The sequence below is a fragment of the Pyxidicoccus xibeiensis genome, from assembly GCF_024198175.1.
In the GTDB taxonomy this organism is placed as follows: Bacteria; Myxococcota; Myxococcia; order Myxococcales; family Myxococcaceae; genus Myxococcus; species Myxococcus xibeiensis.
This window is the reverse complement of sequence record NZ_JAJVKV010000009.1, coordinates 346,029-428,376: the sequence shown is the minus strand read 5'-3', so window position 1 is coordinate 428,376 and position 82,348 is coordinate 346,029. Positions and strand designations below refer to the sequence as shown.

General features: G+C 71.1%; 65 protein-coding genes and 1 pseudogene (1 of these 66 running past the window's edge). 44 read left to right on the top strand and 22 right to left on the bottom strand.

The features are described 5' to 3' along the window. Window positions 1-178: 178 nt before the first annotated feature. Both LXT23_RS34375 and LXT23_RS34370 read right to left on the bottom strand, forming a co-directional pair. Window positions 179-1,456, bottom strand: coding sequence for a hypothetical protein (locus LXT23_RS34375; RefSeq protein WP_253984624.1), 1,278 nt, complete (start codon window positions 1,454-1,456; stop codon window positions 179-181). A 266-nt stretch (window positions 1,457-1,722) separates the two neighbouring features. Continuing rightward, entirely contained in the window at window positions 1,723-2,094 is a 372-nt protein-coding gene (locus LXT23_RS34370) for a RidA family protein (RefSeq protein WP_323379115.1), read from the bottom strand. A gap of 184 nt (window positions 2,095-2,278) precedes the next feature. On the opposite strand from LXT23_RS34370, the gene LXT23_RS34365 reads away from it, so the two are divergent. Further along, the gene (locus tag LXT23_RS34365) at window positions 2,279-3,181 is read left to right on the top strand and encodes a LysR family transcriptional regulator (RefSeq protein ID WP_253984622.1); all 903 of its coding nucleotides are present in this window, start codon (window positions 2,279-2,281) and stop codon (window positions 3,179-3,181) included. Between the two features lie 253 nt (window positions 3,182-3,434). Here LXT23_RS34365 and LXT23_RS34360 read toward each other — a convergent pair whose 3' ends face one another. Beyond that, window positions 3,435-3,845 carry a hypothetical protein gene (locus LXT23_RS34360; protein WP_253984621.1) on the bottom strand — a complete coding sequence of 137 codons (411 nt, stop codon included), beginning with the start codon at window positions 3,843-3,845 and terminating at the stop codon, window positions 3,435-3,437. Window positions 3,846-4,512: 667 nt separating this feature from the next. Further along, window positions 4,513-5,727, bottom strand: a complete 1,215-nt coding sequence (locus tag LXT23_RS34355; protein WP_253984620.1) for an RCC1 domain-containing protein — start codon at window positions 5,725-5,727, stop codon at window positions 4,513-4,515. Between the two features lie 125 nt (window positions 5,728-5,852). On the opposite strand from LXT23_RS34355, the gene LXT23_RS34350 reads away from it, so the two are divergent. Together LXT23_RS34350 and LXT23_RS34345 are read left to right on the top strand one after the other, a co-directional pair. Further along, window positions 5,853-7,007 (top strand): hypothetical protein, encoded by a 1,155-nt coding sequence (locus LXT23_RS34350; protein WP_253984619.1) that lies wholly within the window; start codon window positions 5,853-5,855, stop codon window positions 7,005-7,007. Between the two features lie 123 nt (window positions 7,008-7,130). Beyond that, window positions 7,131-7,715: a hypothetical protein gene (locus LXT23_RS34345; RefSeq protein ID WP_253984618.1), complete on the top strand. Its 585-nt coding sequence runs from the start codon at window positions 7,131-7,133 to the stop codon at window positions 7,713-7,715. Window positions 7,716-7,784: 69 nt separating this feature from the next. On the opposite strand, the gene LXT23_RS34340 is transcribed toward LXT23_RS34345, so the two are convergent. Beyond that, window positions 7,785-10,127: a S8 family peptidase gene (locus LXT23_RS34340; protein ID WP_253984617.1), complete on the bottom strand. Its 2,343-nt coding sequence runs from the start codon at window positions 10,125-10,127 to the stop codon at window positions 7,785-7,787. Window positions 10,128-10,495: 368 nt separating this feature from the next. On the opposite strand from LXT23_RS34340, the gene LXT23_RS34335 reads away from it, so the two are divergent. The 6 genes from LXT23_RS34335 (at window position 10,496) to LXT23_RS34310 (ending at window position 17,030) form a co-directional block, all read left to right on the top strand. Then, window positions 10,496-11,875: a matrixin family metalloprotease gene (locus LXT23_RS34335; protein WP_253984616.1), complete on the top strand. Its 1,380-nt coding sequence runs from the start codon at window positions 10,496-10,498 to the stop codon at window positions 11,873-11,875. Between the two features lie 22 nt (window positions 11,876-11,897). Further along, window positions 11,898-12,584, top strand: a complete 687-nt coding sequence (locus LXT23_RS34330; protein ID WP_253984615.1) for a hypothetical protein — start codon at window positions 11,898-11,900, stop codon at window positions 12,582-12,584. Window positions 12,585-12,592: 8 nt separating this feature from the next. Next, on the top strand, window positions 12,593-13,093 hold the full coding sequence (locus LXT23_RS34325; RefSeq protein ID WP_253984614.1) for an RNA polymerase sigma factor: 501 nt from the start codon (window positions 12,593-12,595) through the stop codon (window positions 13,091-13,093). Next, window positions 13,090-13,893, top strand: a complete 804-nt coding sequence (locus tag LXT23_RS34320; RefSeq protein ID WP_253984613.1) for a DUF4384 domain-containing protein — start codon at window positions 13,090-13,092, stop codon at window positions 13,891-13,893. Before LXT23_RS34325 ends, LXT23_RS34320 begins: the two co-directional genes overlap by 4 nt. Then, entirely contained in the window at window positions 13,890-15,473 is a 1,584-nt protein-coding gene (locus LXT23_RS34315) for a caspase family protein (protein ID WP_253984612.1), read from the top strand. Before LXT23_RS34320 ends, LXT23_RS34315 begins: the two co-directional genes overlap by 4 nt. Before the next feature lie 180 nt (window positions 15,474-15,653). Continuing rightward, window positions 15,654-17,030: a collagen-like protein gene (locus LXT23_RS34310; protein WP_253984611.1), complete on the top strand. Its 1,377-nt coding sequence runs from the start codon at window positions 15,654-15,656 to the stop codon at window positions 17,028-17,030. A gap of 122 nt (window positions 17,031-17,152) precedes the next feature. On the opposite strand, the gene LXT23_RS34305 is transcribed toward LXT23_RS34310, so the two are convergent. Further along, the gene (locus tag LXT23_RS34305; RefSeq protein ID WP_253984610.1) at window positions 17,153-20,656 is read right to left on the bottom strand and encodes a pyruvate carboxylase; all 3,504 of its coding nucleotides are present in this window, start codon (window positions 20,654-20,656) and stop codon (window positions 17,153-17,155) included. A 127-nt stretch (window positions 20,657-20,783) separates the two neighbouring features. Here LXT23_RS34305 and LXT23_RS34300 point away from each other — a divergent pair, with 127 nt between their 5' ends. After that, complete coding sequence (locus tag LXT23_RS34300; RefSeq protein ID WP_253984609.1) at window positions 20,784-22,151, top strand: cytochrome P450; 1,368 nt, start codon at window positions 20,784-20,786, stop codon at window positions 22,149-22,151. A gap of 10 nt (window positions 22,152-22,161) precedes the next feature. On the opposite strand, the gene LXT23_RS34295 is transcribed toward LXT23_RS34300, so the two are convergent. Then, entirely contained in the window at window positions 22,162-23,433 is a 1,272-nt protein-coding gene (locus LXT23_RS34295; protein WP_253984608.1) for an MFS transporter, read from the bottom strand. Window positions 23,434-23,737: 304 nt separating this feature from the next. Between LXT23_RS34295 and LXT23_RS34290 the strand changes: the two genes are divergently transcribed. Next, entirely contained in the window at window positions 23,738-25,591 is a 1,854-nt protein-coding gene (locus tag LXT23_RS34290; protein ID WP_253984607.1) for an SBBP repeat-containing protein, read from the top strand. 45 nt (window positions 25,592-25,636) lie between these two features. On the opposite strand, the gene LXT23_RS34285 is transcribed toward LXT23_RS34290, so the two are convergent. Then, window positions 25,637-26,416, bottom strand: a complete 780-nt coding sequence (locus LXT23_RS34285) for a hypothetical protein (RefSeq protein ID WP_253984606.1) — start codon at window positions 26,414-26,416, stop codon at window positions 25,637-25,639. 594 nt (window positions 26,417-27,010) lie between these two features. On the opposite strand from LXT23_RS34285, the gene LXT23_RS34280 reads away from it, so the two are divergent. Both LXT23_RS34280 and LXT23_RS34275 read left to right on the top strand, forming a co-directional pair. Continuing rightward, a complete protein-coding gene (locus tag LXT23_RS34280; RefSeq protein ID WP_253984605.1) occupies window positions 27,011-27,316 on the top strand; it encodes a hypothetical protein in 306 nt (101 codons plus the stop codon). A gap of 87 nt (window positions 27,317-27,403) precedes the next feature. Further along, window positions 27,404-28,534 carry a sensor histidine kinase gene (locus LXT23_RS34275; RefSeq protein ID WP_253984604.1) on the top strand — a complete coding sequence of 377 codons (1,131 nt, stop codon included), beginning with the start codon at window positions 27,404-27,406 and terminating at the stop codon, window positions 28,532-28,534. 58 nt (window positions 28,535-28,592) lie between these two features. On the opposite strand, the gene LXT23_RS34270 is transcribed toward LXT23_RS34275, so the two are convergent. Next, entirely contained in the window at window positions 28,593-29,054 is a 462-nt protein-coding gene (locus tag LXT23_RS34270; RefSeq protein WP_253984603.1) for an SMI1/KNR4 family protein, read from the bottom strand. 181 nt (window positions 29,055-29,235) lie between these two features. Between LXT23_RS34270 and LXT23_RS34265 the strand changes: the two genes are divergently transcribed. Further along, window positions 29,236-30,057 carry a LytR/AlgR family response regulator transcription factor gene (locus LXT23_RS34265; RefSeq protein ID WP_253984602.1) on the top strand — a complete coding sequence of 274 codons (822 nt, stop codon included), beginning with the start codon at window positions 29,236-29,238 and terminating at the stop codon, window positions 30,055-30,057. Between the two features lie 673 nt (window positions 30,058-30,730). Here the strand turns inward: LXT23_RS34265 and LXT23_RS34260 are convergent. Then, a complete protein-coding gene (locus tag LXT23_RS34260; RefSeq protein WP_253984601.1) occupies window positions 30,731-31,837 on the bottom strand; it encodes an isopenicillin N synthase family dioxygenase in 1,107 nt (368 codons plus the stop codon). A gap of 234 nt (window positions 31,838-32,071) precedes the next feature. On the opposite strand from LXT23_RS34260, the gene LXT23_RS34255 reads away from it, so the two are divergent. The 3 genes from LXT23_RS34255 to LXT23_RS34245 all read left to right on the top strand — a co-directional run bounded on the left by LXT23_RS34255 (window position 32,072) and on the right by LXT23_RS34245 (window position 35,980). Further along, a complete protein-coding gene (locus tag LXT23_RS34255) occupies window positions 32,072-33,352 on the top strand; it encodes a dicarboxylate/amino acid:cation symporter (RefSeq protein ID WP_253984600.1) in 1,281 nt (426 codons plus the stop codon). An 84-nt stretch (window positions 33,353-33,436) separates the two neighbouring features. Continuing rightward, on the top strand, window positions 33,437-35,230 hold the full coding sequence (locus LXT23_RS34250; RefSeq protein ID WP_253984599.1) for a thiamine pyrophosphate-requiring protein: 1,794 nt from the start codon (window positions 33,437-33,439) through the stop codon (window positions 35,228-35,230). 15 nt (window positions 35,231-35,245) lie between these two features. Then, window positions 35,246-35,980 (top strand): alpha/beta hydrolase family protein, encoded by a 735-nt coding sequence (locus LXT23_RS34245; RefSeq protein WP_253984598.1) that lies wholly within the window; start codon window positions 35,246-35,248, stop codon window positions 35,978-35,980. A 7-nt stretch (window positions 35,981-35,987) separates the two neighbouring features. On the opposite strand, the gene LXT23_RS34240 is transcribed toward LXT23_RS34245, so the two are convergent. Both LXT23_RS34240 and LXT23_RS34235 read right to left on the bottom strand, forming a co-directional pair. Then, window positions 35,988-36,674 (bottom strand): acetoacetate decarboxylase family protein, encoded by a 687-nt coding sequence (locus tag LXT23_RS34240; RefSeq protein ID WP_253984597.1) that lies wholly within the window; start codon window positions 36,672-36,674, stop codon window positions 35,988-35,990. A gap of 122 nt (window positions 36,675-36,796) precedes the next feature. Beyond that, the gene (locus LXT23_RS34235) at window positions 36,797-39,715 is read right to left on the bottom strand and encodes a carboxypeptidase regulatory-like domain-containing protein (protein WP_253984596.1); all 2,919 of its coding nucleotides are present in this window, start codon (window positions 39,713-39,715) and stop codon (window positions 36,797-36,799) included. Window positions 39,716-39,854: 139 nt separating this feature from the next. On the opposite strand from LXT23_RS34235, the gene LXT23_RS34230 reads away from it, so the two are divergent. From LXT23_RS34230 to LXT23_RS34210, 5 genes are read left to right on the top strand one after another with little or no spacing between them, the layout of a single operon-like run. Next, window positions 39,855-40,433, top strand: coding sequence for a helix-turn-helix domain-containing protein (locus tag LXT23_RS34230; RefSeq protein ID WP_253984595.1), 579 nt, complete (start codon window positions 39,855-39,857; stop codon window positions 40,431-40,433). Next, the gene (locus tag LXT23_RS34225) at window positions 40,430-41,203 is read left to right on the top strand and encodes an SRPBCC family protein (protein ID WP_253984594.1); all 774 of its coding nucleotides are present in this window, start codon (window positions 40,430-40,432) and stop codon (window positions 41,201-41,203) included. Before LXT23_RS34230 ends, LXT23_RS34225 begins: the two co-directional genes overlap by 4 nt. 51 nt (window positions 41,204-41,254) lie before the next feature. Continuing rightward, a complete protein-coding gene (locus LXT23_RS34220; RefSeq protein ID WP_253984593.1) occupies window positions 41,255-42,241 on the top strand; it encodes a Rieske (2Fe-2S) protein in 987 nt (328 codons plus the stop codon). Further along, window positions 42,225-43,163, top strand: coding sequence for a fatty acid desaturase (locus LXT23_RS34215; protein ID WP_253984592.1), 939 nt, complete (start codon window positions 42,225-42,227; stop codon window positions 43,161-43,163). The genes LXT23_RS34220 and LXT23_RS34215 overlap by 17 nt, the downstream gene beginning before the upstream one ends. Then, entirely contained in the window at window positions 43,160-44,677 is a 1,518-nt protein-coding gene (locus tag LXT23_RS34210; RefSeq protein WP_253984591.1) for a phosphatase PAP2 family protein, read from the top strand. Before LXT23_RS34215 ends, LXT23_RS34210 begins: the two co-directional genes overlap by 4 nt. Here LXT23_RS34210 and LXT23_RS34205 read toward each other — a convergent pair. Then, a complete protein-coding gene (locus LXT23_RS34205) occupies window positions 44,640-45,260 on the bottom strand; it encodes an SgcJ/EcaC family oxidoreductase (protein ID WP_253984590.1) in 621 nt (206 codons plus the stop codon). The genes LXT23_RS34210 and LXT23_RS34205 overlap by 38 nt on opposite strands. 30 nt (window positions 45,261-45,290) lie before the next feature. Further along, complete coding sequence (locus LXT23_RS34200) at window positions 45,291-46,397, bottom strand: hypothetical protein (protein ID WP_253984589.1); 1,107 nt, start codon at window positions 46,395-46,397, stop codon at window positions 45,291-45,293. 208 nt (window positions 46,398-46,605) lie between these two features. Here LXT23_RS34200 and LXT23_RS34195 point away from each other — a divergent pair, with 208 nt between their 5' ends. Continuing rightward, on the top strand, window positions 46,606-47,556 hold the full coding sequence (locus tag LXT23_RS34195; protein ID WP_253984588.1) for a patatin-like phospholipase family protein: 951 nt from the start codon (window positions 46,606-46,608) through the stop codon (window positions 47,554-47,556). A gap of 11 nt (window positions 47,557-47,567) precedes the next feature. Here the strand turns inward: LXT23_RS34195 and LXT23_RS34190 are convergent, their stop codons facing one another. Further along, the gene (locus tag LXT23_RS34190) at window positions 47,568-48,566 is read right to left on the bottom strand and encodes an SMP-30/gluconolactonase/LRE family protein (RefSeq protein WP_253984587.1); all 999 of its coding nucleotides are present in this window, start codon (window positions 48,564-48,566) and stop codon (window positions 47,568-47,570) included. 279 nt (window positions 48,567-48,845) lie between these two features. Here LXT23_RS34190 and LXT23_RS50780 point away from each other — a divergent pair. Continuing rightward, window positions 48,846-49,007, top strand: a pseudogene (locus LXT23_RS50780) (helix-turn-helix domain-containing protein); the annotation flags it as partial. An 822-nt stretch (window positions 49,008-49,829) separates the two neighbouring features. On the opposite strand, the gene LXT23_RS34185 reads toward LXT23_RS50780, so the two are convergent. Continuing rightward, complete coding sequence (locus LXT23_RS34185) at window positions 49,830-50,663, bottom strand: helix-turn-helix transcriptional regulator (protein WP_253984586.1); 834 nt, start codon at window positions 50,661-50,663, stop codon at window positions 49,830-49,832. A gap of 46 nt (window positions 50,664-50,709) precedes the next feature. Next, on the bottom strand, window positions 50,710-52,890 hold the full coding sequence (locus LXT23_RS34180) for a neutral/alkaline non-lysosomal ceramidase N-terminal domain-containing protein (RefSeq protein WP_253984585.1): 2,181 nt from the start codon (window positions 52,888-52,890) through the stop codon (window positions 50,710-50,712). A gap of 114 nt (window positions 52,891-53,004) precedes the next feature. Here LXT23_RS34180 and LXT23_RS34175 point away from each other — a divergent pair, with 114 nt between their 5' ends. Both LXT23_RS34175 and LXT23_RS34170 read left to right on the top strand, forming a co-directional pair. Next, the gene (locus tag LXT23_RS34175) at window positions 53,005-53,748 is read left to right on the top strand and encodes a hypothetical protein (RefSeq protein WP_253984584.1); all 744 of its coding nucleotides are present in this window, start codon (window positions 53,005-53,007) and stop codon (window positions 53,746-53,748) included. A 47-nt stretch (window positions 53,749-53,795) separates the two neighbouring features. Further along, a complete protein-coding gene (locus LXT23_RS34170; RefSeq protein WP_253984583.1) occupies window positions 53,796-55,871 on the top strand; it encodes a hypothetical protein in 2,076 nt (691 codons plus the stop codon). Between the two features lie 16 nt (window positions 55,872-55,887). On the opposite strand, the gene LXT23_RS34165 is transcribed toward LXT23_RS34170, so the two are convergent. Next, complete coding sequence (locus LXT23_RS34165) at window positions 55,888-56,538, bottom strand: NADPH-dependent F420 reductase (RefSeq protein WP_253984582.1); 651 nt, start codon at window positions 56,536-56,538, stop codon at window positions 55,888-55,890. 106 nt (window positions 56,539-56,644) lie between these two features. Here LXT23_RS34165 and LXT23_RS34160 point away from each other — a divergent pair, with 106 nt between their 5' ends. After that, window positions 56,645-57,547 carry a LysR family transcriptional regulator gene (locus tag LXT23_RS34160; RefSeq protein WP_253984581.1) on the top strand — a complete coding sequence of 301 codons (903 nt, stop codon included), beginning with the start codon at window positions 56,645-56,647 and terminating at the stop codon, window positions 57,545-57,547. Window positions 57,548-57,556: 9 nt separating this feature from the next. Here LXT23_RS34160 and LXT23_RS34155 read toward each other — a convergent pair whose 3' ends face one another. After that, entirely contained in the window at window positions 57,557-58,294 is a 738-nt protein-coding gene (locus LXT23_RS34155; protein ID WP_253984580.1) for a TVP38/TMEM64 family protein, read from the bottom strand. 351 nt (window positions 58,295-58,645) lie between these two features. Between LXT23_RS34155 and LXT23_RS34150 the strand changes: the two genes are divergently transcribed. The 9 genes from LXT23_RS34150 (at window position 58,646) to LXT23_RS34110 (ending at window position 65,993) form a co-directional block, all read left to right on the top strand. Then, a complete protein-coding gene (locus LXT23_RS34150; protein WP_253984579.1) occupies window positions 58,646-59,107 on the top strand; it encodes a general stress protein in 462 nt (153 codons plus the stop codon). A 37-nt stretch (window positions 59,108-59,144) separates the two neighbouring features. Next, a complete protein-coding gene (locus LXT23_RS34145) occupies window positions 59,145-59,483 on the top strand; it encodes a hypothetical protein (protein WP_253984578.1) in 339 nt (112 codons plus the stop codon). Between the two features lie 31 nt (window positions 59,484-59,514). Beyond that, the gene (locus LXT23_RS34140) at window positions 59,515-60,729 is read left to right on the top strand and encodes a sodium:proton exchanger (RefSeq protein WP_253984577.1); all 1,215 of its coding nucleotides are present in this window, start codon (window positions 59,515-59,517) and stop codon (window positions 60,727-60,729) included. After that, window positions 60,726-62,024: a cation:proton antiporter gene (locus LXT23_RS34135; RefSeq protein ID WP_253984576.1), complete on the top strand. Its 1,299-nt coding sequence runs from the start codon at window positions 60,726-60,728 to the stop codon at window positions 62,022-62,024. The genes LXT23_RS34140 and LXT23_RS34135 overlap by 4 nt, the downstream gene beginning before the upstream one ends. A 56-nt stretch (window positions 62,025-62,080) precedes the next feature. Next, window positions 62,081-62,692, top strand: coding sequence for an L-threonylcarbamoyladenylate synthase (locus LXT23_RS34130; protein ID WP_253984575.1), 612 nt, complete (start codon window positions 62,081-62,083; stop codon window positions 62,690-62,692). Between the two features lie 21 nt (window positions 62,693-62,713). Then, window positions 62,714-63,700 carry a hypothetical protein gene (locus LXT23_RS34125; RefSeq protein ID WP_253984574.1) on the top strand — a complete coding sequence of 329 codons (987 nt, stop codon included), beginning with the start codon at window positions 62,714-62,716 and terminating at the stop codon, window positions 63,698-63,700. A gap of 66 nt (window positions 63,701-63,766) precedes the next feature. Further along, window positions 63,767-64,696, top strand: a complete 930-nt coding sequence (gene xerD / locus LXT23_RS34120) for a site-specific tyrosine recombinase XerD (RefSeq protein ID WP_253984573.1) — start codon at window positions 63,767-63,769, stop codon at window positions 64,694-64,696. A 75-nt stretch (window positions 64,697-64,771) separates the two neighbouring features. Further along, window positions 64,772-65,362, top strand: a complete 591-nt coding sequence (locus LXT23_RS34115) for a Uma2 family endonuclease (protein WP_253984572.1) — start codon at window positions 64,772-64,774, stop codon at window positions 65,360-65,362. A gap of 28 nt (window positions 65,363-65,390) precedes the next feature. After that, the gene (locus LXT23_RS34110; protein ID WP_253984571.1) at window positions 65,391-65,993 is read left to right on the top strand and encodes a Uma2 family endonuclease; all 603 of its coding nucleotides are present in this window, start codon (window positions 65,391-65,393) and stop codon (window positions 65,991-65,993) included. Window positions 65,994-66,007: 14 nt separating this feature from the next. On the opposite strand, the gene LXT23_RS34105 is transcribed toward LXT23_RS34110, so the two are convergent. Next, window positions 66,008-67,192, bottom strand: coding sequence for a DUF4388 domain-containing protein (locus LXT23_RS34105; RefSeq protein ID WP_253984570.1), 1,185 nt, complete (start codon window positions 67,190-67,192; stop codon window positions 66,008-66,010). 256 nt (window positions 67,193-67,448) lie between these two features. Here LXT23_RS34105 and trpS point away from each other — a divergent pair, with 256 nt between their 5' ends. The 6 genes from trpS (at window position 67,449) to LXT23_RS34075 (ending at window position 77,654) form a co-directional block, all read left to right on the top strand. After that, the gene (gene trpS / locus LXT23_RS34100) at window positions 67,449-68,492 is read left to right on the top strand and encodes a tryptophan--tRNA ligase (RefSeq protein ID WP_253984569.1); all 1,044 of its coding nucleotides are present in this window, start codon (window positions 67,449-67,451) and stop codon (window positions 68,490-68,492) included. Between the two features lie 167 nt (window positions 68,493-68,659). Beyond that, on the top strand, window positions 68,660-69,529 hold the full coding sequence (locus tag LXT23_RS34095; protein WP_253984568.1) for a segregation and condensation protein A: 870 nt from the start codon (window positions 68,660-68,662) through the stop codon (window positions 69,527-69,529). Further along, window positions 69,516-70,508, top strand: a complete 993-nt coding sequence (scpB, locus tag LXT23_RS34090) for an SMC-Scp complex subunit ScpB (RefSeq protein WP_253984567.1) — start codon at window positions 69,516-69,518, stop codon at window positions 70,506-70,508. Before LXT23_RS34095 ends, scpB begins: the two co-directional genes overlap by 14 nt. A gap of 24 nt (window positions 70,509-70,532) precedes the next feature. Further along, window positions 70,533-73,175: a pseudouridine synthase gene (locus LXT23_RS34085; protein ID WP_253984566.1), complete on the top strand. Its 2,643-nt coding sequence runs from the start codon at window positions 70,533-70,535 to the stop codon at window positions 73,173-73,175. 85 nt (window positions 73,176-73,260) lie between these two features. Beyond that, window positions 73,261-75,390 (top strand): HEAT repeat domain-containing protein, encoded by a 2,130-nt coding sequence (locus tag LXT23_RS34080; protein WP_253984565.1) that lies wholly within the window; start codon window positions 73,261-73,263, stop codon window positions 75,388-75,390. Further along, window positions 75,390-77,654 carry a cyclic nucleotide-binding domain-containing protein gene (locus LXT23_RS34075; RefSeq protein ID WP_253984564.1) on the top strand — a complete coding sequence of 755 codons (2,265 nt, stop codon included), beginning with the start codon at window positions 75,390-75,392 and terminating at the stop codon, window positions 77,652-77,654. The genes LXT23_RS34080 and LXT23_RS34075 overlap by 1 nt, the downstream gene beginning before the upstream one ends. Window positions 77,655-77,676: 22 nt before the next feature. On the opposite strand, the gene LXT23_RS34070 is transcribed toward LXT23_RS34075, so the two are convergent. Then, complete coding sequence (locus LXT23_RS34070) at window positions 77,677-78,381, bottom strand: GspE/PulE/PilB domain-containing protein (protein ID WP_253984563.1); 705 nt, start codon at window positions 78,379-78,381, stop codon at window positions 77,677-77,679. 162 nt (window positions 78,382-78,543) lie between these two features. Between LXT23_RS34070 and LXT23_RS34065 the strand changes: the two genes are divergently transcribed. After that, a complete protein-coding gene (locus LXT23_RS34065; RefSeq protein WP_253984562.1) occupies window positions 78,544-79,377 on the top strand; it encodes a hypothetical protein in 834 nt (277 codons plus the stop codon). Between the two features lie 25 nt (window positions 79,378-79,402). Here the strand turns inward: LXT23_RS34065 and LXT23_RS34060 are convergent, their stop codons facing one another. Further along, window positions 79,403-80,650 carry an ArsB/NhaD family transporter gene (locus LXT23_RS34060; protein WP_253984561.1) on the bottom strand — a complete coding sequence of 416 codons (1,248 nt, stop codon included), beginning with the start codon at window positions 80,648-80,650 and terminating at the stop codon, window positions 79,403-79,405. 184 nt (window positions 80,651-80,834) lie between these two features. Here LXT23_RS34060 and LXT23_RS34055 point away from each other — a divergent pair, with 184 nt between their 5' ends. After that, window positions 80,835-82,348 carry the 5' portion of a DEAD/DEAH box helicase gene (locus LXT23_RS34055; protein ID WP_253984560.1) on the top strand. Its footprint extends 904 nt past the window's final position, so the window shows 1,514 of its 2,418 coding nt (coding positions 1-1,514); it begins with the start codon at window positions 80,835-80,837; its stop codon lies beyond the right edge, outside the window.

The following is an 82,348-nucleotide window of genomic DNA, read 5'->3' as shown; positions in this document are numbered from 1 at the left end:
ACCGGATGACCGCGGTCAACCAACTGCTCGTACGTCCGAGCCGCGAGCACCTGAGTCCGTTTCGGCCGGAGCACACGCACTCGCGGCCGTCTGCTCCCCGCCATGGCGAGTCATGCTCGCACTGCGGCGCTTATGCATCCATCGGACGCATCAGTATCGTTAATTTTTTCTCACGCCCTCAGTCCTCGGGGCAGATCTGCCCCCAGGGGCAGCAGTCCGAACAGCTCGTGCTCTCGTCGTTGGAACAGAGGCCATCCCCGCAGTAGCCGCCACAGTCGCTGGCGCACGCAGTGACCCCCTCGGTGCAGAGGCCATCCCCGCAGTAGCTACAGTCACCCGGACACGAGGAGAGGGTCTCGCTGCCATAGCACATGCCGTCACCGCAGTAGCCACAATCACTGACGCACGACCCGGCGGTCTCGAACGAGTTACACGTGCCATCGCTGCAGAAGCCACAGTTGATGGTCACCCAGCTCCCACCGGTGCCCCGGCTCGAGCCCTGCCCATAGACCTTGTGGAAGCCAGAGGCGGGCAGCGCGTTGTTCTGGATGATGTGGCCCAGGATCGAGTAGATGCTGTGGGAGGGAGACTCTCCACCAGAGCCCCCATCGGCAAACCCGAGCAGCTGGGTTTCGAGGTAGTACAGGGAGGAGCCACCACTCGAGCCCGTCACGATGGGGACATCCACCTGGAAGCTCACGTTCCGATAGGAATAGGTGGTGTTGTAGCTCCTCCAGCTTCCCAGGAGCTTCTTCTCTCCGGACATCTGCAGTTCGACGCCCGCCCTCCGGTAGGTATTGATGCCATCGGAGCTGACGTAGACGAGCGAGCGCAGGTACATATCCAGACGCCGGTCGCTGCTCTGGTAGCGCCCGCTGCGCTCGTAGCCACAGTGGTGCTGGGCCGTGACACCGTGCTCGCCAGCATACCGCGCGACCCGGACTCCCTCCTCGGGCACCAGCTCCGGCTCCGCCTCCAGTTGCTCGCGAATCCGTGGCGACGCGACGTACTTCTCGACGGTCTCCGGGCGCCCATCCCGCGAGATGATCAGCATGTCGGGGGTGACCTTGTGAATGACCCCATTGACGTAGAAGACACCCGCGCGGTTGACCAGTCCGGCATAACCAGGGGAGGAGAGCCGCGGGCGGAGGGTACCCTCGGAGGCATCAATGACATCGGCGTATGCTTCGAGGAGGCGCTCCTGCTCCACGGGCGTCTGGGCGGACTCGAGCTGCCGTTCCGCCAGTGTCAACGTGCGCCTCAGGGAGGTGAACCCGATGCGCTCCTCCCAAGACACCTGCTCTTCCGGTGACATCCGCGAGATTGCTTCCATGGCAGCGAAGAACGCCTGGGCCGACTGGAAGTGGAGGGCGCCCGCGTCATCCACGCGCACCATGGGAACGTCACTGGCTGCTTCGGGCTCGAGGTCCACCTGGCTGCAAGAGGCCATGACCAACAGGCACGCAATCCTCATGGCGCTCGTGAGTCGCTTCCTGGGTGTCTGCGTCACATTCCCTCCTGGTTCGCGTTGGAAATGAACAAGCAAGGTGCTTCTTCCCCTGTAGCCACTCAGGGTGAAAAACTGATCACTTACGGTTAATGTTGACTTGTTGTCAAGCCGCATTCCCGCGGGCGGCGCCCTGGCTCAGCCGTCGTGTCCCCGCCAGTGAGGGGACACGCAGTGCGGTGGGAAGGCAGCCGACGGACTGACGCCTTGCAGGGTCAGTCCACCACGGCGGTGGCTTCAATCTCGACGAGGACGCCCGGCTCGAAGAGCACGGAGACCCCGATCAGGGATGCCGGCGCCGGAGTGATCCGCAGCTCCTTGGCGACCTGTTCGACGCCGGCGAGGAAGTCGGAGAACATCTCGCGCTTCCAGTCGACCACATAGAACGTCAGTCGGACGACGTCGCTGAACGTTGCCCCGGCAGCCGCGAGGGCGATGCCGACGTTGCGGTAGGCCTGTGCCACCTGTCCAGCCAGGTCACCTCGTGCGACGAGCTGTCCATTCGCGTCATACGCAACCTGCCCGGCGATGTGCACCTGCCGGGTGCCGGTGGCAATCGCCACCTGTCGGTACGCGTCGGTCTTCATGATTCCATCGGGGTTGATGAGAGTTACGGGCATGGGTGCGCTCCAGTGGGCCGTGTCGGGTGACGAAGTCCGAGGACGTCGCCGCCCCAGGGTGAAGGGGTGATTGCCGGGCTCGTATACCGAGCCCATTGACGAACGGCGTTCCCCTCTGCGGCGAAGCGGGCGCTACACTGGAGCGCCTTCCATGAAACGCGCCCAGCTGGATGAGATCTTCGCCTTCATGTCCGTCGTGGACGCGGGCAGCTTCGTGGGCGGCGGCCGGGCCATCGGCCTGACGCGCTCGGCGGCTGGCAAGGCCCTGGCCCGGCTGGAATCCCGCCTCGGGGTGCGCCTGCTCAATCGCACGACGCGCCACATGAGCCTCACCGACGAGGGCCGTGTCTTCCATGAGCACTGCCTGCAGGTCCTGGCGGCCCTGGACGAAGCGGAAGCGAGCGTCGGGCAGCGCACGGGCACCCCACGAGGCGTCTTGCGGCTCACCCTGCCAGGCGCATTCGGCAGACTGCACGTCCTTCCCTTGCTGCGGGACTATCTGCGGACCTGGCCCGAGCTGCAGGCGGAGGTGAGCTTCACCGACCGCGTCGCGGACATCATCGAGGAGGGTTACGACCTGGCGGTGCGCATCAATGCGTCCAGCACCGATACGCGCCTGGTGTCCCGGGTGGTGGCGCAACACCGCGTGGTCATCTGCGCCGCGCCCTCCTACCTCGAGGCGCGCGGCAAACCCGAGACGCTGGAGGAGCTCGCGAAGCATGACTGTCTGTTGTTCAGCAGCCGGACGCGACGACAGTCCTGGCAGCTGCGTCAGAAGGGCGGCTCCTGGGTGAAGGTGGAGGGGCGAAGCCGCCTGCGACTCGACAGTGGAGAGGCGATCCGGGACGCGGCCGTCGCGGGACTGGGCATCGCCTATCTTCCCGGCTTCCTGGTCGACGAAGACCTGGCGAGCGGACGGCTCGAGGCGCTGCTGCCGTCTTGCGAACAGGAGACCGTTCCGATCATGGCTATCTACCCGAGCAAGCGGCACCTGCCAGCGAAGGTGCGGCGCTTCATCGATCTGATGGTCGAGAAATGGAGCGCCAGGTCGTGACTGTGGAGACGGCGGGAGTCGAAGCCGCAGACAAGGCGATAGGAAAAGGGCCTTCGACGTGCAATCCAGACACTGGTAGAAGATTGAAGGTCTGGGGCTATCAGCCCCAGGGGTGGCGTTAGAGCGCCATCCCAAGCAAGCAGCCACACTCCCTGCTCAGCGGGGAGTCTGGGTAGGCGCTGACCGCTGCAGGGCAAGTGACGCCATGTCGCTGACGGGACTGATCTCGATGGAGCGCCGGAGAACGGCATCTTCATTTCGCCCGACGGGTTCGAGCCTTCCTCGGGTGTTTCTTCTGGGGCGTCCTTTGCGGCGCGGACCGTTTGGCAACACCAGGCGGGCGGGTCCGCTGGGCGCTTGCTGGCATTGCTCCGGGCAGCACCTCGAAATTCTCCTCGAAGAACCTTCGGACGAAGGTCATCGCGTTCATCAGCGAGTCCACAGGCCCCATGCCAAAGATCGGTCTGAACCGAGGTTTGGTGTAGCCCTCGATCAGTACCGGGCAATACCAGAGCCGCCGCTCGGGGTAGTGCACCGGGCGGCCCACCGTGAGCCTCGAGATACGCTGCTTGCCTGAGGGGGTAGTGTACTCCCAGAAATCCTCAGCAATTGGGTCCTCAATCCGCCTCAATTTCGGACGCCAGTTCTCATCCTTCTCAGGCATGGATCGTGACCTCATGGTTCCCTGGGAGGACCAAAGTAGGCCCGGCAGAATACGAGGCATGCGGCTTTGCCCGCGTAGCACGAGCCAAAGCAAATGGCCTTGAGCTTCTGCTGTCGCTTCGTCCTTCCTGGAAGGTTCTCGCAGAACTTCTCCATCGCATGACTGCCTGCCTGGCATGCCTGGATGCATGCGAAAGACTTCCATGGGTCCGCTGTGGTCTCGGCCTCCCCAGGCGCTGGGGCAGGCAGCGGCTCCAAACAGGCTTCCGGGTTCAGCTCGCAGAACGACGCCACATGCCCCTCGGTTGGGGGTGGCAGATCAGGGCCAGAGACCGGGGCAGCCTGGTAAAGTTCCCCTCTGCGTCCGCCTGAGTTGACTGCACACCCCGGCATCGCGAGTGTCACCAGCAAGAGGATCGCGAAGCGCCTCGGCACATAGGACATTCTAGCAGGGCGAGGGAGACCTGGTCGATAGCCATGCGGAATGGACGCGGCTGGGCTCGTACCTGCCATGGCGGCGCATTCGCGCCAAGGCGGCGGGAATCGAACCCGCCGCCATTTCCAGTCACATCTGCTTCATGCAACGCCATTGCCCGGTCCCACCATGTCGTGGCATCAGCCCCGTCACGCCGACATGGCGCCAGGGACGGCGCCCTGGCATCCGAGGCCTACAGTCCGGTGACCGGCCCCGGGACGTTGCGCGGGGTGGTGCTGCCGTCACCGAGCTCGCCCGAGGCGTTGGAGCCCCAGGATCGCGCGGTGCCGTCCGACAGCAGGGCCAGCGAGTGAGTGCCACCGGCCGCGACGGCCACCACGCCGGACAGGCCGGTGACAGGCACCGCCATCGAGCGACTGCCATGCGTGCCATTGCCCACCTGGCCCGCGAAGTTCTCACCCCAGGCGCGCACGGTGCCGTTGGACAGCAGGGCCAGCGAGTGGGTGAAGCCCGCGGAGACGGCCACCGCGCCCGCAATCCCTGGCACCGACGCGGGGAAGGGACGGAAGGTGGTCATCGTGCCGTCTCCCAACTCTCCATACGCATTGGACCCCCAGGCGAACACCGTCCCATCCGAGCGCACCGCCAGGGAGTAGAAGTTGCCACCCGCGATGGACACCACGTTCGTCAGACCGGTGACGGCCCCGGGTATCGGCCGGCCCTGCTTCGTGCCGTCGCCCAGCTGGCCGGCGGTGTTGTGGCCCCAGGCGCGCACGGTGCCGTTGGACAGCAGCGCCAGCGAGTGCTGCGCCCCCGCCGCGATGGCCACCACGTTCGTCAGCCCCGCGACGGCCACAGGCACGTGGCGGTCGGTGGTGCTCCCGTCTCCGAGCTGGCCGCTGGCGTTGTCACCCCAGGCCCGCACGGTGCCGTCAGCGAGGAGCGCGAGCGAGTGGAAGCCTCCAGACGCCACGGCCACCACGGCCGACAGGCCCGGGACGGGCACGGGCGCGAGGCGGGTCGTGGTGGTGCCATCGCCGAGCTGGCCGTTGTCGTTGTATCCCCAGGTGCGCACCGTGCCGTCGGCGAGCAGTGCCACGCCATGGCTGGCGTCACACGCGATGGCCCTCGCCGCGGGCAGGCCCAGGGGGCTGACGGGCAGCTTCCGGCCCACGGTGGTGCCGTCGCCGAGCTGGGCCCTGTCGTTGGCACCCCAGGTCCGCACGCCGCCGCTCGCGTTCAACAGCAGGGAATGGTGATGGCCCGCCGCCAGGCGGAACCGGTCCGGGTTCGTTGCGAGGAGGGGCAGGGGGTGTGAGGCCAGGCCTGCTTCACCCTCTTCTGGAGACACGCCGCACGCACTCAGCAGCAGGCCTCCCACCACGGGCAGGAATGACAACCACCGGCGAGGTTGCCGCCGCTGGAATACGGGAGTTTCGACAGTCATGACGCGCTCTCTTCCGTTGTGCCGATGGCTTCTGCCATCCGCCTGCGGGGAACGGCCGGACCTTCGATTCTTCCCGGACGGGCGGGGCCTTGCCCCGGGCCGCGCCGCCGTTCCAGGCTGAGTGCATGGGCTCCACTCTCGCACCTCGTCCCTTCCTGCTCCGGCGGCGCGCGCGCGCCATGGCCCTCGAGGGACTGGTGTCCCTGCTGCTGCTGGCCCTGGCGGGCTGCGCGCCACGGCTCAAGCTGTCGAGCGGGCTCCTGAAGGCGGACCCTGAGCGGACCTTCCTCATCTACCTGCGCGACAACGACCTGGTGCGCAGGCAGGGCGAGGTGGAGCAGCGCATCCCGCTGGCCCGCTTCGGCTGCATCCCGGAGGGGTCGCTCTCCGACTCGCAGATCTTCGAGCTCTTCCCCGGCGGCAAGCGGGCGCTCGTGTTCTCGAAGCTGAGCCGGGGCGGTGGAGGCGACCTGTTCGGCCACCGGGGCCGGAGCGTCAGCGCGTCGTGCATCATCGACCTGGAGCGGCAGGAGGGCACTCCGCTGAAGGGACGGCTCGAGGAGAAGAGCTATCTGCTGAGCGCCCGGCGCGGCGACCTGCGCGTCCGCGTGGGCGCCTCCACCGGGAGGATCTACGTGTGGGAGGCGATGCCGGTGAGGGAGCCGCTGGAGCTCATCGACCTCGCGTCGGGCCGTCAGCTGCGGATGCCCCTGCCTCTGGAAGACGAGAACTGTGACGTCGTGGAGACGCGCACGGAGCTGCTCATCGCCTGCATCCACGCCCCTGGCAACGCGTACCTGGGAGAGGTGGTGCTCGCCCGGTACGGCCTGGAGACGTGGCCTCCGGAGGAGCGCACCCGCACCACGATGACTGTCGCCCCAGGGCGGAGGCTCGACAGGGTGTCCTTCCTTCCGGATGGACGGCACCTGGTCACCATCGTCGTGGAGTCGAAGGACGGAAGGCCGGATGACCTGCTGGACATCCGCGACGTGGCCACCGGCGAGCCCGCCGTCTTCTTCACCAACCTGGACTGGGTGCGCGCCGCCATCGTGGAGCCCACCGCCGATGGCCAGGGCTTCCTGCTGGGGGAGCGCGTGACGCCGGAGGGACGGGGGCCGGACGTCGGGCGCGTCCGCCACTACCGCTTCGATGGCACGCTGCTGGAAACGTGGGAGCTGGATGATTCGCTCAACACGGTCATTGCGACCTCGGACGGAAAAGGCTTCTGGGTGGGCTTCCACGACAAGGCGCGCTGGTACGCGCTGAAGTCACGCAACTGAGATGCATCAAGTCCTGGGGGACGTCGGCCCCCGCGCCTATGCTGCGCGTGGCTCACCCGGGTGGGCAGGGTGTCGGTGGCGAACAGGGGTGTGCCATTCCCCCCATTCAACGAGGTCGTCTCCATGCTCCGTTCCTTCAAGTCCCTCTGGCTGGTGCCTGCGTTGCTGCTGGGCGCCTGTGGTCCCACCGACGCTCCCTCAGGTGATGCGCCCACCGGAACCGACACGCAGGGGGCGCACCCGATCGGCTCCAACCTCACCTCGCTGACGCTCAACGAGTACCCGGTGAGCAGCAGCCTCCAGGCAGAGCTGGCGGCGGCCAACGCGGCGTGTGGCAGCGAGTACGACTGCTACGGCGAGCTGCGCGGCTACTCCTTCTCCTGGAGCCAGACGACGCCGGCGAGCCTGAACGCCGTCGCCGACGCGGTGATGCAGGTGGAGCGCAGCTACGCGATGGACGGCATCCGCCTGTCGAACATGAGCTACGCGCAGTTCGTCCAGAGCCGGCTCATCTCGCGCTTCTCGTCGCTGAACCCGGACCTGCTCAACGAGTACAGCAACGGCACGGAGAGCGTCCAGGTGACGGGCTGGACCTACCGCCGCGAGATGTGGCCGGACGCGTGCATGGTCTGGGAGATGTACGTCATCTACTTCCCGCAGTCGCGCCGCGTCCTGGTGTTCGAGCAGGACCACGGCCACGAGTGCTGAGCCTGGCCGTGCGCCCGGGCTGAGCCGGGCCGGGAGCGGAGACCTGCCGCTCCCGGCCTCGGCGTCTGGCTAGAACAGCTGGCAGAGGTAGACCTTCACGGTCTGCGCCCGGATGCTCTTGTTGCCCAGGCTGTCGGTGGCCTCCAGCTCCAGCAGCACGTTCTGGCCGTTGTAGCAGGCGTTGCCGAAGACGGAGAAACCGCCGAACAGAGACGGCGTGTTGTCCGGCTTCCAGCTCAGGTTGGCGGATGCCGTGGTGGCCGAGGTGATGTAGACGGGCCCCGCGTACCGGGTGGTGGTGTTGGGCCGGTACGACGTCGCCTTCCACCGGTAGGTGATGGGCGTGTTGCCCTCGGGGTCGGTGGCGCTGGCGCTGAGGTTGAAGTTGACGGACGAGGAGTAGCCATCCTCGTACGTCTTCGCCGGCAGCGCGCCGAAGGAGATGGTCGGCCCGTAGTTGATGGGCGCGGGTGTCACGTTGACGCTCACCGTGGCGCGTCCCGTGAAGCCCTGAGGGTCCGTCGCCGTGAGGGTGAGCGTCCGGGCGCCGGTGGTGGCGAAGGTGACGCGCACGTCGCAGCCCGTCACGGGGAAGGAGGCGTCCGCGGCGTTGCTGCTCGTCCAGCGCAGGCGGCTGCAGGCGAGCACCTCGCCGGGCTCATTGAAGTCCGTGGCGGAGCCGAGCAGCTGCCGCGGGGCCCCCGCGGGAATCGACGCTCCGGGAAGGGGCTGCTGGATGGTGGCCACGGGGCTGGAGTTGCGCACCGTCACCGTGAGCGACGCCGTGGACGTGGCGCCCCCGCGGTCGGTGACGGTGGCGGTCAGGGTGCGCGAGCCCACCGTGGTCAGCGTGAAGACGGCATTGCGGCCGCTGTCGCTGGTGGCGGTCGGTGCCGGGCTCCACGTCACCGTGCAGCACGGGTCGCCGTCCTCCAAGTCCCTCGCCTGCGCCCTCACGTTGAACCCCCGGTTGAGGTCCACGACGAGGCTGGTGCTGCCCTGGCGCACCACCGTCACGTGCGGGGGCGCGTTGAGGCCGGGAGTCACCTCGCGCAGCGCACGGTACGCGTTGAGGGCATGCGTCACCTTGGGGTCCGTGGAGTCCGTCCACGCCGTGGCGCGCAGGATGTTCGTCACCTCGGCGGAGGTGAGGGTGGAGTCATACGCGCGCATCACCGCCGCGACACCGGCGACGAAGGGCGCGGAGGCGCTCGTCCCTCCGAAGGACGTGCGGTTGGGCGTGGTGTCTCCGTCCGGGAGCGTGAGGACGTCCGTAGGCGCCCAGAGGTCCACGCTGGTGCCCGAGTTGGAGTAGCCCTTGGCCAGGAGGGTGCCGTTCTCCAGGGCGCCCACGCAGATGACGTCCTCGGCGGCCTTGCACGGCACCTTGCCGTTGGCCGACTCGGCCTCGTTGCCCGCCGCGGCGACCATCACCACCCCGTTGTCGCGGGCGTTGCGGAGCGCGGGGTAGAGGTTCGTCTCGAAGAAGGCGTCACAGAAGACGTTGTCGCAGTTGGCGCCAAAGCTCATGGAGATGACGTCCGCGCCCCAGGACACGGCCGTGCGGATGGAGCGGGCCGTCTTCCCCCAGTCACTGTCCGTCTTGAACAGCATGGGGTCCGCCACCTGGCCACCGGTGCCCGCGCCGCCGTACTGGTTGTCGAAGCGGCCCACCGCGACACCCGCCGCGCCGTTGCCGTGCCACGGGCAGGGACTGCCGCCGGTGCAGGCGTCCAGATTGGGGCCGTCCGCGAGGTAGTCATCCGCCACGAAGTCGTACTGCACCGGCGCCTCCGGGAAGTCGGAGGCCCAGGTTCCATCCGTGCGGCTGGTGAAGGGCCGGCCCGTCGCATCCAGCCAGAAGCCACCATCGATGATGGCGACGCTGCTGCGGCGCGGCGGAGGCTGGGCCGCCACGAACTGCCACAGGAGCACCATGTTGCTCCGGCTCCCGGTGGTGGCGAACGGGACCTCGGTGAAGGGGTTGGCGAAGCCCGCTCCGGCGGGGTGCTCCTGCGAGGAGGTGATGAGGCTCGACTCGAAGAGGAAGTTGGGCGAGACGCGCAGGCCGTTCGCCTTCTCGCGCGCCACCAGGGCCAGCAGTCGCGCGGCCCCGTCGTCGGAGAACGTCACCTCTCCCGAGAGCCCCGCCCGGGCGGCGTGGGTGTCCAGGTCCGCCAGGCTGACGCCGGACGTGTCCACGCGGACGGTGTACTGGTGCGGCGCGGTGTCGACGTCGCGCGGCTTGATGCCCGAGCCGGGCGGCGGCGGGGGAACCGAGTCGTCGCCCACCACGGTGCCTCCGACGCGCTTCAGGAAGGCCTGGAGCTCCGCGGGGTCATCCGTGGCGATGAGGACCTCGTTGGCCACATAGCGGTGGTTGAGTCCGCGGGCGCTCCGTGCCTCCGCCACGGCCCTCCCGGGCGTGGCCGGAAGCGGGGACTGGGACTTCCGGGTGATTCGATGGCGGAAGCCCGCGGGCGCTTCCTGGGGGCTGGCGCTGGCGGGGGCCTCGCCACAGGAAAGCCAGGCGAGGCATGAGAGAAGGACGGCGGAGAGGGGGCGTGGAGGGGATTTGTGCATGCCGGGCCCCAACGCAAGCGTCGTGCCTCGGCTGCTCCGCCCGAGCGCCGCGCCGGAGCGTGGCTTCGGGGACAACAACCCCGCGGTCCACGTGGCCTGCGGAGCAACAGGTCGCTCGGTCAAAAATAGGGGGTGCCAGTTTCTGCCGCTGCCCCGGTCCTGGGAGCGATGTGACGCATTTTCCCAGGAGCGACCCGATGAGCCCCACCCGGAGCCGCCGTGCCCGCACGCGCGCGCGAACGCTGTCCCTGTCCTCTCTGCTGGCCCTCTTCTTCCTCACCCCCACCGTCCATGCCTCGACGCTGATGGCCCTGGACGTGCCCTCGCTGACGCGCGGCTCGGACCTGGTGGTCCGGGGGAAGGTGATGGGCACCACCAGTCGCTGGCTTCCGGGCACGGGGCGCATCGTCACGGACGTGCGGCTCGCGGTGGACGAGGCATTGATGGGCGCGGTGGCGCACGACTCGCTGACGCTCGTCCAGCCCGGAGGCACCGTGGACGGCATCCACCAGCAGGTCAGCGGCTCCGCGGACCTCTGGCCCGGTGAGGAGGTGGTCCTCTTCCTGGCGCGCGGCCTCGACGGGCTCCACGTGGTGGGGCTGTCCCAGGGGCGCTTTCGCGTGGTCCCCGCGGCGGACGGGGAGGTGAGGCTCGGCACCTCGGTGTTGCCCGAAGGCCTGACGCTGCTGGATCCGCTGTCGCTCCAGCCGGTCTCCGGGACGCCCAGGACGCTGGACCTCCAGACGCTCCGGGAGCAGGTGCGCGCGGCGGGCGGGGCGCCTTCCCAGGTCCGTCCCGCGCGGACGCAGGAGCAGCCCGAGCCCGTGACGCCGCCGGCCTACCACCGGACCCGCGCGCCGCCCGTCGATGGGGCCAGCGAGGGCCACTGCCTGTGGTGGACGGAGAACAGCACGCTCACCTTCCATCAGCAGCAGTGCCTGGCCACCGAGCCGGACTGCGCGGCGCGGCAGGCCGCGGTGGGCCTCGCGCTGAAGAGCTGGGATGACGTCCTGGTGTCCTGCGGCAGCCTCCGTGTCACCGACGGCCCCGCCACGGCGTCTCGCGAGGTGGGCTACTCGCGCAACGGGCCCAACGAGAACGTCGTCCTCCTGCGGGACGGGGCCTGCACCCAGCCGGCGCAGACCGACTGCTGGGCGCACGCGCCCTCCACGGTGGCGCTGACGACGGTGACCTACGAGCAGCGCACGGGACGGCTGCTGGACGCGGACATCGAGCTCAACGCGGTGTACTTCTCGTCGACCCCCACCCAGGACCTCCAGGGGACGATGACGCACGAGCTGGGACACGCGCTCGGCCTGGACCACTCGTCCGACCCGGCCTCGACGATGTACGCCACCTCGTCGGCGGGGCCGTCCGCGACGCGGGCCATCGATGCCGACTCGCGGCAGGCCATGTGCGACATCTACCCGCCGGGGGCTCCCGCCCGGGACTGCATCGACGAGGACGAGGAGAAGGACCCTCACGGATGCGCCGCCTCGGCAGCCGGGGCCGCACCCGTGATATCCGGTCTGCTGGCGCTGCTGGTGCTGCTCCGCCAGCGCGCCCGACGCGACTGAACCCTGCAACGGAGGACGTCTCATGCGCCAGCCCCACACCCCGGTCTCGCTGCTCGCCGCCGGCCTGTCCCTCGTCGGCGGGGCGCTGGCAGGGTGCTCCGGCGAGTACGGGCTCGCGGATGAGACGTACCCCGTCGAGCCCGTGGCCATCCTGGAGGGCGAGCTGAGGGCGGAGATTGGCAGTGCCCTGGGCCCCACGGCGATGGCCCTGGCGTGGGCGCCGGACCTCGCCGCCACCGAGCGGCTCGCCTCGCTGCTGCGGGAGGCGGGCTCCGCGTGTGGAGCGGAGCAGGGGGCCGTCCTGGAGCCGCTGTCCTTCCAGCCGCACTTCCCGTCCAGCTTCGTGCTGCCGCTGGACACCACGCCGGCTCCGGCCGTCCAGCACGCGCTCGCGCCGCTGGGGGGCCAGGGCCGCGTCGCGCTGGGCCACGTCGTGTCGTTCGTGGACCGCAACCGGAACGGCGTGCTGGATGCAGGCACGGAGCGCGTGCTGGCCACGTCGCTCGACTCGGGGCTGGCGGTGCTGTTCGTGGATGGCGCTCCGCCTCGCGAGGGCAGCGGGACGTGGAGCGCGTGGCCGCGCGAGCTGCCCCAGGGGTTCAGCTTCCTGGGCACGCGCCCGGCGGCGGGTGGGGCTCGCGTGCTCACCGTGCTGCCGGCGGAGACCACCTCGCTGTCGCTGGAGGCTTCGCGGCACGTGTGCCCGTGAGCAGGTGAATGGAAGCGGCGACGCTGGAGCAGTGGTACGCGCTGTACGGCTACGCCGTGCACCGCCGCTGCGTCCGCCTCCTCCAGTCCGAGGCCGAGGCGGACGATGCGCTGCACGAGGTCTTCCTGCGTGCCTGGCGCTACGCCCACACACTCCAGGGCGAGGAGCCGCTGCCGTGGCTGTGCCGCATCGCGGACCGGCACTGCGTGGACCTGCTGCGCCGGCGCGCGCGCCAGGTCTCCACCGACGAGGCCCGTGCGCCGGTCCTCGAGGAACCCGTGGCGCCCGGCTCCTCCGAACAGCTGCACCTGTTCGGGCAGGTGCTGGCCGCGTGCAAGGACCCCGTGCGGGACGCGGCGGTGCTCTACTATCTGGATGAGCTGACGCAGGACGAGGTGGCGGAGAGCCTCGGCTGCTCACGCAAGACGGTGAAGGAGCGGCTGGCCCGGTTCAAGGCCGTGGGGCTCCAGCTGCTGACGGGTGGCCGGAGAAAGCGAGGCACGGGATGAACGACTTCGAGTCCCTGCGCGCCTCGCGAGAGGCGGGGCACCCCGCGTCCCAGGCGCTGGAGCTGCTGGCCTTCGCTCCGGCTGACGGGAGCTCGAGCGCGCCGGACGTGGACGCCCACGTGCGCGGCTGCGAGGCCTGCCAGGCGCGGGTGGCGACGCTGCGCGAGGAGCGGGCCCGGTTCCTCCAGGCGCGGCCGGCGCGGGCATTCTCGGCGCGGGTGCTGGAGTCGGCGCGGCGTCCTTCGGTGTGGGAGCGGTATCGGCTCTGGCTGTTCGGCGCGCTCCCCGTGGCGGTGGCCGCGGCGGTGGCGCTGGTGCTGCTGACTCCGGGACTCAGGTCGGAGCGCGGGGGCAGGCCCGATGTCACCTTCAAGGGTGGGACTCCGGTGCGGCTGGAGGTGCTCGTCAGCCGGGAGGGGCAGCCCGCCGCGCCCTTCAGTCCTGGCGAGGTGCTCCGGCCCGGGGATGTGCTGCGCTTCCGCGTGTTCGCGCCCGAGGCGGGCCATGTCTTCATCGCCAACATCGACGAAGCAGGGCTGATCTCGACGTACTTCCCCGCGAGCGGTGGGCGCAGCGTGTCCGTGCACGCGGGAGCGCAGGTGCTTCCGGGAAGCGTCACGCTGGATGACTGGACGGGCGAGGAGCGCATCACCCTGTTCTTCAGCCGGGAGCCGCTGGAGGCGCGCGAGGTCGAGCTGGCACTGCGGCGTGCTTTCGAGCAGGCAGGGGGGCTGGGCTTCGAGCCTCCCGAGCTGCCGGGGCAGTCCGCATCACACGTGCACCGGAAGGCCGCGCGGTGAGGTGGGGCGCACTGCTGGGCGTGTGGCTGTGCTTCGGCGCGTCGGCCGCGAACGCCGCGCCGGAGGAGCTGCGGGTGGCAGTCGTGGTGGGCAGCGACGACGGGCTGCGCGGCGAGGCCCCGCTGGACTACGCGGAGGCGGACGCGAGACGCTTCCACCAGCTGCTCCTGCACGCGGGGAGCGTGGCCCCCGAGCATGCCTTCCTGGTGACGGAGGGCGGCGCGGACGGCGTCCGGCTCGCGCTGGCCCGTGCGCGCGAGCTGCTGGCCCGGGCCCGGCGCCAGGGGCCAGGGGCACTGGTGTTCTATGTCTCCGCCCACGCGGACGCGGAGTCGCTCCACCTGGCGGGGACGCGGCTGCCCCTGGCCGAGCTGAGGCGACTGCTCGCGGACATGCCGGCCACCCTGAGGCTCGCCCTCGTCGACGCGTGCCGGACGCCCGCCGTCGCCCGGGCGAAGGGCGGCACGCCGAGCACCGCCGAGGTGCCCGTCCGGCTGGAGGCTCCGTCCGAGGTGGAGGGCACGGTGTGGCTGATGGCCTCGTCGGAAGGGGAGCCCGCCCAGGAGTGGGCCTCCCTGCGCGGCGCGCTCTTCACCCACCATGTGCTGGCGGGCCTGCGCGGGCTCGCGGACGCTGACGACGACGGCGCCGTCACCCTCGCGGAGCTGTACACACATGCCTGGCGGCACACGCTCGCCAGCTCCGCGCTGTCGGGCGCCGGAGCGCAACACCCGAGCTTCGACATCCGCCTGAGCGGCTGGGGCGAGTGGGTGCTGGCACGGCCGGCGGGAATGGGCGCAAGCCTCGTACTCGGAGAGGACGTGGAGGGGCACCTCTGGGTGGCGGACCACCAGCAGGAACTGGTGGCGGAGCTTCACAAGGCCCGGGGCAGCTCCACCCGGCTGGCGGTGCGACCCGGCCGCTACCGGGTGGTTCGCCCGGAGGGCACGTTCGCGGAAGCGGTGGACGTGCAGCTCGGCTGGCGGGCGGAGCGGGTGCTGACGCGCTCCGACTTCCTGCGCGTGCCCCTCCAGCGCGCCCGGTGGAGGGGCGGCACACCGCTCGCGCTGCGTCCGTGGGAGGCGAGTGTGGGTTACGCCGTGTCCTCCGGCTCGCTGCAGGGCCTGGGCGCAGCGCACTTCGGTGAGGTGGGCCTGCGGCACCGGTGGTCTCGGAGCGTGGCGCGCGCCCGGCTGGGGCTGACGCGCGCCGGCATGGAGCGCGAGTCCTTCACCCTGTCCCAGACGGAGCTGCAGGTCGCGCTCGGTGGAGGGCTGCTGCTCCCCGCGGGGCCGGTGGAGCTGACCGTGGGCGCCGAGGCGCGGGCGACGTGGGTGTGGCAGTCCCTGCGCCGCGTGGACGAGGAGCAGGCGGGCCGAATCTTCGGTGTCGGAGAGGCGGGGCGCTGGGGCATCATCCCAGGCCTGGGCCCTTTCGTCGCGGCGACCTACCCGCTGGCTGAGAGACTCCAGCTCGGAGTGGAGGGCGCCGCGGGCGTCACACACGCGCCACGCTACGACGGGAAGGCCGAGCTCCAGCCCTCCGTCCAGCTTCGCGCCGCGCTTCACGTCGCGCTTTGAGCTGCTCCGGCTGGCACACCGCCAGTGAACCGGGCCACAATGCGCCGCTGTCGTCTTCGTCCACGTGCGTGGCCTCGCACCCCGTGCGGCTTTCACAGGCTCGGGATGCTTCCGGCCGCGCTGCTTCCCTTGGGAGTCGAGATGCGCGTCCACCCACCGTCAAGTGTTTCCGGAACCCGCATGCTGCGAGCGTCGCTCACCGCGGGGCTCCTGGGATTGGCTGCCTGCAAGGGCTCGGCGGGGGGCTCCGAGGGGCCCGAAGGTCCTCAAGGGCCACAGGGGCTTCAGGGGCCCGCCGGAGAGACGGGGCCCCGGGGCCCTCCGGGAGAGATGGGCGCAGCGGGGCCGCAGGGGCCCGGCGCGCTGATGCTCACCGTGGCCGAGCCCCCGGGCACGAACTGTCCGCACGGAGGACTGCTGCTCCAGGCCGCGGTCGACCGCAACGCCAACGGGGCGGTGGACGAAGGGGAGGCGGATGCGGCGTCCACGCGGTACCTGTGCAATGGCGCGAACGGGGCGCCTGGGGCTCCCGGGGCGCCTGGGGCTCCCGGGGCGCCTGGGGCTCCCGGAGCTCAGGGCTCGCAGGGCCCCGCGGGTGACACCGGTCCACAGGGGGAGCCCGGAGCGCTCGCGCTGTACGGGGACGGCTCCGCGGGGGACTTCACCCACTTCAGCACCTCGCCCCTGCGCAACCTCGCCATCGGCTACGGCAGCCTGGCGAATGGCGCCAACCTGATGTTCCGCAACGTGCGCATCGACGGCACCCTCATCCTGGCGAGCGGCACCACGATTCGCGCCACCGGCGACATCATCGTCGGGCCGACGGGCGTCATCGCCGTCAACCCGGAGCCGCAGGTCCAGTCCGTCAACTCGCCGGACCGGGGCATCGCCACCTCCGCCGCGGAGGATTACCAGGGCGGCCGGGGCCTGGACCTGGGGCGCTCCGCGCTGCTCACCCGCTTCGACCTGCGCGGCGCCGGCGGTGGCTTCCGCCCGAAGCACGGCAATACCACCGCGGCCACCGGGGGGGAGGCCGGAGGCCGGCTCATCCTGGCGGCCCGGGGCAACATCATCATCAATGGCACCATCGAAACCATGGGCCGCAACGCGCAGCTCACGGGCGGGCAGCCCCTGGCCGGAGGCGGAGGTGGAGGCGGCGGCGTCGTCACCCTCGTCTCCCGAGGCACCATCACCCTGGGCGCCAACGGCTTCATCCGCGCCAACGGAGGCAATGGGGCCAACGGCATCGCGGGGGCAGCGGGGCAGATCTATGGCGGAGGTGGCGGGGGCGGCGGAGGCATCGTCCAGTTCCTCACGGCCAGTGCCCCCTCCATCGCCAATGCCAGCAACATCGTCGTCACCGGCGGCACCGCGGGGAACGCCGGCGTCTCGGGCTCGCCGACGACCCTCGTGGCGGTGGGCGGTGGAGGCGGCGCCTCGGGCGGCGATGGGGGGGATGGCACGAAGTCCACGGTCGCCGGCGGCGCCGCCGAGCCGGGCAACACGGGCGACTTCTCCACCACCGTCACCGCGCAGCCCGAGCTCATCTTCTACTGACGACGGCGCCGTGTGAGGCCGCCGGGCCGCGCCGCGGGAGCGTCCCGCCCCCAGCAGCCGATGCCAGCCGGGCGTCAGACGAGGGCCCTGCACGCGCAAGCAGGGCCCGCCCGGGCCGGCGGCTACTGGAGCACCGCCAGCAGGTCTCCGCCCTGCACGGCCCCCTTGAGCAGGGGGACGACCTCCGCCACGGTGCCCGCGCGCGGCGCGCGCACCACCGTCTCCATCTTCATCGCCTCCAGCGTGACGAGCGGCGCCCCGGCCTCCACGCGCGCCCCTGCCTTGACGTGCAGCGCGATGACGGTGCCCGGCATGCTCGCCGCCACGTGGTTCGGGTTGCCGCGGTCCGCCTGCCGGCGCGCCTCTACCTTCGCCGCGAGGCTGCGGTCCCTCACCAGCACCGTGCGGTTGTGGCCGTTCAGCGCGAAGTACACCGTGCGGCAGCCGTCCTCGTCGGGCTCGCCCACCGCCGACAGGCTGATGACCAGCGTCTTGCCCGGCTCCAGGTCGACCCAGATCTCCTGGCCCACCTCCATGCCGTAGAAGTAGTTGGGCGTGTCGAGGATGGACACGTCCTCGTAGCGCGCCTGGTCATCCAGGTAGCCCGCCATGACGCGCGGGTAGAGCGCGGCGGAGATGGCGTCCACGCGCGTGAGCGGGTGGCCCGCCTTCTGGGACAGGTCGCGCTGCAGCCCGTCCAGGTCCAGCGGCGGCATGCTCGCCGAGGGCCGCCCCTCCACGCGCGGCAGGCCCTTGAGCACCGCGGCCCGCAGGTCCTCCGGGAAGCCGTTGGGCGGCTGACCCAGCTCACCCCGGAAGTAGCCCACCACGCTGGAGGGGAAGTCCAGCCGGGGCGCCTCTTCAATCAGCTTCGCCCGCGTCAGCTCCGCCGCCTCCGCCAGCGTGCTCGCCCGCACCGTCAGGTCGTTCTTGAGCAGGAAGATGGCGAAGTCACCCACCATCTTCGACGAGGGCGTCACCTTCGGGATGTCGCCCACCAGCACATTCACCAGCGCGAAGGCGTCCTTCACGTCGTTCCACCGGCCCAGCAGCCCCATCTCCGCTACCTGGGGCCGGAGGTTGGAGTACTGACCGCCCGGAATCTCGTGGTAGTACACCTCGCTCGTCGTGCTCTTGAGGCCGCTCTCGAAGGGGGCGTAGTACTCGCGCACGTCCTCCCAGTAGTTCGCCAGGGGCTGCAGCCGTGCGTTCGCCAGGCCCGTCTCGCGCGGGTGGCCGCGCAGGGCGCTCACCAGGGCGTTGAGGCTGGGCTGGCTGGTGAGGCCGGCCATGCTGCCCAGCGCCACGTCGACGATGTGCACCCCGTGCTCGATGGCCTCCAGGTAGCTGGCGATGCCGTTGCCCGCCGTGTCGTGCATGTGCAGGTGGATGGGCAGGCGCGTCACCTCGCGCAGCCGCTCCATCAGCATGGCCGCGGCGCGCGGGCGCAGCAGGCCCGCCATGTCCTTGATGCACAGGAAGTGCGCGCCAGAGTCTTCGATCCGCCGCGCCAGGTCCGCGTAGTAGTCCAGCGTGTACTTCTTGCGCTTGGGGTTGGCGACGTCGCCCGTGTAGCAGATGGCCACCTCCGCCACCTTGCCCGTCTTGAGCACGCGCTGGATGGACACCTCCATGCTGCCCAGGTCGTTGAGGCTGTCGAAGATGCGGAAGACGTCCACGCCCGCCTCGGCCGCCTCGTCGATGAAGGCCTCCACCACGTTGTTCGGATAGCTGGTGTAGCCCACCGCGTTGGCGCCGCGCAGCAGCATCTGCAGCAGGAGGTTCGGCGCGGCGGCCTTCAGCGAGCGCAGGCGCGCCCACGGGTCCTCGTTGAGGAAGCGGTACGCGGTGTCGAACGTCGCGCCGCCCCAGCACTCGAGGCTGAACAGGTCCGACGCCAGGCGCGCGGTGGCCGGCGCCACGCGCAGCACGTCCCGCGTGCGCATGCGCGTGGCCAGCAGCGACTGGTGCGCGTCCCGCATCGTGGTGTCGGTGAGCAGCACGCGCTTCTGTGCCAGCACCCACTCCGCCAGGCCCCTGGGCCCCTTCTCCGCGAGGATCTGCGCGGTGCCGCGCGGCGCCGGGCCGGGCGGCGTCACCGGCAGGCGGGGCTCCATGAACTGGGTGGGCTTGAGCCGCTGGGGCTTCTTGATGGTGGGGTGCCCGTTGACGATGACGTCGCCCAGGTAGTTCATCAGCTTGCTGGCGCGATCCCGGCGGGGCTCGAACTGGAACAGCTCCGGCGTCTCGTCGATGAAGCGCGTGTACGTCTGGCCCTGCTGGAAGGCCGGGTGGTTCAGCACGTTCTCCAGGAAGGGCAGGTTGGTCTTCACGCCGCGGATGCGGAACTCGCGCAGCGCGCGCTGGCCCTTCATCACCGCGCCCTCGAACGTGGGCGCGTACGCGATGACCTTCACCAGCATGGAGTCGTAGTACGGCGAGATGTGCGCCTGGCTGTAGCCGTTCGAGCCGTCCAGCCGGATGCCAAAGCCGTGGGCCGCGCGCCAGGCGGTGATGACGCCCGCGTCCGGCATGAAGTTGTTGGCCGGGTCCTCGGTGGTGACGCGCAGCTGCACCGCGTAGCCACGGGGGACGATGGCCTCCTGCGAGGGGATGCCCACCGCGGGCGAGTCCAGCCGGTGCCCCTCCGCGATGCGAATCTGGCTCTGCACCAGGTCCACGCCTGTCACCTGCTCGGTGACGGTGTGCTCCACCTGGAGCCGCGCGTTGCACTCGATGAAGTAGAACGTATCGCCGGTGACGAGGAACTCCGCCGTGCCCGCGCTGGAGTAGCCCGCCGCGCGTGCCAGCCGCACCGCCGCGTCGCAGATGGCGGCCCGCAGCGGCTGGGCCAGGTTGGGGGCAGGGGCAATCTCGATGACCTTCTGGTGGCGGCGCTGCACCGAGCAGTCCCGCTCGTGCAGGTGCACCAGGTTGCCGTGCAGGTCGCCCAGGAGCTGCACCTCGATGTGGCGCACCTTCTCCAGGAAGCGCTCCAGGAACACCGCCGCCGAGCCGAAGGCGCTCTTCGCCTCCGAGCGCGCGGAGGCCAGCGCGGACTCCAGGTCCTTCTCCTCGCGCACCACGCGCATGCCCCGGCCGCCGCCGCCGTGCGCCGCCTTCACCAGGATGGGGCCGCCGTGCTGGACGAAGAAGGCCCGCGCCTGCTCCACCACCCGGGCGTCGTCGCCCTCCAGGGTGATGCCGGGCACCACCGGCACGCCCACCTCCTGGGCCAGGTGCTTGGCCGCCACCTTGTCCCCCATGGTCCGCACCACCGCGGAGCGCGGGCCGATGAAGCGGATGCCCCGGCGCTCGCACGCCTCGGCGAAGTCGGCGTTCTCCGACAGGAAGCCATACCCGGGGTGGATGGCGTCCACCCCGGCCCGCTCGGCCACGTCGAGGATTTCGTCGATGCCCAGGTAGGCCTCCACCGGGCGCTTGCCGCGTCCCACGAGGTACGCCTCGTCCGCCTTGTGCCGGTGCTCGTGGGTGCGGTCCTCGTCGCTGTAGATGGCGACGGTGCGGATGCCCAGCTCGTTGCAGGCACGGAAGACGCGGATGGCGATCTCACCGCGGTTGGCGCACAACACCTTCTGGATGGGACGCAGGGGAGGCAGAGCCATGGTGGCACCCGCTGTAGTCATCCCCACGCCCCCGCCGCAACCGTTCCCGGGCCGAACGTCTCCTATACCGCGTTGATACCGCCCCTGCGTCCTTGACCTGCGAGGCGCCGCGGGAGGAAATCCGCGAATGGACACCCCAGTGACGACTCCCCCCCTGCGCCCGGTTGCGGGGCCTCGGGGACTGCCCAAGCTCGGCCTCTTCTTCCCGATGATTGAAGAGCCGCTGGCCCTCGCCAACCGCCTCCATGCGGAGTACGGCGACTCGGTGGTGTTCCCCGTCTATGGCTCGCCGCTCACCTTCCTGCGCAACCCCGTGGACGTGAAGCGGGTGCTCATCGACGAGCCGGCGGCCTTCCCCAAGCCGCGCATCGTCAACCCCTTCAACGGCAACGGGCTGACGGTGAGCCGGGGCGACTTCTGGAAGCGCCAGCGGCACATGGTGCAGCCGCTCTTCCACAAGGAGAAGGTGAAGCTGTGGGCGGGCATCTTCACCGACGAGATGCGCAAGGCCGTGGAGCGCTGGAGGGGGATGGGCGCGCGGGGTGAGACGTTCGACATGTATCACGAGGCCGCGCGGATGATGTTCGGGGTGATGTGGCGCACCTGCTTCGACGAGCAGCCGTCCGAGGAGCAGTTCCTGGGCATCATGCGGGCCATCGAGGTCTTCGGGAAGCGGCCCTCGCCGTGGCACCAGCTGGTGTATGCCCTGGTCCCCCGGCTCAACCCCCTGGGCCGGCGCGTGGATGCCTCCGTGGCGCAGGTCAACGAGTGGATCTACGGGCGGCTGGCGAACCGGCGCATGCGGGGGACGCAGGAGGGGGACATCACCCTGCTGTCCATGCTGGTGGAGGCGCGGGCGCGCGAGTCCGGGGAGAACATGGACGACGTGCAGGTGCGGGATGAAATCGTCAACCTGTTCGGCGCCAGCTTCGAGATGATTGCCACGTCCGTGACGTGGGCCGTCCACGCCTGCACCCAGTACCCGGACGTGGTGCGCAACATCCGAGACGAGCTGCGCGGGGCGGTGGGCAACGCGGAGCCGACGCTGGAGGACGTGCCGAAGCTGCCCTACACGGCCCGGGTGGTGCAGGAGGTCAACCGGCTGTGCCCGCCCGCCTTCGCCATCTTGCGCGAGGCGAAGGAGGCCATCCAGGTGGGGGACATCATGGTCCCCAAGAAGTCCCACATCCTGATGTTCCCGTACGCCATCCACCGGCACCCGGACTACTGGACGTCGGCGGAGCAGTTCGACCCGGACCGCTTCCTGCCGGAGCGGCTGTCCGGCATGCACAAGTGCGCCTACGTGCCGTTCGGCGCGGGGCAGCGCATCTGCGTGGGCCAGCACATGTCCATGGTGGACACGGTGCTCGCGCTGACGATGCTGCTGCGCGAGCTGGACGTGGAGTACGCGGGCCGGGGGCCGGTGAAGTGGATGACGAAGCTGACCTTCATCCCCAAGGGCGGCCTGCCGGTGCGGGTGAAGCCGCGGGCCTGACGGACAGGCCTCAGCCGTGGGACTGGGAGGAGGCCGGCACCGTGCGGCTGCCGTCGGCGGTCTCCTCGTAGTCCAGGTCCCGGTGGAAGGTCTCCTCCAGGCGCAGCAGCGCGAGCAGGGCCAGGCCGAAGCAGAGGCAGCCCACGAGGAGCGCCGCGTTGCCCATGCTCATGCCCTGCGAGCCCTTGAGCCACGCCACGCCGCTGGCGGCGATGGCGGCCGAGCCGCGCACGAAGTTGGGCACCGTCGTCGCCACGGTGCCGCGGATGTTGGTGCCGAACTGCTCGGCGGCCATCGTCACCAGCACGGCCCAGTAGCCCACGGTGATGCCCATGAAGAAGCTGAGGACGTAGACGGCCGTGCTCGTGAGGCCGGGGACGAGCGTGTAGAAGAGCATCAGCCCGAAAGCCGCGGTGATGTTCAGGCCCACCGCGCGCTTGCGGCTCTTGAGCCACTGGCTGAACAGGCCCGCCAGCAGGTCCCCCAGCGTCAGGCCGATGGAGCCGTAGAGGATGGCGTTGCCGGCCGTCACCGTGCCCTTGACGCCCAGGCCCGTCGCCAGCTCGGGGGCGAAGGTGAAGAGGATGCCGGTGGTGAAGTAGATGGGCACGCCGATGGCGATGCAGCAGAGGTACTTGAGGAAGCGGCCGCCCTGCAGCACGAGGAAGGGGTTGGCGCGGGACGGGTCCGTCTTCTTGGAGAACAGCTCCGACTCGGACACCTTGAAGCGCGCGAAGAGCAGGGCGATGCCCATGACGCCGCCGGTGATGTAGGCCGTCTTCCACGTCAGGTGCTGGCCGACGAAGGCCGCCGCGACGATGCCCAGCATGCCGAGCGTGGCGACGATGGTGGTGCCCAGGCCGCGCTTCTCCTTGGGCAGGGACTCGGCGACCAGCGTAATCGCCGCGCCCAGCTCGCCCGCCAGGCCCACGCCGCCCAGGAAGCGGCAGACCGCGTAGCTCGTCACGTCCCAGGCGAAGGCGTTGGCCAGGTTGGCGAACGAGTACAGGAGGATGGAGCCGAACATCACCGACAGGCGCCCGCGCTTGTCCGCGAGGACGCCCCACAGCAGGCCGCCCACCATCATCCCGATCATCTGGGCGTTGTAGATGACCAGGCCCTTCTGGAGGATCTCCCCCGGGTCGGTGATGCCGATGTCCTTCAGCGAGGCCACGCGCACCACGCCGAAGAGCGTGATGTCGAAGAGGTCGACGAAGTATCCGAGCCCGGCGACCAGGACCGTGAGGTTCAGGACCGAGCGGAGCTCTCGCAGGAATTTCATGGTGGGATTAAGGGGCCTTGCGGGTCGTGGGGCAAGGGGCATGCACCGTGCCGGGTAGGGTGCCGCCTCTTGCCCAGGCGCGTGAGATATGAATCACCATTCAGGTACGGAACCGGGCAGGCAGGCTATCCGTCCGAGACGCCCTGGAGGTCAAGCCGCGCCGCGTCGTCCGGGCTTCGTCCCCTCTGGAGGAAGGCTCGTCCCCGGCTCCGGCGGTTTCGTCACATCGATACCGGGAGTGCGGGCAGGCGCCGGTATCAACGATGCCAGCCCGTGCGGTTCCGCACGGCTCCAAGGAGGCATCGTGAGAGTCCTGAAGCCCATTCGAAGCATCTTCCTGACCAGTGCCCTGGTCCTGGCGTCCGTGCCGGGCTGCGGCGGCGAGCCGGCGCCCGTCCCCGAGGCGGGCGACGCGACGGGCACCCGGGAGCAGGGGCTCGTCTGTGAGAACGTGGTGCCGGTGATGACGGGGCCGAACACGCCCTCCGGCGCCGTGACGCGGTCGGGGGTGTTCGGCACGTCGTACGAGGCGTGGCAGGCGTTCGACGGCACCAACTCCCTGTGGCTCTCCGCGGAGAACCAGACGCCGGCGTGGGTGGGATACCAGTGGGCCAGCGGGACGAAGACCATCCACCGCTATGCCCTGTCCTACGCCAACGGCTCCATCACCACGCGGGCGCCCAAGCAGTGGACGTTCGAGGGGTGGAATGGCTCTGCCTGGGTGGTGCTCGACAGCCGCTTCAACCAGGTCAACTGGGCCGGGCACGAGCGGCGCGAGTACACGGTGGCCTCGCCCGGCGCGTACGCCCGCTACCGGCTGAACGTGACGGACGACAACGACACCCGCGCAGGCATCGTCGTCGTGTCGCTGGGCCGGCTGGAGCTGATGCAGTGCCTCACCGCGTCCTACCCGACGACGCAGGCGCTCTGGACGCGGACCTCTGGCGCGGCGGCAAGCTTCACCCGGGTGCATGACCTCGCCACGGACCCGGCAGGGCGCAACTACGTCACGGGCATGACGCTGGCGGGCCTGGAGGGCAAGCCGCTCGTCGGGCTGATGGATGGCTTCCTCACGATGCGGGACTGGAATGGGAAGACGGGCTGGTCGGCGCAGCTCGGCGCGCCGGACAGCGTCACCCTGGGCTACGGAATCGCCCGGAACCGGCGGTTCGAGGAGATCTATGTGGCCGGCTTCACGGATGGCTCCGTGGATGGCACGCCCAAGACGGGCTCGCGGGAGGCGCTGCTGACGAAGTACCGCTACACCGGTGTGAGGGGCTGGACGCGGCAGTTGGGCGCGGTGGGAGCCAGCGTGGAGGGGTACGCGGTGGGGCTGGATGCCGGGGACAACGCCTTCCTGGCCGGGTCCGTCAATGGCGCGCTGGATGGCAACCCCCGCATCGGCAACTTCGACGCCTTCGTGGCGAAGTACGACGCGGCCGGCAACAAGCTGTGGACCCGGACGCTGGGCGCGGCGGGAGCCAGCACGCATGGGCGGCGGGCCTCCGCCGATGACGCGGGGAACGTCTATGTCTCCGGGTGGACCACGGGCGCGCTGGACGGCAACGTCCGCATGGGGCCGCAGGACTTCTTCGTCGTGAAGTACGACGGCGCGGGGAACAAGCAGTGGACGCGCCAGCTCGGGACGCCGGGGACGGATGTCTGGCTGTATGGCTCGGCGCTGGATGCGGCGGGCAACATCTACCTGGCGGGCTACAGCGGTGGTGGCCTGGACGGGAATCCGAACGTGACGGGCGGCATCGATGCGTTCGTGACGAAGTTCGATGCGGCGGGCGTCAAGCAGTGGACCCGGGAGCTGGGCGGCTCGGCGGGCGTCTGGGGCACGGGGCTCTTCATCGACACGACGGGCGTGTACCTGACGGGCAGCGGCGGGGGTGACATCGGCAGCTCCAGCAGCACGGACGCGTCGAAGGCGCACAACTACGTGGCGAAGTTCGACATGGCGGGGACCCGGCAGTGGGTCATCCAGCAGGACCCGGCGCGGCTCAACGGTGCGTACGTGGAGGTGTACTCCAATGGCCTGGGGCGGGACGACGCGGGGAACTTCTTCCTGGGCGGCTACACGAGCGGGAACTTCGACGGGAACACGAAGCTGGGTGACCCGGATGGCTTCGTGACGAAGCTGCCGGCGAGGTAGCGGGAGTCGGCGTGGCGGGCTCCTTGTCGTGGGCCCGCCATGCCGTCACGGCTCCGCGCCGGGTGGGATGCCGAGGACCACGGAGCTGGCGAGGGTCTGCTTTTCGCCCTCGGGGTCGGCGGCCCGGAACCCGGCGAGGCGCTCGCGGGCCTCGGTGTACCGGCGCAGGCCGACGAGCGCGATGATCTCCGCCTCGCGAGCGTTGCGCACCGCGAGGCGCTCCGCCGGGGTTTCTCCGGGGGCCCAGGTGTCGATGAAGGCACGACAGGTCACGGCGGAGACCTCGTGGAAGCGCTCGGTCGCCGGGTACGCGCAGCGCTTGCGGGCCAGCTCCCTGTCTATCCGGGCGGTGGGCTCACCGCGGCTCTCGAGGCGGGCGCGCTCCCGGGCCAGCTCCTCCTCGACCTCGCTCAGCGAGTCCTCCAGCTTCCGGCGGGCGCGATGCTCGGAGTCGAGCATCGTCCGGGTGGACCGCATCGTGGTGTCGACGACGGAAGCCAGGGGGCTCTCGGGGAAGCGCTGGAGGAAGGTGTCGCCTGCTTCAAGCACCTTCGCCTTCTCGCCCAGCGTGCTCAGGGCATTGACCCGGAGCCAGCCGGCCTGCTCCGTGGGGAGCCGCCCCAGGTGGCGGGGGAGGTCCATCTGGAAGATGCGTTCCGCATCCCGGGCCAGGGAGCGCGAGCGGCCTCGCAGGAGGTGGGTGTCGAGCAGCTCCAGCGCCGCCGCCGAGCGCTCTTCCGTGGGCCTGTCCGGGTCTTCGAGCAGGGCGCGCAGCTCCGCTTCCCGGGAGTTGTGGGCAGTCAGTGGCTTGCTGGCGTGCTCCAAGAGGCGGGTGTCGAGCCGGGCCAGCTCCGGTCGAGCCGTGGTAGCGGGCGAGCCGACACGCTCGGAGGTGGCAGATGCCTTCGTCGTGCTGGGAACCGGCGGCTTCGGGGTGGGGGCTGGAGGTGCGGGGATGTTGCGTGGCTCTGGCGTGCCAGGAGCCGGTGAGGTGCTGGTGGGACTCGCTGACGGCACTCCGAGGGGATTCGTCCGGGTGTCTGGTGGTGGCACCGTTGGAGGTGGTATCTCCGGGCGTAGCAGGAAGGCGCCGACCCCGGGGAGCGCGAGGCCCGCCGCGACCAGCAGCGCGGTGAGCCCCGTCGAGAGCCGGGAAGCGCGGGGCGGCCGGGAGCCTGATGGCGATTCCGGAGTGTCTTCCCCCTCCACGTACAAGGTACCTCCTCGCACCCTGGAAGAGAGCGGAGGCGGCTCGGGTGGGGCGTCGTCGGGCTCGGAGCCCGGGGAGCGGAGGGGCACGGTGCGGGGGCATCATAGCCCGGCGCGTGCCGCCTCGCCTCCGTGACGTTCGCGCCGGTACCCGTCCTGGCGTGAGCGGTCATCCGGGACGTCGACTCAGCAAGACAGGAGCAGTGATTGATGAAGAATGTTGACGAGCTCAAAGCGGTACTCATCGAGATGCCGGCAAGCGAGAAGGTCCGTTCCTATTTGTCGTATGCCCATGAGCTCACCATCGTCGCTCGGGAGTCCTATGATGGCTCGAGCCCCCAGCTCGCGTGGGTTTGCAATGAAGCCCTGCACCGACTGATGGGGCACCTGATACGGCTCCACTCCGGCGTGACGGACCCAGAGTCCGAGCAGTCGTTCGCTCGGATGATTGTAGAAACCGCCGAGAGTCGCGGCTGGCTGGCGATGCTCCGGCGTTCGCTCGTGACGAGAGGCTGACTCTTTTCAGAGGAGGCTCCGCTGGAAGTCCAGCTGCTCGGGGTGGAGCATCCGCTACGCTGGGTTTCCGAGGGCACGAGGGAGGCCATGAGCAACGGCGGCGCAGGGGAGACAGGGGGCACCCCGGAACGCTCCGTGCGCCAGCCGGCGACGCTGAAGGTGTGGGCGCTCGGCATGGCGGCGGGAACGCTGGGGGCGCTGCCTCATGCCCTGCGCGCGTATGCCCAGGAGCCGCACGACTTCCTCTTCAAGCTGGCCGTGGAGTTGGTGCCGTACAGCGCGTGGGCGTTGCTGGGGCCCGTGATTCTCGCCGTCTTCCAGCGCGTTCCTCCCGAGGGCCCCCGGCTCGCGCGGCATTTGGGGGTGCTTCTGGTTGCCGGAGCGGGCCTCGCGTGGCTCCACGTCCTGCTGCTCGCGCCCGCCATGGCCGTGCTCCACCAGTGGAGCGAGCGGGGCGTGTCCTTCCTGGCGGGCCTGCGGGACTTGCTCCTCGCGCGCGGCGCGGTGGCCTACTTCGAGTACCTCCTCTTCCTCGCCGCGTGGACGGCGCTCCGGTCCGCCCGGAGGCTGCGCGAGCGGGAGCTGGCAGAGTCCCGTCTCAAGACCCGGCTGGCGGAGTCCCGCCTGCAGGCGCTGCGCGCCCAGTTGGACCCGCACTTCCTCTTCAACTCGCTCAACGCCGTCACCGGGCTGATCCGCCAGCAGCGCAATCCGGAAGCCGTCGAGGCCCTGGTGGAACTGGGGCACCTGCTGCGCGCGAGCCTGGAGGGGCGGGGTGACCACGAGGTCTCCCTGGAGGACGAGCTCGACCTCGTCCGCCGCTACCTGGGCATCGAGCAGCTCCGCTTCGGAGACCGGCTGGAGGTTCGCCTGGAGCCAGGGCCCGACACGCTGAGGGCGCGTGTGCCCGCGCTGATCCTCCAGCCCCTGGTGGAGAACGCCATCAAGCACGGCACCGCGCGCCGGGCGACCCGGGGCCATATCCACGTCCGCTCCGAGCGCCGGGGTGACAGGCTGCGGCTGGAGGTCCGGGACGACGGGCCCGGGCTCAGAGCCGGCGGCGGGGGCGGCACCGGCATCGGTGTGGCCAATACGCGCGACCGGATCCGCCAACTCCATGGCAACGAGTACGGCCTGACGCTGGAAGACCTTCCGGAAGGGGGCGTCCTCGCCCGCGTGGAGCTGCCCTTTGACGAGTTGGAGCGAAGCAATGGCTGAGAACCCCGAGACGCGGTTTGATGGCTGAAGGGGAGGGTGCCAGCACTGCGCTGGAACTCTACTCGTTCAACCAAAAGAACTCGTTGCCGCTGCGAAGCGCACGCTGCAGAAATTCGCCGAAAGACACCGCAATCCGCCGGACTTCGAGCGGGTAGGTCTCGTGGTAGGCGTCCAGCAGCGGGTAACGCCCGTCCTGCTGTTGCGCGACGTCGACGAGCACGTAGTCGGAGTCCTGGAGATAGAGCAGCGTGTACCAGGATGGTGGGCCCTTCGAATCGTCGTCCTGTCCACGAAGCTCGACACGCGCACGCCGGATTTCCGCAAGCGAGAGGATGCGATAGTTCGCGTCCGGTCGCGGGCGGAAGAGCGTCGCCCCATCGCAGTGAAGGTAGAACGCGCGGAGATCTGGGTCGAGCTGCCAGCCCACGCGTGCCTCGAACGCCGCAACCTGCGCCGGCGTCGCGGGTGCATTCGGGAAGTGCACCCGTGAGACCTCAGCGAGCAGATTCTCCATCATCATGGTCAGTCCAAGTACGGCCTATCGAACCCGACGGTCGCCCACCGTGCGTCCCCTGCGTAGCACGCTGGGTAGGCCTCGTTGATGATATCTCAACTTCTTAGGTTGGAAGCCCAGTAAGACCTTCCGGAAGGGGGCGTGCTCGCGCGCGTGGAGGTGCCCTTCGATGAGCTGGAGCGAAGCCATGGCTGAAGACCCCGCGACGCGCGGAGGCTGGCGGGTGCTGGTCGTGGACGACGAGCCCCTGGCGCGGGACAACGTGAAGCACATGCTGGCCCGCGCTCCGGACGTCACCGCCGTGCATGAGTGCGAGAGCGGCCGGGCGGCCGTGGACGTCATCCTCCGCGAGCGCCCGGACCTCGTCTTCCTGGACGTGCAGATGCCGGAGCTGGACGGCTTCGACGTGCTCCGCCAGGTGGGCCTGGAGCGGATGCCCCCCGTCATCTTCGTGACCGCCTTCGACCGGTATGCCGTGCGCGCCTTCGAGGCGAACGCGCTCGACTACCTCCTCAAGCCATTCGGAGACGCGCGCTTCATGGCGTCGCTGGAGCGCGCACGGCGGCAGCGAGAGGAGGGGAGGGACCGGGCCATGCTGGAGCGGCTGTCCGCGCTGCTCGACTCGCGCCGGAGCCGTGCCCCGGAGCCCGCGCCGGCGCCACCCGAGGGCGGCTACGTGGAGCGCATCGCGGTGAAGACGGACGGCAAGGTGCTGTTGGTGCCCGTGCAGGACCTGGACTGGTGCGAGGCGGAGGGCAACTACGTCGTCCTGCACGCGAGCGGCAAGCGCCCCATGCTCCGCGAGACGCTGAACCGGGTGGAGCAGCTCCTGGACCCGCGCCGCTTCGTGCGGGTCCACCGCTCCATCCTGGTCAATGTCGACCGCATCCGCGAGCTGGAGCCGGACATCGACAAGGGCTGGGTGGTGGTGCTGCGCGACGGCACGCGCCTGCGCCTGAGCCCCGGCCGCAAGGCCGCGGTGGAGGCCCTGCTGCGGCAGACCTTCTGATTCCAACCCTGTCTGCCGCTCGGCCTCCGTAGGACTGGCGAGCTACCGGCAGTAATGCGGCGACTTCACGCAGTCCACGCAGAGCTTCCCCATGCACTGCTGGTTTGGCATGGGACACCTCGCGCCCGCGGTTTCCGAAGTGCCGTGCCTACATGTACGGATTATCAGGGGTTTTTCCTGGGCACGCCGGGGCTTCCGCGCTTCTGAGGACAGCCGCCGCAGGAGGGGCAATGCCTACATGAACGAACCGTCAGGTGTTTTTGGATGGCCCGTGGCTGTCAGCGGCGTCACCTGAATGGCAGTGCCTACATGTACATGTTTTCAGTGATTCGCAGGGCGAGCACTCGATTGCAATGCCTGTGAAAGCAATTGAAGCAATTGTGGTTGTCTTTGTTGTTGCTGATTGGTGTTTGGATTGCAATCAATTGCATTGTGGCTATGTGTGTTTGTGTTTGTGTTTGTGGGGATGATTTGTCAGGCCTGTGCTGGCGCTGCATGGGAGCGCGGAGGATGAGCAGGTGACGAGCCCCCGGAGCCATGAAGGTTCCTGGGACAGCCCGCCTCACTCGTGCTGGATGATGCCGCCCGCGAGGCGGGCACCCGGGCGCTGCCGCGGAAGTCGCGAGCCTGAAGGCCCGGGCCTGCTACGCGGCGCGCCCCGGTTCCGGACGTCTCAGGCCCCCGCGCGCTGGCGGTTGAGGCGGTCGTAGTGGCGGTAGCCCAGCTTGTCGAGCGCGCCCGCGGGCGCCAGGCCGATGTCCACCAGCGTCTTGATGTCGTACGTCCCCGCGAGCACCGGCGGCGCGTAGTTCCGGACTGCGTCGGGCGTGCGGAACTTCGGCAGCGGGAAGAGCACTGTGCTGGTGTGCACGTGCATGAAGTGCGCGGCGGACTGGCGCTGCCACCCCGGCACCCCGGGCGCGGTGATGACGTGGGGCGTGGCCAGGAACGTGCCGCCCGTGAGGATCTCCAGCTGCTGGCCCACCTGCGCCACGATGCAGCCCGCGGGCGCGGTGCCCCGCACCAGCTTCCCGTTGGGGTCCTCCGCCGTCGCGCGCGTGCGCAGGTACAGCCCGCTCTTGTTGTCGGGTGCCGCCGCCGGACGGCCCTCCGGATCCAGAAAGCGGCCTCCGGGCAGCAGCGTGAGCAGGTTGAAGTCCGTGTGCTCCTCGCCCCAGACGATGTCCGTGTTCACCTGCGAGGCCGTCAGCGGCAGGTACTGCAACGCGCGCGTGACGTGGGGGGCACGCTGGCACAGGTCCGTGAAGGTCGCCTCCGGCAGCCCCAGCGCCACCGCGGCGCCCCGCAGCAGCTTCTGGCCGGCCTCGTGCAGCGAGCGGCCCAGCGTCATGATGCCGTCCTGGAAGTACGGCGGCGCGCTCGCGGGCCACACGTTCTCCGGGTACAGCTCCGGGAACTCCAGGGCGGACTGCTCGTCGTTCGGGTACGGCGCGACGAAGTAGCACTCCTTGAAGTCCGGCTGGCCGTTGCTCGCGACGGCGACCTCGGTGTTCGGCGGCGTCCAGCCCCGCTGGTACCAGATGTCCGCCCGGCCGTAGGGGCGCTTCGTCTCTTCCGGCTGCGCGATGAACGCGGCGAACGCGTCGTAGTACCGGGTGAGCGCCTGGGTGTCGACGCCATGGTTCTTCAGGTACACGAGGCCGAAGACACCAAACGCCTCGCGGAGCGCCGCCGCGGCCTGCTCGACACGGGACGGGTCTCCCGACGCGAGGTCTGCGAGGTCGACAGTGGGGATGTTGAGCGAAGAGGTCTCGGCCATGGTGGGGCCAAGGTGTATCGCTCCTCGGGCCCGAAGGGGAGGGCCTGCTGGGAGGAAGGCTTCTACCGGGCAGGCGGGGGACTTCATCCTACCTGTCTGACGAGCAGACAGGCGGGTCGGGAAGGGCGCCGGTCCCGGTGTCTCCCAGGCACCCTGCATGGGCGTGAAGGCCCTGCGGCCACCGGGGCGGTCCGTTATGGTCCGCCGGTCGCCGCCGAGGCCGAGGGGTCCCCCGTGAAGAAGCTCGTCTCCGTCTGGTTCCGCATCCCGTTCTGGCAGCGTGTGCTCGGCGGCTTCGTGCTGGGGGCGCTGGTCGGCTGGCTCGTGGGCGCGCCCGCCGGGCCCTGGTTCCAGCCCCTGGGCACGCTCTACGTCAACCTCATCAAGATGATCGCCACCCCGCTGGTGTTCTTCGCGGTCATCAACGCGGTGGCCGCGCTCCACGGGCAGAAGAGCGTGGCCGTGCTGGGCGGCAAGACGTTCCTCTGGTTCGCCGTCACCGCCGCGCTGGCCGTGGGCGTGGGCCTGGGCGTCGCCGCCGTGATGAAGCCGGGCGTGGGCGTGGGGCAGCTCCAGCTGGCCTCGGACTACAAGCCGCGTGAGGTCCCCACCGCCATCCAGGTCCTGCTGGACGTGGTGCCCACCAACCCCTTCGCCGCGCTGGCGGGCGGGAAGATCCTCCAGGTCATCTTCTTCGCCGGCCTGCTGGGCTTCGCCCTGGTGAAGCTGGGCGAGAAGACGGCCCGCCTGCGCGAGCTGGTCCGCGAGGCCAGCGACGCGATGATTCAAGTCACCCGCTTCGTGCTGGAGCTCACCCCGCTGGGCACCTTCGGCCTCATCGCCGCGCTCGTGGGCACCTACGGCTTCGAGCGCCTGCTGCCCCTGGGCCGCCTGGTCATCGCGCTGTACCTGGCGTGCGCACTGCACATCGTCTTCGTCTACGGCGGCCTGCTGCTGGTGCACGGGCTCAACCCGCTGCGCTTCTTCCGAGGCGCGGCGCCGGGCATGCAGGTGGCCTTCGTCAGCTCGTCCAGCTTCGCGTCGCTGCCGGTGTCCCTGCGCAGCGTCACGCACAACCTCGGCGTCAACAAGGACTACGCGTCCTTCGCGGTGCCCCTGGGTGCCAGCATCAAGATGGATGGCTGCGGCGCCATCTACCCGGCCATCGCCTCGCTCTTCATCGCCCAGTACTTCGGCCTGGAGCTGTCCGCGTCGCAGTACTTCATCATCCTGCTGGCCTCGGTGCTGGGCAGCTTCGGCACCGCGGGCGTGCCCGGCACCGCCGTGGTCATGGCCACCGTGGTGCTCAGCTCCGCCGGCCTTCCGCTGGAGGGGCTGGGCTACCTGCTCGCCATCGACCGGGTGCTCGACATGATGCGCACGCTCACCAACGTCACCGGGCAGATGCTGGTGCCCGTGCTGGTGGCCCGACAGGAGGGCCTGCTGGACGAGGCCATCTACAACCGCGCTCCCACCAACGTGGGCCTGGAGAAGGACGCCGCCGGGGCGGAGTAGCGCCCGGCTGCATGGCCGGCCGCCTTCCCCCGCACCCGGGCGGTGCCCAGGTTGACCCTGCGGGTCTTCGCCCCGGGGTCACCAATGAGCGCCACCGTCTCCGACTACCTCCTCTACCGCCTGTCGCAGTGGGGCGTCCGCCGCATCTACGGCTACCCCGGCGATGGCATCAACGGCATCCTCGGCGCGCTCGGGCGCACGTCGGAGTTCCACTTCGTCCAGACGCGCCACGAAGAGATGTCCGCCTTCATGGCCTGCGCGCACGCGAAGTTCACCGGCCAGCCCGGCGTGTGCCTCGCGACGTCCGGGCCCGGCGCCATCCACCTGCTCAACGGCCTCTATGACGCGAAGCTGGACCACCAGCCCGTGGTGGCCATCGTCGGGCAGCAGTCGCGCGCGGTGCTCGGTGGCCACTACCAGCAGGAGGTGGACCTCCTGTCCCTCTTCAAGGACGTGGCCAGCGAGTACTGCACCATGGTCACCAACCCCTCCGCCGTGCGACACGCGGTGGACCGGGCGGTGCGCGTCGCCCTCTACGAGCGCACGGTGACGTGCATCATCCTCCCCAACGACATCCAGGAGGAGGCATACCAGAAGCCCGAGCGCGCCCACGGCACCGTCCACTCCAGCGTGGGCTACAGCGTGCCGCGCGTGCTCCCCCGGGAGCCGGACCTGCGCCGCGCGGCGGACGTGCTCAACGCCGGCAAGAAGGTGGCCATGCTGGTGGGCGCCGGAGCGATGAACGCCGCGGAGGAAGTGGTCCAGGTGGCGGACCTGCTCGGCGCGGGCGTGGCCAAGGCGCTGCTCGGCAAGGCCGTGCTGCCCGATGACCTGCCGTTCGTCACCGGCTCCATCGGCCTGCTGGGCACCAAGGCCAGCTGGGACCTGATGTCCGAGTGCGACACGCTGCTCATGGTCGGCACCAGCTTCCCGTACTCGGAGTTCCTCCCGAAGGAGGGCCAGGCCCGGGGCGTGCAGATTGACCTCGATGGCAGGATGCTCGCCATCCGCTACCCGATGGAGGTCGCGCTTGTGGGCGACAGCCAGGAGACGCTGCGCGCGCTGATTCCGCTGCTCCAGCGCAAGGAGGACAGGAGCTGGCGGGACACCCTCGAGAAGAGCGTCCGGCAGTGGCGGAAGACCGCGGAGGCGCTGGCAATGGAGAGCGCCAACCCGCTCAACCCGCGCCGCGTGTTCTGGGAGCTGTCGCCGAAGCTTCCGGACGAGGTCATCCTCACGGGGGACTCGGGCTCGGGGACGAGCTGGTTCGCGCAGTACCTGGACATCCGGAAGGGGATGATGGCGTCGGTGTCCGGCAACCTGGCCACCATGGGCTGCGCGGTGCCGTACGCCATCGGCGCGAAGTTCGCCTTCCCGCACCGGCCCGTGCTCGCCGTGGCGGGGGACGGCGCCATGCAGATGAACGGGAACTCGGAGCTCATCACCGTGGCGAAGTACTGGAAGGGGTGGAAGGACCCGCGCTTCATCGTCCTGGTGCTGAACAACCGGGACCTCAACATGGTGACGTGGGAGCAGCGGGTGCTGGCCGGAGACCCGAAGCTGCCGGCCACGCAGGACCTGCCGGATTTCCCCTATGCGAAGTACGCGGAGTCGCTGGGGCTGAAGGGCATCCGCGTGGACCGGCCGGAGTCGCTCGGGCGCGCGTGGGACGAGGCGCTGAGCGCGGACAGGCCCGTGGTCTTCGAGGCGTACGTGGACCCGGACGTGCCGCTGCTGCCGCCGCACATCACCTTCGAGCAGGCGAAGCACTACGCCCAGGCGCTGGCGAAGGGGGATGTGAATGCCGGTGGCATCCTCAAGCAGTCCCTCAAGGCGATGAAGGACCAGCTCCTGCCGAACAAGGGCGGCAAGGAGTAGCGGTAGACTCGGGCCGTGCACTTCCACACGCAGGACTTCTCCCTCGCGGGCGCGCCCGCCGTGTCCGTCCACGCGGGGCCTCGCGAGGAGGCGCTCCGCCGGGGCGCGGTGCTCTTCTTCCACGGCCTGGGCGCCTCCAAGGATGTGAACGCGCCAGAGCTGGGCGCCTTCGCCGCGCGAGGGCTGTTCGCGGTAGGCGTGGATGCGGTGGGCCATGGCGCCCGGCGCCTCCACGACTTTGACGCCCGTTTCCGGGATGGCAATCCGCACGTAGAGGCGGAGTTCCTGTCGCTCGTGCTCGCCACGGCCCGCGAGGTACCGGCCCTGCTGGAGGCCCTGGTGCAGCAGGGTGCCTCACCCGAGCGACTGGGTCTGTGCGGCGTCTCCATGGGCGGCTTCATCACCTACGCGGCCGTGGCGCTGGGGGCGCGGGTGGCCGCCGCCACGCCGCTGCTCGCGTCGCCGGAGTGGCGCCTGCCGTGGCCGGAGAGCCCGCACCTGAGGCCCGAGCGCTTCTTCCCGGTGGCGCTGTTCAGCCAGAACGCGGGCGCGGACGACGTGGTACCGGCCGAGCCGGCCCGGGCTTTCCATGCGCGGCTGGAGCCGCTCTACGCGGCGGCCCCGGAGCGGCTGCGGCACCGGGAGTACCCTGGCGCCGGGCACATGATGCCGCAGCAGGACTGGGACGAGGCCATCCGAGGCGCGGTGGAGTGGATGGCCCGCTTCGTCGCCGACGCGGGCACGCCCTGACGGAGCGTTACTTCTTCAGCTCGTACTCACCGCCCGGGTAGACGAACGAGTCGCGGTGCGCGTACCAGCACCAGGCCTCCACCTTCTGCAGCGGGCTGGCCGGGCGCAGCGCGTACACCGGGTGGTCCGGCGCGAGGAACTCCAGGGTCTGGAGCTCGAAGCCGGCGGCAATCTCCCCGACGTAGGGGTAGTTGCCCGCCATCAGCTTGTTCTTCACCTGCGTCACGTACATGAGCTGGCCGCGCGCCACCGAGGCAATCTGCTGGCCCACCCGCGCCACCGTGCGGATGACGGGGATGCCGTCCACGCGCGTGGTGGCCACCAGCCGGCCGTCCTCCAGCTCCAGCGTGGTGGTGCCATGCGAGGCGGGCACGCCGCGCTCGCTCACGTAGTCGCGCACCCCCTGCGAGGAGTTGAGGTAGTGCGTGAAGAAGCGGCCCGGCGTCACGCCGTCGGGCGCGAAGTGGTCCGCGAGGTCCAGGCCCAGGTACGTCAGCGAGTACGCGCCGAAGCCCGACGTCTGGTCCGCCGAGTCCACCACGTACTGGTTCATGTAGATGGCGCGGTTGGCCGCGGGCGACAGCCCCCTGGGCAGCAGCGCCGCGGCGGCCTTCGGGTCGGCGGGAATCCAGCTCGAGTACAGCATCCGGCTGTTGATGACGAGCTGCGGCGCGGCGAGGGTGCTGGTGCTCATGATGACTCCTGGTGGTGCCGCCGGGAGCCCTCATGGGCTCCAGCGGTTGGTTGAACGCTCTGCACTCCATTCGGAGCCAGCCACGCCTTCGGGTCGTCGTCCATCGCCCCGGAGGGCCCCGGCTACAGGGCCCGGTTGAGGGTGACGGGCCAGGTCCGACCCTCGCGGAGGATGAGCAGCGTGGCCGGGCTGCCCGGGGCGCCCAGCTCGCGCTGGCGGGCTTCACCCGGGTCCCGCACGGCGGCTCCGTCGATGGCCTTCACCACGTCGCCGATGCGCAGTGACGCGGAGGGGCCTCCCTGCGCGAGCCAGCTCACGGTGACGTCGTCTCCACTCATCCCGAAATAGAGCCCCAGGCGCCCTGGCTCGACGCGCGCGGGCCCCATGCGCCAGTCGCCCAGGTCCAGCGCCTTGCCCGGGGTGATGCTCACCTCCCGGTCTTCCCGCAGCCCGCTGCCCTTCCAGGCGGAGACCCGGTGCGGGCCGGGCGCGAGGTCCTCCACCCGGAAGCGCCCATCCGCCCCCGTCCTCGGTGTGAGGACGCCGTCCACGTCCACGAAGGCGTCCGCCACCGGCGCGCCCGCGGTGTCCACCAGCCGGCCGGTGAGGCTGCCCCCGGCCTCCACGACGACGTCCACCTGCGTGGTGGTGCCGGCGGCGCAGGTGGCCTCCGCCTTCCCGGCGCGGCCATCCGGCAACGTGACGGTGAGCGTGACCGGCCCTGAGACCATGTCCTCCACGACGAACCGGTCTCCGGCGAAGTCCAGCTCCTGAGTGGTGAGGAAGTCATCGTCCTTCCGGACGGCGGCGGCCACGAGCCGGAAGCCCTCGACGGGGCGACCGCCCGCCGAGCGCACGCTGCCGCTGAGGCGTCCTCCCGGGGACAGCTGCAGCGTGACGGCGCTCCGGGACGTGGGCACCGAGGGCAGGTCTCCGCGCCGCCCGCCATTGGTGGCCCACAGGTGCAGCGCGGTGCCGCCCATGCCATCCGCCACCACCGTGACCTGGCCGGAGGCGTCGGTGACGTCCTCGATGAGGATCTCGTGCTTGCCCACCTCGCTCCCCATCACCGTGGCGCTGACGCTGGGCGCTCCATTGGGCTCCAGCACCGTGACGAGGATGGGCTTGCGTGCCTCACGCACCTCCAGCGCCACGTGCTTCTTCCCGCCGGCCTCCAGGTCCACCAGCTTCACCTGGTCTCCGCTCTGGTTTCCGGTGTCCGTCATCCACGCGGTGAGCCGGTAGCGGCCCGCGCGCATCCGCATCGACCAGGCGCCCTCCGAGGTGGCGGGGACCTTGATGGACTCAGAGTAGGGCGCGCCTTCCCGCAGCGCGGAGACGGTGACGGGCTTCGGCGGCATGTAGCCTCCCTCGAGGCGCACGGTGCCCTCCAGGAGCCCTTCCTCCACGAGCTTCAGCCGCACCCGGCTCGTCTCGCCCGGCATGACCTTCACGCCCTCGCGGAGGTTCGTCTCGCTGCCCGGACGGCGGGCCGCCACGAACACCTCTCCCGGTGGGAGCCCCTCGAGCACGAACGCGCCCTGTGCATCCGTCACCGTGACGAGCGTGCCCTCCAGCGGAGCCATGCGCCAGCGCGACTCGGCGGTGACGTGGATGCCGGAGAGCGGCTTGTCGTCCCCGTCCACCACGGTGCCCTCGATGCGGCCGTGGGCCTCCAGGTCGGCGGTGAGGTCGAAGCGCTGGCCGTCCAGTACGCTGACGCCGCTCCTCGTCCACTTCTTGAATCCCCGGGCCCGCACCGTCACGGAGTACATACCTGGCGCGAGCGCGCCCGCCTCGAAGCGCCCGTCCGCCGCGGAGACGGCGCTGGCCACCTCGGTGGCGTCCTCCTCGACGCTGAAGACGAGGGCGCCCGGCGTGACGGAGATGGCCGCTCCGGCGATGGGCTCGCCCGAGCCCTTGCGCCGCACCAGGCCCGCGAGCGAGGCCTCCGCGCCCAGGCGGATGCGCACGTCGCGGACCGTCATTCCAGCGCCCACGGTGACTCGCGAGGGTGAGGCGCCGGTCAGCGCTCCCTCGCGCGCGGTGACCTGATACACGCCCGGAGGCACGTCGAGCGAGAAGGCGCCACCCGCGCTCGTGTCGGTCTCCACCGCGTCTCCGGTGCCCGAGGCAATCACGCGTGCCCCCGCGGCCGGCTTGCCGTCGGCCAGCTCGACGAAGCCCTCGATGAAGGCCGAGCCCCCCAGCTCGACGGTGAGTCCGGCGGTGGGCACGCGGACGCGGCCGATGCGCCGGGGGGCGCGTCCCGGAGCCTTCGCGTCCAGCTGGTACTCACCCAGCGCCAGGCCCTGGAAGAGGAACTCGCCGCTGCCGTTGCTGGTGATGGCGTGACGCTCCTCCTCGGGCATCGACGCGCTCATCGAGAGGGCGGCGGGAATCGAGGCGCCGCCGCTGGACGCGCGCGGGGTCAGGGTGAGCTCCACGAGCGGCACGGGCGTCTTCGAGCCCTTCTCCACGGTGACGCCCTCGAGGTTGCCGCCGAAGTCGAGCGTGAGGCGGACCGAAGTCGTCGCCTCACCGCGCGGCCGGGTGACGTGGGCTCGGGCCGTGGCGAGGCCGTTGGCCCTGGCGGTGACGAGGTAGGTCCCCGGCCGCGCGTGCAGCGTCAGGAAGCCCCCGTCATCGGTCAGCCCACTTCCCGCCACGAACCAGCGCGGCTTCCCCGCCTGGGCGCCGCGGGTCCCCCAGTAGTAGAGCGTCACCCTGGCGCCCGGCTTCGGCCCCGAGGCGGTGACCACCTCCACGCGCAGGGCGCCTTCCTCCTGGCGCATCGGCTCGTCGACGTACGGGGTGCCAGCTTCGGTCTCGCCGCCGGTCGCCGCACCGGAGGGCGTGCCGCCCTGCGCGGAGGCGCCTGGGGACCCGGGCTCGCCGGATGCCGTCTGGGAGGTGGAGTCGCCCGTGGCCGCACCAGGCGGGGACGCGCCCGCGCCGTCCGAGCGGCTGCGCGCCCACCAGAGTCCGAGTCCGGCGAGGAACGCCACGACCACCACGAGAACGAGTGACGTCCGCTTCATGCCAGGCCTCCGGGGAGGAACGCGCGCAGGACAGCATCTTGGCGGGTCTGGTTCCAAGAGGGCACGGGAAGCCCCGACAGACTACCGACAAACTTTCTTTGTCTTGACCTGGAAAGTTTGTCGGCGTTACAAGGCGGGCATGGCGAAGGACAGCAGCGCGGCGAAGGCCCGGCCCATGAGGGCCCGCATCCTGGAGCGGCTCGCGACGCCGACGACGGCGGCGGCGCTGGCGCGCGAGCTGGCCACGTCGCGGCAGAAGGTCGGGTACCACCTGAAGGAGCTGGAGCAGCAGGGCCTGGTCGAGCTGGTCGAGGAGCGCCGCAAGGGCAACGTGGTGGAGCGGCTGGTGAAGGCCAGCTCCCGCGCGTACCTCGTCTCGGCCGAGGCGCTGGCCTCGCTCGCACCGGACCCCGCCGCCGCGGTGGACCGCTTCTCGTCCGCCTACCTCATCGCCGTCGCGGCCCGCAGCGTGCGCGAGGTGGCCACCCTGCGCGAGCGCGCGCAGCAGGCCGGCAAGACGCTGCCGACATTTTCGCTACAGGCCGACGTGCGCTTCGCCAACGCGAAGGCGCGCCATGCCTTCGCCGAGGAGCTGGCGGAGACCGTGGGCCGGCTCGTCGCGCGCTACCACGACGACAAGTCCGAGGGCGGGCGCCCCTATCGCCTCTTCCTCGGCGTCCACCCCGCAGCCGCCCCCGAGAAGGAGCACCCCGAGTGAGCCAGGACAAGACGCGCAGTCTCGAGAAGCAGGTGAAGATCAACGCTCCGGCGGACGCCGTCTGGCGGGCCATCACCGAGGCGGAGCAAATCGTCCGCTGGTTCGCGCTCGACGCGAAGGTGAAGCCGGGCGTCGGCGGGTACGTGTGGCTGAGCTGGCCTGGGATGGCGGGCGAGTCGCGCATCGAGGTCTGGGAGCAGGGCAAGCACTTCCAGACGCGCGCTCCCGAGCGGCCGCAGGTGGCCACGGACTGGTACGTGGAGGGCGAGGGCGGCGAGACGACGCTGCGACTGGTGCACTCCGGCTTTGGCGAGGGCGCGGACTGGGATGCCGAGTACGACTCGCTGGACCGGGGCTGGTCGGTGTTCCTCCAGAACCTCAAGCACATGCTGGAGCGGCATCGGGATGTCGCGGGGCAGCAGATCATGGTGCCGGTGCCCGTGGGCAATGTCGGTCTGGACGAGGCGTGGCAGAAGCTGCTGGGGCCGGGCGTGCTCGGCCTGGAGCGCACCGGCGAGCGGGGGTTCAAGGCGCGCGCCGTCACGGGGGAGGCGCTGGAAGGGGAGGTGGACCTGTGGGTGCCGCCTCGCGCGCTGGGCATCGTCTTGCGCAACTGGAACGACGCGCGCCTCACCGTGGACATCAGCGGCTGCGATGGCGAGGTGCGGGCCTGGGTCTGCCTGCTCACCTACGGCCTGGACGCACCCGCGGTGGAGGCGCTCAAGGCCCGGTGGCAGCCGGCGCTGGAGGGAATGTTCCGCGCCGCGTGAGCGCACTGCGGGACACTCTGGTTTTGACGCTGGATGGCTTAGCCTCGCGGCATGGCGGTGAATGTCGCGGCGTGGTCGGACCCGGTCCGTCAACCCGAGCCGGGGCGGCTGCGGACGTGGCACCTCGTGTGCCCGTCCGAGTCCCTCCGGCCCGGGCAGGTCATGGGCTTCAGCCTGGGCGGGCGTGAGCTGGTGCTCTTTCGCGGGCAGGGCGGCACGGTGTTCGCGCTGTCCGCGCACTGCGCCCACATGGGCACCCACCTCGCGGGCGGCACCGTGGTGGGCGACTGCCTCCGCTGCCCGCTGCACCACTGGCGCTTCGATGGGAGCGGTGCCTGCCGCGCGGTTCCCCGTCAGCCGGAGGTGACGGGCCGGCCCGGGCAGCGGCCGTTCCCCGTGGTGGAGCGCCATGGCGCCATCCTGGTCTTCAACGGGCCCGTGGTGCTGTTCCCCCCTCCAGCGGTGGGCGACGCGGAGCTGCGCTGGCGCACCGGGCCCGCCGTCACCGTGCGCTGCGACTGGCTGCCCGTCATCGCCAACTCGTTCGACATCGAGCACCTGCGCACCGTGCACCGCCGGGAGTTGTGGGACGCGCCCACCGTGGAGCGGCCGGACCCGTTCACCTTCCGCCTGCGCTACACGTCGCGCGTCACCGGCACCGGCCCGAGCGACCGGCTGATGAAGGCCCTGTCCGGCAACCGCATCGGCGTCACCATCACCCTGCACGGCGGGACGCTGCTGTCGGTGGAGAGCGACCTGGGCCGCACCCGGAGCGCCCTGGTCGCCGGCCTCCACAAGACGCCCGAGGGCATGTCCGTGCGGCTGGCCTTCGCCGCCCGGCGCAGCCACGTCCCGGGGATGGACGGCGTGTCGCTCGCGGTGTCCCGGTGGCTCTTCACGGCGTTCCTGCGCAGGGACCTCTCCGTGCTCCATGGCATGCGCTTCAATGCCGCTGGCGCCGCGGAGGACCCGGTGCTGCGGCAGCTGCTCGACTTCACCGCCAGCCTCCCGGAGGACCGCGATGACGAGCGAGGGTAGGGGCCCGCCGATTCCGGCCGCCCTCAACGTCGTGCTCCTGGCGTCCGCGCTGGGCGCCTGCGCCGCGTGCCTGTGGGTGGCCACGCATGCGGAGACCTGGACCGTCCGGCTGCTGGCCGCGGTTGCGTTCTCCTTCGTGAACAACACCGTCTTCTCGCTGCTGCACGAGGCCACGCACGGCGTGCTGCACCCGGTGCGGTGGGTGAATGACGGGCTCGGACGGCTGGCCGCGACGCTGTTCCCCACGTCCTTCACCATGCAGCGCGCCTTCCACCTGAACCACCACCGCCACAACCGCACCCACCTGGAGCAGTTCGACTACTTCCGGCCCGGGGACAACCGCCTGCTCAAGCGCGCGCAGTGGTACTCCATCCTCTCCGGGCTCTACTGGCTCTTCGTGCCCGTGGGCGCGGTGGCCTTCGCGCTGGTGCCCGGGCTGCTGCACCGGCTGCGCGGCACGGGCACCCGCTATGGCGAGCAGACGGGCGCGGACGCGTACCTCGGGCGACTGGAGGCGGCGCCGGGCGCGGCCATCCGGTGGGAGGTGCTGCTCGCGGTGGCCGTGCAGGCCGGGCTCGCGGTGGCGCTGGAGCTGTCCGTCACGGGCCAGGCGCTCTGCTACGCGGCGTTCGCCGTCAACTGGAGCGGGCTCCAGTATGCGGACCATGCCTGGTCTCCGCTGCACGTCCGGGACGGGGCGTGGGATTTGCGCGTGGCCGCTCCGGTGCGCTGGCTGTTCCTCAACTACCACTACCACCGCGCCCACCACCGGCATCCCCAGGTGCCGTGGCTCCACCTGGGCCACTACGTGGACCCGGACGTGCCCCGGCCGTCCTTCCTGCGCGTCTGGTTGTCGATGTGGCGTGGCCCCCGGCCGCTGCCCGCGGCAACCTTGCCCGCGGCAACCTTGGAGGAGCGATGAGTGAGCGTCCCGCCCTGTTCGGCTGGCCCCGGCGCGAGGAGCTGATCCTCACCGGCGCGATGACCGCCGGGTTCGCGCTGTTCTTCCTCGCCGTGTACGGCGGCGCGAGCTGGGTGACGGGCTTCTATCCCGGCGGCCTGCACGTGGACCTGCCCTTCGAGCGCCACATCCCGTTCATCCCGGCATGGGCCGCCGTCTACGTGAGCATGGACGTGCTGCTGCTGCTGTCGCTGCTCGTGTTCCGCACGTGGCGCGACATGCTGCCCTTCGCGCTCGTGCTCTGCGTGCAGACGGTGCTGGGCGCGCTGTTCTTCCTCGTGCTGCCCGTGGAGGTGGCGTGGCCGCCCCGCCTGGTGCAGGGCGGCTGGGCGGACGTCTTCCTCCTGGCCGATACGATGAACCTGGAGCGCAACTACCTGCCATCGCTCCACGTGGCCTTCGCGTGCACCGCCGCGCTGGCCTATGCCGAGCGCTCGGGCTGGTTCGCGCAGACGGTGTTCGGCCTGTGGGCGGCGGGTATCGCGGCGTCCACGTTGCTCATCCACGAGCACCACCTGGTGGACGTGCTGGCCGGGGTGCTCCTGGCCTGGGGCACCTGGCGGCTGCTCTCGCCCTGGGTGCGGCGCGAGGACTTCCTGGACGCGGTGCGGATGGAGGCCCTGTGCGCCAGGGAGCTGTTCCGCTTCACGCGCCGACACCCGCGCTACGGGCTGATTGGCCTGGCGCTCTATGGGACCTCGCTGGGCCGCTCGTGGCGTGCCGCGCGCGTGGCCCGGGTGGGGTTCTGCTTCCTCCAGCTGGTGGACGACGTGTTGGATGGAGACCGTCGCGTCGAGGGCGAGCCGCTCGACTTCGTGGATGCGCTGGTGGAGGAGCTGGAGTCGGGCCAGGTGCGGGACACCGGGACGGCGGCCACGCTGGGACGGTGGCTGCTCGCCCACCTGGGGGACGCGGAGGCCCGGGGGCAGGTCTTCGCGCTCATGCGCCACATGCGCAAGGACCGTGAGCGCGTGCTCGCGCAGCGGTGGCTCACGGACGAGGCGCTCCGCTCGCACCATCGGGAGACCTTCCGGCTCTCGGTGGACCTGATGCTCTACGTGGCCGGGGGCCGGGTGCGCGCGACGAATGCCCCTGCGCTCCTCGAGGCCTTCGGCTGGTGCTCCGTCCAACGTGACTTGCGGGAGGACCTGGGACTGGGCCTCTACAACGTGCCGGCCGAGGTGGCGGAGCAGGTGCGGAGCGAGGGCGCGGACCCGGCCCGCTACGAGGCGCTGCTGGGCTCGGCCGCGGGTCGCGCGTGGGTGGTGGCGGAGTACGGCCGCGCGCGGGCGCTGCTGGACCGCTCGGCGGAGGAGCTGACGGCCCTGGGGGCGCACACGGGCGTGCGGCTGCTGTGGCTGTTCCACCGCTCCATCGAGGGCTTCTGGCGGAAGCGGCTGCCCCGGCGCCTGCCGTTCCTCAGAGGGGAGGCGCAGGTCAGGTCGTTGCCTTCCGGCGCGTCGTCCGGCCGATGACGAAGCCGGCGAGGAGCGCGCCCACCGCGATGAGGGCGAGCAGCACCGCCCCGTAGTTCTTCAGCTTCGACATCAGCGGGTTGTCGAACACGTTGGTGGAGTAGTGGAAGGCGGCGATGAGCCACTGGTCGCCCTCGCGGACCATGGTGCAGGTCCACCGGCTGTCGATGACGATGTCCGTGCCATCCGTGAGGACGTAGTGGTCCTTGGACGAGCCCCGGGCGACGCCGGTGCTCCCGTAGAGGCGCGTGAGGTCGTCCACCTCGAACTTCGCCGTCACCTTCTCCACCACGCGGTTCGGCCCGCGCATCATCTCGTCGTAGTAGGCGCGGATGGACTCCTTGCCCACGCGCACGTCGTTGTTCATCGTGGTGAAGACGACGTCCGGGTGCAGGTGCGACAGCAGCCGGTCCACGTCCTGCTTGTTGAGCGCGTCCTCCATGTCCTGCTTGAGGGCGCGCAGCGCGTTGTGCGTGGCCTCCACGTCCGGCGGCGCTGCGGGGGCGGCGGCATCCTGGGCGAGCGCCCACGCGGGCATGAAGGAGAGCAGCAACGCCGCCACACAGCCGAGGGTCCGCGTCATCAGGGCTCCAGGAAGGAAGGAGGCGGCATCCTAGCGGCCTCTTCCCTGGGGAGCACTCGCCACCTTCCACCCCCGGCCCGCGAGCTCATCCCGGAGGCGCGCGACGTCCTTCACGGGGTCCCACGTCCCGTGGGCCCAGGGAAGCACCTCGTCCAGGATGGCCTGGTGGATCTCCCTCGCCGACTGGAGCGGGGTGAGCGGGTCCGGTGAGTCTTCCGTGGAGCCGAAGGACCCGGTGAGGGCGGACTGGCGGCTCAGGGCGCGGCAGGCGGCCCAGACACACGCGCCCAGCGGGTCTCCGTCGTCCTCGTGGAGCGGTGGCGCGTCGGAGTCTCGGGGCTCCTCGCGTGGCAGGCACCGCGTGGCGTAGGTCACCGACCAGCAGGCGGAGTAGGCATGTGGCGGGGTGGCCGCCTGGCTGGGTACGACGTGCCCGTCGTACACGGCGCTGTCGACGAGCGCGTCCGTGGGCGACTGGAGCCAGGCATCCATCGCCATGACCGCGCGCCGGGGACCGTCGTTGGTCGGGTCCTGGTACTCCCACAGCCCCAGCACCCGGCGCGCGGCCGCGAGCGCGACGCGGACGGTCATTTCGGGACCTTGCGCCCGGAGCTGCTCGGCCCAGCGCGCGAGCATCCAGGCCGGTGTGTCGGCGGGCAGCCTGGGGGGCGGCACGTCCCGGAGCAGGGCCGCCACGCGGGCCTCGGCGGCGGGGCCCGCTGGCAGCGGCGGCGCGCGGTTGCGGCACAGGTCCCGAACGATGTCGTCGATGGCGGCGTCCGCGTACGGTTCCAGCGAGCAGAGCTTCCGGTAGCCGGAGAGCGTCGGCAGGGCAGAGGCCGCCCGCGCACCCAGCCTGCCGAGCAGCAGCAGCGCCTTCATGCCTCTCTCGCGTCGGGCGCTCTCGATGGCATAGGCGTCGACGCGGCTGAGCGTCTTGGGCTCGGGACGGGCCTCGCCCGCCTTCCAGACGGCGTCCAGGAGCAGCGGGATGGCTCGCGCCGGCTCCAGTTGTCCGAGGATGCGCAGCGCCTCGAGGTCGTTGGCGTCGTCCAGCATGGCTTGCTCCTCCAGCACGGTGAGCACCTTCGGGCCATCCGGAAAACGGCCGGTGAGGCCACCGCCAGGCAGGGACACGCAGTGGAGTCCCTCCGGACCCGCGAAGCATCGCACCTCGGATGAGCCAGGAGGAGGGCCTGGCGATGAACAGGGAGTGGCGCCGGGGGGCGATTCCCTGGCCTCTGGCACGTGTCTATCCCTCCTCGACCGGGTGTGACCATGGGCTCCGCCCGGGCCGTGCCGCGCGCCCGGGCCAGTCATCCAGCCCAGGAGGTGTGTCGTGGTCATGACGGAACGCCCCGCAACGCTCGTGCTCTCCGGTGGTGGCGCCAAGGGAGCCTTCCAGGTGGGCGCCGAGCGCGTCCTGCGCGAGGTCCACGGCTTCCGCTGGGAGCGCATCTTCGGCGTCTCCGTGGGCGCCCTGAACGCCGCGCTCCTGGCGCAGCACGCCTTCAAGGAGCTGAACGACGTCTGGCTGAACATCCGCGAGACAGACGTGTACCGGAAGTTCCCCTGGCCCGTCATCGCGCTGCGGCTGGGCCTCCTCCGCAAGCTGGGGCTCTATGACGGCACGCCGCTGCGGGACTTCATCTACCGGAATGCCGCCGGGCGCCCCTTCGTCGTGCCTGCCCACGTGGGCCGCGTGTCGCTGGTCTCCGGCAACTACGAGCTGGTGCCCAGCGAGGCGAAGGACTTCCTGGACGCCGTCTGGCAGAGCGCGACCATGCCGGTCATCTGGGAGCCCATCGGGCCCACCGCCATCGTCGACGGTGGGCTCCGCAACGTCACGCCCCTGGGGGACGCGCTGCAGTTCGGCCCCACGGAGATCGTCGTCATCGCCTGCTCCTCGCCGAAGCTCGAGTCCGCGAAGGCCCCGGCCAACATCCTGGACGTGGCCAAGCGCAGCCTCGTGGACATCACCATCAACGAAATCCTCCTCAACGACGTGGACACCTTCGTCCGCATCAACGACATCGTGAGGCAGGCCTACGAAGAGGGCTACACGCTGCGGCGGCCGGATGGCGTGCCCTACCGCTACTGCCGCATCACCGTCATCGAGCCGGCGAAGCCGCTGGGGGACACGCTCGACTTCTCACCGGAGATGATCCGCATGCGGATGCGTCACGGTGAGGAGATGGCCCGGTCCGCCTTGAAGCCCACGGGCGTGGGCCCCGGCGAGCGCATGCCGCCACAGGTGGGGCCCGACTATCACGAGCCCACCCTGCGCCCCGTGTAGCCGCTTCGAGGCTACTCCGGCAGGGACACGCGGCGGACGCGGAAGGGCAGCTCCAGCGGCGGTGGGGTCGGGCTGGTGAGATGGGAGAGCTGGCTCTCCGAGACCCACGCACTGCCCTCCGCAAGTTCCACCGAGGTGGGGTCCTTGAGTCCTTCCTGGAGCTTCGTCACCGCGCCCCGGCCGTCCGCGCCCAGGGCGATGCGCGACACCGCCGTGCCGTACTGCTCCACGACGACGAGCCCCGCCGAGGCGGAGTGCTTCAGCCCGTCCGGGCCCACCAGGGGCCGGTCCAAGGGCACCTCCTGCACGGCGCCCGCCGCACCTCCCGCGGTGATGGGGATGCGGAACAGCTTCCCGTCCGCCGTCTTCACCGCGTAGAGCGACGACGCTCCGTCGAAGGCGAGCCCGTTGAGGCCGAACTGCCCCTGCGGCCCGTAGAGCGCATCGGCCTGGATCCACACCTCCGCCGAGTTGTCGGTGTCCACGCGCGCCGCCGGCACCCGGATGATGCGCCCGAGGAAGCTGTCCGTCGCGTAAAGGTTGCCGGCAGTGTCCAGGGCCAGCTCGTTGCAGAACCCCGAGCCAGCGCCCTGCTGCGCGGGGAACACATGCCGGTGGACGGCCTGTCCCGTGGACAGGCTCACGGCGATGAGCTCCGGCGCATCCGGTGTGCCGAACACGTTGCTGCACAGCCACAGGTACTGCTTCTCCTCCTGCACCAGCAGCCCCACCACGCCCGTCACGATTGCGCGTGGAGCGACGAAGTCCTCTGCCCGGGCGCTGCCGGGCCGCACCCGGACGATGCGTCCGTTCATCAGGCTGCCCACGTACAGGGTGTCGTCCGCGCCGGCGGCGATGCCCTCCGGGTAGAAGTCGTCGCCTGGCAGGATGAGCTCCGTGACTCCGTCGCGAGACGGCACGGGCGCTTCATCCTCCGAGCACCCGAAGACACCGCCACACGCCAGGACCCACAGCGCACTGCCCAGGATGCCTACTCTGCTTGCCTTCATGGTCTGCCTCCACGTTCGTGAGAGAACGGGAGGCAAGGTGTCCGCGGGCCGTGATGCGTTCTTGAAGAATCTTGCGCCTGTTTCTTTCCGCCTCGTTCGACACGCGGGCAAGGCCTTCCCGGCCTGCCTCCCGGAAGGAGCGGTCTGCCGCTGGCGACCGTGGTCTCCGGTGACCTGCCCGGTCGTCCGCCGTCGGCATGTCAGCCCCACCCGGTAGGAAGGTGCTGGCGGAAGGAACGTTCCTTCCACGGGCGGGTCGGTCCGGCAGGGGGTGGGCGGATGATAGAGCTGTACCAGCAGTTCGTGGCCACGCGGATGGAGGAGGCAGCGGCGGTGATGGCGCAGCGCGGCTACGACAAGACTCCGGCCGCGGAGCTGGCGCGGGTGATGCGTATGTCGGTCGGCTCGCTGTACCGGCGCTACGGCAGCAAGCGTGGCTGTGCGCTGGCCATTCGGGACTTCTCCGACGACGAGCTGTCCCGGTATGCGCGCTACGAGTTCCAGATGGCCAGCACGGACGAGGGCGCGGGCTTTCGCGAGGGCTTCTTCGCCCTCTGGAGGCTGCTGGCCCGCTACGCGTTGCGGATGCCCGGAGTCTTCAGCTTCGTCTTCCTGCACGCCCACCCGGAGCAGGCGCCGGACGACGAGCGAGGCTGGCGGGTGCGAGACCTGGTCCGGGAAGTCGTCAGCCAGGGCGAGCGTGACGGAGCGCTGATACCGGGTTCAGCGATGGCGAGGACGTGCCTAGTGTGGGGCGCGCTGGCGGAGCTGGGACGGGTGGCGGCGAGGTGGGAAGGCGCAGTGACGGAAGAGGACGTGCTCGCGTCAGCCGAGGCGCTCTGGCGGGCGCTGGGGCCCAGGGAGAAGTCGACGCCCCGGGGGCCCGGGGGCATGCTTCCTCCAGGCGGCGAGAGGGCCCCGGACGAGACGCCCGGCAGCGACTCGGCGGTGGCTATGACGCTTCAAGCTTCATACGGCGAGAGGGCCCCGGATGCGGCGCCCGGCAGCGACTCGGCGGTGCCCATGCCGCTTCCGTCTCCAGACTGCGAGGAGGCCCTGGAGGAAGCGCCTGGCAGCGACTCGGCGGTGCCCATGCCGCTTCCGTCTCCAGACTGCGAGGAGGCCCTGGAGGAGGCACCCGACAGCGGCTCGGCGAATGCCGCGGGTGAAGACGCAGTGCCTTGCGCGAATGACAGGCCACCCTCGGGAGCGCTCTATGCGCGGGGGCTGCTCGGAACTCGTGAGACTCCTTCACGCCTCGAATCAAGCGCCGCGTGCATACGCGCGGGGTGTCACGCCGTAGGAGTCCTTGAAGGTGCGCGAGAAGTGGGCCTGGTCCGCGAAGCCCAGCTCATAGGCCACCTCTCCCGCGGGCGCTCCCTGGCGCAGCAGGGGGAGAGCTCTCGTCAGCCGCAATCGCTGCTGGTACGTGTGGGGCGGCAGGCCCGTCTCACGGGAGAAGACGCGCGCCAGGTGGTACTTGCTCAGCCCCACCGCACCGGACAGCTCCTCCAGCGACACGCGCTCCGTTGCGTGCGCATGCAGGTACTCACGGGCCCGGCGCACCGCGCGTGCCTCCAGTCCCACGGGGTAGAGGACCGCCGCTCCATCACGTCGGGCGAAGAGGTCTACCAGGGCCTCCACCAGCCACGCCTCCCACTCCAGTGCGGTCGCGCCTTCTCCCAGGCGCTGGTGCAGGCGAAGGAAGCTGTGCGCGGCGCGCGCGTCCTCCAGCGCCGTCACCTCCGAGGGCAACCGTACAGCGCGAGGACCGAGCCCCTCCAGGGCCCGCATGACCACGGAGGGTTCGAGGTGCAGGCTGCGCAGCATGGGCAGGTGGCGCGGATCCGCGGAGGCCGCGTGAGGGGCCCCGGGCGGGACGAAGAAGAGCGCGCCGTGCGCGCCCGCGCCCTGCGTATAGAGGCGAGAGTCCGTCTCCGTGGTGACGACGCCGGCCTGCAGCAGGCCCAGCTCCCACTGGCGATGATGGTGCATGTCCGCCGCGAAGCGACGGCCCTGGACGAAATACCGGTCGATGCCGGAGGGCCGGGCGTCGGGACTGTCGGGCGTCTCGTAGGCGCAGGGGAGTTGGGGCATGGGACGCGGTTTCAGCCTGGAGAACGCGGGCCTCGAGCGTGCGCTCCTAGGGCAGCACCTCCGACACCTCGCGCGAGCGGGCGGCACCGGGCGGGCAGCGGTCCGCGACGCCCTCGGTGACGGAGAACTCTCGCGACACGCCGGTGTAGGGACGCGGGGGCTCGTCCGGGCGGGGGCGCCACTCTCCGGCATGGCGGAGGCGGTAGGTGCCCGGGGGCGTGTCCTCGGGGATGTCCCACTCCACCGTCACGTGCGAGCAGGCGCCGCGCGGCGGGCAGGGGTAGCCCTTCCACCGGTACTTCGTCTCCCAGTCCCAGTCGTAGGCCACGGGCACCCAGCTCCCGTCCTCCTGGCGGCGCTGGACTTCCAGGAAGGAGCCCTGCGTGTGCAGGTTGTTGCGGGGGTGGCCACCCCAGAAGGTGGCGCTCGCGGTGGCACAGCGCGGGTAGCTGGCGCCCGCGTCCCTGCCCGAGACGACCGAGCCGAAGGTGACGGTGCCGAAGCGCGGGTCTGCCCTGGGCACCTCGTCGTACGTATGGGACAGGCGGATTTCGCGGACGCGGCCTCCCGGCGGCTTCGGCTTCGGTCCCCGGGGGACGTCGGTGCCGGCGGCGAGCGCCTCCGCCAGCTTCGCGGACTCCTGCTGCACCGCCGCGAGCTGCCACGGGCCGAAGTGGGTGGACGCGCCCTCGTAGTCCTGCTGCGCGTACTCCTGCCGCGTGGTGAGGTAGCCCGAGTACGCATTCGACAGGCCGGCGATGACGACGTGCTCCACACCCGCGGGGGCCAGGCGCTCGCGCACCGTCTCGCGCAGGCGCCGTCCCGCCATGGTGGTCATCTCGAAGGGCACGGCCACCAGCGCGAGGTTGCCCAGCCGCACGATTTGGAGCGGCAGCACGTTGGGGCTCATGATGGGGCACTCCTCGCCCGGCTTGAGCGCCACCGGCTTCTCGGCCTGGCAGGGGTCGTTGTCCACGCCGCACAGGAAGCCGGCCAGCGGGTCTCCGCAGCGCACGCCCTCGCGGCCCACGCCCCGGCCGTCCTCGGCGCCCGCGAGCATGGAGATGCCCAGCGCCGCCTTGCACGTGCGGCGCTCCTGGCCGTCCGCCCAGCGGGGCTCCACCTTCACGGCGTCCATCTTCACGTAGGTGTGCCGGGAGTCCACGCCGCCCGTGAGCGGCCGTGCGCCGGCGGTGTCCTCGAAGAGCTTCCACGCCAGCTCGAACTGGCGGCGGCCCGCCTCCTCGGTGGCGGCCAGCTCTCCCTCGCCCCGGCCGTCCCCGCCGCCGTAGACGTTGGGCGTCACGTCGCCCTCGTTGCTCTGCGCGAAGGCGGCCACGAAGGTCTTGGGGGAGCCGTAGTCCGTGTCCAGCCGCTTCTCGAAGAGGTAGGACGCGTAGCCCTTGTTGTCGCCGCTGATGAGGCGGTTGGTGTTGGTCATCGACGTGGCGTGCACGGCGAACCAGTTCACCATGCCCACCGGCGTCGGCTCGCTGGCCCCCGGAGGCGCGGCCTCCAGGCGCAGCAGCGTCATGGCCGTGTCCACGTTGCCCGCATACTTCGAGCGCTCCTCGAGCGGGTTGCGCTCGTACGCGCGGGCGGAGCGGTTGTCGCTCGCGCCGGGCAGGTTGCCCGTGTTCACCCGGATGCGGCCGGGGGCGAGGTTGTCGTGGGCGCGGACGATGGACTGGAAGATGCCCTCCGCGATGGCCTCGAAGTTCTGCGGCACGAAGCCGATGAACGGAATGCCCAGGAACGTGTGGTTGTAGAGCGCGTGGTGCGAGTACCCGCCCGGCCCGGCGTGCGTGTGCGTGGCGCTCAGCAGCACGTTGGCGTCCGTGTAGAGGTCCTCCCCGTAGCGCTCGCGCAGCTTGCGGAGCACCGACTGCTGCACGGCCTGGAACAGCATGCCCAGGTCCGCGCTGACGAACACCACCCGCTTGCCGTTGCAGGGCGAGGCGATGACGAAGGCGCGCGAGCGCAGCCGCTGGTGGATGCCCGCGGTGTTCTGGCCCGCCTTGACGTAGCCCATCATCATCACCTGCGCCGCCGGGCCGGTGATGTCGTAGAGGCCCGTGCCCACCTCGAAGTCCGTCTGGCCCTGGCAGCCCTGGGCCCGGGCGCGGAGCGCGGTCGCCTCCGGCGCGCGCTTCGAGGCGCAGCCGCCCAGGGCCAGCAGGGCGAGGACCCACGCGAGCCTCCACGTTCCTGAGGACTGGCATTGCATGGTGGTGGTTCCCCCTCGGTAGGATGGGCGAAGCGCCCCGTTCATGGCGCCCGAGGTTATCCCACCGTGATGCGCTCGCCGTCGCCTGCCGAAAAGTCGCAGGAAGAAAACCGTGTGGCCGAGGGGACGGCGCTGCTGGAGCAGCTGGCGTCGCGGGTGGTGGAGGCGCGCGCGGCCTCGGACGAGCGTCGGGCGGGCATGGCCGGGGCCGTCAACGCGCTGATGGCGAGGCTGCCCGCGCAGGTGGAGCCCGAAGCGGGCGCCGCACTGCTCCAGCGCCTCCTGGAAGAGGGGAGCCTGGAGGGGCTGGTGGATGAGGCGGGCCAGCCCTCCAGCATTGCGGCCACCCGGACGCTCCTGGAGCTGGGCTACCCCCATGCCCTGGCGATGACGCCAGAGCGCCTGGAGGCCCTGCGCCGCTGGAGGCCCCGGCGCCAGCGGGTGCCCTGGGTCGCCATCGCGGGGACGCTGTTCCTCTCCTTCATCGCGCAGGTGGCCTTCATGACGCTGGGGGACAGCAGCAGGCTCCTTTTCCAGATGTCCCTGGCCGCACTGACCGGGGAGGTGGAGCCCCCCGAGCTCACCTGGCTGCAGCAGCTGGAGCAGGTCATGTACTTCCACCGGGAAGAGGTGTTCGTCGGACAGCTGCTGGCGAACTTCGCGGCCTTCCTGCTGGCCGTGACGGTGGGATGGACGCACCGGGGACACTGGCTGGCCCGGCGGACCTTCTTCGGCATCGCCGCGGCCTCGTTGGTGGTGGGGGGCCTGCAGGTGGTGCCCAGCGGATGGCTGGCGATGACCACGTGGACCGCCGGTGCTGGAGCACTGGTGTCGGGACTGCTGATGAGGAAGCGGTAGGAAGCGGGGAGCCTCCATTCATTGCCGGGTGTGACGCCGAGGAACGCATGGGACGACGTGCCGGGTGGATGGGAGTCGCGGCGGTGCTCGTGGGCGTGGCGCGGCCCGCCCTGGCGTTCAAGGCCAGCGGTCACGACATCATCGAGGCGCAGGCGTACCGCGCGCTCGCGGAGGGCTCCACGCGGTACGACGACGGTCTGGGAGGCGAGGCCGAGGGACGGCAGGTGCTCGAGGACCTGATGGAGGCGGGCATCCTGAAGGGCGCGCGCTGCTTCCCGGTGTACTCGAAGGAGCGGGTGTGTCCTCCCGGCGAGGCCGCGCGCGCGCTCGACTGGTGGCCCCGGCCGTGGACGGGCCACTCGGACATGGTGTTCTCCCGGCAGTTCGGGCCGGTGGGGCAGTGCTACCACTTCCTCGGGAGGCGCTCTGATGAGCGGCTCGGCCAGGACCGGGGGCTGGGCGAGGTGGCCTTCTCCCGGTGCATGGGTACGTTGCGCGAGCTGATGAACGTGGTGGCCGGCGCGGACCCGCTGCTCGCGCACGGCCTCAACAACGGCATCTACGAGCTGCTGCACGCGGTGGGGGACTCGTTCTCCTCGGCGCACGCCGAGCGGGCGGAGGAAGGCACCGGCGCCGTGCAGTGGCTGCGGACGTGGAACATGGTGCCCCTGTTCCAGCGCCCGAATCCGACGCTGCGCCACGACTTCGACGATGCGAGGGACCAGCGCTTCCTCGACGTCAGCGCCACGGCGCTGGCCGCGGACCCGGCGTGCGAGCCGGACTCCGAGCACCCCTACACCTTCAAGCGCGAGTGCCTGTCCACCGAGGCCCGGGCCGCCGTCAACGGCCTGCGCGAGCTGCTGGTGGTGGCGTGGCGCGTGCGAAACCGCATGGCCGGCGCCTGCCGGGGCCAGGTGCCCCTGGAGTGTCCGGACAACCTGCGGGACTGGGAGGCGTACGAGGCCCGCTACCTGCGGCCGCCGCCGCCCCCGGGACTCGCGGCCTCGGACGTGAAGCACGGCTACCGGCTCAGCACAGAGGACCTGGACGCCTTCCCGGTGGCGCACGTGGGGCTCGTGGGTGCTGTCGGCATGACGGGCCGGGGCACCACGCTGGGCGGGCGGGCGGTGCTGCCGCTGACGATGGCGCCGGACAAGGTGCGGCCGCTGCTGCCCTCGGTGGGGTTGATGGGCGGCGGGTGGTGGACGGAGGCCGGCCGCTCCAGCTTCGTCGGTGAGCTGGACGTGACGCTGTCCCTGCCGTTCTCCGAGTACTTCTCGCTCGGTGTGTCCCCGTACCGCGTCACGTACCAGCCGGGGGAGGACCCGGCGCTGCACGCGCTCTTCGGCACGCCCCAGCTGGACGTGTTCCTCGCCAGCGCCGACGTGGGCCTGCCGGTATGGCTGCGCTTCACGGGGCCGGTGGCGTACGACGTGTTCGAGGACGAGGCCCGCTGGTTCGCGGCGCTCACCGTGGGCGTCCACGTCGACCACTCGCTGCGCATCCCGACGGAGGTCCGCGAGCAGGGCTCGGGCCGGAAGGCGGCGGCGCAGCACCTGCGCGAGCAGTCCCTGGACGCGGAAGAGCCCGGCACCCTCCAAGTGGACTCCGCGCGGCGCTGGGAGCCTCCGCCGCTGGAGGGCCTGTCGCTTCCGAAGCACCTGCCGCGCAAGGCGCTCTACCTGGACGCGGGGGCCACCACGCGCGGCGGCGTCGTCACGGGGCTGACGTTCCTGGCGGACGTGGGGACCGAGCGCACGCCCTGGCGGTGGGCCGTGGGCGGGCGCCTGTTCGCGGACGGACGCGGGCCCCGGGAGCGCGGGCGCACGCGCTATGGCGTGTCCCCCGAGCTGCGCCTGTACCCGCTGCGCTTCCTGGGCGTGGTGGTGGACCCCGCCGAGGGCACGTGGGCGCCGGCGGCGGGCTCCAGGGCCTCGGCGTCCGGCTCGGGAACGAAGCGCGTCGGGCTCGGCGGGCGCGCGGGCCTGGCGCTGCGGTGGGAGGTGCTGCAGGCGGTGGTGCGGGCACCACCGTTCTCCTACTCGCGCCGGGTGTGGGAGCGCTCCGCGGGCCTGGAGCTGTCACTGGGCCTGGACTTCGCGCCGCTGCTGGAAATCGACTGAGCGGCGCGGCGCGGGCTCAGGCGCGGATGAGCTGGAAGTTGAAGTCCGCGGTGCCGAGCGTCTGGTACAGGCGGATCCACAGCGGCAGGCTCATCTCCATGGCGCGCGCGCCGGTGATGTCCCCCAGGTCGATGATGCGCTTCCAGCCGAAGCCCTCGGTGAGGACCTGGGTGACCTGCTTCTTCGCCCCGGCGTCATTCCCGCAGATGAACAGCTCCGTCGGGCCAGGCAGCTTCGACGGCTCCACCATGACGCTGGCGGTGACGGTGTTGAGCGCCTTGACGACCTTCACGTCCGGGAAGGCGCGCTGGAGCTGCTCGCCCAGCGAGTCCGTGTTGCAGACGGACAGGGTGGGGGGAAAGCCCTTCGAGAAGTCGAGCGGGTTGCTCACGTCCACCAGCACCTTGCCGTCGAGGGCCTGGGCTCCGGCGGCCTTCACCGCCTCCAGCGAGGCCGTGCCCGCCGTGCAGTTGAAGACCAGCTCGCCGAAGGCCGCGGCGTCCGTAAAGGTGCCCTGCGACGCGCGGGCGCCTGCCTTCTGCGTCCACGCCGCCGCCTTCTCGTTGTTCGCAGTGCGCGAGCCCATGCGCACCTCGTGGCCCAGCGCCACCAGCTTGCTGCCCAGCGTCTCGCCCACCAGCCCCGTACCCAGGATTGCAATCTTCATGACGTCCTCCTGCTTCGTGGATGGGGGCAACCCTAACCGTCAACTCCGAAGGCATCGAGCGCGCGGGAGTTGAACCATCGTCAACTCCAGGTTGACAATGAGGGCCATGGACCTGTTCGCGGGAGTGCTCCCATTCCTCCACGTGGCGGAGGAGCGCAGCTTCCGGAAGGCGGCGGAGCGGCTCGGTGTCACCACGGCGGCGGTGAGCAAGGCGGTGCGGAAGCTGGAGGACGACGTGGGCGCGCGGCTGTTGGAGCGCACGTCGCGCCAGGTGGCGCTCACGCCGGAGGGCGCCGAGTTCCTGGAGCGGGCGCGAGAGGCGGTGGCGCAGGTGCGGGCGGCCCGCGAGACGGTGGCCCAGGCCCAGCGCGCGCCTCGGGGCCCGCTCACGGTGGCGCTGCCCTACATCCTGTCTCCGGTGGTGCTGCCCCGGCTGGCGCGGCTCCAGGCCCGCTATCCGCAGCTCACCCTCCATGTGCGGCTGGATGATCGCTTCAGCCGCATGGTGGACGAGCACATCGACGTGGCCATCCGCGTGGGGGCCCTGGAGGACTCGAGCCTGGTGGCGCGGCGGCTCTTGCACACCCGCTGGGTGACGCTGGCCTCGCCCGCGCACCTGGCCCGGTACGGCACGCCGCAGCGCCCGGAGGAGCTGTCACGCCACCCGTGCCTGAAGTTCGTGGATCCGCGCGGCCTGGCACGGGACTGGGTCTTCCGCCGCGAGCCCGGAGGCGCGCCGGAGGTGGTGCGCACGCGGCAGGCCCTGGACGTCAACCATGGCCCCGCGCTGCTGGACCTGGCGGCGGCGGGCGCCGGCATCTGCCAGGTGCTGGACTTCATGCTGGACGAGCGCGCGAGGGATGGGCGGCTGGTGGAGGTGCTCGCGGATCACGCCGCGGAAGGGCCGCCCGTCCATGCCCTGTGCATCCCCGGCCGCCAGGCCGTGCCGCGCGTGCAGGCGCTGCTCCAATTGCTGTCGGAGGAGCTGCGGCCCCCCGGCCGTACGTAGCCCAAGGCGCTACCAGGTGGCGGGCATGCCTTCCGGCTTCGAGGCCCCCGGCCGCACATGGGCGGCCCGCGCCTCGTCAGAGGCCAGGCCCTGCGCGCCGCAGGGAGGCTGATCCGCGTTGGCCTCGTCCGGAGCGTCGTTGATCTCCTTGTAGAAGCGCCGGCCAATGAACACGCCGAGCACCAGCGACACCACGAGCCCCACCGCCGACACGGCCGTCATCACGGTGCGGCCCTGCGCCAGGCCACTGCCGAACTGCGCGGTGAGGAAGGTGCCCGGAATGGTGCCCAGCAGGACGCCGGCCACCGAGGGCCACAGGCGCGCGCCACTGGCCGCCGCGGCCACCAGCATCACGTCGGTGGGGCACAGCGGGTTGATGCACGCCAGGAAGGTGAAGAGGAAGTCATGGCGCTTCGCCGCCCGAGACAGGGCGGGGTACTTGCCGCCAGCCAGGCGCTTCATCGGCCCCGTGCCCAGCTTCCGCGCCACCCCGAAGAGCAACATGGCAGACAGGAAGCTGCCTGTTAGTGAATAGAGGGTCGCTGCGAGCGTCCCGAACATCATCCCGCCGACAGCCGTCAGCAGCTGACCGGGCAGCAGCGTCACCGGGCGGATGGCGAGAAAGGCGATGTAGGCCAGGGGGGCCGCGTCACCGAAGGGCTCCAGGACGGCGGCAATGTTCTGCTGATCGATGAAGTCCGGGCCGAGAAACCGGAGCATCACCAGTCCGCCAATGGAGACAAGCATCGGGGCCAATACCCGAAGCCAGGTCTTCGCTGCCTGCGCCACGCCATGCCTCCCCGCCGCCCGCCCGCCGGACGCGCCGTGGGCAGAAGGTGGAGGGCCTATCGGGAATCGGCAATGTGCAGTGCGGTGTTTCAAACAATGAAGCGTCCTGGCGGACATGCCTCCGCCCGGCTCGGATGCTCGGCAGGCGTAGCGAAGTATCCGAATTTACTGGCGTTTTTCGTGCCTGTGTCATTCGCGAACGGCTGGCGGTGTACGGAGCTTGCTTGCATCGGGGCGCTTCCGTCCCAAGGTTTCAGGCAAGGGACACCGAGGCGCGGGGCGGTGGCAGTCACGAGAGGAGATGGCGATATGTCGGACAAGGACAACAAGGGAAGCATGACGGTGGCGGAAGCGGGCCGTAAGGGCGGAGAGACTGTCCGGAACGAGCGAGGCCGCGAGTTCTACGAGACCATCGGCCGCAAGGGCGGCGCGACGGTCAAGGCCGAGCGCGGTCGCTCCTTCTACGAGGAGATCGGCCGAAAGGGAGGCGAGACGGTCAAGGCCGAGCGCGGCGCGAAGTTCTACGAGGAGATCGGCAAGAAGGGTGGCGACCGCGTGAAGGCCACCCGCGGGCCGAACTTCTACGAGGAGATCGGCCGCAAGGGTGGGCAGAAGGTGAAGAAGCTCATCGAAGAGGGCAAGCGCGCGGCCCGCGCGGCGATGGCGGCTTCCCCGGCGGAGGGCGCCGCCGCGGAGGGCGCTGCGCCGACGGGTGGCACCACCGCGGCCCCTGCCTCCGAGCCCACCCCGGGCCCGGGGCAGAACGAGTAGCGTGGCGTCAGGCGCGCGGACCCGGTAAGAGGTCCGCGTGTACCTGCTCATCACGTTCCTCGAACAGCTGGAAGGCACCGAGCGCGCCATCCGCCGGCTCCGGGAGTTCGGCATCCCGGAGCCGCTGGTGGTGAGGGCGCGGAGCGCGGCGGCGGCGCTGTCCGCGGAGGTCCCCGTGTTCGCGGGGCTGCGCAGCCTGGCGCTGGGCGCGGACGAGGACCGGGTGCTCCTGGTGAGCCTGCTGCCCGTGCTGCCCGCCGAGGAAGTCGAGCGGCTGGTGCAGCGCGTCCAACTGGAAATGGATGCGGACGACCCGCCCATGGGCAGGCTGGTCGCCCTGCCGGTGATCGCCGCGCCCACCCACCGCCGCTCGTGACGTGGGGCTGCGGGCGGTGTAAGCACGCCTCGTGCAAGCGCTGCTCGTACTGCTCACCATCGCGGCGCTGTCGCTGCTCGTCTCCAACCGTGCGTTGGACCCGGGGCGCTTTCCCGCGCTGACGCGGCTGGCGGCCAGCGGCTTCCTGTTCCTGCTCTTCGGCATCCTCGTGGGGCCGTCGGTCTCCGGGGTGCTGTCCGCGCGCAGCCTGGAGGGCATGCGCCCGGTGCTGGCCCTGGGGCTGGGCACTGCGGGAGTCATCCTCGGCCTCAACCTGGAGCCCCGGCTGCTACGGCTGCTGCCGCGGCCGGTGTACTCGGCGGCGCTGGCCCATGCGGGCACGGCCTTCCTCTTCGTCGCGCTGCCGCTGTCGGGCCCGCTGCTGCTGACGTCGGGGCTGTCCCCGCAGGCGGCGGTGGGCGCGGCGGCGCTGCTGGGCGCGGCGGCGAGCCTGTCGTCCGGCCACTTCGCGGTGCTGGCGTACCGGTCCGGGCGGTTGGACCGGGCGCGCGGGCTGGGCGTGGCGCTGCTGACGATGCTGGACGACGCGGTGGGGCTGGGCGTGCTGGCGCTCGCGCTGGTGCTGGGCGCCACGACGAGCCTGGGCGAGGGGCTGGGCCTGGTGTGCCTCGCGGTCCTGCTGGGCGTCATGTGCGGGGCGCTGCTGGCCTTCCTCACGCACTCGCTGAAGGACCTCGCGGAGCTCACCACGGTGACGCTGGGCGGGGTGGCGCTGGTGGGCGGCGCGGCGGCCTACCTGCGCGTGTCCGCGCTGCTGGCGGGGGTGGCCTGCGGGGCCACGCTGGCGCTGGTGGGTGGGCGCACGGTGGAGCGGGCGGCGCGCGCGCTGGGCCGGGTGGAGCGGCCCGCCTTCCTGGTGCTGGTGTTCCTGGTGGGCTGCGGCGTGCACGCGCGGGACTGGTGGGCCTGGTCGCTGGTGCCGGGCTTCGTGGGGCTGCGGTTCCTGGGCAAGGTGCTGGGCGGCCGGTTCGCGCAGCGGCTGGCGGGGGGCACGCTGGAGCTGCCTCCGCGGCTGGGCTACGCGCTCATCGCCCAGGGCGGCCTGGCGCTGTGCCTGGTGGCCGAGTACGGGATGCTGGTGCCCGGCGGGCTGTCGCAGCGGGTGCTCGACGTGGTGGTGGTGGGCGCGGTGGTGAACGAGCTGCTGGCCGGGCAGGCCTTCCGCCAGGTGCTGGAGCCCGCGCGCCCGGCCCCTCGGGCCTCCGACGTGGAGGTGGCGACATGAAGGGGGCGGTGGTCCGGCTGCTGCTCCTGATGGGGCTCTTGGCCATCATCAGCCGGGCGCAGGTGCTGCGCGCGGACGCGGGCACGCCGGTGACGCTGGCGGCCGGGGCGCTGCTGTTGTGCGGCCTCTTCGCGGGCAAGGTGGCCAAGGGGCTTGGGCTGCCGCGGCTCACCGGCTACCTCCTGGTGGGCGTGGCGGTGGGGCCGTATGCGCTGGGGTTCATCCCCGGAGCGGGGCTGAAGGGGCTGGAGCTGGTGAAGGGGCTGGCGGTGAGCCTCATCGCGCTGGTGGCCGGCACGGAGCTGCGCCTGGGGCTCATCAAGCGGGTGGGCGCGCGGGTGGCCATGCTGTGCCTGGGCGTGTGCGGGGTGACCTTCGTGGCGTGCTTCGGCGCCGTCTTCGCGCTCAAGCCGCTCTTGCCGTTCCTGGCGCCCATGACGGTGCCGCAGGCGCTGGCGGTGAGCGCGCTGGTGTCCACGGTGGTGGTGTCCTTCTCGCCCACCGTCACGATTGCCATCGTCCAGGAGACGCGCGCGCGCGGCTCGTTCACCGAGTTCCTGATGGCGCTGGTCATCATCGGCGACCTGGTGGTGATGGTGGCCTTCGCGCTGGCGGCGGGCGTGACGAAGGCCAGCTTCGGCGGCGGGCTGGACGTGGCGGAGCTGCTCAGCGGGGTGGGGTGGGAGCTGTTCGGCTCGGTGGGCGTGGGGTGCGCGCTGGCGGTGGTGGTGCTCATCTACATGCGGGGCGTGAAGCAGGAGCTGCCGCTGTTCCTGGTGGGCCTGTCCTTCGCCGCGGCCGAGGGGGGCGCGCGGCTGCACCTGTCGCCGCTGCTGGTGTCGCTGGCGGCCGGGGCGCTCATCTCCAACCTGGACGAGCGGGCCGGGGAGCGCATCCACCACGCGATTCAGCAGGCGGGGCTGCCGGTGTTCGCGCTGTTCTTCGCGGCGGCCGGGGCGGGGCTGCACCTGGACGCGCTGGTGACGGTGGGGCCGGCGGCGCTGCTGCTGGTGGTGCTGCGGGCCGGGGCCATCTGGCTGTCATGCCGCCGCTTCGCGCCCGCGGACGACCCGCGGCTGAAGCAGTACCTGTGGATGGGGCTCATCTCCCAGGCGGGCGTCACCTTCGGCCTGGCGGCGCTGGTGTCGCGGACGTTCCCCACCTTCGGGCCGCAGGTGGAGGTGCTCATCGTGGCGATGATTACCGCGCACGAGCTGGTGGGCCCGGTGCTCACCCGGCGGGCGCTGGCGGCGAGCAAGGAGATCCGCACGGACGAGGCGGCGGGAACGGCGTAGGCTGCGCCCGCGCCGGCCCGGAACCCCCCGGGCGGGACAGGAGGCACGGAGACATCATGGCCGCACCCATCCTCGAGGTGGACCTGGAGCATCCCTCGCCACGCCACGTGCAGCGGGCGGTGGAGGTGCTCGAGCGCGGCGGGCTCCTGGCCTACCCGACGGACACGTACTACGGCCTGGGCTGCGACTTGAGCTCGAAGAAGGGCATCGAGCGGCTGTACCAGCTCAAGGGGCGCGACAAGAAAAAGCCCCTGTCCTTCCTGTGCCCGGACCTGTCTGACGTGGCCAAATACGCCCATGTGAGCAATTTCGCGTATCGGACGATGAAGGGTCTCACTCCCGGTGCGTTCACCTTCATCCTGGAGGCGACGCGGCTGGTGCCGGATTTGATGATGTCCAAGCAGAAGCAGGTGGGCATCCGCGTACCGGACGCGCCGTTGGTGCGAGAGGTGGCGCGGGCGCTGGGCCGCCCTCTGGTGACGACGTCGGCGACCAACACCGAGGGTGTGCCGCTGACGGACGCGAAGGACATCAAGGCCGAGCTCGGACACGGGCTGGAGCTCATCCTGGACGGGGGGGTGACCCTCAACGAACCGTCCACGGTGATTTCACTCATCGGCGATACGCTTGAAATCCTCCGGCAGGGCAAGGGTAGTCTAGGGGATTGAACCTGACGAAGGGGGGCCACCGTGGCACAGGGGGGCACAGAGCCAGGACCCGTGGATGCTCCGGAGCAGGTGCCCGGACTGCTGAAGTTGTTGCTGTTGCTCCTCTTCCGGCCGGTGGACCTGCACTACAGGCTCCGCGCCGCGGGCATCCGTATGCCCGGAGGCCGCATCGGCCAGCTGTGGCGTGAGCAGGCCGAGGGCGGCCGGGCCGCGGGGCTCTACGTCCGGCGCCTGTTGCTGCTGCTGGTGGTGGGCTCGCCGCTGATGACGGGGCTGCTGGGCCTGGTGTTGTTCGGCGCGGGGATTCCGCTGCGGGGCGGGTGGGGGATGTCGGCGCTGTTCTGCTCGGCGGCGGGGCTGATGCTGGCGCTGGTGTCGGGGCTGGCGGCGGGGGTGCTGCTGGGCTCGCTGGCGAGCCTGTCCATGGTGGTGGGGCTGCATGCCACGGCGGGAGGTGCCTTCGGGCCGCTGCTGGGCGGCGCGGCCGGCATGGTGGTGGGCGCGTGCATGGGCGTGGTGGCGGGGCTGGCGTCCGGGAGCATCGCGAGCGTCGCCGGTGGGCGGGGCCCGTCGGTGGTGCGGGTGCAGGTGGCGGCCGTCGCCACCAGCGTGATTCCCATGGTGGTGTGGAGCGGCGCGGCCAACGTGTCCTTCGCGGGCGCGGTGGCGGCCAGCGCGCTGGTGACCTTCCTGGTGAGCGCCTTCCGGCTGCCGCTGTACGCGCTGGAGGTGCTGGCCTCGGCGGTGGCGTACGCGGTGGAGAAGTGGACGGGGCGCCCCACGCTGAGCTGGGTGCCGGTGCGGCATCACAACCTGAGCTACCTGCCGCACCCGTTCCTGGGGCGGCACCTGGCGCTGGCGGTGCGCTCGCGGCCGGCGGAGGTGCTGGCGGTGGCGGACGCGTGCCTGCGCTCTCCCGGCAACATCCTGGTGGGGTGGCCGTGGGTGGTGCAGGCGCTGGAGTCGGCTTCGGCGTCGGCGGATGGAGGCGCGGCGCCGCGGAGCTGAGCGGGCGACCGGGAAGGCCTGGGACGCCGAGTTGCCTCGGCGCGCGCCTCCGGTAGCGTGGCGGCGATGGAAGGGCTCCTCGACGCGTACATCGCCTTCATCCGCGCGGAGCGCGGGCTGTCCGGCAAGACGGTGGATGCCTACGCCGCCGACCTCACCGTGTACTTCGCGGACCTGCGCGCGCGCGGCCTGGACGACGTGACGCGGGCGAAGCAGGACGACGTGTCCGCGCATCTGCTCGCGCTGGGCAAGCGCGGCGTGGGCAAGCGCAGCCAGGCCCGGCACCTCGCGGCCCTGCGCGGCTTCCACCGCTTCCTCATCGCCGAGCGACTGGCGGAGAAGGACCCGACGGAGGACCTGGACACGCCGCGCTCGGCGCGCAAGCTGCCCTCGTTCCTCACGCTGGAGGAGGTGGAGCAGCTGCTGGCGGCCCCGGACGAGCGCACCACGGCGGGCCAGCGCGACAAGGCCATGCTGGAGGTGCTCTACGCCACGGGCCTGCGCGTGAGCGAGCTGTGCGGGCTGGGCGTCAATGACCTGCAGCTCACCGCCGGCTACCTGGTGGCGAAGGGGAAGGGCGCCAAGGAGCGCCTGGTGCCCCTGGGGCGCGTGGCGGTGGAGAAGGTGCAGGAGTACCTGTCCGTGGCCCGGCCGGCGCTGCTGGGCCGGCGCCAGTCGCGCGCGCTCTTCGTCACGCCGCGCGGCGCGGGCTTCACGCGGCAGGGCTTCTGGAAGCTGCTCAAGCGGTACGCGCTGAAGGCGGGAATCCTCAAGCCCATCTCCCCGCACAAGCTGCGGCACTCGTTCGCCACGCACCTGGTGGAGCGGGGCGCGGACCTGCGGGCCGTGCAGCAGATGCTCGGCCACGCGGACCTGGCCACCACGCAGATCTACACCCACGTCAACAGCGCGCGCCTGCGCTCCGTCTACGACGAGTTCCACCCACGCAGCGACGTCTTCGTCCCGAAGGCGAAGAAGCGCAAGACGGCGACGTAGGGCGGTGGAAGCCCCGGCCTTGAGTGGATGACCTGATGGGTTGTATGCTTCGCGCACGACGTGGGAGGTGCGTGCATGGTGTGCGTGAAGAAGCGGGCGACGTACGCGGATCTCGAGGCGCTGTCCGCGGAATGGGTGGGTGAGCTGATAGGTGACGGGCTGGTCGCACGGCGGCGCTCGGTGAGGCACCAGTTCACGTGCACCCGGCTGCTCCATCTGCTCGTACGTGCCTTCGACCTTGGGTTTGATGGGCCGGGGGGGTGGTGTCTCCTCCCTGCACCGGAGCTGCGCTTCGGGCGGGATGTGCTCGTTCCCGACCTCGCGGGTTGGCGCCAGGGGCGTATCGCGGATGACGTCGGGCGGGACGCTCACTTCGTGTCGACCGCGCCGGACTGGCTCTGCGAAGTTGTGGAGTTCCCCTCCGCGCCCGCGGACCGCGAGCTCAAGCTGCCGCTGTATCACTGCATGGGGGTCGGTCTCGTATGGGTCATCGACCCGCTCCGGTGCACCGTGGAGGTGTACCGACGTCAGGCGGGCGGGTGGCTCTGCACCGAGTTCCATGAAGGGCGGAGCCCGGTGCATGCGGAGCCCTTCGGCGACGTGCCCCTGGAGCTGGGGCTGCTGTGGATGTCAGACAGGCCCGTAGAGTGCCTACCCTCCAGGTAGAGGCCTGGCGCGGTGGGAGGTGGACGCAATGGGGCAGGGCAAGGGGAAGAAGCCGGCGACGTATGAGGACATCGACGAGCTGCCGGTCGGAGGGGTGGGGGAGATCATCGCGGACGAGCTCTACGCCTCACCCCGGCCGGCATACGGACATCTCCGGGTTGCCTCCAGGCTGGGGGCGCTGCTCACGCTTCCCTATGAAATGGCCCAGGGCGGCCCAGGTGGGTGGTGGTTCCTTGACGAGCCGGAGCTGCACTTCAGGACCCACGTGGTCGTGCCGGACCTGGCTGGCTGGCGCCGGGAGCGTGTGCCGGAGCCTCCGGAGGCCGAAACGCCCTGGCTGACGCAAGCGCCGGACTGGGTCTGTGAGGTGCTTTCCCCGTCCACCATGGTCAAGGACCGAGTGCGCAAGCTGCCCCTGTATCACCTGGAGGGCGCCGCTCACGCGTGGGTCATCGACCCGCTCAGCCGAACCCTGGAGGTCTTCCGGAGTACGGACGACGGGTGGGCCCGCGCTGGACTCCACGAAGGCGACGGCAGCGTCTTCGCGGAGCCTTTTGGCGATATCCCCCTGGAGTTGGGGCTGTTGTGGACGCCCGAATACCGAGCGCGTGAGCGGCAGTCTCTTCCGTGAGGCGTGCCGCCGGCTCAGGTCCCCACGCCGGCAATGGGCACGCCGTACGGGTCCGTGCTCGTGCGCCGGGGCGTGGCCGTCCGCTCGCTTCCTGGCAGCGGCGCCACGCGAATCAGCCCGGACGCCATCAGCCGGTGCACCGAGCGCGACGCCGCCAGCTCGCCCATGGCCGCCGTGCGCAGCGCCTGCCGGATGCTCCGGCTGCCCCGCAGCTTCGAGTACAGGTACAGGTCATCCGCCGTCAGGTCCGGCGGGGTGGGGCGCGGAATCGGCTCGAAGACGAGCCGCCCGTCCAGCGCGAAGAGCTCGTCGCTCAGGGCCAGCGTCAGCCGCACCTCCGCCTCGCGGTACAGCGCGTGCGCCTCCGGCACCGGCCCGCGCTCCAGCACCTGCGCCGCCAGCGCCACCGCGTGGTCGTACTTCCCCGACTCCAGGAAGCGCTTCACCAGGTTCAGCAGCTCCGCCAGCTCCGCGGACTCGCCCAGCTGCGGGCCCTTTGCCCGCTGCGGCGCCAGCGCCCCGCGCCGGTACAGGTGCAGCACCCAGCGCGCGGCGAACAGCGGCGCCTCCTTCGCGGTCGCCAGCATCTCACCCAGCGTGGCCCCGCCCGCCGCGAGGTCCAGCAGCACGTCCTCCTCCTCGGAGTACGTCTCCACGGCGAACTCGCGAAACACGCGGAACGTCACGTCCAGGCGCGGGAAGATGTCGCGGAACATCGTCCACTCGCGCAGCCGCGACACCGCGTCCCGGTGCAGCGTCGCCAGCGGCAGCTTCATGCCCACCGCCCGGGGCAGGGGAGACGGGCCCGGGGTGAACTCCACCTCGCCCGACTCCCAGGAGTAGCAGTCGAAGAGGGCCTCGCGCGCCTTGTGCTCCAGCGCCTCGATGAGCCGGGGCAGCTCCACGAAGCAGCGCTGCACCAGGAAGGTGCCGTACGGCGTGCCCGCGCCCTCCGCCGCCTCGAAGGCCGCCGCCGCCCGGGGCGCGTCCAGGATGCGCAGGCTCACCAGCACCTGCGAGAGGTGCTCGCGCGGGTCATTGGAGCTCTCGCCCACCAGGTACCCGTCCTTCACGTGGAAGCAGCGCCGCACCGCGCCCCGCTCCACCCTCAGCGTCCCCTCGACCCCGGGGGCCGTGAAGAGCGGCGGCATCACCATCTGCAGGCGATAGCTGGCGAGACTTCCGTTGAATGACTCCATGCGGGTGCGTCCTCCAAGGTGGGGCTGCTCGTGCTCGCAGGTGGTCCGGTCAGGGTAGCGTGGTACCCACCGTCCCCTCAACCGCAAGTGCCCGGATTTCCTTGGGATTTACGTGCGGGATGCAAAGTTCCAGGGAGAGGGCGCTCCCACTTCCAGAAGGCGACGGAAGCGCGTCAGCCGTAACGGAAGGTTGCAGGGGCGCGGCGGGTGTGCGAACCAGCCGCGTCCACCACCCGTCACTTGATTCGGAACCGACATGCGGATCCTCTCAGGCGTGCAGTCGTCCGGAAAGCTGCACCTCGGCAACTACTACGGCGCGCTCCGCCAGTTCGTGCAGCTCCAGGACGAGGCTGGCGCCGAGGCGTACTTCTTCATCGCCAACCTGCATGCGCTCAACACCATCCGGGAGCCGAAGCTCGCGCTGGAGCTGACCCGGGACGCCGCCATCACCTACCTGGCGCTCGGGTTGGACCCGAAGAAGGCCGTCCTCTTCCGGCAGAGCGACGTGCGCGAGGTGCTCGAGCTGTACTGGATCCTGGGCACCGTGACGCCGCACGCGCACCTGGAGCGGGCCCACAGCTACAAGGACAAGGTGGCCAAGGGCATCAGCCCGGACTTCGGCCTCTTCGCGTACCCGGTGCTGATGGCCGCCGACATCCTGCTCTACAGCGCGGACGTGGTGCCCGTGGGCAGGGACCAGGTGCAGCACATCGAGTTCGCGCGTGACTGGGCCGTGAAGTTCAACACCCAGTACGTCCCCGGCTACGACCCGGCGGACCCGGACGGCAAGGAGCGCGGCCACACGCCCGGCATCCTCAAGCTGCCGTCCTCGCGCATCCAGGAGTCCACCGCGGTGGTGCCCGGCATCGACGGCCTGAAGATGTCGAAATCGTACGGCAACACCATTGATCTCTTCGGGGACGAGAAGGAGATCAAGAAGCGCATCATGTCCATCAAGACGGACTCCACGCCCGTGGAGGCACCCAAGCCGCTGGAGCTCGTCATTGGCGACGAGAAGGTGCCGTCACCGCTCTACCAGCTGCTCAAGGTGATGCTGCCCGAGTCCGACTTCCGCGACGTGGACGCGTCCTGGAAGGCGGGCGGGAAGGGCTACGGGGACTACAAGAAGAAGCTCCTGGAGGCCTACCATGCGACCTTCGGCCCGGCCCGTCAGCGGTACGCCGAGCTGGTAGCCGACCCGGCCGAGGTGGAGCGCATCCTCCAGGAGGGCGCCCACCGGGCCCGCTCGGAAGCCACCCGCCTGATGGACAAGGTCCGCGGCGCGGTGGGCATCCCCTGAGGTGGAGTGACTGAACGGGCTTTCACTGCCGATTGTTTGACCCACCTGAGGGGCACTGCTAAGGAGGTGTGTCCCCCCGACTTGCGCCCAAGGCCAAGGAAAGTCGGGCCTTTACGCGATGACGAGCCGTTCCCCCCACTCCTTCGAAGGCAGTCCAAGGACCTCCGGTGAGTGAGGGTGGACGCGCACCGGCCGATGAGGCCCTTCGTGATGGGGAGCTGCCCCGCAGTCCGGGTGACTCCTTCCGCGTCGCGCTGCCCAACTTCGAGGGTCCGCTGGACCTGCTGCTCCATCTCATCAAGGAGCACCGGGTCGACATCTTCGACATCCCCCTGGCGCTGATCACGGAGAAGTACCTGGCGCACCTGGAGCGGATGCGGGAGATCAACCTGGACATCGCCGGCGAGTTCCTGGTGATGGCCTCCACGCTGGCGCACCTCAAGTCCCGCATGCTGCTGCCCCGGCAGGACGCCGCGGCGGTGCCCGAGGGCGCGGAGGCCCTGGCGGCCGTGGAGGAGGCGGAGGACCCGCGCGCGGAGCTGGTGCGGCGCCTGCTCGAGTATCAGAAGTACAAGGACTCCGCCGAGCAGCTGGCGGCGCAAGACCTGCTCGGCCGCGACGTCTTCACCCGCAACGTGCCGGTGGAGTCAGTGCCCATCCCCGAGGACGAGGTGGGGCTGCAGGAGTTCAGCGTCCTCAAGCTGGTGGAGGCGCTGGACCGGGTGCTGGAGCGCTTGCAGCCCAAGCTGCAGCACGAGGTGGTGCGCGAGCGGGTGACGCTGTCCGAGGCCATCCTCCGCGTCGTCGAGCGCCTGCGCCCCCATGGACAGGTCCTCTTCGAGAGCCTGTTCACCGAGGAGGACACTCCTTCGCGGCAGGAGATCGTCATCACCTTCCTCGCCATCCTGGAGATGGTGAAGCGGCGGCTCATCCGGGTGGTCCAGGACGAGCCGCTCGGTCCCATCCTGCTGCTACCCAACGGGGACGCCCTGGAGAAGCTGGCTCCCACGGAGGTCGACGACAGTGACTACCGGTAGAAAAGGCCCGCGGGACGACGAAGCCCCCGAGCCGGGCACGCCCGGCGGCCCCGGACCCTTCTCCGAGGAGGAAATCGCCGCCGTCACCGGGCCCGGCCCGGACGACGAGCTGGACGAGGTGGAGGCGGCGGCCATCGAGGAGGACTCGTCGGACGACGAAGTCACGCCCGACCTGGAGACGTCCTTCGAGAAGCTCGTCTCCAAGAGCCGCAAGCTGTCGCCGGACCGCATCCGCACCGTCATCGAGAGCGTGCTCTTCGTGGCGGAGCGGCCCCTGTCCGTGGACGAGCTGTACCTGGCCACGGGCATCGAGCGCGAGCTCATCGCCGAGGCGCTCAACCAGCTGTCCGGCATCCACCGCGACGGCATCAGCGGCATCGTGCTGTATGAAGTCGCCGGCGGGTGGCAGTTCCGGACGGACCCGCACTCGGGTGAGTACGTGCGGCGCTACCTGCGGGTGAAGCCGCAGCGCCTCACGCGCGCGGCGGTGGAGACGCTGGCCATCATCGCGTACCGGCAGCCGGTGACGCGGCCGGAGATTGAGGACATCCGCGGGGTGGACTGCGGCGCCGTGCTGAAGGCGCTGATTGACAGGAAGTTGGTGAAGATCCTCGGCAAGCGCGAGGAGGTGGGGCGCCCCATCCTCTACGGCACCACGCGCGAGTTCCTGGAGTTCTTCGCCCTGAAGGACCTCTCGGCCCTGCCCACGCTGCGTGAGTTCCACGAGCTGACGCAGGAGCACCGGGAGATTGTAGAGAAGGAAGCGCAGCCAGCGCCGGTTGCGGCGGGTACCGTGGAGACGCTGTCGGACCCGAATTTCACGAAGCGGATGGAGAAGAGCGCGGCGGCGAGTGAGGCCGCGCTAGAGGAGCTGGAAGAGGCGATTGAAGCCGCTGACCGGACGCAGAAGGTCAGCTCCAGCGTCCTGGACACGCCCCCGAAGCCCGTGACGGGCGAAGAGGGGCCCAAGCCCGAGTGACGGGCTGAATGGAAGAAGGCAAGTATGGCTGCCGAACGACTACAGAAGTACCTGGCCCGCGCGGGAGTGGCATCGCGCCGGCACGCAGAAGAGCTCATCACCGCGGGCCGTGTGACGGTGAACAACGAGACGGTGACGGAGCTGGGCAGCCGGGTGGAGCCGGGCAAGGACCTGGTCGCGGTGGACGGGACGCTCGTCACGCCGCCGGATGAGACGTCGTATTACATCCTCTACAAGCCCATCGGCGTCGTGACGACGCTGTCGGATCCGCAGGGCCGGCCCACGGTGGCCAACTACGTGGAGGAGACGGGCAAGCGGCTGTTCCCGGTGGGACGGCTGGACTACGACGCGGAGGGCGCGCTGCTCTTCACGGACGACGGGGCGCTGGCGCACAAGCTGACGCACCCGAGCTTCCAGGTGCCGCGCATGTACCTGGCGAAGGTGAAGGGCGCGCCGGACCCGGCCACGCTGAACAAGCTGCGCGGTGGCGTGCGGCTCGAGGACGGCATGGCCACGCCGCTGTCGGTGGACGTGTTCGAGGCGGCGGAGCGCAACACGTGGCTGAAGATTGTGGTGGCCGAAGGCCGGCCGCACCTCATCAAGCGGCTGTGCGCCGCGGTGGGGCACCCGGTGGTGCGCCTGTTCCGTCCGGCGTACGCGGGCGTGGGCGTGGAGGGCATGCGGCCCGGAGAGCTGCGCTCGCTGAAGTCCTCCGAGGTGGAGCTGCTCAACGCGGTGTCGGATGGCCGGGCGCAGGCGCCCGCCGTGGAGCTGAGGCTGCCGCCCCGCCGGCACGGGCGCGCGGCGCCGGGCTTCGAGTCGGACGAGGAAGAGCTGTCGATGGACGATGACGCTCCGGCGCCCCGGAAGGCCTCGGCGGCGGAGGGCCGTCCCGAGAAGCGGGAGCGCAAGCCCGCCACCGAGGGTGGCACCGGGCAGGTCCGGTTTGGCCGCACGCGTGCTGGCGCGGACGAGGGGCGTCCGCCGCGCCGCGAGTCGCGTGGTGGTGGTGACGAGGGCGGTGCGCCCCGGAGCCGTGGCGCGGGTGGCGAGGACAGGCCGCGCGCCCGGAGCTTCGGTGCTGCCGGCGCGGGTCGCCCGGAGCGCAAGGAGTGGAGCGCGGGTGGCGGTGCCAGCCGTGCGCCTCGCGGTGAGGGGCGTCCCGTGCGCAAGGAGTGGAGCGGCGGCGAGGAGGGTGCGTCGCCTCGCAGCGCGGGTGGCGAGTCCACGCCGCGGGCCCGGGGCTTCGGGGTCGGCGGTGCCGGCCGTCCCGAGCGCAAGGAGTGGAGCCCGGCGGGTGCTGGGGCCCGTGGGCCTCGCGCCGAGGGTCGTCCGGAGCGCAAGACGTGGGGCGCCGGTGCTGAAGAGGGCGGTGCGCCTCGCAGCCGGGGTGCTGGTCGTCCCGAGCGCAAGGAGTGGAGCGCCGGTGGTGATGAGGGTGCTGCGCCCCGGAGCCGGGGGGCGGGTGCCCCCGAGCGCAAGTCGTGGGGCGCTGGTGGTGATGAGGGCGGTGCGCCTCGGAGCCGTGGCGCCGGTCGTCCCGAGCGCAAGGAGTGGAGCCCTCGGGGTGCGGCCGCTGGTGCCTCGCGAGGCGAGGGCCGTCCGGAGCGCAAGTCTTGGGGCGCGGGTGGCGACGAGGGCGGTGCGCCTCGCAGCCGCGGCGCGGGTGGTGAGGACCGGCCTCGGGCTCGCCCCTTCGGTGCTGCTGGCGCGGGTCGGCCGGTGCGCAAGACGTGGGGCGCGGGTGGCGACGAGGGCGGAGCGCCCCGGAGCCGTGGCGCCGGTGGTGAGGACAGGCCTCGTGCGCGTGGCTTCGGCGCGGGCCGTGCGGGAGGGGAGGACAGGCCTCGTTCCCGTACCTTCGTCGCCGGTGGTGCCGGTGGCGAGGACAGGCCTCGTTCGCGCGGCTTCGGTGGCGCGGGTCGCCCCGAGCGTGGCGCGGGTGGTACGGACCGGCCGCGTTTCGGTGGTGCGGGTCGTGCGGACCGCGGCGCGGGTGGCGAGGACAGGCCGCGTGCCCGGAGCTTCGGCGCCGGTCGCCCCGAGCGGGGCGCCGGTGGTGAGGACAGGCCGCGTGCCCGGAGCTTCGGCGCCGGTCGCCCCGAGCGGGGTGCGGGCGGCTCGGACCGGCCGCGTTTCGGTGGCGCCGGTCGCCCCGAGCGTGGCGCGGGCGGCTCGGACCGGCCGCGTTTCGGTGGCGCGGGTCGCTCAGAGGGCGGGCCTCGGGGCCGCAGCTTCGGCACGGGCGGCGCGGGCCGCCCCGAGCGCAAGTCCTTCAGCCCTCGCGGTGGAGCGGGTGCCTCGCGCGGCGAAGGCCGTCCGGAGCGCCGGGAGTGGAAGCCGCGGGACTCCGAGGGCGGCGCGCCTCGGGGCCGGGGTGGCCCGGGAGGGCGCTCGGCCGCCGGCGGTGAGGGTGCAAGAGGAGCAGGCGGCCGTCCGGCTCGCAAGGAGTGGAAGCCGACCGACGACCGGGGCAACCCCAACGAGCGCGTCGTCCGGGCCGGTGCCCGGGGACCCAGGGCCGAGCGGGGGGCCTCCGAGAAGTCCGGCGGCTTCCAGGACTGGGGCAAGAAGAAGGAGCGGGGCGCGGCGCCTCGCTGGAGCAACGAGGGCCCACGAGGGGGAGCAGGCCGCCCCCCTCCCCGGGGTCCCCGCCGTCCCCGCTGAAGTCTGACGCGGTGGATTGGGCGGGGGGAGGGGCTCGTTGATATAACCGGCGCCGACTTTTCCACGTTGCCCGCAGCGGAGAACGATGCGAACCGGCGCGCGCCCCTTCCTCCTCATCCTGGCCCTGGCTCTCGGCTGCAACGGCAGCCGGGACCAGCTCCTCGCCGACCTCCAGAGCCCCCGGCCGGAGGTCCGGGCCCTGGCGGTGAAGAAGCTGGCGGACCAGGGCAACGCGGACGACCTCGTCCTCTTCACCCGCGCGGCCAAGGACCTGGCCGCCATCGTCCGGGCCGAGGCCGCCGTGGCGCTCGGCGAGAGCCAGGACCCCCGCGTGGTGGACCTGCTCGGCGAGCTGCTGGAGGACCCTGACGAGGACGTGCAGGGGCGCGCCGCCATGGCGCTCTCCAAGGTCAAGAACGACAAGGCCAAGGCCTACCTCACCCTCCAGTACGGCCGGAGGGGCCGCGCCACGCGGCAGGTCATCGTCCAGGCGCTCAAGAGCGCGAACGTCCCCGGCGCCATGGCGGAGGTGGTCGCCGCCGAGGCCAAGGCCCAGTGGGACCGCAACCTCCTGGCCCTCACCGAGGGCGTGCTGCCCGAGCGCGTGGGCGCCGCCGAGGAGCTGGGCAAGAGCGGCCGGCCCGAGGCGGTGAACCGCCTGCTGCCCCTGGTACGCGACAGCCAGGTCATCCTCGCCGCCGCCGCCGTGCGCGGCCTGGGAGACGCCGGGGACAAGCGCGCGGTGGGCGCCATCGCGCTGCTGCTGGACGAGAGCTTCCCGGAGCTGCGCGAGTCCGCCATCTCCGCGCTGACGAAGCTGCAGGACCCGGCCGCCGCGCCGCGCCTCCAGGCCGTGGCGGTGGAGAAGAGCGCCGTGAGCCCGCTGGCGCTCGACGCCATCCTCGCCTTCCCGCGCTCGCCGCAGACGGACGCCGCGCTGTGCGCCATCGTCCTGGAGGGCGCTCCCCCCGAGGCGCTGGCCGCGGGCCGGGGCATGCGCTCGCGGGGCGGCTGCCCGGTGGACCCCATCGGTGAGCGGCTGGCCCGCCCCGTCACCGCCGCCAGCGGCCTCCAGGCCGTGGCGGGCCTGGGACCGGCGGCGCTGCCGCTGCTGGGCAAGGTGACGCCGTGGCTCAACCAGCCGGACGCGTCGCTGCGGATGCTCGCGGTGGAGGCCGTGGCCGCCATCGGCGACGCCTCCGTGGTGCCCGCGCTGCAGAAGCTCTACGAGCAGGAGGCAACGAGCCTGCAGGCGCTGCGCGCCGACTGGGTGACGCAGCCGCTGCCGGAGCGCTATGGCCCGGGCTTCGACCCGTCCGCGGCGCCGACGCCCCGCTCGGGCCATGCCCATGGCAACGACGACCGGGCCTCCAAGCAGGCCACGCTGATGGAGCGCGTCAAGGCGCTCAACGCGACCCGCGCCCGGGAGTCCGGCCGCGCGGTGGTGCAGCCCCGCGTGCCCACCGAGCTGCACGACGACGTGGAGCCCGAGCGACTGGCGCCGTTGGCCACGCTGCTGCGTGCGCTCGGGGCGCTGAAGGCCCCGGGGGCGCTGGAGCTGCTCAAGGGCTACACGCAGGACTCGAGCGGTCCGCTGCGACTGGCGGCCCTGACGGGGCTGGCGCGGCTGGGGCCCGAGGGCGTGGAGCTGGCGAAGGCGGGGCTCCTCGAGCCCGAGCGCGACCTGCAGAAGGCGCTGGCGCAGGTGCTGGCGGACGCGGGTGACGCGGGCCAGTCCGCGCTGGTGGAGATGGTGCCGAAGATGGGCAGCGAGAAGCTGGTCGCGCTGGACGCGCTGACCCGTGGAACGGGCGTTCCGTCATCGGCTTCGGCCTCGGGGGTGCTCCAGGCCGTGGTGCGCGAGGGCGGTCCGGAGGCGGCGCTGGCGGCGGCGCTGCTCGGACGGATGAGCGCGAAGGACGCGGTGCCCACGCTCATCAAGGCGCTGGACGAGTCCAACAGCGTCGCGCGGCGGGACGTGCTGCTGGCGCTGGGCGCCATTGGCGACTCGCAGGCGGCCGAGGTGGTGGCGAGAGATTTGTTCCACGACCTGCCGGAGATTCGCGCCGCCGCGGCCTCCGCGCTGAAGAAGATTGGCACCCCCGCGCAGTCCGAGTCGCTGGACGCGCTCAAGAGCGACTACTTCCTCACGGTCCGTGAGGCGGCTGGGGCGGCGCTGAGCCGCGACGCCGCCGCCGTCGAGGGGGCTCGCTGATGGAGCTGCGCAAGCTCAAGGACAAGGCCACCGAAGCCTTCAGCAAGGGGCGCTTTTCCAAGGCAGCGGAGCTCTACGAGGAGTATTGCCAGGCCGACCCGAAGGACCTCCAGTCGCGCCTGCGCACGGGTGACGCGTGGGCGAAGGCCGGCCAGCGCGAGCGGGCCATCACCGCCTACCAGTCCGCCGCCGAGGGCTTCGCGAAGGAGGGCTTCCTCCCGCGCGCCATCGCGGCGAGCAAGCTCATCCTGGAGCTGGACCCGGCGCACCGGGGCGTGCAGCAGATGCTCGCGGACCTGTACGCGCGGCGGGGCACGCCGGCCGGCGCGCGGGCGCGAGAGATGATGGGGAGCGCGGCTCCGGCCCCCGTGACTCCGACGGCCCCCCCGCCCGTCAGGTCGCGCCTGCCCGACGAGGTGCTCGCGGCGGTGGCGGAGATCGACGTGGATGTCGAGGCCGACGTCCCCGAGGTGACCGGAACCCTGGAGGCCCAGGGGGCGCCGGTGGACCTGTCCTCGGAGCTGTCGATCTCCGTGGATGGCCCCGGGAGCGCGGGCTCGGAAGAGGTCGTCCACTCCGTGAGCGTCGGGCTGGCGTACCTCGTCCCGGATGATGATGGGGCAGGGGAGGCCTCCCGGAGCGTCGAGGCCGCCCCACCCGCGGCGATAGCGGGAGTGGACGACGAGCCGCTGGTGATGGGCGAGCCCGTGGATGACGCTGACGCACAGGCTGCGGCCAGCCCCGAGCCTGCTTCCGCACCGCCTGCCAGCGTCGACAGCGCTGGTACGAGCACGGCGCCCGCCGCACCCATGCCGCCCGTCAGCACCCGCATTCCGGCCGTCGGCGCTACCGGGCCTGGCGTGAGTGCGCCTCCTCCGGCCGCCCCCCTGGCGGCGGCTCCAGCCCCCGCGTCCCCCGGTCCGCAGGAGGCCGTGCGCCCCGCGACGAGCGTGTTGCCTCCGGGCCTCGCGCCACGCGCCACGTCGCGAGTGGCCGCACCTCCGGCCGCTACGAATACCCCGCTGGCCGCCGCACCCTCGTCCACCCCGAGCGGGAAGTGGAAGGCCCTGTCTTCACCCATCGCGGACGCCACCGCGCAGGGCCCCGACACGCCTCTCCCCGCGACCTCCTCCGCGCCGCCCGGCCTGCGCCCGCGCCGCGCCGAGCCCCAGGCTCCCGCCGGAGCCACCGCGCTCTCCATCTCCGGGCTCTCTCCAGAGCTCGGCGCGTCACTGCGCGCGGCCGGGGGAGCGTCGTCCTTCACGGAGCTCGAGCTGGAGTCCGACTCGCTGCTGCATGCAGTGGAGCTGGCGGCCCAGTCCGGCCTGAGCCAGCGCGCCGCGATGGGCGCCACGTCCAGTGCCGACGAAGAAGAGGTCTACAGCCTCACGGAGGAGGTCGGCCCGGAGGGGCCCTCGCTCAACGAGCTGCCCACCGTGCCGCTGTTCTCGGACCTGCCGCGCGACGCGTTCATCGAGCTGTTCGAGCGCTGTCCGCTGCGGCGCTTCGGCCCGGGTGAGCTCATCATCCAGCAGGGCAGCCACGGCGACGCCTTCTACGTCATCTGCGAGGGCGCCGTGCGCGTCTTCCGGACGGACGGCGGCCAGCGCCAGGACCTGGCCACGCTGGAGGGCGGCGCCTGCTTCGGCGAGATGGCGCTGCTGTCCGGCGCGGCGCGCACCGCCTCCGTCGAGGGCGCGTCGGAGGACACGCAGCTGCTGGAGCTCTCCGCGCCGGTGCTCGCCGAGCTGTCGCGCAGCTACCCGCTGGTGGCCAAGGCCCTGAAGAAGTTCTGCCGTCAGCGGCTGCTGACGAACGTGATGAACACCTCCGCGCTGTTCCGGCCCTTCAACCGGAGCGACCGGCGCACGCTGGTGGAGCGCTTCCGCGCGCGCGACGTCGAGCGCGACGAGGTCATCATCCAGGACGGGGACGAGACGGATGGCCTCTACGTGGTGCTGTCCGGCGAGGTGGAGGTGCGCAAGGACGGCCACCTGCTGACGCGGCTGAAGGAAGGCGACCTGTTCGGGGAGATCTCCCTCCTGCAGAAGACGCCGGCCACCGCCACGGTGGCGGCCACGCGGCACACCACGGTGCTGCGGCTGCCGCGCACGGACTTCGACATGCTCATCTCCAGCCACCCGCAGATTCTCGTCCTCATCTCCGAGCTGAGCGACGAGCGCCTGCGCCGCACCGAGCGGGTGCTGGGGGAGATGGCCGCCGCCGCGCAGCTCCCCTCCGAGGACGAGCTCATCCTGGTGTGAGGCGCTTCGGGGCGCCCCGGCGTCACCGCACCTTCGCGAGGTAGTCGTCGCGAGTCACCAGGCCCCGCGTCTCCAGCAGCTCCAGCATCGCGCGCAGCGAGCGCGCCTGCTGGGCCACCATGCGCTCCAGGCTGGACACCTGTTGCGACAGCTCCTCCACGCGCTGCACGAGCTCGCTCTCGCGAGGCACGGGCGCGGGCGCGGCCTGCTGCACCGACGGGCGCGCGGGCACCAGGACGGTGTCCGTCTCGGCGGGGGGCGCCAGCTCGAAGGTGGGCTCGTCCATGCCGAAGGCGAGCGGGGTGGCCGTCGTCGAGGTGATTTCGCCGTGGTAGTGGCGGCGGATGGCGCGCTCGATGGACGAGGCCGCCGCGACGACCACCTGGATGCGCTGGCCGGCATGGAAGGCCAGCTCCTGGAGCGACTCCACGTTGGTGGGGTCCGCGGTGGCGACGGTGAGCAGCTTGTTCGCCGGGTCGAAGGCGGTGGGGAAGACGGTGTACCGCTCGGCGATGTCCACCCGGAGCGCCTGCATGGCCACCGGCGAGGGGGAATGGCGCTCCAGGTCCACCGTGGGAATGGCCAGCTGCCGGGACAGGGCGTGGACCATGGAGCTCTCGTCCACGAAGCGCATCTGCACCAGGGTCAGCCCCAGCCGGCCTCCCCACTTGCGCTGCTCGGCGAGGGCGGAGCGCAGCTGGGTCTCCGTCAGGAGGCCGGCGTCCATGAGGATTTCCCCCAGCCGGCGCTTGCGGCCAGGGAGGGAAACGGGGGGCGGGGTAGGCGAGGAACTCACGGCCCGCCAGCATAGCAAGGGAGGCTCGAATAGGAGGGGGGTACGGACGGGTAGGAGCATGAAGGCCGGACTTGAGGTAGAACGGGGGGTGCAATGACGCGAAGCCTCCTTCCGTTCCTCGTGCTGGCGCTCACCGCCGGCTGTGCGTCGCAGCAGCTGGCCGGTGCGGACCTGGACCGCGTGCGGCGGCCCGCCTTCATCTCCCGAATCGAAGATGGCGCGGGGCCCAAGAGCCTCGTGTTCCGCGACGACTCGGCCTACGGCGACAAGCTCAAGAAGCTGGAGCCGGTGGAGGCGGACCGACGCCTGACGGTGAAGCTGCAGCAGGCCGTGACGCGCTTCGAAATCTCCGAGCGCCTGCGGGTGAACACGCTGACGCAGCTGCCGCGCGAGGCCCCCTGGACGCAGGCCGTAGACCCGGCCCGGGTGGCGTCGGTGCTGGAGAGCTTCCTGGTGGAGGAGGTGCCCGCCAACGCGCCGGACTACGACCTGGTGACGCCGCTGGGCGCGGACGCCATCGTCGAGTTCGTCGTCCAGGACTTCGGCATGCGCAGCAAGGGCGGCCGTGCAGGGGCCTACCTGCGGGGCTACGGGCGCATGTTCACCCTGGATGGGCGCTCGGAGGTGTGGCGCCGCCCGTTCGAGGTGGACCAGGTGGCCGCGGGAGACGCGCACCTGGACCCGTTCAAGGTGGGGAAGAACCCGGAGCTGTTCCGCCAGGCCATCTCTTCCATGCTGGACCAGGTGGCGGCCGTCTTCGTGAAGGACCTCACGCCCCGCGACAGGCGCGGCGGTCCTCCGCTGCCGGACCTGCCCACCACGGCCGCGCCGGACACGGTGCCCGGCAGCGCGGGCCAGCCTCCGCCCGAGGCGCCGCCCGAGAAGGACCTGCCCGCGGGCGAGCTGCCGGACCCGGACCCGGAATGACTCGCGTCCAGGCCCGCGGCGCTCTTCAGAAGAGGGCGTGCTCCAGGAGGAGCACCGCGAGGCCGGCGACGAAGCTGACCAGCGTGACGGGCAGCCCTACGCGCAGGTAGCGCATGAAGCTCATCTCCACCTTGCCGCGCGCCGCCTCGAAGACGATGAGGTTGGCCACGCTGCCAATCAGGGTGAGGTTGCCGGCCAGGGTGGAGCCCAGCGCGAGCACGTGCCAGCCCAGCTCGACGTTCTGGAGCGTGGGCACCCACGTGCGCGCGAGCATGACGAAGGGCACGTTGCTGAAGAGGTTGGAGGCGACGAGCGTCAGGCTCGCGAAGCCCAGCGTCTCGCGCCACGGCGGGCCGGCCATGAGGGGCGCGAACAGCCCGCGGATGTCCTCGGCCCAGCCGTGCTTGTTCACGCCATAGACGACGACGAAGAGGCTGGCGAAGAAGAGCAGCAGCACCCAGTCCACGCGCTCCAGCGCCTCGCGCGGCTCGCGGCGGGACAGGGCCATCACCAGGGCGGCGCCGGCCAGGGCGCTCCAGCTCATGGGCAGGCCGGCGAAGAAGGCGGCGACGACGCCGGCGAGCACGACGAGCGTGAGCACCAGCAGCCCGCGGTCCACGGGCGGAGGCGGCGGCTGCGGGTCGAAGCGCTTCGAGGGCAGGTCGTGGCGGAAGAGGTAGACGAGTGCGCCGGTGACGATGGCGGTGGAGACGAGCGCGGGCAGCGCCATGTACGCGGAGAAGCTGGCGTAGGACAGGCCCGACGCGCCCTGGATGAGCATGTTCTGCGGGTTGCCGGTGAAGGTCGCCACCGAGCCGCTGTTGCTGCCCATGCACACCGCGAGCAGGTACGGCGCGGGGGGCAGGCGCGCGTCCTCCACCGTGGCCAGCACCAGGGGCGTGAGCATCAGGCACACGGTGTCGTTGACGAGGAAGGCGGACAGCACCGCGGAGATGAAGGTGACGGCCACCAGCAGCACGCGCGGGGTATGGGCGCGGCGCACGGCCCAGGCGCCGGCGGTGCGGAAGAAGGCCGCCTGGGACAGGTAGGCGGCCAGCAGCATCATCCCCAGCAGCAGGACGATGGTGTCCCCGTCGATGGCGTGCCGGGCGGTGTCCTCGCTGTGGTTGAAGACCTCGGCGGGGGTGACGACGCCGAGCACCACCATGAGCACGGCGCCCAGCAGCGCGCCCCCGGGCCGGTCCAGCCTCAGGAAGGGAAGGCGCGCGCCGGCGATGAAGACATAGGTGAACAGGAAGATGGCAAGGGCCACGGGCGCGGCACCCTAGCCGAGTCCCGGGAGCGGTGCCTCAATGTCGGGCCGGGCCCGCTGCGTCGCGCGTGCCCGGAGGGCGACCGGCCGGGAGCCGCCGTCAAGGGCGCCGACGGTACATGCCGGCAGGAGGGGCTTCTCTCGCGTTGTCCGTCCCGGTGTACGCCTGTACAGTGCCCGGCCCATGAAGCCTGAGAAGGAAGCAGACGCGTTCGCCGGGCCTCGCCGCAACCCCTGGAACGCCCCTCGCGGGCTGGATGCCGTGCTCCAGGGCTGGCGCTCGGACCGGACGCTCTTGCCGTCCTTCGTGCTCGACGAGGCCACGCCTGCCCGTGCCGGTGTCTTCGCGCCCGTGCCCGAGGACGTGGCCCCGCAGGTGCGCGAGGCCCTCCACAAGCGCGGCATCGACCAGCTCTTCTCCCATCAGGCGGAGGCCTACCGGCTGGCCCGCGCGGGGCAGAGCCTGGTCATCGCCACGCCCACCGCCTCCGGAAAGAGCCTCTGCTACAACCTGCCGCTGCTGGACCGCTTCGCCCGGGAGCCGCAGGCCCGCGCCCTGTACCTGTTCCCCACCAAGGCGCTGTCTCGAGACCAGGAGGAGTCCCTGCGCGCGCTGATGCGCGAGGCAGGGCTGAACCACGGCGCGATTACGTTCGACGGGGACACGCCCGCGGATGCACGCCGGGCCGCGCGTGAGCGCAGCGGCGTGCTGCTCACCAACCCGGACATGCTCCACACGGGCATCCTCCCGCACCACGCGAGCTGGGCGCGCCTGTTCTCCAACCTGCGCTACGTCGTCATCGACGAGCTGCACACGTACCGGGGCGTCTTCGGCTCGCACCTCGCCAACGTGCTGCGCCGGCTGCAGCGGGTGGCGCGCTTCCATGGTGCGGACCCGGTCTTCGTGGCGGCCTCGGCCACCATCGGCAACCCGCAGGCGCATGCGCGGCGGATGCTCGGGCGGGAGGTGGCGCTGGTGTCGGAGAGCGGCGCCCCGTCCGGCGAGCGCCGCGTCATGGTGTTCAACCCGCCGGTGGTGAACGCGGAGCTGGGCATCCGCGCCAGCTACCTCAAGACGGCGGTGCGCCTCACGTCGGACCTGGTGCGCGCGGGCGTGTCCACGCTGCTGTTCGGCCAGTCGCGCAACAACATCGAGGTGATGCTCAAGTACCTCAGGGACCGCTTCGTCGAGGAGAAGCTGGACCCGTCCCTCATCCAGGGCTACCGGGGCGGCTACCTCCCGGGCACGCGCCGGGCCACGGAGGCGGCGCTGCGCGCGGGCGAGGTGCGCTGCGTGGTGGCCACCAACGCGCTGGAGCTGGGCATCGACATCGGCTCGCTGGACGCGGTGGTGTGCGCGGGCTACCCGGGCTCGGTGGCGGCGCTGATGCAGCGCTTCGGTCGGGCAGGGCGGCGCGGGGCGGGGAGCCTGGCGCTGCTGGTGACTTCGAGCGCGCCGCTGGACCAGTACCTCGCGGCGGATCCGCGCTTCCTCGTCGGCGCGCCGGTGGAGCACGCGCGCATCGACCCGGACAACGTGGAGATCCTCGTCCAGCACCTCAAGTGCGCGTCCTTCGAGCTGCCCTTCGAGGAGGGAGAGCCCTTCGGGGACGTGCCGCCCGAGTCCACGGCGGAGGCGCTCGGGTTCCTGGCGCAGCACGAGGTGGTGCACGCCACGGTGGGGGAGGCGGGCCGGCG

Coding starts and splice junctions, on each gene's coding strand:
- LXT23_RS34370 (WP_323379115.1), bottom strand. CDS start 2,094: ATGAAGACCGACGCGTACCGACAGGTGGCGATTGCCACCGGCACCCGG.
- LXT23_RS34365 (WP_253984622.1), top strand. CDS start 2,279: ATGAAACGCGCCCAGCTGGATGAGATCTTCGCCTTCATGTCCGTCGTG.
- LXT23_RS34360 (WP_253984621.1), bottom strand. CDS start 3,845: ATGCCTGAGAAGGATGAGAACTGGCGTCCGAAATTGAGGCGGATTGAG.
- LXT23_RS34355 (WP_253984620.1), bottom strand. CDS start 5,727: ATGACTGTCGAAACTCCCGTATTCCAGCGGCGGCAACCTCGCCGGTGG.
- LXT23_RS34350 (WP_253984619.1), top strand. CDS start 5,853: ATGGGCTCCACTCTCGCACCTCGTCCCTTCCTGCTCCGGCGGCGCGCG.
- LXT23_RS34345 (WP_253984618.1), top strand. CDS start 7,131: ATGCTCCGTTCCTTCAAGTCCCTCTGGCTGGTGCCTGCGTTGCTGCTG.
- LXT23_RS34335 (WP_253984616.1), top strand. CDS start 10,496: ATGAGCCCCACCCGGAGCCGCCGTGCCCGCACGCGCGCGCGAACGCTG.
- LXT23_RS34330 (WP_253984615.1), top strand. CDS start 11,898: ATGCGCCAGCCCCACACCCCGGTCTCGCTGCTCGCCGCCGGCCTGTCC.
- LXT23_RS34325 (WP_253984614.1), top strand. CDS start 12,593: ATGGAAGCGGCGACGCTGGAGCAGTGGTACGCGCTGTACGGCTACGCC.
- LXT23_RS34320 (WP_253984613.1), top strand. CDS start 13,090: ATGAACGACTTCGAGTCCCTGCGCGCCTCGCGAGAGGCGGGGCACCCC.
- LXT23_RS34310 (WP_253984611.1), top strand. CDS start 15,654: ATGCTGCGAGCGTCGCTCACCGCGGGGCTCCTGGGATTGGCTGCCTGC.
- LXT23_RS34305 (WP_253984610.1), bottom strand. CDS start 20,656: ATGGCTCTGCCTCCCCTGCGTCCCATCCAGAAGGTGTTGTGCGCCAAC.
- LXT23_RS34300 (WP_253984609.1), top strand. CDS start 20,784: ATGGACACCCCAGTGACGACTCCCCCCCTGCGCCCGGTTGCGGGGCCT.
- LXT23_RS34295 (WP_253984608.1), bottom strand. CDS start 23,433: ATGAAATTCCTGCGAGAGCTCCGCTCGGTCCTGAACCTCACGGTCCTG.
- LXT23_RS34280 (WP_253984605.1), top strand. CDS start 27,011: ATGAAGAATGTTGACGAGCTCAAAGCGGTACTCATCGAGATGCCGGCA.
- LXT23_RS34275 (WP_253984604.1), top strand. CDS start 27,404: ATGAGCAACGGCGGCGCAGGGGAGACAGGGGGCACCCCGGAACGCTCC.
- LXT23_RS34270 (WP_253984603.1), bottom strand. CDS start 29,054: ATGATGATGGAGAATCTGCTCGCTGAGGTCTCACGGGTGCACTTCCCG.
- LXT23_RS34265 (WP_253984602.1), top strand. CDS start 29,236: ATGGCTGAAGACCCCGCGACGCGCGGAGGCTGGCGGGTGCTGGTCGTG.
- LXT23_RS34260 (WP_253984601.1), bottom strand. CDS start 31,837: ATGGCCGAGACCTCTTCGCTCAACATCCCCACTGTCGACCTCGCAGAC.
- LXT23_RS34250 (WP_253984599.1), top strand. CDS start 33,437: ATGAGCGCCACCGTCTCCGACTACCTCCTCTACCGCCTGTCGCAGTGG.
- LXT23_RS34240 (WP_253984597.1), bottom strand. CDS start 36,674: ATGAGCACCAGCACCCTCGCCGCGCCGCAGCTCGTCATCAACAGCCGG.
- LXT23_RS34235 (WP_253984596.1), bottom strand. CDS start 39,715: ATGAAGCGGACGTCACTCGTTCTCGTGGTGGTCGTGGCGTTCCTCGCC.
- LXT23_RS34230 (WP_253984595.1), top strand. CDS start 39,855: ATGGCGAAGGACAGCAGCGCGGCGAAGGCCCGGCCCATGAGGGCCCGC.
- LXT23_RS34220 (WP_253984593.1), top strand. CDS start 41,255: ATGGCGGTGAATGTCGCGGCGTGGTCGGACCCGGTCCGTCAACCCGAG.
- LXT23_RS34215 (WP_253984592.1), top strand. CDS start 42,225: ATGACGAGCGAGGGTAGGGGCCCGCCGATTCCGGCCGCCCTCAACGTC.
- LXT23_RS34210 (WP_253984591.1), top strand. CDS start 43,160: ATGAGTGAGCGTCCCGCCCTGTTCGGCTGGCCCCGGCGCGAGGAGCTG.
- LXT23_RS34205 (WP_253984590.1), bottom strand. CDS start 45,260: ATGACGCGGACCCTCGGCTGTGTGGCGGCGTTGCTGCTCTCCTTCATG.
- LXT23_RS34195 (WP_253984588.1), top strand. CDS start 46,606: ATGACGGAACGCCCCGCAACGCTCGTGCTCTCCGGTGGTGGCGCCAAG.
- LXT23_RS34190 (WP_253984587.1), bottom strand. CDS start 48,566: ATGAAGGCAAGCAGAGTAGGCATCCTGGGCAGTGCGCTGTGGGTCCTG.
- LXT23_RS34185 (WP_253984586.1), bottom strand. CDS start 50,663: ATGCCCCAACTCCCCTGCGCCTACGAGACGCCCGACAGTCCCGACGCC.
- LXT23_RS34180 (WP_253984585.1), bottom strand. CDS start 52,890: ATGCAATGCCAGTCCTCAGGAACGTGGAGGCTCGCGTGGGTCCTCGCC.
- LXT23_RS34170 (WP_253984583.1), top strand. CDS start 53,796: ATGGGACGACGTGCCGGGTGGATGGGAGTCGCGGCGGTGCTCGTGGGC.
- LXT23_RS34165 (WP_253984582.1), bottom strand. CDS start 56,538: ATGAAGATTGCAATCCTGGGTACGGGGCTGGTGGGCGAGACGCTGGGC.
- LXT23_RS34160 (WP_253984581.1), top strand. CDS start 56,645: ATGGACCTGTTCGCGGGAGTGCTCCCATTCCTCCACGTGGCGGAGGAG.
- LXT23_RS34155 (WP_253984580.1), bottom strand. CDS start 58,294: ATGCTTGTCTCCATTGGCGGACTGGTGATGCTCCGGTTTCTCGGCCCG.
- LXT23_RS34150 (WP_253984579.1), top strand. CDS start 58,646: ATGTCGGACAAGGACAACAAGGGAAGCATGACGGTGGCGGAAGCGGGC.
- LXT23_RS34135 (WP_253984576.1), top strand. CDS start 60,726: ATGAAGGGGGCGGTGGTCCGGCTGCTGCTCCTGATGGGGCTCTTGGCC.
- LXT23_RS34130 (WP_253984575.1), top strand. CDS start 62,081: ATGGCCGCACCCATCCTCGAGGTGGACCTGGAGCATCCCTCGCCACGC.
- xerD (WP_253984573.1), top strand. CDS start 63,767: ATGGAAGGGCTCCTCGACGCGTACATCGCCTTCATCCGCGCGGAGCGC.
- LXT23_RS34115 (WP_253984572.1), top strand. CDS start 64,772: ATGGTGTGCGTGAAGAAGCGGGCGACGTACGCGGATCTCGAGGCGCTG.
- LXT23_RS34110 (WP_253984571.1), top strand. CDS start 65,391: ATGGGGCAGGGCAAGGGGAAGAAGCCGGCGACGTATGAGGACATCGAC.
- LXT23_RS34105 (WP_253984570.1), bottom strand. CDS start 67,192: ATGGAGTCATTCAACGGAAGTCTCGCCAGCTATCGCCTGCAGATGGTG.
- trpS (WP_253984569.1), top strand. CDS start 67,449: ATGCGGATCCTCTCAGGCGTGCAGTCGTCCGGAAAGCTGCACCTCGGC.
- LXT23_RS34085 (WP_253984566.1), top strand. CDS start 70,533: ATGGCTGCCGAACGACTACAGAAGTACCTGGCCCGCGCGGGAGTGGCA.
- LXT23_RS34080 (WP_253984565.1), top strand. CDS start 73,261: ATGCGAACCGGCGCGCGCCCCTTCCTCCTCATCCTGGCCCTGGCTCTC.
- LXT23_RS34075 (WP_253984564.1), top strand. CDS start 75,390: ATGGAGCTGCGCAAGCTCAAGGACAAGGCCACCGAAGCCTTCAGCAAG.
- LXT23_RS34070 (WP_253984563.1), bottom strand. CDS start 78,381: ATGGACGCCGGCCTCCTGACGGAGACCCAGCTGCGCTCCGCCCTCGCC.
- LXT23_RS34065 (WP_253984562.1), top strand. CDS start 78,544: ATGACGCGAAGCCTCCTTCCGTTCCTCGTGCTGGCGCTCACCGCCGGC.